This window comes from Bradyrhizobium sp. Ken64 (assembly GCF_055807555.1).
The window spans coordinates 1-112,775 of record NZ_JBVVPA010000017.1 but is presented as its reverse complement, the minus strand read 5'-3'; the positions used below and the strand labels follow the sequence as shown (position 1 = coordinate 112,775).

Genomic DNA, 112,775 nt, shown 5'->3' with positions numbered 1-112,775 from the left:
CGGTCTGGGTCCAGTTCAGGACGAGATCGATTTCCTTCGAAGGAAAGAGATGACGGAGCAGCTTCTCGTCCTTGCGGACGTGCGGTGGCGGCCCCGCGATCAGGCCTCGGCACGCGAATTTTTCGTTACGGCCGAGCGTCTGCCAGCTCCGGAGCTCCTTGGATTGCGCTCTCGCCCACATCTCCGAAGCTTTGGCCCAGCACATGACCACCGCGGTGCATTCGGATAGACGATCGCGATGAAACTGCCGCCGCTCGATATCACTCGTATTGTAATATGCCGGCATGACATAGCTGATCTCGTGCTCTTCGAGCAACGTGGCCACCTCGGCTGCATACTCGGTGTCGGACTCGTCGTGACATAGATAGATGTGACCAAACTCGGTCGGTGGAAAAATCGGCCCGTCGTCCATCTTCCCGAGATGCTCCTTCACGAAGTCGATGAAGGGACTGAGGCTTACTCCTTCGGTGCGATCACTGGTCCGTTGAGCACTAAAGCTCTTGAGAGTATCGATCGGGTCGCGCTCGGTTGCCTGACCTGACGGGTCTTCGAAGCTCTTCGGCGCCCAGATCAGGCGATGGAAAGCAGCCTTGTCGTCGGCGCCCGTTGCGGGAATTCGTTCCGCAGCTTTATTGAGCTGAAGCTTTGCGATGTGCTCGAGGTCCGTCGGTGCCGGGCCGGCACTTCGTCCCAGCAAGTGGATCGATGCTCTCGCGTCCTTCAGCTCGCGATCGATGAAGTCAATCGCGCCAGCGTCGAGGGGGATGTCGTCAGCGACCGCCGGAACGACGTGGAAGCCATCACGCACCAGTTCCCGATGCACGCGCAAGTATTGATCACGCATGTCAGGAGCGGGCTTCGCCAGGTAGACCTTCGCGCCGCGGGGCGGGGGTGGCGGCGGCGGCGGCGGCGGATCCCCTTTGTCTTCATATTTGGCGCGTTTGATAAGGATCTGCGCGAGATCCTCGGCCACCGTATAGAATTCCTCGCTGACCCGCCCAAGCCTGTGGGAAGGTCCAGACTTCGAAAAGAACTGAAAGCCGCGCTGCTCTGGCAACAGCGAGGGCCATCGCTCCTTCGGTACATGGCTCTTGTGCGCCAGGATGATGCGATGCTTGAACTCAAAGTCGCTCTCGTGCTGCCAGAGTTCGCGAAACAGTTGCAGCTCCAATTGGCAATATTCGCTCGCGAGCCAATGCTCGGAAAGCACGATGACGAGGAACGACGAAGCCTCGATGGCGGCGCGGATCGCGGGACGGAATTGGGTCCCGTCATCGATATTGTCGCGATCCCACCAGAGCGAAGGACTGGGCCTCGCATCGTTGAAATGCCACTCAATCTGTCCGGCCAGGGCCGATACGAAAGGCTGCTTGTCCGGATGCTCACCCGGCGGCAGCCGGTTGTCATTCCATGCATATGACATAAAAAATTGGACGCGATTTTCAGTCATGCCATCTAATCTCCGCTAATCTCCGCGGTAACCCGCAGGCGGCCGGCGTCGATCAGGCTAACCGCGGAGCTACCACAACGTCAAGCTGTACTCGCAGCCGAGCCGTAACCGGCCGGCGCAGGCACCTGGTAGGTCACACCGCCCGAGACTGGTGCAAAGCCTGCCGCACCCGCGCACTACCGCCGCGTGTTCGATTTCAGTTGCGCACCCAAACAACCGTCGCTTAACTGAGACGTAGGGCGCATATCTCCGGGAAAAACTTACTATGGTGGTTGCGAGACCGGTCCTCACTTTCGTTGTCGGCGTCACTGGTCATCGCTCTGCGCGCCTGAAACAGGAGCACGAGGCGCGCCTCGAAGATCAGCTCTCGGACGTCTTTCACAACATTGAGGACGAGTGCTGCAAGCAACTGGAACGGCAGCGAGATCTCTACGCTCCGACCAAGCCTCAAATGGTGCTGTTGTCGGGACTCGCCGATGGCACCGATGCGCTGGCGGTGCAGCAGTGCCCGCAAACCTGGTCGATCGCTGGTTTGCTGCCCTCCCCCCAGGACGAGTACGAGCGAGCGCTGAAGGCCACGGCCCCTGCAGGTCGCGGTGAGGAGGTGCTCGACGATTTCGCCGGGGCGCTGCGGCGCTGCAGCCGGGTTACGGTCCTGCCGCGACCGCGACTGGAGGACGACAAGGGATTGGTTCGCTCACGCGACCTCATGTTGCGCCAGATTGATGTGCTGGTAGCGGTTTGGGATGGAAGCGCGCGTGACGGACTTCCAGGCGGCACCGCCGATACTGTGGAGCACGCGGTCGAATCCGGTATCCCGGTAGTCTGGATCGCGGCCGATCGCCTGCAACGTCCGTGGGTCATCAGCCGCGTCAGCGATGTCACGCGAGACACGCCGATGGCGGACGCAACCTCCGGGCCCATCTCCGACCTGGTGCACCAGGCTTTCGCGATCAGCAGGAACTCCATTCGCGTGCCTGAACCCTGGCACATCAAGCATCACGCCTCCGACGCGGGGGGCAGGCTGAATGATTTCCTGATGGAATCGATTTCTCCTCCAGACGAGGAAGCGAAGCGGTCGTGGGATAGTTTTCTGTCGGAGGTCCCCGACGAGAATGGGTTCAGGTCGCGGCTTGCTGAAGTGTTGTTGCCGCGTTGTCTCGCGGCCGACACGCTGGCGCGCCAGTATGGCCGGCGCTACCGCGCGGCCTATGTATCTGCATATCTGCTGTCGTCACTGGCAGTCGCTGTCGCTCTGGCGAGTTTCCTGCTGCATGATGGTGGGCATGAAGGGATTCCCAGCGGAGAGATCTGGCTCGTTGGCACCGAGCTTCTGATCGTCGCCTCGATCGTTGCGGTCGTCTGGCGTGGACAGTTGCGACGCTGGCACGATCGCTGGCTCGACTATCGGGCCCTGGCCGAAATACTCCGACACCTGCGTTTTCTCAGCCTGTTCGGTCAGTATGAGAAGAGCTCCTATGTCGAGGCCGCTGCGCGACCGGGTGCCGACTGGTTGCTGTGGTACTTCCGCGCCACGATGCGCGAACTTGGCATGCCGTCGGGCACCCTGGGCCCGGAATATCAGCGCAAGATATTGAACGCGACCGTCTCCGCCGAGTTCGAGCCGCAGATCCGATATCATGCCGCAAACCTGAAGCTGCACAGGATGCGGGACCTAGGCCTGCACTGGGCGGGCAATGTCTGCTTCGGAGCAGCTCTTGTCATTCTTTGCCTATTCCTGGGCGCGCTGTTCCTCGCAGACCACTTTCCGCCGCTGAAGAACGGCCTCGCCACGGTGGCTCGCTGGATCAGTGCAACGACCGCCTTTCTTCCCGCACTCGGCGCTGCGGTTGCCGGTATCCGTTTTACTGGTGAGTTCGAGGGAGCCGCCGAGCGATCGGCCAAGACCGGCGCGCAACTCGACTTGCTTCGCGATACCTACGATATCGCCCTGGAGCGGCTCGACTTCGACCTGAGCGCTGGCGTTCTGTTCGAGAACGCCCGCATCATGGCCGCCGACATCAGCGGCTGGACGTCGCTCTACAGCCGGAAGCCCTTGACGCTGCCGGGATAAGCCGCCGAGAAAAGCTCGGCAGGGACAGTTGCATACCGAGCCACGCGCATCAAAAAAAGCCCGGCCAAACGGCCGGGCTTTTGATTGGTTGCGATGAACGCGCGAGACGCTTACGCGGCCTCGTCGGCGACGGTGGCACCGCCCTCGGTCTCGTCGCTATCGCCCTCGGCGTCCGCATCGGCCTCGCCTTCGGCGGCTTCGGACTTGGCGCCGGTGCGGCGCGGGCTCTTGGCGAGCTGGGCCTCGATCTCCTTGACCGCTTCGGTCTCGGTCGAGTGCTGCACCACCGCGATCTCACGGGAGAGACGGTCGAGCGCAGCTTCATAGAGCTGGCGTTCGCTGTAGGACTGCTCGGGCTGCGACTCGGAGCGATAGAGATCACGCACGACTTCCGCGATCGCGACGATGTCGCCCGAATTGATCTTCGCTTCGTATTCCTGGGCGCGGCGCGACCACATGGTGCGCTTGACGCGGGCACGGCCCTTGAGGGTCTCGAGCGCACGCTTCACCAGAGCGGGCTCCGACAGCTTGCGCATGCCCACATTGGCAACCTTGGCGGTCGGCACGCGCAGCGTCATCTTGTCCTTGATGAAGTTGATGACGAACAGCTCGAGCTTCGCGCCGGCGATCTCCTGCTCCTCGATGGCCAGGATCTGGCCGACGCCGTGAGCGGGATAGACGACGAATTCGTTGGCCTTGAAGCCCTGACGCTGGGTCACGACCTTCTTTTCCTCGACCTTCGGCGCAGCAGCCGCGGGCTTCACGGCCGGCTTGGCGACAGCGACAGGAGCCTTGGCGGGAGCAGCAGCAACAGGAGCCTTCGGCGCGGCGGGCTTGGCAGCGGGAGCCTTGGCAGCGGGCGTCTTTGCAACAGCGGGCTTGGCGGCAGGCTTGGCGGCAACAGGCTTGGCAACGGTCGCTTTCGCGGCCGGCTTGGCAGTCTTGTTAGGCATTGCGCTTCTTTTGTTCTTCGAGGACTTTGCAGCCGGCGCCTTCGTCGCGGTCCGACCCTTGGATGCGCTACGGCTGGCCGCGGCGACTTTCTTGGCGTCCTTATGGGAAGCCTTCGCTGAAGTACTCTTTTTACGCGTTTTCTGTGACACAGCCTGCGCGCGGAAACTGCCACGCCCCTGTTCGACATTTGGTTTCACGGGAACCCAACGGGGCCGACGGGGCTAACCAGGGTTCGGCTCAATGTGCCCAATATAGCACATTTCCCGCAAAAATCAATGATTTAGGGGTCTTAAGGGCTGGTTTTCGGCGGTATCGCCGCTAATAGGGTTAAGTTTGGCCCGAATTAGTCGCCGGAGCCGGGGTTCGGCGAGAAATACTTGTCGAACTTGCCCTCCATGCCGTCGAAATCCTTGGCATCGGCAGGTGATTCTTTCTTCTGGGTGATGTTCGGCCAGCTCTTGGCGTAGTCGGCGTTGACCGTGAGCCACTTTTCCAGGCCCGGTTCCGTGTCCGGCTTGATGGCATCGGCGGGGCATTCCGGCTCGCACACGCCGCAATCGATGCACTCGTCAGGATGGATGACGAGCATGTTCTCGCCCTCGTAGAAACAGTCGACCGGGCAGACCTCGACGCAGTCGGTGTACTTGCACTTGATGCACGCTTCAGTGACGACGTAAGTCATCCAACGCTCCGAAAAGCTCTTTTAAAAGTCGCGGCTTGCGTAGCGCGGATGGCCCGGCGCCGCAAGCTCAGGAACGGCCGATCATGACGGCTTTATGCGCTTGATCGACCAAGAAATGAATTCAAAGCGCAATTAATTGCGCTGAGAATTCGGATGGCCTTCACTGAGCTCTTCGTAGAGCACACGGGCCGAGGCGGCATCGCCGCGGCGCTCGTTGAAGGCGGTGACTTTCAAGACGCGCACGGTGCGATCGAGCGCGATGGTGAGCACGTCGCCGATCTTGATCGCATGCCCCGGCGATTTCTCGCGTGCGCCGTTGACGCGAACATGGCCGGACTCGACAAGCTCGGCCGCGGAGGTGCGCGCCTTCACCACCCGCGCGTGCCACAGCCATTTGTCGATGCGCTGCCGCTCGGTCGTGACTCTATTCCTTCTGACGCGTTTTCTTCACGCCAACCGCTCCGCACTTCGCTTGAAAACGCTGCGCTACTCCTTACGCCCGGACAGCTGCTCTTTCAGCGCAGCGAGCTTGGCGAACGGCGAGTTCGGATCGACCGGACGATCGCGCTCGCGCGGGGTGGCGCTCGATGCATAGGGACGCAGCGAGGGTCCGCCCTGGCGGTCGCGGCCCTTGTCACGGTCGCGGCCGCGGTTGTCGCGGCCCTTGTCGCGATCGCCGCCGAACTTGCCCTTGTTGCGATCCTTGTTGTCGCGGTCCTTGTTGCCGCCATTCTTGCCCTCGAAGCGACGGTTCTTGTCCTCGGGACGCGGCGCGGCTTCGGCGCCACCTTCGCGCGGCTTGCGGAAGTCTCTGCCACCATCGCGACGATGACCGCCATGACGATGACGCTCACCGCGCTTCTCGCCGTCGGCGGCAGGCTGGGCTTCGCCTTCGGCGGGCGCGGCGCCTGCTTCAGCAGCCGCCTGCGGACGCGGCTGGTGATGACGCTGGTTGCGATGGCGCTCGTGGCGCGGCTTGCGATCGTCGTGACGGCCGGCGGGACGCCAGACCTCGATGAGCTCGGGCTCGGCCGGCGTGGCCGCGGCCTCCACAGGCGCAGCCACATCGGCCGACGCCGCGGCTTCGGTTGCAGCGGTCTCCGCAGATGCGGTCTCGGCAGGCGCGGTTTCGGCGGGAGCGGCTTCGGCAGCTTCAACGGTTGGCGCAGCCTCTTCCGCGGGTGGCGCAATGCCGGGAGCGTCTTCCGGCGTGACGGAAGCCTCAAGCACCGGCTCTTCAGGCGCGGGCTCGTCGTGCTGCTCCATGCCGGGCGCGTCTTCGACGGTCACAGGCTCGGCGGCGGCTTCGATCACGGCATCCGCAGGCGCTGCGGCGTCCTCGACCGGCGTTTCTGCCGGAGCTTCAGTGCTTGCTTCCGCAGCCGGCGTTTCCGCAACAACCGGCTTTGCCGGCAGCGGCGGGCGCTTGTCCATGCGATAGCCGAGCGCACGCAGCACTGAGGCAAAGTCTTCGCCGGCCGAACCGGTGAGCGAGGTCATCGCCTGCGTCACCACGAAGCTGCGGCCGTCGAATGCACCGGCGGGCTTTTCGCCGGACGCATTCTCGCGCCAGGCCAGCGCCGGACGGATCAGATCGGCCAGGCGCTCCAGGATGTCGACGCGGACGGCGCGCTCGCCGGCCTGCTTGTAGCCGAGCACGCGATAGGCATCGCGCGGCAGCTGCTTGTCGACGGGGAACGAGGTGCGGCCGGAGCTCGCCAGATGCTGCGCGCCCGACAACGCCGAGGGATCGACATTGTCCTGCTTCAGCGCCCAGAGCAGCGCGGCCAGCGCACGCCCGGCCGGCTTGAGCAGGCCGGGGAAATAGAGGTGATAGGCGCCGAAGCGGACGCCGTATTTGCGCAAGGTCGCGCGCGAGGGCTGGTCGAGGTCCTTCAGCTCGTTGGCGATCTTCGGGCGCTCCAGCACGCCGAGCGCCTCGACGAGCTGATAGGCGATGCCGCGGGCGATGCCGGTGACGTCCTCGGCCTTGCTGAGCTCGAACAGCGGCCCGAGCAGCTTTTCGATATGCGTCTTGAGCCAGAGGTCGAGCCGGGCCTGCACCTTGTCGCGGGGGGCGCCCGTGAGGCGTTCGTCGGAGATGATGCGGATGCGCGGATGCAGCGCGTCCTCTGCGGCAGACAGCCGCGCCACGGCGTCGCCGGTCCAGCGGATGATGCCTTCCGAGGTCAGCACGAACTGCTCGTCCGGTGCGTTGCCCAGTTTTTCGGCGCGCGCGTTGATCTCGCCGGCGAGCACGGCCTGCGCTGCAGCCTGCAACGCTTTCGCATCGGAGCCGGCTTCCGCCGCATCCGGTGCAAAGGTGAAGCCATCGAGACGGCCGATGACATGGCCTTCGACGATGACTTCGCCGGTCTTGCCGATTTCCGTATTCAAGCTCGTGTTCTCCCGCAGGCGGCGCATCAATACACTGGTCCGGCGATCAACGAAACGCTCAGTCAAGCGTTCATGGAGCGCATCCGATAATTTATTTTCGACCTCGCGGGCGATCCCCTGCCAGCGTTCCGGGTCTTTCAGCCAGTCGGGGCGGTTGGCGACGAAGGTCCAGGTGCGAATCTGCGCGATCCGGGCCGACAGCGTGTCGATATCGCCGTCGACGCGGTCGGCCTGGTCGATCTGGGTCCTGAACCAGGCGTCGGGGATGCATCCCTTCCGCATCAGGAAGCCGTAGAGCGTCGTCACCAGCTCGGCATGGGCGGCCGGCGACAGCTTTCGATAATCCGGGATCTGGCAGGCCTCCCACAGCCGTTCCACGGCGTCCTTGCCATGTGCGACATCGCGCACCTCGGCGTCGCGGGCGGCGTGGTCGAGCACGCGCATGTCCTCGGCAATCGGCGCGCGCGTCAGCGCCTCATGGCCGGGGGCCAGGTTCAGCGAGACCTGGAGCGCGCCGAGGGAAGCAAAATCCAGCTTCGAATTGCGCCATTGCAAAACCTTCACGGGGTCGAAGGTGTGGTTCTGCAGCGCATTGACGAGCTCGGGCTCGAACGGCGCGCAGCGGCCGGTGGTACCGAAGGTGCCGTTGCGGGTGGCGCGGCCGGCGCGGCCGGCGATCTGGGCGAATTCGGACGGCGTCAGGCGGCGGAACTGGTAGCCGTCGAACTTGCGGTCGGAGGCAAAGGCGACGTGGTCGACGTCGAGATTGAGGCCCATGCCGACGGCATCGGTGGCGACGAGGTAGTCGACCTCGCCGTTCTGGAACATCGCGACCTGCGCGTTGCGGGTGCGCGGCGACAGCGAGCCCAGCACCACGGCGGCGCCGCCATGCTGGCGGCGGATCAGCTCGGCGATGGCGTAGACCTCGTCGGCCGAGAAGGCGACAATCGCCGTGCGGCGCGGCTGCCGCGTGATCTTGCGGTCGCCGGCGAATTCCAGCTGCGACAAACGCGGCCGCGTGATCATGGAGACGCCGGGCAGCAGCCGCTCGATGATCGGCCGCATGGTCGCTGCGCCCAGCAGCAGCGTCTCGTCGCGGCCGCGGCGGTTGAGGATGCGGTCGGTGAAGACGTGGCCGCGTTCCAGATCAGATGCGATCTGCACCTCGTCGACGGCGAGGAACGAGACGTCGAGATCGCGCGGCATCGCCTCGACGGTCGAGACCCAGTAGCGCGGCGCTTTCGGCTTGATCTTCTCCTCGCCGGTCACGAGCGCGACGGCATCGGGGCCGACCCTTGCTGCGATCTTGTTGTAGACCTCGCGCGCCAGCAGGCGCAGCGGCAGCCCGATCATGCCGGAGGGATGCGCGAGCATCCGCTCGATGGCGAGATGGGTCTTGCCGGTGTTGGTGGGACCAAGCACCGCAGTGACGCCGGCGCCGGGAAGCCGCTCGGAAGCGAAGGGGGAGGAGGAAAAAGGCATCTGGGGGATTAGGTAATGGCGATTGGGGCGAATGTCAGTGCTGTTTTGGGGCGGTGGCGCGAAGGGCTCGCCTCACACACCGCTGTCATCGCCCGGCTCGACCGGGCGATCCAGTATTCCAGAGGCGGCGCAGATCAGACCGAGAGGGCGCGGCGTACTGGATGCCCCGGTCAAGCCGGGGCATGACGGCGGAGAATGCGGCGCCCCTCCCCGAACCTCGCGCAACTGTCTCACTTTGCGACGCTTTTCCCGTTGGCTTTAAGCTTCGGAACGAGTTGAGAACGAATCACGGCCGAATCGCTGACTCCCCCTTGAGTCCTGTTCCGTTCACGCAAGATGTCGCGGGAGGCTTATCAGTTCGCACTAGATGGAGTTTTGGCCCGCCGCACAAGCGACGTTTCGATGGCGAAATCGTTAAAGCTGGGGACGGCGCGGAGTCGAATCAGAATCGGGGAGGAGTCAAATGGATTCCCGCACCCCGACCCCCCTCCAAAACAAAAAGTGCGAAAACAACCCCATGCACAGTAGGGATGTTGTTGAAATCATTGATATTTATTTTTGCCCAGAAGGCAGGACCGTAGCCCGTATGGAGCGGAGCGGAATACGGGGGCCAAAGCAAAGAACCCGGATTGCGCTTCGCTTCCGCCTTCGCTCTTCGAGCTACGGCGGACAAGCCATCCGGGCTACGGCAGCGAGGCGGCGCCCCTACTGCGTCTTCGCGACCTTGGGCGGCTGGGCGCTGGTGATGAAGCTCGTCGCTTCCAGCATGGCCGGCCCGAGCGGGGTCGGCACTTTCAGCCAGAACGGCACCAGGATGCGCGTTCCCGCGATCGGCGCGAACGCGACCTCGATGTTGCGCTGGGCGGCGAGATATTTGATCACGGGACGGTCGGGGATGTAGCCGGCGATGGGGACGAAATAGAGCGAGCAGACCACGACCTGGCCGTGATAGCCCTTCTCCGCCTTGACGTTTTCCATGCGCTTGAAATCGAGCTTGAGCTCGTAGCGCATGCGGCCGTCGAACACGGCGGCGCTGCCGTGGCAGGCGTCCGCCGACAGCACGTCGCCGCTGCCGGAGACGCGCACCAGCGAGGCCGTCATCGGATCCCAGACGCCGCGGCGATGCGCGTCGGTGACGACGATGCGGTCGGGATCGACCGGCGGCTCCGGCAGGATGGCAAAATCCTTCACATTGCCCTTGTCGAGCGTGATGCGGATCTCTTCGGTCTTCTTCGAGGTGGTGGTGGTGGCCTGGTAGCCGGTCGCGACCAGCGCGCCGTTGACCACGCGGCCCTGCGAGGCGCCGGTGCCGGACCCGCCCGCGAACGATTTCAGCAGCCCCGAGGTGCCGCCGGAGGCCGCGGCCGCGAACACATCGTCCTGGATGTCGATGTTCCAGGCGCCTCGGCCTACCGGAATGCCCGCCAGCGTCGCCTCGTATTGCGCCTCGAGCTTGCCCTGCGCCGCCGCGGGCTCCGCCGCCCACGCCAAGACCAGCCCGCCAAGGGCCGCCATGACCCAGCGGCCGGCAGGGCGCGGATCGCTCGCGCGCAGCTCCGTTGAGCACAGGCCGGGCGCAAGATGAGGCGTTGTGAGCACGAAACAATCCAATCGGGGCGCGAACGGTTGTTACTTAAGCCAAAAACCGCGCCAAGCAATGCGTCCGGGCCTATCCGCGTCCGGAACTCCACTGCACTCTTCGGGCGCGAATACGCCCTTTATGTGATGGTAAGGCGCGATAATCATTGCCGTTTTGGTGATCGGGGCGGGTCAGAAGCGCGCACCTCACCCCGCCACCTCCACCGCCGTCATGCCCCGCTGTCATGCCCCGCGAAGGCGGGGCATCCAGTACGCCGCGGCCCCTCGACTCTAGCCGCGCTTTCTCGGAGTACTGGATCGCCCGCCTTCGCGGGCGATGACACCGCTTTATGCCGCTCGAGATCCCGGTTTCGCGCTCGCGCGCGCCCCGGGACGACGGGCCAAAAACGGCCCGTCGCCTTGACGTCCCGCCGCTTCCCCCCTATACGTCCGCCCGCTCCCTGCAAGGACAGAGAATTTGCCCGTGGCGCCCCGAATGGCGGCCGCACATCGTTGGGAAAGATTGAGGATTTTGCCATGTCTCGCCGCTGCGAATTGACGGCCAAGGGCCCCCAGGTCGGCCACACGGTCAGCCACTCCAACATCAAGACCAAGCGCCGCTTCCTGCCGAACCTGGTCAACGTGACCTTCATCAGCGAAGCGCTGGGCCGCAACGTGCGCCTGCGCGTCTCCACCAACGCGATCAAGAGTGTCGACCACAATGGCGGCCTCGATCCCTTCCTGCTCAAGGCCAAGGCCGCCGTGCTATCGCCCCGCGCCCTCGAGCTGAAGCGCGCCATCCAGAAGAAGGTCGGCCCGACGCCGGCGCCGGAGAAGAAGGCGAGCTAAGGGTTTTCGGATTGGCCGGAGGCTTGCGTCGCGAGGCGTAGGCTTAGCCAAGTAGAGGTTTGCGTGACGGCCGGATCGGAAGATCCGGCCGTCTTTGTTTTGAGGGCGAGGCATGAGAACTAACGCAGGAGCACCCCTTGGTCGAGAAGGTCATCAAGAAAGGAGCCCCGCGAGATCTCAGCCTTGGTGCTAGCTCCCAGGACAAGCTGCCAAACGACGCGCCGAGCTAATGAACGAGCTAGTAACCGCTGCTGAGTTGAGATTGGTCCCATCGTTCGTCCATGGACAAAAGCACTCCTGATATTGAACAGGGTCTTGTATTCCTTTGCAGCATTTCGATCGCCTAATAAGCCAGCCACCCGGAAACTCATTTTATCAGTGGCCTTGATCCGCTTTTGGTGAGTTGGAGCGGCCGCTCCTCTGTAGTCTGAACTCAAACCCAAGGCGGCTTCAATGGCCATCATGTGCGCCAGCACCTCGTCGATGCCTTCAGACAAAAATGCTCGAACGAAAAAATGTATCACCGGCCCTTCGAAGAGTGGAGACTGGCGAGCAGTTTGAAGCATCGCCCACCGCGAGTCGTCCCAAAGCGGCAACTCAGATTGAACACGATCATCCAACTGAAATTCGAGCGGATGCTCTACTTCTTCCCAACCGCCCTTTCCATCTTCGTAAGAATGAGTGTCCCACGATAAGGTCTCCGGAACGGGTGGAGGGGACAAGTTAGCGAATAAATCTGTGTTGACGCTATAGACCCACGGTATCTTAAAGCCTCTCCAATCGACCTCGTGCATCTCCGACCAGGATTCCCAAGGCGCTAACAGCAAAAAAAAGATGGCGTTCTCTACTGCATCGGGAAAACGCCCTTCGTGAGGATCTATCCTGCCCAAGTCCTTGTCGATGGGAGCAAATAGCTGCGGAACAGCTCGCTTCTCGGGAGCCGCATCAAATTGCAGCGCCTCATCTATCGCCAGCCAGGAAAACTCGGCGAAACGCTTTGCGTCGAAAAATCCGCTTGGGAACCTTCGCTGGAGCCGCGCCGCATCAACTAATGCTTCGAGTTCTTGAGCATCAAATCGATCAACTCGCGCAGATCCAAAACGCATTCTCGGCAAGTTAGGCGCCAAGTCTAACGGCACGAAGTAAATGCGGCGTCCTAACCTTGCTCGGAAGCCATCATCTAAACGAAACGTGGCTTCTTCGACCGACAATGACAAACTCGCTCTGCCGCTCGGCATGCTGCAAGGCAATCCAAGAGACCTCAACGCGTACGACAGTGCGAAGCCAGGAGTCAGCGTGCCCGCAGCGTAGCTAGTGCTGCATGCCTCACGTAATCTAATGAACTCTGGAGCGGAGAGAAGATTGTTCGGCCCGGGAGGGCTAAGCCGCCAAACGTCGGCCATCGCTTTCACCACCGCCTCAGGAATCTCGGCTAGCCTTTCAGCGGGCATACGAAGCGCGACCTTCAAGTTCGTCTATGGTTTGGCGAGATTCTCCAAAGCCTCGGCCTCGGCGGAGGTCAGACGAACGAGAACTTGAGGCGGGTGGAAGCGGGCTCGAACTTTTCTCAATTGCTCAAGGGACACCGGACGAACTCGTCTTGCCGCAGCCAGGAGAATGGCGATGCCTTCGGTAGTGCCGGCGAAATATTCTGTGAAGGAATCGTAATCCACGCCTGTCCCGGCCCTATGCTTCTGCCATATTGTTCGAGGATGAGCACGGCTTACATCTGCTATGGTCGCGACACCGACAACTGCAGCCGTTGGACGGGTTGCGTAAATCCACAAGCGAGCGCCTTTGTCAAGCGACGGAATTCGGCGCCTTAATTCAATTGTTTTAGTCCCGTCGAGGATCGCCGTTGCATATCCCGGATGGATCGAAATGATTGCATCGACAGCATCAGTCACTTGACCATCCGAGATCCAATATCTTCGCTAGCAGAGTGCTCGGTAAAGCCGTCGTTGTTTGTAGATTAGCCGAGCCTACCGCTCCGATTTCTCGGAGAGCCTCAAGTTTTACAAGATTCGGGAATCGAAGCAAATTATCGAAGGACGTCACTAGGATGTCGCTCGACGTCGTCAGCGGATCCAGGTCCTCAACTACAGCTCGCTTCAAGAACTCGCTTGGTACCTGTTCTTTGGGCACAACTGTCGTATCCACAATTCGAGCCGCAGCCACAACTGCTGCTCGTCCTCCGGTTCGCTTAGACTCATAGAATAGGATCGGCGATCCAGGGCGCATCAGGTACGACGTTCTTGGACTATTGAAGTATGTGCGAAGCCCGAGGAACGCAGCCGATGGCCTTCCGAATAGAGCAAACTGATCCGCTGTACCTAGCAGATCGTCAGCGAACGCCTTTGCGATTGGCACAATTACTGCGCTACGGTCGGACCACGCAATTATCGTGGGACCGAGAGCAGCTTCCAGCGCAAGCATTTTCACTGCTAGAAACGTTCCATCTGGGGCCTGAATCTGTACAGAATCTGCGCCGTGCGCAGGGACGTCTGGAAGCGACAAACCTGTTCTACGTCTCATCTGCCGCGCTAGAGACGACCATGAGGTTGGCGTAAGCGGACGACCGAGCGCGACTTTGATCAGGATGTCCGGATCTGAGGCAGGCAAGAATCCTCTCAGTTTTGCGGCTTGATTAACTGCAGTCTGGCCCGCAATTCTCCGCAATTCGATAGTCACTGGCCCGGCATGACTTGCCTCTCGTATCAGTTCGTCCAACAGATGTTCAGCAAAGGTCTCACACAAGATGTGATCTGACCGCACGTGCACGAGCATTTTGGCGGCGGCATCTAGGGTATGGGGAGCCAAATACAGACCAATCCCAACGATCTCCGCATTTTCAAGAGCCGCCCGCGCTCTTATCTGTCCGACTGTCGATCTGGTTGGCAGAAGTAAATCGACGAGCCGTCCACTTACCGCTTGAGCAGCCAGATACGCTCGAACTTCGTCGACCGCAGCGGTTCTACTTTCGCATTGCGTTCCCTGCAATTGGCCTCGTTCAAAGCTCACATCTTCAGCGTGGAGCAACTCAACAAACTCGTCTAAACTGGCGATATCAATACCGACAAGCTCAAGGAGCGACTCTCGCGCATTGAGCAGATGGCTATCGCTCGTAATGTACCCCGACGCCCGGGCCAGCGCGGCCTCTGCCAAATGACGTGAGTCACTTATTGCCTGCTTGGTGTTCGCTTGCGAAATGCCCTTTTCTTCGAACACCTTTTTATGGATGCTTGCGGCTATTCGATCCACGTCAGCCTTCGGTGCTGATGGAATGCGAGGTAATTGGCGCGCAAGTTGAAGGGTGCTATCGAGCGCATCACCATGCGAGGTACGTTCCAATTCTACAATGAATTCTGGTGCTACCGCGAGCCGCACGCGATGCGCTAAAGCAGCGCCAAAGAGTCGATTGGCAATGCCCGAACGGGTACGCTGCTTAAGGAGATCGAATAGCACGTTGAGATCGATTGCATACAGCGGCGCTTCAAAAGCGCTGGGCGACCGAAGCCTAAGGTCTGGCGCTAGTTCGTCCCGGGCGGAAGGCGGAGCCATCAACGTGAACAGACTTGCTGTATCCAGTTCCTTGGAACGCAACACTATGGTACGCTGTCGCGCAGCTCCCCCGTCGCGAACGCGACGCGCTATAAATCCTCGCTTCTCATAGAACGATTGCGCCGCGCTCAAGTCCGACGCAACGGCAGCCGTCACATTCAAATACCCTCGACTTTCGAGGTGTGACACGAGCGCATTGATCAGGGCCGATCCAAGTCCGCTCCGTCGATGAGACGTAGAAACTGCGACCTGCTGAACTCGCGCGTTAGGGAATACGCCGCTGAACAAGATGAAGCCTGCGATCTCGACCGCATCAGCCCCCCTCGCAAACATACAAAATAGCCGCCGTTGCATAATCGCGTCACGGTAGGCCGCTTCAGGTAAAAATCCGAGGGCCTCTTTCTCGCGATCAGCCAAGGAGCGAATGTTTGACACGTGCTCCAGCAAGATTACTGGATCAGTTTCCAAGCGATATACAAAGGTTTCCATCAAAAAACGAGATCGCGCTGTTTCGAAAGATACAATCTTGGACGGCAATCAAATGGTGGCTTAGATCAAACCTAGCAAAGTCTATCGAATAGCGACCCGCCTCAATATTGCACATTCGTCTAAAACGTGTCTCGTGAATTATCACAACCACTTGGGCCATAAGTCAAACGAAGACTGACGTCCGAAATGGAATCCGCTACAGCATTCCGACGTTCCGGCGCTTTAGCGGCTGCCTGGGCAGCCCCCCTACCCCCGAAAATCAATGCTCCGCAGCACGATCCCCGGCGGGGTGCCCTCGAACTCCGTCGCCTGATATTTGCGTCCGGTGCAGGCTTCGATGCGTTCGCGCAGGCGCGTGAACTGCTCTTCGCGCTCGCTGGGCCTGGCGCGCGGGCCGCGCTCGAGGTCGTCCATGGCGGAGGTCGAGATCGCACAGGCGATCTCCTTACTGCCGTCCTGCATCGAGAACTGGACGATGCCGCGGTCCTGGTCGTGGGCGATGAAGCGGCTGCTGGTGAGTGTCATGGGGTACTCCTTTGGCGTCCGCGCGTCGTGCCGGGATTGCGCAATTGCGCACGGGGGCGTCGGTCGGCGTTATCGAAGCAGGCTGTGGCACTAGGGTGCACAACAACTGACTTCGGTGGTTATGGGTCCTGGCTTTCGCCAGGACGACGCCTGTGTTTGCGAGCGCTGCGCGATGGCGCCACGAGTTGGCTCGCCGTTCAGCCGTCGCCGTTGAGTCTTGCGAAATCGTCGAACAGCGCGGCGACCAGCGCGCGATGGCGGGTGTCCTCGGCGGGCAGGCTCGCGGCATAGAGGTTGAGCAGATGGCGGGCCTTCACGGCGGCCTCCGGCCAGGACGTGGCGGGCACCGACATCATGCGGTTTTCGAGCTCGGCCTCGCGCTCGCGCAGCTCCCTGACCTGGGCCTCGACATCGGCCAGCGCGCGGCGCAGATCGGTTGCCTTCTGGGCGGCCATGCCGCGGTGGCTGTCGAGATCGACCGGGATGTCAGTCATTTCAGGCACTCGCATCGATACGTTGGGCATCCGCAAGGTCGACCGAGCCGATCGAGAGCATCTCCGTCGCACCGCGCACGCCTTCGGAGGGCACCGTGATCATGGTGGCGACGCGGCGATAGGACGCGAACGACAGGCCCTCGATCATCTCCTCGTCGGTGACGACCTCATAGGCGCCGGCCGGCAACTCGCGCGCGAGGCCGCGGATGTGGAATGGATGCTTGAAGGTGATGGTTTCTCGCCGCGAGCGGATGGTCATGCGCGCCTGCCTTTCGCAAAGAAGGAGCCCCAACCGACGCCAGCTATCGCTGACCATGCGCTCGTTGCGCGGCAATAGCCAGCTTTATGTCAGCGCGGGCCGGGACTTAAGCGGCAAGCGAGACACTCACGCGCGGCGTTTTAGTCCTCGCCATCGGCAGGGCGCGGGCGTACGCTCGACCACGTCAGCGCAGCTCACGCAATTGCCGCGCGTCGATGTTGCGCTGCATCTTTCGCGCCTCGTGTGCGCGGCGGCGATCTTTCAATGGCTCGGGCAGGTGTATCTCGTCGCCTCGGCACAGCGCCCATCTCGCACGCGGACGAACTCGAAACCCAGGAGGAGACGAAATCATGGCCAAGGGACAGCAACGCAGCAACCGCGAGACCAAGAAGCCGAAGAAAGACAAGATCAAGACCAGCGCCGCAGCGCCCAGCCGCAAGGATGCGGCGTGGCAGCCGGAGATCGGGCAGAAGAAGAAGTAGCGGGGCGGCAACGCCGACCGCGAATGAGGTGCGCCCCCTCTCCCGCTTGCGGGGGAGGGTTGGGGTGGGGGTGTCTCCGCAAGCGAGAACCCCCAAGAGGAGAGAGCCCTCACCCGCCGCGCTCGGGACGATGCTTCGCATCGCCCGAGGCGCGTCGACCTCTCCCGCAGGCGGGAGAGGTGCAGCGGAGTCCGCGGCCCAATCACCCCAAAAACACTGGCACCGCGCGGGATTCACCACCATCTCCTTCTCCCGCCGTTTTCCGCTATACTCGCCCGGGTAGCATCAGCGGGAGGGGAGTACCGTGGAGCACGAGCGCAACGCCGACCACACATCCGAGCCGAAGAATCTCGTCATCTGCTGTGACGGCACCGGCAACGAGATTTCCGAAAACATCTCCAACGTCCTGAAGCTCTATCGCTGCCTGCGCAAGACCGCCAAGACGCAGCCGCGGCAGATGGTGTTCTACGATCCAGGCGTCGGCACGGTGACGGAGCCGTCGACGTGGCACCGCTGGAAAGCCAACGTCAATCTGGTGCTGGGGCTCGCCACCGGCTACGGGCTCGATGACAACGTGCTCTCGGCCTATTGCTTCCTGGTCCAGCATTACGCGCCGGGCGACAGGATCTATCTGTTCGGTTTTTCGCGCGGGGCCTACACGGTTCGCGTGCTGGCGGGGCTGATCCACAAGATCGGCCTGATCTCGCCGGAGCAGGCCAACCTCGCGGGCAGTGGCCTCGTCGCCTACAAGCAATATTCCGGCACGGGGCGCGGCAACGACATCGAGGACCTCAAGGACATCGCCGTCGACGAACAGGGGCCGCTGCCGAAGGACCAATTCGACCTCGCCGCGCAATTCGCGCGCATCACCTCGACGCGCTGGCCGACCATCCATTTCATCGGCGTCTGGGACACGGTGGCGAGCGTGATCGTGCCGCGGCGCGACGTCTTCTTCCTCGTCTTCAGCCTGGAGGAGCTCGCCTTCACGCTGCGCAATCCCAGCGTCAACATCTTCCGGCAGGCGATCGCGATCGATGAGCAGCGCCGCATGTTCCGCCTCAAGGCGTATGAGGAGCCGCAGGAGTACTGGCGCCACCGCTATGTGCCCGACGAGAAGAAGGAGCCGCAGGACATCCTGCAGGTGTGGTTCGCCGGCGTGCATTGCGACGTCGGCGGCGGCTATCCGGAAGCCGAGAGCGGCGAGTCCAAATATCCGCTACTCTGGATGATCGAGGAGGCCGCGAAAGCGGGGCTGAACTTCAACCCGCGCACGGTGAACCAGCTCGCCTGGGGCATCCAGCGCAAGAACTCGCCGTTCCAATACGTGCCGCCTGAATACACCGGCAAGACGGGCGAGCTGCATGATTCGATGACGGCGCCCTGGCGCGTGCTGGAGTATCTGCCGAAGAGCGCGACCTACAAGGAATGGCCGGAGCGGAAGGTGTTTATGGGGCTCTACATCCCCGATTGCGAACCGCGCCTGATTCCCGAAGGCGCGCATGTGCACGAGAGCGTGTTGAAGCGGATGGCGGTGGAGCCGGGCTATCGGCCGGTGAATTTGCCGAAGGATTATGTGACGGTGCCGATGCCGGTGCCGCCGGGTGTGGGCGCTGGAGGCGAGACGGGGGAGATCGTGGCGGGGTGAGGTGGTTGCGCGGCGGACCATGATGGGGAGCTGGCCGGCGCTCCACCAAAGCCGTCGTCCTGGCGAAAGCCAGGACGACGGCGGAATACAGCCAACCCACCCCGCTACCGCCAATATTCATTAAAATTATCGACCCCGCTTTAGCCGGATCGAATCACCTCTCGTTCATCATGGTCTCCCAGACCACCCGCGCCATCCGCGGAAATTGGAGGAGAGTGCCAATGCATCCGCGACGACATGCCCGCGTCAAGCCCGCGGGCCTCGTGTCCCGCCAGGCCAAGATCATCACCGACCCGCGCGCGCCGGTGATCCCCTGCACGCTGATCGACTACTCGCCCGGAGGGGCCTGCGTCGATCTCGGCGGCCAGGTGAAGATTCCCGATCGCTTCGAGCTGCTGCACGTCAACACCAAAAAGCGCTGCCGCGTGGCGTGGAAGCGCGGCACGAAGGTGGGCGTGGTGTTTTAGAGGCGAGGCACGCTGGCGCGGCCTCCTAAGTTGTCGTCCTGGCGAAAGCCAGGACCCATACCGCGTGATTCATCGATTGCAGGCGGTAGACGTACCGAACGACGAGTCTTCGCCAAACTGCTCCCTGGGGTAATGGGTCCTGGCTTTCGCCAGGACGACGGCGGAGATTGTCGCGCCGCTATCTCGTCTCACGGCTTCCGCATCCGCGCCTTCGCGCCCGCGACGATCTGCATCGCGACGCCGGCGATCCAGCCGAACAGGGCGAACCAGCTCCAGGCGATATGCGGCTCGAGGCGAAGCACGATGATGGCGACGGAGGCGAGCGCGGTGAGCGTGGCGCAGAGCGTGCCGGCGGAGCTCAACAGCTCCGCGGCGTCGATGTCGCCATGGGCCTCGTCGAAGGGCAGCTGCGGCGTGTCGATGCCGAGATAGAAGCCGACGAAGCCCAGCACCATCATCAGCAGCAGGAAGCCCTCGGTGGTGAGCGCGGGTATAGCGGATCCCACGTAAGCGCCGACGAACAGCCCGCACGCGGCGCCCGCCATCGCAAGCCCCACGCGCTCGATGACGTGGGCAGCCTTTCGAATACGAAACCGCATGGCGGATCTCCGCGAGGAGTTGGACGCGCGCGAGATTAGGCCAGATTTGGGGGAGGTGGAAGCTGAGGGGCGTTACGGATGCGTGAGGGCGGGGCAAGCGCCTCGTCCTTCGAGACGACCGCTTTGCGGTCTCCTCAGGATGAGGCTGAGCGGCATCTTTGCCCGCCGAAAGCGCTGCCGCGCACTCCGGCCTCATCCTGAGGGCCCGCCAAAGGCGGGGCGTCTCGAAGGATGGCGGCGAGGTGAAGAGCCTACCGCGCCCCGAACGTGGTCTTGCCGAACAGCGCCTTCTGGGTCGAGGGCTGCGAGCGCCAGTATTGCGGCGGGGCTTCGACTTCGCCGCCGACGTCCGCTGCGGCGTGCCAGGCCCAGCGCGGGTCGTAGAGCATGCCGCGGGCGAGCGCGACCATGTCGGCCTTGCCGGATGCGACGATCTCCTCGGCCTGCTTCGGCTCGGTGATCAGGCCGACGGCGATGGTGGGCAAACCCGTCTCGCGCTTGATGGCCTCTGCAAACTGCACCTGGTAGCCGGGGCCGAGCGCGATCTTCTGCAGGGGCGAGACGCCGCCGGAGGAGGCATCGATCCAGTCGACCCCGCGCGCCTTCAGCGCGTTGGCGAATGCGATGGTCTGCGCCAGATCCCAGCCGCCCTCGACCCAGTCGGTCGACGACACCCGCATGCCGACCGGCTTGTCGTGCGGGAACGCCGCGCGGACGGCGTCGTAGACCTCCAGCGGGAAGCGCATGCGGTTCTCGAGCGAGCCGCCATATTCGTCGGTGCGCTTGTTCGAGATCGGCGACAGGAATTGATGCAGGAGATAGCCGTGCGCGCCGTGCAGCTCGATGGCGTCGATGCCGATGCGATCGGCGCGTTTTGCCGCATCGACGAAGGCGTCGCGGATGCGCTTGAGGCCCGCGGCGTCGAGCGCCAGCGGCGCGGCTTCGCCCTCCTTGTGCGGCAGCGCCGACGGCGCCACGGTCTGCCAGCCGCCCTGGTCTATCGGAATCAGCTGGCCGCCGTCCCAAGGCCGCGCGCTCGAGGCTTTGCGGCCCGCATGCGCGAGCTGCATCGCGACCGCGGTCGAGGAATGTTTCCGCACCGAGGTGAGGATCTGCTTCAGCGCGGCCTCGGCGGCATCGCTGTAGAGCCCGAGGCAGCCCGGCGTGATGCGGCCGATCGCCTCGACATGGGTCGCCTCGATGCAGAACATCGCCGCGCCCGACAGGCTGAGATTGTTGATGTGGGTGAAGTGCCAGTCGGTGGGAACGCCGTCCTCGGCCGAATATTGGCACATCGGCGACACCACGATGCGGTTCTTCAAGGTCAGGCCGCGCAGCTTGATCGGGGAAAACAGGGCGCTCATGCGGGGGGAGTTCCGGGGGATGGAGGGCGGGAGTTGGGGAGATTGTAGTGAGCGATGCGCCGATTGCCAGCCGCGCGGGGGGAATGGCCGCCTGTTCGGCCACGCATTGCACCGCAGTCGGTGGCTTCTCGCCTGGCCTACTCCACCAGCGCGAACTGCAGCAGCAGCGTGCGCTGGAGCATCGAGAAATTGTCGTCGGATACCAGCGTCAGCACGGTCTCGCCGTCGGCGGTGAAATGGGCGTCGATGCCTTCCATGTTGTCGATCTCGTGGCCGAGATCGGCCTTGAACAGCACGGGGCCGTCGACCAATGCGCCCGGCGCGATTGCCTTCAGAGGAATGGCGCGGATGCGGATGTCGACGCCGGTGAACCAGGAGAATTTGCGTTCGAGAATCAGGAGATCGCCCGAGGGCAGCAGCACGGCGTCGCTGATGAGCTGCTGGTCGGTGCGGCGAATGCTGAACTGGCCGGGTGTGGGGCCGCCGAGCAAAAATCCGATCAGATTGCCGTCGGCATCGAAGCCGCCTTCGGACAGCGCGATCAAGGTGCCCGCGAGCGGCTGCCCCTTGGGTATGTCCTTGGGGACAAACACCAGCGCCTCGAGCCCTTTGTTGTAGGGCAGTTTGCGCACCGCCGGCGGCGTCGGCAGCACCTCGCCGCGGGCGCGCGTGCCGCCCTTCGAAAAATCGAACCGCATGATCTGGTTGACGCGCTCGAGCCCGACATAGACGAGGTCGCCGCCGCGCGCGAGAGACTCGGTGTCGTACCACAGCCGCTTCTCCGTGATCGGCCGCCCCTCCGCATTGAGCACCGGCGCGGCCTCGACGTCGTCGAGACCGGTCATGCTCCACCCGGAATAGCGGATGCGACCGGTGAACCATGTGCCCTGGTCGGACATCGCGAGGAAGCGCTCGCCTTTGCTGTCGAGGAAGCGGAAGCCGGACAGGCCGCCGAAGCCGCGATGCGGCGAGGTCAGCACCAGGCCGCCGCGATAGTCCAGCGAACCAAACCGCGTGCGCGCGCGGTCGCGCGGCTCGAAATGGGGAATCGGCCGCGCGTTGACCTCGATGCCCACAGGCGCGGCGACGGCGTGCTCGATGAGCGCCGGCTTCGGCGCGGGCTGGGCCTGCGCCAGGCGAGACAGTGCGAGAGTGGAAAATCCCGCCGCCGCGTGGGCGATAAAGCTGCGGCGGGATCGATGGTTGCTCACGAATGCAGTTTGCGGCGCGGGCGGTTGGCCGGCTGCGTGGGCGCGGTGTTGGTCTCGCTGAACAGTTCGGCGAGTTTTTCGGTGATGGCGCCGCCGAGCTCTTCGGCGTCCACGATCGTCACCGCGCGGCGATAATAGCGCGTCACGTCGTGGCCGATGCCGATCGCGATCAGCTCGACCGGCGAGCGGGTCTCGATCTCCTCGATGATGTGGCGCAGGTGCCGTTCGAGGTAGTTGCCGGGGTTGACCGACAGCGTGGAATCGTCGACCGGCGCGCCGTCCGAGATCATCATCAGGATCTTGCGCTGCTCGGGCCGGCCGAGCAGGCGCTTGTGCGCCCAGTCGAGCGCCTCGCCGTCGATGTTCTCCTTCAACAGCCCCTCGCGCATCATCAGGCCGAGATTTTTTCGCGCGCGACGCCACGGGGCGTCCGCCGACTTGTAGATGATGTGGCGGAGATCGTTGAGGCGGCCGGGACTGGCCGGCTTACCGGCGGCAAGCCACGCCTCGCGCGATTGCCCGCCCTTCCAGGCGCGCGTGGTGAAGCCGAGAATCTCGACCTTGACGCCGCAACGCTCCAGCGTGCGGGCGAGGATGTCGGCGCAGGTCGCAGCGACCGTGATCGGGCGCCCGCGCATCGAGCCGGAATTGTCGAGCAGCAGCGTTACGACGGTGTCGCGGAACGTCGCCTCCTTCTCGTGCATGAAGGACAGCGGATGATAGGGATCGGTCACCACGCGCGACAGCCGCGCGGGGTCCAGAATGCCCTCTTCGAGATCGAACTCCCAGGCGCGGTTCTGCTGCGCCATCAAGCGCCTCTGGAGGCGGTTGGCGAGCCGGGCGACGATGCCCTGCAGATGCGCGAGCTGCTTGTCGAGATAGGCGCGCAGGCGCTCCAGCTCGTCATGGTCGCAGAGGTCTTCGGCGGCGATGATCTCGTCGAACTTCGGCGCGAACGCGTGATATTCCGGCCCGCGCGGCTCGTTCTTGCCATGCGAATTCGGCCGCGTCGCCTCGCCCGGCGTCTCGTCGTCGCCGAGCTCGCCGTCGTCGAAGGTGTCGGAGGTCGACGCCTGCGCGCTTTCCATCGCGCTCTCGCTCATCTCCTCGCTCGACGCCTGGGCCTGATCGGCGCTCATCTCCTGCGCGGCGTCGGAATCGGGCGAGCCCTCGGCACCGGACTGATCGTTGTCGCCGTCCTGGTTCTCGTCGTTCTCGTCATTGTCTTCGCTGTCGGCGCTGCGCTCGTCGCCGATCTCGAGCGCCGTCAGGAGATCATGCACGGCATCGCCGAACCTGGTCTGGTCCTCGACCACGGTATCGAGCCGGTCGAGCCGCCTGCCGATCTTGTCTTCGAGGATGGGACGCCAGAGATCGACCATCTTCTTGGCGGCCGTCGGCGGCGCCATGCCGGTCAGGCGCTCGCGCACCAGCATCGCCAGCGCGTCGGCGAGCGGCGCGTCGGCTCGATCGGTGATCTCGTCGAACTTGCCGCGATGGAAATGGTCGTCGAGCATCGCAGTGAGGTTTTTGGCAACGCCGGCCATGCGCCGCGCACCGATCGCCTCGACACGGGCCTGCTCCACCGCCTCGAACACGCCACGCGCCTGCGGATTGCCCGGCATCAGCTTGCGATGCACCTTCGGATCGTGACAGGCGAGCTTGAGCGCGATCGAATCGGCATGGCCGCGCACGATCGCGGCATCGCGCCTGGTCATTTTTCGCGCGGGTTCGGGGAGCCGCGCCTTGCCCGGCGCGAGCCCGGGACGCTCGGCGGCGAAGCTGACGTCGAGCTCGGGGGCCTTGGCGATCGCCTTCAGGCAGGAGGCCACCGAGCGCTTGAACGGCTCGGTCGGGGCTTCCTTGGTGTTGCGGAACTTGGAGTTGGACGTGGTCATGGGATCGGCCGAAGCTCCAGCATCATGTTACTCTTCCGGCGACCGGAGATCTTCAAATTCGATGACGCGCGTCGTGATCTCGGACCAGTCATAGGGACAGGCTTTCGGGAAAAGCTTCTTGGCGATCCCGGTCTCAGCCGCGGCGTCATCACGTGCATCCTCGTAACCCTCTGCGGTCGCCTCGGGAATGCGCGACTTGAGGCTTGGGTTCTTGCGCAGGACACGCGCGATGCGTTTTCGCTGCTCGTGCACGGTGTTGACCCAGCTTCGCGATCGATGCGCCGGCTGATGGTCCCATTTCAGAAGGTGCATCATCAAGATGCCCAACGCGCTTTCCAGCTTGTCGTATTGATCGTGCCCCACGTCAGCCAGTTCCTCAGCGATATTCCGTGCATCGACTTCGGTTAGACGGCCGGCCTTCAGCAGCGCGATCTGAGCTTCAGCCCAGCCATAAAGATCGTCCTCGTAGCGGGCGGACACGGCGGATGGTTCTTTCGGCCCGGAGCGGACTTTGCTGGTCGTGCTCATCGCAATCGCTTTCTTTGCAGAATCCAATGCTGCCAATCGATCAAAGCGCCTTCTTGAATCGAAACCAAGTCATTCCGGCTTCGGGGAAATCATCGACTTGCCCGTAGGCGGTATAGCCGTTCATCCTGTAGAAGGCCGGCGCCTGGAACGAATAGGTGTCGACCAGAGCGCCAACCGCACCCCTTTTCTTCGATTCGGCTTCTGCCGCGCGAAGCAACGAGGTGCCAAAGCCGCGGCGCCGGTATTGGTCCTCAACCCACAGAAGAGTGAAGACCATCCATTGGCCCACACCTTCGGCAACCAGGCCGCCCCGAGCAGCTTCATTCTCCCTGACCGTCACCGCAAATGATTTCGGCAGGCTGCCCGTCTGTTGCTGCCGATTGAAAGCCTCGAGACCCGCCGCGACGAATTTTTTCGTCGCGCCGTAAGTCGTCTCGATTCGGACTTCCACCGTCTCGAACTCTCAGCTGAGCGCCACGTTCACCGCCGATTCCGGCAGCTCCGCGTTGAAGCAGCGCTGGTAGAACTCGGCGACGAGGGGACGTTCGAGCTCGTCGCACTTGTTGAGGAAGGTAACCCGGAACGCAAATCCGATGTCGCTGAAAATGTCGGCGTTTTCCGCCCAGGTGATCACCGTGCGCGGGCTCATCACCGTCGACAGATCGCCATTGGCGAAGGCGTTGCGGGTGAGGTCGGCGAGGCGAACCATCTTGTTGACGATGTCGCGGCCCTCCGTGGTGCGATAGTGCTTGGCCTTGGCCAGCACGATCTCCACTTCCTCGTCATGGCTGAGATAGTTCAGCGTGGTGACGATCGACCAGCGGTCCATCTGGCCCTGGTTGATTTGCTGGGTGCCGTGATAGAGGCCCGAGGTGTCGCCGAGGCCGACGGTGTTGGCGGTCGAGAACATGCGGAATGCCGGATGCGGCTTGATCACCTTGTTCTGGTCGAGCAGCGTCAGGCGGCCGGAGACCTCCAGCACGCGCTGGATCACGAACATCACGTCCGGGCGGCCGGCGTCGTATTCGTCGAACACCAGCGCGACGTTATGCTGGAGCGCCCAGGGCAGAATGCCGTCGCGGAATTCGGTGACCTGCTTGCCGTCGCGGACCACGATCGAGTCCTTGCCGACGAGGTCGATACGGCTGATGTGGCTGTCGAGGTTGACGCGCACGCAGGGCCAGTTCAGCCGCGCGGCGACCTGCTCGATATGGGTGGATTTGCCGGTGCCGTGATAGCCCGTGACCATGACGCGGCGGTTGTGCGCGAAGCCGGCGAGAATGGCGAGCGTGGTGGCGCGATCGAAGCGGTAATCGGAATCGACTTCGGGGACGTGAGGATCGACTTCGGAATAAGCGGGGACTTCGAGATCACTGTCGATCCCGAACACCTGGCGCACCGACACCTTCATGTCGGGCAAACCGGAAACTTCCTCAACTTTGGACATCGCGGCGGTCGTCATCAATCCTCCGAGGTCCCGGGCGATCCCGAGACCAGTTATTGCACGTTGGCTGCGGCTGGGTGCAATCGCGAACCTATCAGAGACAACGTGCGGGCAGAAGCCCGCCCCCCAATCAAAGTTCCGTTGTCTTTTCATTTAGATAGGCAAGGAACACGATTTTTGGAAGGCTGCCCTGCGAATCACGCCTGAATTTCGTGCCAAGGGCGCGGTCCTGCCCACGCGGGTGGCACTTTTACCGCCGCTCGTTACTTATGTAGGGTTCGAACCCAAGGCCCCATCCCCCAAGGCCCCATCCCCAAGGCCCAATCCCACCACAGAGACGACGTGACGTCCTTTCTCGATCCCCTCATTGCATTCGTCTCGGCCCATGCGTGGCTGGCCTATCTGACCCTGTTCCTGGCGGCCCTGCTGGAGGCGGTTCCAGTGGTGGGGTCGGTCATCCCCGGCTCGACCATCATCCTGGCGCTGAGCGCCCTGGTCCCGGGCGGCGAACTCAGGCTGCAATGGGTGTTGCTGGCGGCGGCGTTCGGCGCAGTGCTCGGCGATGGTTCGGCCTACTGGATCGGTCACCGGCAGCAACGGGAGATCCTCAACACCTGGCCGCTGACCACTTATCCGCGCGTGGTCGAGCAGAGCGAGAATTTCTTCCACCGCTTCGGCACCTGGGCGGTGTTCTTCGCCCGCTTCGTGCCGCCGATCCGTGCCTTCGTCCCGGTCACGGCGGGCGCGCTGGGCATGCCCCCGGCCCGCTTCTACGCCATCAACATCCCGGCGATCCTGGTCTGGGCGCCGGCGCATGTGCTGCCGGGTGTTCTGGCGGTGTCGGCCCTGCACGAATATGCCGGGTTGCACCACCAGGGACATGTCGGCAAGCACATCTGGATCCTGACCGTGGTCGGCATCTCGATCGTTCTGGGCCTGGCGGTCTGGATCTATCGCCGCCGGAACGGTGGCGGTGTGGCGGTGGCGAAGCCGCGGGGGTGATAGCGTCGAGCGGCGCACTGCGGTTTTGGGACCTCGCAACACGGCGGCCCCTTGCCTCCCCAGCCGTAACGCGTTACATTGTAACGCGTTACATGGGATCGCTTCCAATGACTGCACCCGCTGAACGAATGAAAATGATGCGGCAGCGGAGGCGCGTCCGGGGATTGCGCGAACTGCGCCTCGTCGTAGCTGATGCGCGCTCGCGATCAGTTCGACGACGGGTGGCGAAGCAGGTAGCCGGCCTCGATCCCGATCGCGAGCGCAGCGCGCTGCAGTGGATCGAGTCGGTCTCCGAGTTTGATGCAGATGCAACGCGGTGACGTGGTGACCGTCGCTGCAACGGGCGACTATGGCAAACCCCGCCCAGCGGTGATCGTGCAGAGCGACGCTTTCCCTGAAACTCATGCCTCCGTAGTGATCTGCCAGTTGACTTCCGAACTGGCGGACGCCCCGGATTTTCGCGTGACGATCGAGCCGACCCGCGAGAATGGATTACGACTGAGATCGCAGGCGATGGCTGACAAGCCGATCACCGTGAGACGCGAACGGATCGGACAGAAGATCGGGCGTCTCGGCAGCCAGGACATGGCTCGGCTCGGGATTGCTTTGGCGTTCGTGATGGGGCTTGCGGATTGATCAGGCACCCGAGCACGGGCTTTCGCCAAGACGACCGCAGCAGCGCTCCTAGCTAGCAGCGCCTCCCCTCCGCCCCGGCGCCGGTCCCACATACCTGGCCCGCGGCCTGATCAGCTTGCCGAACTGCAATTGCTCGCTGGCATGTGCGATCCAGCCGACGCTGCGGGCCATGGCGAACAGCGCGAGCTCGCTTCCGGCCGGCAGGCGCAACGCATGCACGAGCACGGCGAGCGCGTAGTCGATGTTGACGAGCTCGCCGGTCGCCTCCGCGATCCGCTCCGGCACCTCCTTGGTGAATTTGCGGGGTGCGCCTGCGCGGGCCAAGGCATTCAGGAGCGACTGCGCGCGCCGATCGCCCCGCTTGTAGACACCGTGACCGAAGCCGGCAAAGCGTTCGCCGAGCGCGACACGCTCGCGCACCATTGGCTCGACGTCACGATCCACCAACGCCTTGACGAGCTGCGAGGCGAGCACGCCGGCGCCGCCGTGCTTCGGTCCCTTCAGCGCGGCGAGGCCGGCGATGACGGAATCATAAAGATTGAGGCCGGTCGAGGCCGCGCAGCGCGCCGTGAAGGTGGACGCGTTCAATTCATGCTCGGCGAGCAGAACCAGCGCGCGGCGGATGAGATCGGCCGCATGCTTGTTGTCGGGCGCCCAGGCCCTCGCGATCTGCTGGTGCAGCGGCTCGGCTGACGGCTCCGTATTGAGCATGGTCGCGACCAGAAGCCGGACGATGCGCGCACCGACCATCGCACGTCCATCATGCGCGCGGGTGAAGGCGCGGGGATCGGCGCTCGATGCGAGCGCCAGCACGGCAATGGCGCGATCAATCGGCGCGGCGCGGCGCGCGGCCTGCGCGATCAGGCGCATCTCATCGGACACCGCGGGACAATTGCCGGGCGCAAAGGGATCGACGCCGGAGACGTCCCACAGAAGCGTTGCCGTGTGCTCCAGCGTGTCGTGCTCGGCGAGATCGACGCAATTGACGCCGCGATAGATCGCGCCGTCCTCGGTGATGGTGGAGATCTCCGTGTCCATGACCGGCAGATCGGCATCGAAGCTGCGCAGGCCGCGCGGCTCGGGCGACGGCACCCGGCGCTCCTTCAGCGCCCGGACGTCCTCGGCGCGATAGCGGTTCTTGCGCGAGTCCGGCGTCGGCTCGGAGCGGACCAGCCCGCGGCTGACATAGGCGTAGAGCGTGGCCGGCGAGATCGCGAGCTCGGCGGCGGCTTCCCGGGCGGAGAGGTAGAGACCTTCCGAATTTTTCATATTGATTGATGTAATCAAGATTGATCAATCTGTCGAGAGGCCCGACCTTTGGCTGGTGCAAAGGAGATTTGGGCCATGAACATCCACCTCACCAAAAGCCAGATCGGACTGGACGGCGTTCCCGCAGCCGAAACCGTGCTGAGCCATGTCGACGGCGAGCGCGGCGAGTTGATCATCGCCGGCGAGCATGTCGGCCGACTGGCAAGCCAGTCGAGCTTTGAAGGCGTCACTGCCCGGCTCTGGAACGGCGCCAGCATGACCAGCTTAAGCGAAGCCAATGTGCGCGCGAGCCTGGGCGCCGCACGCGAGCGTGCCTTTGCGCGGCTGGATGAGTTGCTGCCGGCAGCCCGCGGCATGGGCGTCGTCGACGGATTTCGCGCGGCGATCGCGGGCCTTCGCGCCGAGCACGGCCTCGCCCATGAGGCGACGATCGTCGGCGCATTCCCTGTGATTGCAGGCGCGCTCGTCCGCCGCGCCAGGGGTCTCGATCCCGTGGCGCCCGATCCGAACGTGAGCCAGGCCGCCGATACGCTTCGCATGCTGCACGGGCGCGCGCCTGAACCACGCGAGGTCACGGCGCTGGAGGCCTATCTCGTCACGGCCAGCGACCACGGCATGAACGCCTCGACCTTCACCGCGCGCGTGGTGGCCTCGACGCAGGCTGACCTGTTTGCCGCCGTCACCGCCGGCTATTGCGCGCTGACGGGTCCGCTGCATGGCGGCGCGCCGGAGCCGGTGCTGGAAATGCTCGACGCGATCGGCTCGCGCGAGCGCATCCAGCCCTGGGTGGACGCAGCACTCGCCCGCGGCGAGCGGATGATGGGTTTTGGCCACCGCGTCTATCGCGTGCGCGACCCCCGCGCCGACGTGCTCAAGACCGCGATCGAGGCGCTGGCCTCGGACGGCGCCGACCTGCCGTTTGCCGGCGAGGTCGAGGCCTATATCCGCAGCGCGCTGCGCAAGAAGAATCCGGACCGGCCGCTGGAGACCAATGTGGAGTTCTTCACCGCGATCCTGCTCGATGCGCTGGCGATTCCGAGGCAGGCTTTTACGCCGATCTTCGCGGTGGCGCGCGCAGCCGGTTGGACGGCGCATGCGCGCGAGCAGCAGCGGACGGGGCGGCTGATCCGGCCGAGTTCGTCATATGTGGGGGCGATGCCGAAGGCGTGAGCGAAGTGCGTAGCCCGGATGGAGCGAAGCGTAATCCGGGAAGGTGCGCGTGTGACAGAAAGACCCGGATTGCGCTTCGCTCCATCCGGGCTACGGCGCTCCCGCAAGGGAAGAAAGCGCGCGCGAGGCCTACGCCTCGCGCACCACGGTCTTCAGATAATTATACGCCTTGATGATCTCGATCAGGCGATCCTCGGTCGAGCGGTCACCGCCGTTGGCGTCGGGGTGGTGCTGCTTCACCAGCGCCTTGTACTTGGACTTGACGTCGGCGAGCGTGGAGTCGGGGCCGAGGCCCATCACCTGGAGCGCCTTGCGCTCGGCGTTCATGATCTTGCGCGTCTCGGCCTTGGGCGCGGCCTGCGGGCCGGCGCGCCAGCCGGTGCGGCCATTGAGCTCCTGGAACATGCTGAACGGATCGAAGGCGCTGTCGATCTCGGCCTCCGCGCCCTTCTTGACGCCGCCATTGGCGCCCATCTTCCAGGTCGGACGATGGCCGGTCAGCGCATCTTTCTGATAGCGCGCGACGGCGTCGGCATTCATGCCGGAGAAGAAATTGTAGTTCTGGTTGTATTCGCGCACGTGATTCAGGCAGAAGTGCCAGTACTCACGCTGATTGTCGCGACCCTTGGGCGCACGATGCGCGCCCTTGTTCTGACACCCGGTCCATTCGCAATTGACCACGGCGTCGCGCGGCTTCACTTCCGGCTGCTTGCCTTTCGGCTTGATCCGGATGGAGTCGAAGAACTTTGATGAATCGATCGGCATGGCTGACTTTGACTACGCAATGCAAAAACCTTCAAGTCTTGACATTGCAATTAGCTGAAAAGCATAGCCGAAGCTATGCTGAGGCGTCCTTGAACGGCCGCCAGAGGCGGCCTATGCAATACGGAGAGCGATCTCGCACCGTAATGACCCAGATGGCCATCAGAGACACTATCAGCAACAAGTTGCAGGAAGCTTTCACGCCGGAAAGCCTGCAAGTCGTCGACGAGTCACATTTGCATGAGGGCCACGCCGGCCATCGGCCGAGCGGCGAGACGCACTTCCGCGTTTATATCGTGTCTTCCGCCTTCAAAGGGAAGAGCCGGGTCGATCGCCACCGCATGATAAATTCGGCGCTGGCCGCGGAACTCTCCGGCAGCGTGCACGCGCTGGCGATCCACGCGCAAGCGCCGGGGGAAGGCGGGAGCTAGCTCGCCGATACGGCTGTCATGCCCGCGAAAGCGGGCATCCAGTACTCCGCGGCAGTACGGCAGGAATCGAGCCGCTGCGGCGTACTGGATCGTCCGCCTTCGCGGACGATGACAGCCACCGCGTCAAAACGACGTCCCCGCCCGGCGCCGCTTGGCTTCCTCCATTTCCGTCTCGCGCGGCACCGGTGAAATACGGAGTGCGGTGATGCGGTTGCGTTCGCGGCGGAGGACGCGGAAACGGAAGCCGTGAAAGGTGAAACTCTGGCCGCGGTCGGGGATCGAGCGCGCCTCGTGAATGACGAGGCCGGCGACCGTCGTTGCCTCTTCGTCGGGCAGGTGCCAGTCCATGGCGCGGTTGAGGTCACGGATCGGCACCGAGCCGTCGACGACGACCGAGCCGTCCGGCTGGGCTCGCACGCCCGCGACCACGACGTCATGCTCGTCGGAGATGTCGCCGACGATCTCTTCCAGAATGTCTTCCAGCGTCACAAGACCTTCAACTTCGCCGTACTCGTCGACGACCAGGGCGAAATGAGTCTTGCGGCGGCGGAACGCCTTGAGCTGCTCGGAGACGGGCCGCATCTCCGGCACGAACCAGGGCGGCAGCGCGATGGTGGAGACGTCGATGCGCGAGGTGTCGCCGTCGGACGCGCGGATCGCGCGCAGCAGATCCTTGGCGTGGAGCACGCCAATGATGTTTTCCGGCTTCTCGCGCCACAGCGGGATGCGGGTGTATTCGGCCGCCAGCACCTCGCGCACCAGATCCTCCGGCGGCAGGTCGGCATTGATCATCGTCATCTCGGTGCGATGGATCATGACGTCGGAGACCTGGAGCTCGCGCAGATCGAGCAGCCCGCCGAGCATGTCGCGGTCGTGCTTCTCGAACTTGCCTTCATGATGCAGCAGGTCGACCGCACCGCGGAGGCGCTCGGTCGGCGACAGGATCGCCTGGTGCTCGCCAGCAAGGCCGAACAGGCGCATCAACAGCCGCACGATGACTTCCACGATCCGCAGCAGCGGCCCCAGCACGTACATCGTCAGCCGCATCGGGCGCGCCACCGCGAGCGCCATGCGGTCGGGCGCGTTGATCGCGATGGTCTTGGGCAGCACCTCGGCGAAGATCACGACCAGCGCGGTCATCAAGCCGGTGGCATAGAGCACGCCGACGTCGCCGAACCAGGCCGTGAAGATGCTGGTGGCCAGCGCGGATGCACTGATATTGGCGATATTGTTGCCGAGCAGCAGCGCGCCGATCAAGCGCTCGCGCATGTCGAGCAGCTGCGAGACCACGTCGGCGTCGCGATTACCCTGCTTGGAGAGCCGCAGCATGCTGGCGCGCGAGGCGCCGGTCAGCGCGGTCTCGCTCGCGGCGAAGAAGCCGGAGACGAGCAGGCAGAAAATGACGATGGTGAATCCGAGCCAATCCATGAACCACTCTGGTTTCTTGTTTTGACGCGTTTTCTTGACGCGAACCGGTACCCACTTCGCTCGAAAACGCTTTAGCGCCGTTCAACCGCGTGTCACGCCTTTTGCGCGAGCTTGTCCTTGAGGAAGTCGCGCACCGGAGCCGGCTCGACGTTCTTCACGACGACGGCCCGCCCGACGGACTCCAGCAGGATGAAGGTGAGCCTGCCGCGGTCGACCTTCTTGTCCTGCGCCATCAGCGCCATCAGCGCGTCGGCGTCGGCAAGCCCCTCCTGCGCGAAGCCTGCGATGTCCTGCAAGCGCGTCGGCAGGCCGGCTTCGATCAGGTGACGCTCGACGCGCGCAGCGTCCGCGTCGCCGATCATGCCGAGCTTCGCGGAAAACTGCGCCGCCAGCGTCATGCCGATCGAAACGCCCTCGCCGTGAAACAGGCGGTCGGAGAAGCCGGTCGCGGCTTCCAGCGCATGGCCGAACGTATGGCCGAGATTGAGCAGCGCACGCTCGCCGGTCTCGCGCTCGTCGCGCGAGACCACGCCGGCCTTGGCGCGGCAGGAGGTCGCGATCGCATGCTCGCGCGCCGAACCGCCTTTGGAGATGTCGGAATGGTTCTTCTCGAGCCAGGCGAAGAAGGCCTCGTCGCCGAGCACGCCGTATTTGGCGATTTCGGCATAGCCGGCGCGGAATTGCCGCGGCGACAGCGTGTCGAGCACGGCGGTGTCGGCGATCACAAGCACCGGCTGGTGGAAGGCGCCGAGCAGGTTCTTGCCCTGCGGCGAGTTGATGCCGGTCTTGCCGCCGACGGAGGAATCGACCTGCGCCAGCAGCGAGGTCGGAACCTGCACGAAATCGACGCCGCGGCGCAGGATCGCCGCCGCAAAGCCGGCGAGATCGCCGACCACGCCGCCGCCGAGCGCGATGACGAGATCGTTGCGCTCGATTTTCGCGGCGATCAGGGCTTCGCTGACCTTTTCGAGACCGGCATAGGTCTTGGAGATCTCGCCTTCCTCGACGACGATGCGCGATGTCGGAATGCCCGAGGCTGCGAGCGAGGACTCGGCGGGCTCGAGCCAGTATTTCGCGACGGTGCGATCCGTCACGATCGCGGTGCGCACGCCGGGCCGCAGACGCGCGACCCGTTCGCCGAGCGAAGCCAGCACACCGCGGCCGATGACGATGTCGTAGGCGCGATTCTCCAGCGCGACCTCGACGTTGACGGGATCGGAATGTTTCAAAGGCGCGGTCATCGTGCGGCACTCGCGACGTCGGCTGGTGGCGGGGACGCCCGTTCGCCGCAAAGATGCGCGCGCAGCGTCTCGATGGTCTCCTCAACGATCTTGTCGTGCGGCACGTCGCGCGAGGCGATGGTGAGGTCGGCGTGGCCGTAGACCGGCTCGCGCTCGGTGAGCAGGCGCGTCACGGTTCCTTCGGGATCGGCGGTCTGGAGCAGCGGACGGTCGGCGCGCCGGCGCACGCGGCGCATGATGACATCATGATCGGCCTTGAGCCAGATCGAGATCGCGTTCGCCGCGATACGGCCCCGCGTCTCCTCGCGCATGAAAGCGCCGCCGCCGGTCGCCAGCACGATGGGACCGCCGTCGAGCAGACGCGCGATCACACGCGCCTCGCCGTCGCGGAAATGCGGCTCGCCGTGGCGCTCGAAGATTTCCGGTATGGTCATGCCGGCCGCCGCCTCGATCTCGGTGTCGGCATCGACGAAGGGCAGCTTGAGCCTGAGCGCCATGCGGCGGCCGATGGTGGATTTGCCCACTCCCATCATGCCGACGAGCACGATCGAGCGCGTCCCCAGCGCCGACAGGATGTCGGCCTCGGGCGAGGCTTGGATCGGCAACGCGGCGTCGGGCATCTGTCTCGCTCGAATGGGTCTCGCTCGATCTGCCGCCAAAGGCGGCATCCTTTGGCCACCTATACGACCCCGCAGGGGCCCTCGCCAGAGGACTCTTGCCACGAAACGGCGAACGTGTTGGATGATTTCATTGGTTAATTTGCCCGCCAAGCCCCTGACCGAGACCCTCTCCGAGATCCTGCCGATGCCCAGCCTGTTCCGCTTCCTGACGGTCGTCGCCGTGATCGCCGGCATCGTCTATGGCGTGGTCTTCGCGCTGGCGAACTTCGTCAATCCCAAGCCGCGGGAAATGACCGTGACGATCCCGCCGGATAAGTTTCTCAAGAAATAGGGGCTAGCCTCCGGGGCATGCGTGCACCCTCAGATACAAAACTCACCGGCCTGTTCCTCGACATGCTCGCGGCGGAACAGGGCGCCGGCCCCAATACGCTCGACGCCTATCGCCGCGACCTCACCGACTTCTCCGAGTTTCTCGGCCGCGTCGGCCGTGCATTTGCGGACGCGGAAACACAGACCCTGCGCGACTATCTCGCCGATCTCGACACGCGCGGCTTCAAGTCCACCAGCGTCGCGCGACGGCTGTCGGCAATGCGGCATCTCTATCGCTTCCTCCTGAACGAACGCATCAGAACCGACGATCCCGCGGCGATCCTGTCCGGCCCCAAGCGCGGCCGCGGCCTGCCGAAGGTGCTGTCGATTGCGGATGTCGACCGCATGCTCCGCCGCGCCAAGGAATTGAGCGAGGCGGAGAATGCCTCGCCCTCGAAACGGCTGCGCGCCCTGAGACTCTATTGCCTGCTCGAGGTGCTCTACGCCACGGGCCTGCGCGTCTCCGAGCTGGTGGCGCTGCCGCGCACGGCCGCGAAGCGCGACGCCCGCATGATCGTGGTTCGCGGCAAGGGTAACAAGGAACGGCTGGTGCCGCTCAACGAGGCCTCGCGTCAGGCGATGGCCGGTTACCTCGCGGCGACGGAGGCGGCCAAGGACAACAAGGCGGACAAGAAAAATAGCGTGGCGGCTTCGAAATGGTTGTTCCCCTCGTTCGGCGAGAGCGGGCATCTGACGCGGCAACATTTTGCCCGCGATTTGAAGGAGCTCGCGGTCGCTTCGGGGCTCCAGGCCCGGCTGGTCTCCCCGCACGTGCTGCGCCACGCCTTCGCCAGCCACCTGCTTCACAACGGAGCCGATTTGCGCATCGTGCAGACGCTGCTCGGCCACACCGACATCTCGACCACCCAGATCTACACCCACGTGGTTGAGGAGCGGCTGAAGAGCCTGGTCCGCGACCTGCACCCGCTGGCGGAGAAGTAGTTGGTGCCGTAGCTGCAGTAGCCCGGATGAGCGAAGCGACATCCGGGATTGGACGATCGGGGCGACCTGCCCCTGATATCGCTTCGCTCATCCGGGCTACGGTACGGGTCACGACTCGAAACCGCCTTGACTTCGGCCACATCTCCGCAGAAAGAGCCGGGGCCTCACGATGATTTGGCCTGCGCCCCCAGCGAGCACACAGGCCAACTCATTGACGAACCTACATTTCTTCCGCGACATCGAATCCGCTTCGCCGCCTCGCCCCGTTCTCCCTATATTGAGTTGATGCCAGACCAGATGCGCAGCTATCTCGATTTCGAAAAGCCCGTCGCCGAGCTCGATTCCAAGCTGGACGAATTGCGGACGCTTGCGGCCTCCGGCAGCGACATCGCCGAGGAGATCGGGCGGATCGAGGACAAGGCGGCGCAAGCGATGGCCGACCTCTATCTGAACCTGACGCCGTGGCAGAAGACGCTGGTCGCGCGGCATCCGCAGCGGCCTCATTTCAACGATTTCATCAAGGGCCTGATCACCGAGTTCACCCCGCTCGCCGGCGACCGCAAGTTCGGCGAGGACGAGGCGCTGGTGGCCGGCTTCGGCCGCTTCCGCGGCGAGGCCATCTGCGTGATGGGCCAGGAAAAGGGCGATTCCACCGAGAGCCGCATCAAGCACAATTTCGGCATGGCGCGGCCCGAGGGCTATCGCAAATGCGTGCGGCTGATGGAGATGGCCGAGCGGTTCGGCCTGCCGGTGCTGTCGCTCGCCGATTCCGCCGGCGCCTATCCCGGCATCGGCGCGGAAGAGCGCGGCCAGGCCGAGGCGATCGCGCGCTCGACCGATGCCTGCATGGCGCTAACCGTGCCGAACGTCGCCATCATCACCGGCGAGGGCATGTCGGGCGGCGCCATTGCCATCACCACCGCCAACAAGGTCCTGATGCTGGAGCACGCGATCTACAGCGTGATCTCGCCCGAGGCCGCGTCCTCGATCCTCTGGCGCGACGGCTCCAAGGCGCAGGAAGCCGCCAACAACATGAAGATCACGGCCCAGGACATGCTCCGCTTCGGCGTGATCGACAGCATCCTGAAGGAGCCGGTCGGCGGCGCCCATCGCGACCCCGCCGCCATGATCGCCACCACGGGCGACGCCATCGCCAAGGCCTTTGACGAGCTCCGGGGCCTGGACGGCGACGCCATCCGCAAGCATCGGCGGCAGAAATTCCTCGATATCGGACGGAAACTGGGCTGATTCGGGCGGTTTGGGGCCAGCCGGACGCGTAGCCCTTCGCCGTCGTCCTGGCGAAAGCCAGGACCCATACCGCGAGGTCCATCGATTGCGGTCGATGGGAGTACCGAACGACTGATCTCCGCCAAACACCTCCCTGGGGTAATGGGGCCTGGCTTTCGCCAGGACGACACTGAATTTGCCCGGCCAAACCGCCCGTAGGCCCCCGGTAACCCCGCGTTAACCCTTTTTTTGCCCAAATCAGCGATCTCAGTACAGGTTTGGCCGGAAGGCCCACGTTTCAGCCCAGTTTAAGTCTTCGTTGACCACGCCTTTGGGCCAACGGGCTCGTGATCCCCGTTCGGGTTGCGACCACATGACCCAGAGGTTAGAATTTTAATCAATGGCTTCAGGGCATAAGCGCTGGAGCGTGATTGCGAAAAAGCCCGTCGCGACGGGTCCGGGTCTCCGGTCGGATCATGCTTCAAGATTGGGGTTTGCGCGCGATGCCCTGGACGGTGTGGGGTCCATCTTGATTTCTCGTTCGCTTGCTCGCGCGTTTCTGGTTTCGGTGGCGCTTGCCGCCAGCTTCGTGCTGGCCGGCTGCGATACCGACCAGGTTTCGCTTGCGACCAATGCCAAGGCCAACCAGCCGGTGCCGCCAAAACTTCTCGCGGCGATGGTCGAGAAGGACATGGATCTGCAATCGCCGATCCTGGTGCGCCTGTTCAAGCAGGAGGCCGAGCTCGAGGTCTGGAAGCAGACCCGCAACGGCCAGTTTGCGCTGCTCAAGACCTATCCGATCTGTCGCTGGTCGGGCGATCTCGGCCCGAAGGTGCGCGAAGGCGACCGCCAGGCGCCGGAGGGATTCTACTCGATCAATCCGGGCCAGATGAATCCGCAGTCGGCGTATTATCTGTCGTTCAACACCGGCTATCCGAACGCATTCGACAAGGCCTTGGGCCGCAGCGGCTCGCAGCTGATGGTGCATGGCGATTGCTCCTCTCGCGGCTGCTACGCGATGACGGACGAGCAGATCGCCGAGATCTACTCGCTCGGGCGCGAGTCCTTCTTCGGCGGCCAGAAGGCGTTCCAGCTGCAGGCCTATCCGTTCAAGATGACGCCGGTGAACATGGCCAAGCACCGGAACAATCCGAATATGCCGTTCTGGAAGATGATCAAGGAAGGCTATGATCATTTCGAAGTAACGCGACAGGAGCCGAAGGTCGATTTCTGCGAGAAGAAGTACGTCTTCGACGCGGCGAAGGCGCCTGACGCCAAGCGTGATCCGGTGTTCGACGCGTCCGCAAAGTGCCCGGCCTATGTGATCCCCGACGAGATCGCCAGTGCCGTGCGCGAGAAGGAAGCGCGCGACCAGGCCGAGTACAACAAGCTGGTCTCGCGCGGCACGCCCGTTGCGCGCATGAACACCGGCATCGACGGCGGCATGAACAAGATCTTCGCCGCGAAAATTCCGGAAGGCTCGACTGGTCTGTCGGAGGGCGCCGAAGGCACCACGCTCCAGATGCTGGCGATGGCGAAGGCGCCGGGCACGATCCCTGGACACGTCAATCCGCCGAAGCCGAATCTCGATGCAGCCGCGCCCTCGCCGCAGGAAGAGCCGGTCGTCGCCGCGCCCGCCGCCAACACCCGCGTCGCCACCGCAGCTCCGGCGGAGAAATCCGGCTTCTTCTCCAACCTCGGCCGCAAGATGGGCATGGGCAACACCGACGCCACGGCGACCACGCCGCCGCCGCAAGCCACGGCATCCGTCGCTCCGGCTGCGACGACCACGACGCCGCCCACCGCGGCGTCCCGGCTGAAAGCTGCGGTGACCCGGTTCGTGCCGGGACACGACAAGTCCAAGGATGCAGCGAAGGATGCGCCGAAGCCAGCCGTTGCCGTCGCCAAGCCCGCCGAACCAGCGAAGCCCGACACCCGCCTCGCGGCGACCCGCCCGACGCTGAAGCCGTCGGTGTCGGATGGCGCGGGTGAAGCGACCCAGATCATGGGCGCCGCGCCGGTGGTGCAGTCGAACTCGTTCGACAGCCGGTTCGGCGCGGTGAAGTAGCTGGGGCGCGAGCCCCTTCCCTTTTCCCGATCTTGATGAAGCTGACGATCCGCAGCATTCCAAGGCTTGAATCCGCCTAGAACTCCGATGATATCCACACCGTGATCTGTACATCGTGGAGCATGCAATGCTGGTCTCCAAATGGGGTAACAGCCTCGCGGTTCGCCTGCCCAAGACGCTTGTTGAAGCCCTGAATCTCTCACCCGGCGACGAACTCAGCGTCGTAGTGGCCTCGAAGGGCCAGATCGCGGTGGCGAAGGTCGACAGGCGAGCGGAATTTCTCAAACAAGCAGAGCAGTTCCGATTTCCGCTGCCCGATGACTATAGATTCGACCGCGACGAGGCGAACGAGCGGTGATCGGCAGGCTGCTCCTACGGCGCCAGATACCGCAGCAGCTCCGGATTGCCCCTCACCTCGCCTGCCTCGCCCTGCAGCGCGACGCGACCGCGATCCAGCACGTAGGCGTAGTCGGCGACGCGGAGCGCGAGGTCGAGGTGCTGCTCGACGATGATGACGGCGATGGTTTTCGCGAGCTCGATCAGGCGTTCGGTGATTTCCTCGATCACGCCGATCCAGACGCCTTCGGTCGGCTCGTCGAGCAGAAGCAGTTTTGGATCGCCCAGCATGGCGCGGCCGATCGCGAGCATCTTGCGCTCGCCGCCGGACAGCGTGCCGGCGGGCTGGTCGAGGCGCTGGCCGAGCTTTGGGAAGATGGTCAGCACGTGGTCGACGGCGTCTGCTTTTCTGCTCGCGAGCGAGCCGACCGCGAGATTGTCGCGCACCGACAGGCGCGCGAACACCGAATGCTCCTGCGGCACGTAGCCGATGCCGGCGCGCACGCGCTCCTGGGTCGCGCGGCGGCTGATGTCGCGGCCGTCGAAGGCGACCTCGCCCTTCCACGCCGGCAGCTCGCCGACGATGGTCTTCATCAGCGTGGTCTTGCCGGCGCCGTTGCGGCCCAGCACGGCGACACCGCCGCGCCAGGGAATGCCGAGGTTGACGTCGAACAGGACCTGGCTGCGGCCATAGCCGGCGTCGAGATGCTTGATGTCCAAAAATTCAGGCACGGCGCAAATAGATCTCCTGGACGGCCTTGTTGGCCTGGATCTCCGACACGGTGCCGGACGCCAGCACCTTGCCCTGGTCCAGCACGGTGAGACGATCGCAGATGTCGCGGATGAAATCGAGGTCGTGCTCGACGATGACGAGCGAGCAATGTTTTTTGATCGGCTGCAAGAGTTCGCCGGTAACGCGGCGCTCCTCCAGGCTCATGCCGCCGGTCGGCTCGTCCAGCAGCAGAAGCTTCGGCTTGCCGGCGAGCGCCATTGCGATCTCCAGCCATTGCTGCTGGCCGTGCGATAGCGCTGCGGCCGCATCGAAAGCGCGATCGGCAAGGCGAAACTGCGTCAGCATGGTCATGACCTGATCGTGCAGGAGCCCGCGCGTGCGCGAGAACACGAGGTCGAACAGCGAGGACTGCGCCTGCAACGCGAGCAGGATGTTGTCGTAGAGCGTCAGCGTCGGCAGCACGGATGTGATCTGGAATTTCAGGCTCATGCCGGCGCGAGCACGCTCGGTCGGCGTGAACGCCGTGATGTCGGTGTTGACGAAGGAGACCTTGCCCTGCGTCGGCACCTCGGCGCCGGCAATGCACTTCATCAGCGTGCTCTTGCCGGAGCCGTTCGGGCCGATCAGGCCGTGAAACTCGTTCTCGCCGACGGTCAGTGCGGCGCCGTCGAGCGCGGTGAGCTTGCCGAAGATCTTCTTGACGCCGGTGGCTTCAAGGAGCGGCATCGCGCTTCTCCTTCCCGGTCTTCCTGGATTTGCCACCAAAGCTGCCGACCCGCTCGCGCTCGCCGAGCACGAAGCTGATCAGGCCGAGCGGCCGGAACAGGATCACGAGCAAGAGCAGCACGCCGAGGATGATCGGCCAGACCTCGCGATAATTGTCCGAGAGCCAGAAGCTGACGCCCTCGACGATGACGGCACCGATGACGGCGCCGATCAGCGTGCCGGAGCCGCCGAACAGCACATAGAGCACCACTTGCGTCGAGACGACGACGCCGACCATGTTGGGCCAGACGAAACCTTCGTGGAAGGCGTAAAGGCTGCCGGCAAGACCCGCCACCGCGCCGCCGATCGCGAAGATGATCGCCTTGAGGTGCTGCGCCTTGTAGCCGAAGAAGGCGATGCGCTGCTCGTTCTCGCGCAATCCCGCGAGCGCCAACCCGAACTGCGAGCGCACCAGGAAGCGGCAGAGGAGATAGACCACAACGAGAAGGCCAAGCACGAGATAATAGAACGGCGGCCCTTCCGAGAATTCGTAACTGCCGAGCGTCATCGACGAGATCGAGGGGATGCCGTTCTGGCCACCGAGATAGTACCAGCCGCGCGCCAGCCGGTCGGCGGCGTAGGAGCCGGTCAGCGTGCCCAGCGAGACGAAGATCACGCTGGAGGGATGCCGCCCCAGCAGCAGGAAGCCGCCGAGCAGCAGCGCAAAGGTGAGGCCGATGATGGTACCCGCCGGCAGCACCAGGAAGATGTTGGTGATGTCGAGATCGCGCGCGAGCAGCGCGACGCCATAGCCGGCCGAGCCGAAGAACAGCGCCTGGCCGAAGCTCATGATGCCGGCATAACCCCACACCAGATCGAACGACAGCGCGAACAGCGCGAGGATGATCACCCGCGTCGCGAACACCGTGAGATAATCCTGGAGCACCAGCGGCGCGAGCAGCGCGGCAACGAGCACCACGCCTTCCACGATCGGCAGGATTTTTCGCTGCGAACCAGTTACCCCTGCTGATCCGTGTTCAACCATGGCGACGTTCTGTCCCCCGCCGATCTCGGCGGGGACTGCCTGCTTCACTGCGCCCATCGCTTTCGGCATTCGACCCTAGCATTCCTTGGGATCGACGAGACCGTCGCTGCGTCCGACGATCTCGTAATTCCCGCCCTTGGCGACCGCCGTGTACATCTTCATCTTGCAGTGCCGCTTGCCCGGAACCATCTCGGCCGGTCCGCCCGGGCCTTCGGCGATCTTGGCGTGGTCGAGCGTAGCCGCGACCGACTCGCGGTCGATCTTGCCGGCTTCCTTGACGGCGGCTTCCCACAGCTTCAGGCCGCGATAGGTGCCGGTGGCTGCGCTGCCGGCGGCAAACAGGAAGTTGCCCGGGAAATCCTTCTCGTAGGCCGCCTGGATTTTTGCGTCGAACGGGTTCTCCTTGGTCAGCACCTTGAAGTAATCGAGACAGCTGGCGAGACCCTCGATCTCGGCGGCCTGATTGATGTTGAGCGTGTTCTCGTCATAGTAGACGCAGGCCAGCCGTCCGCCATTCTTGAGGAAGCCGGCTTCATAGAGCTGCTTGAAGAACGGGCCGACGCCCGGCGGGATGACGGTGTTGAAGACGACATCGACCTTGTTGGAGATGATGCGGTTGACGGTCGAGGAGAAATCGACCTGGTCGAGCGGATAATATTCCTCGAACACGACCTCGCCGCCGTTGGCCTCGATCACCTTGCGGGCGTAGACGTTGAGCGTGTGCGGCCAGACGTAGTTGGCGCTCGGCAGCGCGAACTTCTTGCCGCCGTTCTTGATCAGCCAGGGAATGAACTCGTCGCACTGCTGCGCCGGCGTCGGCCCGGTGCAGAACAGATACGGCGTGCACTCCTTGCCTTCGTAGAGCTGTGGGTAGATGTAGAGCGTCTTGCCGCGCGCGACGATCGGGTCCTTGATGGCGTTGCGCATCGACGAGGTGATGCCGCCGAGCACCATGTCCACCTTGTCGCGCTGGATCAGCTTGCGGACGTTGCCGACCGCGACGGATTCGTTCGAGGCGGTGTCCTCGATATAGAGCTCGAGCGGGCGACCGAGCAGGCCGCCGCCGGCGTTGATCTCCTTGATTACCATCTTAGCGACGTTGGCGTCGGCATTGCCGGCGTAGGCGATCGGTCCGGTGAGGTCGGTGGCGATGCCGACCTTGATCGGGGCTTCGGCCGCATTGGCCCAGGGCGCCGGGATCACCCAACTACCGACGCCGGTTGCGACCGCCCCGGAGGCAAAGGCGAAATTCGAGAGGAAGCGGCGACGGGAGAGCTGAGTGCGATCGGACATGTGACTAAACCCCTTTTCCAGCGATGAGGCCCTGCGGCCGGAATTTGATGAAAACGATGGCGAGAACGAAGACGAGGACATCGGCCACGACGGGCGCCATCACCCAAGGCAGCGCGGCACTGAGCGTGCCGATGACGCCGGCGCCTGCGACCGGCCCGATGAAGGAGCCGACGCCGCCGACCATCACCGCGACAAAGCCCTGGATCAGGAAGCGCAGGCCGAGATCGGCGAACAGGCTGAACACGGGGACGATCAGCGCGCCCGCAAGACCGGCAAGTGCCGCGCCGAACGCAAAGGTGGCGCCATAGATCAGCGGCGTGGAGATTCCGGAGGCGCGCGCCAGCGAGGGATTTTCCAGGGTGGCGCGCACGCGCAGGCCGAAGCTGGTGCGCGCCAGCAGCAGATAGCAGCCACCCATCACCAGCGCCGTGATGACGATGATGGTGAAGCGCCAGGCCGAGATGTGCATGGCGCCGATATCGATCGAGCCGCCGATCGGCTCCGGCACGGTGAGATAGAAGCCGCCGATCAGGCCACGCACGGATTCGCGGATGATCAGGCCGAGCGCATAGGTGCCGAGCATGGCGACGATGGGGGCTGCGTAGAAGCGTCGGATGATCAGCGCCTCCAGCACGAAGCCGAGCGCGCCGACGACGAAGGGCGCGGCGACCATGCCGGCCCAGATCGGCAGACCCTTGGCATAGGCGAGATAGGTAATGTAGGCCCCGAGCAGGACGAACTCGCCCTGCGCGAAGTTGAAGATGCCCATCATGCTGGCGATGATCCCGAGCCCCAGCACGATCAGGACGATGATCGCGCCAAAGCTCAGGATTTCGAACGCCGCGACGAACGCGTTAGCCATGCGGTGCCGTTCTGTTCGTCTGCATCAATGCCCCGCTCACATTTTCTTCCAGTCGCCGATCTGCTCGAAAGCATGGGCGGCGCGATAGATGGTGGATTCCTCGAACATGCGGCCGACCAGCATCAGGCCGACGGGCAGGCCGTCGACCATGCCGCAGGGCAGCGACATCGCGGGATGATGGGTGATGTCGAACGGCGCGGTGTTGGAGATCATCTCCAGCGCGCGCGCAACATAGTCCTCGCGGCTGGCCGTAGGTTCCGGCAGCTTCGTCGCCTTCATGGGCGTGGTCGGCAGCAGCAGCAAGTCGTAGTCTTTGAAGGCCTTGTCGTAGGCCGCGGTCAGGCGTCGGGAGATGTTGAGCGCCTTGCCGTAATAGCGCGGACCAAAACTGTTGTTGATGTAGGTGCCGAGCAGCAGGAACAACTTTGTGGTCTCGGACAGGGAATCCGCCTGCCGCCGCCAGCCGCGATGGAAGTCCATCAGCGTCGTCGAATAGAGATCGGAACGGCTGAGGCCATAGCCGTCGCCATACATCATGGTCTGGGTCATGCCCTCGGTGCCGATCGGCGTCCAGATCGCGGGTCCCATGAGGTGCATCGGGATCGAGACCGTCTCGACGGTGGCGCCGAGATCCTTGAAGCGCTTGGCAGCCTCCCGGACGCTTTCGTTCACCGCAGACTCGGCGTTCGCCTGCTCAAAGCCTTCCTTGAGGATGCCGATCTTCATGCCCTTGACGCCCTGGCCGAGCGCCTTGGTGTACTCCTCGACCTTGGGCGCCTTGATGCGGGGATCGTAGCCGTCGTCGCCAGCCAGCACTTCGAGCAGCAGCGCGTTGTCGGCGACGGTCGCCGTCATCGGGCCGGTGTGATCGACGAACACCTCGATCGGCATGATGCCGGTGTAGGGCACGAGGCCCCAGGTCGGCTTCATGCCGTAGGTGCCGCAGAACGAGGACGGCATGCGGATCGAACCACCCTGGTCGCCACCGATCGCCATGTCGACCTCGCCGAGCGCGACGACGACGCCGCTGCCGGACGACGAGCCGCCGGCCGAATAGCCCATCTTGTGCGGATTGTGGACGGCGCCGACCGCATTGGTGTGGCTGCCGCCGGACATGCAGAAGGATTCGCAATGGACTTTTCCGGCGATCTCGGCGCCGGCATCGAGCATGCGCGTGACGATGGTGGCGTCGAAATCGGGGACGTAGCCTTCGAGCGTCGCCGAGCCGTTCATCATGGGAACGCCGGCGAGCATGATGTTGTCTTTCAGGGCGACGGTCTTGCCCTTGAGCTTGCCGCTCGCCGCACCCTTCACGGTCGACTTGCGATACCAGGCGTTGCGCGGGTTCTCTTCCGGCGAGGGCCGATAGCCCGGCGTGCGCGGATATTTGACCTCCGGCACCTCGTCCGGCATGGCTCCGACGAGATTGTAGGCTTCGATCGAGCCCTGCATCAGGCCGCGGAACGAGGCGACATCGTCATCGGACAGGGCGAGGCCGCACTGCTCGGCGACGCTGCGCAATTGGGCTGGCGTGGGAAGGACAACTGTCACGGCGCTCTCCTCAAAGGCTTCTTGATCCCTGGAAATGGAATCCCTGGCATTGGAGCCTGATGGGCGCGCGTGCACGGCGCGGGCCGATCGGCTTCACCTCGATATTACAGACGGAAATATTTTCCTTTTCAAGTATTATTTTGGATTCGGGCGTTTGCAGATGGGCCGCGCCGGCATCAGATCGGTTTGATCAGCTTGAAATCGAGGCCATCCGCCCCGGCGAGATACATTTGCATCCGGGTGTGACCGTTCCTGACGGTGACGGGGCCGCGCGCGCCCCCATAGACGATGTTGCGGCCGGCCGCGAGCATGGGCCCCATCGCCAACGTGCCCGCCTTGTTCGCCACGGCCTCGAGGAAGCGCAGTCCCTCATAGCTGGATTGACCGAGCGAGCCGATCGGGGGCCCGTTCGGTCCGAACATCGCGCGATAGCGGCTCTGGAAGTCGTCATTGGCCCGCGATCCGATGCCGGGGAAATAGCCGGAGGCGCAGAACAGATTCTCGCTGTTGTCAGCGCCGATTCCGAGCAGCACGGTCTCGTCCATCGCTCCGGCCAGCCGCAGCGTCGTGGCGCCGAGGCCGCATTCGCCGAACGCGCGATTGAACGTGATGCTGTCGGTGCCGATCAACGAGATCAGGACGACGTCCGGCCTCGCGGCACGGATGCGCTCCAGATGCGGCTCATGGTTATCTTCGCCGAGGGGTACGAACTCTTCGCCGACGACATGGCCGCCGGCTTCCTTGATGTAGCGCTTCACCGCGCGGTGCGACTGCCAGGGCCAGACATAATCGCTGCCGATCAGGTACCAGCGCGCCGCCTTCTTGACGTCGGCAAGCCAGTGGATCGAGGGGCGGCTCTGCCAGCGCGGCGTCTCGCCGATCGCCATGACACCCGGCGTCTGCTCGCCGCCTTCGTAAACGGGTGTGTAGATGTAGGGGATGCGGTGGCGGGTGGTGACCTTGCGCAGCGCCACGCGCACCGCGCTGGTATGCAGTCCGACGATGAGATCGATCTCATCGGACGCGATCGCCTGCTCGGCGCGGCTCAGAATCTCGTCGAGCGGGCCGCCGGCATCGTAGATCGAAAGCTCGATCTCGCGCCCCAGAATGCCGCCGCGCTTGTTGATCTCGGCAACCGCGAGCTGCGCGCTGCTTGTCGCGCACGGGCCCCAAACGCCGGGCGAGCCGGTGCAGCAAATGAAGCCGCCGATGCGGAGCTTGTTGTGTGCGCCGCGGCGCTTCATGAAATGCGCGTCAACCGGCGACCGGTCGAAATCCGCTGCCGCGGGCGACAGATTCCTGAACAGCAAGGACGGCGGTAACGCCGGACCGCCGTGAGCCGGGAAGTTTACCGTCGCGCGCACGCCAACTCCTGTCTGACACCAGACTTGAAAGCTCATTCAGCAGGCGGCCGCGGCACCCGCCCTATTGTTGGGCAATATCCTATTTTGAAAATATTGAATATTCAAGAATTGAAGTGCATATAGATGCAGCATCGATTGCAAGACATTCACTCATTTGGGTCAAGACAAAGTCTTAGCCGTGGCAAAATCGAACACCCCGATCACCGAACACCTCGCCTACCTGCTCGCGCAAGCCAACCGGGAGATCAACCGGCAGCTCGAACTGCGGTTGAGCAAGGAGGGCGTGCCCGTCGAGCAGTGGCGCATCCTGAAAGTGCTGTCGGATGGCAACGGCCATTCGATGGGAGAGCTTGCGGACGCCGTGCTGCTCAACCACCCGACGCTGACCAAGATGATCGACCGCATGGTCTCCGACACGCTGGTCTACCGCGTGCAGGACCCGAACGATCGCCGCAAGGTCCTGATGTTCATCTCCGATCGCGGCAAGGTGCTGAGCAAGAAGCTCAACTCGCTCGCGGTCGACCAGGAGGAGCACATCCTGGAGAGCTACGGCGACAAATCGACGAGCGAATTGAAGCGGCTGCTGGAGAGCTTGATCGACAGTTCGAATTGAGCTGGCGAGCAATTTGCGCGTCTCGCCGCACGGCCGTAGCCCGGATGGAGCGCAAGCGTAATCCGGGTCTTTCCCGCACAACGGCAGGATTCCCGGATCGCGCTTCGCTCCATCCGGGCTACGAGTTCGCGCGCGCCGCGGCTTTCGTGGGACAGTGAGGCGCCGACGTCGGCGCCCCACATTCAGACCTTACGCATACCGCCCGTGGCAGTGCTTGTACTTCTTGCCTGAGCCGCACGGGCAATCCTCGTTGCGGCCGATCTTGCCCCAGCTTGCCGGGTTCTTGGGATCGCGCAGCGCGGCGTCGGTGGCCTGTGCTCCGAGGGTGACGCTGGCGAGCGCCATTTCGTCCTCGCCGGTGTTCGGGTCGAACTTGTGCGCTTCCATCGGCGGCAGCACCGGGGCTTCCTGCTCCGGCGGCACGATCTCGACCCGCATCAGCTGCGCCGTGACGGCCTCGCGCAGATGCGCGCTCATCTCCTGGAAGAGGTTGAAGGCCTCGGTCTTGTACTCCTGCAACGGATCGCGCTGGCCGTAGCCGCGCAGGCCGATGACCTGGCGCAGATGGTCGAGCATGATCAGATGCTCGCGCCAGAGATGGTCGAGCGTCTGCAGCAGAATGGTCTTCTCGACGTAACGCATCACGTCGGGGCCCCATTGCCCGACCTTGGCGGCCATGTGCTCGTCGGCGCGGGTCTCGATGCGCGTGAGCAGCTCCTCGTCGGCGATGCCCTCTTCCTTGGCCCAGTCCTCGACCGGCAGGTCGAGATCAAGCACGCGCTTGAGCTCTTCCTTCAGGCCCGCGACGTCCCACTGCTCGGCATAGGCATGCTCGGGCACGTGCTTGGCGACGAGGTCGTCGATGAAGGCGTGGCGCATGTCGGCGACCGTCTCGGCGACGCTGTCGTCCTTCATCAGGTCGACGCGCTGGTCGAAGATCACCTTGCGCTGGTCGTTCTGGACGTTGTCGAACTTGAGCAAATTCTTGCGGATGTCGAAGTTGCGCGCCTCGACCTTCTGCTGCGCCTTTTCGAGCGCCTTGTTGATCCAGGGATGGATGATGGCCTCGCCCTCCTGCAGGCCGAGACGCTGCAGCATGCTGTCGAGGCGATCCGAGCCGAAGATGCGCATCAGATCGTCTTCCAGCGACAGGAAGAATTTCGAGCGGCCGGGGTCGCCCTGACGGCCGGACCGGCCGCGGAGCTGGTTGTCGATGCGGCGGGATTCGTGGCGTTCGGAGCCCATGATGTAGAGACCGCCGGGCTTCTTCACGGTCTTGGCGGGCTTCGAACCCTTCGCCGGTTCGATCTCGACCTCTTCCTCGGCCTTCAGCACGATGTCGCGGAAGTGCTCGATGTCGGCCTTGATCTGCTCGATCTTCTTGGCCTTCTCGGCCTCGTCCTCGATCGAAGCGGCCTCCTGCTGGATCCGCATTTCCAGCGAGCCGCCGAGCTTGATGTCGGTGCCGCGGCCGGCCATGTTGGTCGCGATCGTGATCGCGCCGGGCACGCCGGCTTCCGCGACGATGTAGGCTTCCTGCTCGTGGAAGCGCGCATTCAGCACCGCGAACAGCTTTGCCGGTTTGCCGGCGCGGGCCGCGGCGTACAGCTTCTGCATCGAATTTTCGTTGCCGAAATCGATCTGCCGGTAGCCGTGCTTCTTGAGATATTCGGCGATCACTTCCGATTTTTCGATCGAGGCGGTGCCGACCAGCACCGGCTGCAACCGCGCATTGGCGCGCTCGATCTCGGCGAGGATCGCGGCGTATTTCTCGTTCTGGGTGCGATAGACCTCGTCGTCCTCGTCGAGACGGGCGACCGGCAGATTGGTCGGGATTTCCACGACCTCGAGCTTGTAGATGTCGAACAATTCGTCGGCTTCGGTCAGCGCCGTGCCGGTCATGCCGGCGAGCTTTTCGTACATCCGGAAATAGTTCTGGAAGGTGATCGAGGCCAGCGTCTGGTTCTCCGGCTGGACCTGCACGTGCTCCTTGGCTTCCAGCGCCTGATGCAGACCTTCGGAATAGCGGCGGCCCTGCATCATACGGCCGGTGAACTCGTCGATGATGACGACCTCGTCGTCGCGGACGATGTAGTCCTTGTCGCGCGTGAACAGCGTGTGGGCGCGCAGCGCCTGGTTGATGTGGTGCACGACGGAGACGTTCTCGACGTCGTAGAGCGACTCGCCCTTGAGCTGGCCGGCATCGCGCAGCAGCGTCTCGATCTTCTCCATGCCCGCTTCGGTCAGCGTCACCGTGCGCTGCTTCTCGTCGACGTCGTAGTCGGACTTGTCGAGCTTGGGCAGGAAGCCGTCGATGGTGTTGTAGAAGTCGGAGCGGTCGTCGAGCGGGCCGGAGATGATCAGCGGCGTGCGCGCTTCGTCGATCAGGATGGAGTCGACTTCGTCGACGATCGCGTAGAAGTGCGGCCGCTGGACCATGTCCTCGAGCCGGTACTTCATGTTGTCGCGCAGATAGTCGAAGCCGTATTCGTTGTTGGTGCCGTAGGTGATGTCGCAGGCATAGGCGGTCTTGCGCTCGGAATCGTCGAGGCCGTGCACGATCACGCCGGTGGTCAGGCCGAGGAAGCCGTAGATCTGACCCATCCATGCGGAGTCGCGGCGGGCGAGGTAGTCGTTGACGGTGACGACGTGGACGCCCTTGCCGGCGAGCGCGTTGAGGTAGACTGCGAGCGTTGCGACCAGGGTCTTGCCTTCGCCGGTCTTCATCTCGGCGATGTCGCCCTCGTGCAGCACCATGCCGCCGATCAGCTGGACATCGAAATGGCGCTGGCCGAGCGTGCGCTTGGCGGCTTCACGGACGGTGGCGAAAGCGGGGACCAGCAGGTCGTCCAGGGTCTTGCCCTCGGCGAGCTGCTGCCTGAACTCGACGGTGCGGGCCTTGAGGGCCTCGTCGGAGAGTTTCGAGACCTCGGGCTCCAGCGCGTTGATCGCGTTGACGCGGGACTGATATCCCTTCACCCGCCGGTCGTTGGCGGAGCCGAAAAACTTGCGGGCGAGCGCGCCGATCATGCTTAGTTCCTGTGTTCGCGATTCAACCGCGTTCGCGTTGCAGCCAAGAGGTTGTCACCCGCCTGCCTATCAACTCACCGTGACGCCTGCTGGGCGCCGGAGCCCGGACTGCGGGGGGTCCATCCGCCATATGGGTGGGAGTTGGGCAAGTCTGGGTTCAACGGCCAAAAACGCAGCAAAATAAACGCCATCGCATGGACGCGACCGGGCAGAGATATGGCCCGGTCAGGGCCTTGTCAACGGCGCGTGCATTGCGGCTAATTCATCATTTTGACAGACTTTTCGCGTTGCCAAGCCCCCCTGAATTGGGCGAGTGTCCGCCCCGCTCGAGCAGCCCCCTGCTTCAACAAAAGGATTTTCCATGACCACCTCGTTCCCGGTAACCAAAACCGGCCTGCGCTTCGGCCTCGCCACCGCCCTCGTGGGCTGCCTTGCGCTGGCGCTGATCGCGGGTCCCGGCCGGGCTGCCGACGATCCGGTGCTGGCGAAGGTCAATGGCGCTGAGATCAAGAAGAGCGACGTCGCCATGGCCGAAGAGGAACTCGGGCCGAGCCTCGCCCAGATGGACCCGGCGACCAAGGACGAGAACGTCCTGTCCTTCCTGATCGACATGAAGATCGTCGGCAAGGCCGCCGAGGACAAGAAGCTCGCTGACGGCGAGGAGTTCAAGAAGCGCCTCGCGTTCGCCCGCAACCGCCTGCTGATGGACAGCCTGCTCGCCGGCGAGGGCAAGGCCGCCACCACCCCGGATGCCATGAAGAAGGTCTATGAGGAGGCCTCCAAGCAGATCACCGGCGAGCAGGAAGTGCGCGCCCGCCACATCCTGGTCGAGACCGAGGACGAGGCCAAGGCGGTGAAGGCCGAACTCGACAAGGGCGCCGATTTCGCCGAGCTCGCCAAGAAGAAGTCCAAGGACCCGGGCTCGGCCGACGGCGGCGACCTCGGCTTCTTCACCAAGGAACAGATGGTGCCGGAGTTCTCGGCGGTCGCCTTTGCGCTGGAGCCGGGCAAGATCTCCGACCCCGTGAAGTCGCAGTTCGGCTGGCACGTCATCAAGGTCGAGGAAAAGCGCAACCGCAAGGCGCCGGACTTCGAGCAGGTCAAGGCGCAGATCGAGCAGTATGTCACCCGCAAGGCCCAGGCCGATTATGTCGCCAAGCTGCGCGCGGAAGCCAAGGTCGAGCGGCTGGATCAGCCGGCGGATGCGGCCAAGGACGCCAAGCCGGCTGATGCGACCAAGCCTGCGGATGCGAAGCCGTCCGACAGCAAGATGGCGCCGCCCGCGAAGAAGTAAGAATTCGCTGTCACTTCGGTGACGTGAAGAGTATCTAAGCCTCTGTGATGCCCGGCCCCCGCGCCGGGCATCTGCATATCCAGATCCCACCAAGGCGCCCCGATGTCCTCCTCCGTCTCTCCCCTCGCCCCGAAACACGTTCCCGACATGCCCGTGATCGCTGGGGTGCGTCTCGCGACGGCCGAGGCCGGCATTCGCTACAAGAACCGCACCGACGTGCTGCTGGCGGTGATGGACAAGGGCACCGCGGTCGCAGGCGTCTTCACCAAGTCGAAATGCCCCTCCGCGCCGGTGGAATGGTGCCGCGCCAAGCTGAAGGGCGGCAAGGCGCGCGCGCTGGTGGTCAATTCCGGCAACGCCAATGCCTTTACCGGCAAGACCGGCCGCAGCTCCACCGCGCTGACCGCCAGGATCGCGGCCAAGGCCGTCGGCTGCACCGAGGGCGAGATCTTCCTGGCCTCGACCGGCGTGATCGGCGAGCCGCTGGATGCGACCAAGTTCGACGGCGTGCTCGGACGTCTCGCGGAAACCGCCGAGGCCGGCGATTATCTGGCGGCCGCCAAGGCGATCATGACCACCGACACCTTCCCGAAGGTCGCGACCGCAACCGTGAAGCTCGGCAAAGCCAAGGTCACCATCAACGGCATGGCCAAGGGTGCCGGCATGATCGCGCCCGACATGGCGACGATGCTGTCCTTCATCTTCACCGACGCACCGATCGCGCCTGCCGCGCTGCAGGCGCTGCTCAAAAGCGGCGTCGAGGACACCTTCAACGCGGTCACGATCGACGGCGACACCTCGACCTCGGATACGCTGCTGGCCTTTGCCACCGGTGCTGCTGCAGAACACGGCGCGCCGAAGATCAGCCGCGCCAGCGACCCGCGCCTGAAAGCCTTCGTCAAAGCCTTCAACCAGGTGCTCGCCAATCTTTCCGAGCAGGTGGCTCGCGACGGCGAGGGCGCGCGCAAGCTGGTCGAGATCACCGTCGAGGGCGCCAAGACCAAGGCCTCGGCGCGCAAGATCGCGATGTCGATCGCGAACTCGCCGCTGGTGAAGACCGCAATCGCCGGCGAGGACGCCAATTGGGGCCGCGTGGTCATGGCGGTTGGCAAGGCCGGCGAGCCGGCTGACCGCGACAAGCTCTCGATCTCTTTTAACGGCATCCGCGTCGCCAAGAACGGCGCGCGCGATCCGTCCTATGACGAGGCGCAGGTGTCGGAAGCGATGAAGGCGCCGGAGATCGCGATCAAGGTCTCGCTCGGCCTCGGCAAGGGCCGCGACCGCGTGCTGACCTGCGACCTCACCAAGGAGTATGTCGCGATCAACGGGGATTACAGGTCGTAGTGCTTACGACTACCGATAGCCGGGCCGTCGCCCTTCGAGGGCCGCTGAAGAAGCGGCCACCTCAGGGTGACGGTGAAAGAGCTTTGATCCAATCACCCTGAGATCCGCGCATCCGCGAGTGCCTTCTTGAACAGCGCGTTCATCGCTTCCGAAATGCCCTGGGTGGGGCTAACCTCGAAATAGAATCCCGGCGAAGCGCAGCTCTGCATGTTCTGCGCGATCTTGCTGTTCGGCGACGGTCCCCACGGCCCGGGGTTAAAGGGCGCTATCCATGAGTTGTACCAGCCGTCAGTAGGCGGTTGGTATGTCGTGTACAGCACCGCGATCTTGATCCCGCGGTTCTTGATGGTCGTGCAGAGCGCCGGATTGATGGGCGACTGACAGCGGTTCGATGACGCGAGAGGATACGAAGAAGACGAGACACTACACATCGTCGTGCCCGAGTTGGCTTCGTCAGCGACCCCATCGGATACAAAAAACAGATATTTCAGCGGTGACGCGGACGTACCTGCTCCAGGCGAGGCGATTGCGCTATTGATTGCGGGAAAAATAGTGGTGAAGGGAGTATCTTTGTCGATAGTATACACGTCATTCTGGCCGGCAACCGCCATCAGGTCGATGTTTCCCGCCGCCGTCTTGGCGGAGGTCAGGCTCGAAGAGAGCGCGAACAGATTTCTCAATCCGATCGTCGCTGACGAAGCGCCGAAATCGTAGATCGCCATTCTGAACTGGTTCGAATAGGTCTGCGTGCTCTGGGCTGTGTCCATCAAGTTCGCGCTCGCCTGGCGCACCACGTCAATTCGGGTCGTGATGCCATTTGCTTTGGCGATGTCGTAGTTGCTCGTGCCGGCCGCCTTGGTGGTGTCGTGACAGGCGAATGCACATCCACCCGTCTTTCCCTGCAATTTCGTTATGTCGGTCGGTGTCGCTGCGACGCCCATCGACGGAGAATTGTCCAGCAGCAGATAGAAGTCGACATAGAGCGGCATGTTGGCCGTCGACGACGACGTGCCGCTCATGGTCAGTGTGGTCTTGCCGATCAGGCCGAGAAACATGGTGTTGATGGTGGCGGTGAACGAGACGGTCGAGTTGATGGTCGAGCCGGTCTTGACGACGGTCGGGGTGACGCTGTTGAGCGTATAGCCGGTCAGGTTGGCGCGATTGGCATCGAAGATTTTCTGGGCGTCGTCGACGCCGACCGTGATCGTGCCGTCCGTGGTCATCGAGCCCGCGGCGATAAACCCCGGCGATGCCTTGGCGAGCGCACCGACGCTGGCTGCGTCAGCCGCGCCCTGAAGCTTCGCCCGGACCTGCGTCGCGCGGGAGTAGTCGATCGCGGTGCCGATGAACGTGATCAGGGGCACGCAGCAGATTGCGAAGATCACCGCGACATTGCCGCGCCGGTCGCGAAGGAACCGACGGAAGATGGTACGACACTCAGCGCGCATGGATCTGGCCCGAAATGGTTTCAGCGTCTCCACTCTAGGAACCGTGGATTAAATATGACTTATGGAGACCTCGGAAACACGGGCCGTAACAGGGTTAACGAACCGTTGCGGATGATCCTTCAGCGAGCGGAATTCCAGGCATGGCTGATCTCAAACTGACGCTCGTCGTGGCGTGCGCGCTGGTCGACCCCGACAGGCGCGTCCTGATCGCGCAGCGCCCCGAGGGCAAGACGCTGGCCGGCCTCTGGGAATTTCCCGGCGGCAAGTGTGAGCCCGGCGAGCGGCCGGAACAGAGCCTGATCCGCGAACTCCACGAGGAGCTCGGCATCACCGTTGCCGAACCCTGTCTGGCGCCGCTGACGTTCGCGAGCTACGGCTACGAAACCTTCCACCTCCTGATGCCGCTCTACATCTGCCGTCGCTGGGAGGGACAGGTCACGCCGCGCGAGGGCCAGACCCTGGCCTGGGTTCGCGCCAACAGGCTGCGCGACTATCCCATGCCGCCCGCGGACATTCCGCTGATCCCGCATCTGATTGATTTGCTGATGTGAGCTCAGACCTCATCCTGAGGGAGACCGCGCAGCGGTCGTCTCGAAGGATGGCTGCGGATGAGAGCCGGGCCCGCATGGTTCGAGACGGCGCTGACGCGCCTCCTCACCATGAGGAGTTACGTCCCTCCCGCCTTCTTCACCGCTTCCGCCAGGCTCGCCTTCGCTGATCCGGGCTTGAGCGGCTGCTGCTGGCTCGCATGCGGGGCCCAGCCGGAGAGCCAGATGATGTCGAATGTCGCACGGATGCGGCCGTCGGCATCGGCAAAGCGTTCCGCGTAGACTTCAGCCATCCGCAGCAGCGTCGATCGCCGGCTCGGCGTGCGCCGCCGTTCGATCAGCACATTGGCGGCGCCCATGCGCCTGATATCCTGCATCAGCGCGAACGCGTTGGCGTAGCGGACCACGACGCGGTCGACATCGGTGACCGGCAACGCAAAGCCCGCCCGCTGCAACAGCGCGCCAACATCGCGCAGATCGGCGAAGGGTGCGACGCGCGGCGACACACCGCCCTCGCATTCGGCCTCGGCGGCGGCAAAAGCCTGGCGCAGCTCGGTCAGGCTGTCGCCGCCGATCATCGCCGCCAGCAGCAGCCCATCTGGCCTCAGCGCGCGACGGATTTGCGCGAGCACCCCCGGCAGATCGTTGACGAATTGCAGCGCCAGCGCCGAGACCACGAGATCGAGGCTTTCGGGCACAAAGGGCAGCTTCTCCGCACCCGATGCATCGAGCTCAATGCGTTCGATCGAGGGCAGTCGCGCGCGCAGCACCGCGAGACCCTCGCCGGGCGTCCAGAGATCGGCCGCTGTGTGAAACTCCCGCATCACCGCCGCCAGCCGATCGGACATGTCCTCGGCGACCCGATCCAGCAGGAAGCTCACGGCACCTTGCGCCTGCGCGCGGCGCTGTCGCGCGTGCAGCAAAGCACGATCGAACAAAGCGGGTGGGGTTTGCGGGTCTTGAGCCATGCCGCTGGTTACGCCGATCACGCTGGTTATTGCAATCTCCTCTCTCTTGTCCCGGACGCGGTGCGGCACGCAGTGACGCTCCGCAGAGCCGGGATCCAGAAGGCGACATGGCACGATGCGGCGTGATAGGCCCCGGCTCTGCAGCGCACCGCCGAAGTGGCGCTGCGTCCAGGGCACGAGACCGATCCAGCCGCTTGAGCGCCGCCAAACAGAACGCTAGCCTCGTCCCATGGAAGCCGCTCACGCCCCTTCTCGTTCCATCGCCGCCCCCCTGCGTGCCGCATGGACGGCTGGCCGCCACGTGCTGTCACGTGCGGCACGGCTTGCGCTCGACATCGCGCTGCCGACGCTGTGCGTGTCCTGCCGCGAGCCGGTCGACGGCGAAGGCGTGTGCGCGGCGTGCTGGGCGCGGCTGTCGTTCATCGAACGGCCCTACTGCCCGCGGCTCGGCATTCCTTTTGTGTACGATCCCGGTCCCGACATGCTGTCGATGGAGGCGATCGCGAGCCCGCCGGCCTACCAGCGGGCGCGCGCCGCCGTGCGCTATGACGACGTCGCGCGCACCCTGGTGCATGCGCTGAAATACCAGGACCGCACGGACTTGGCCCCCGCCATGGGCCGCTGGATGGCGCGCGCAGGTGGCGAACTGCTCACCGAGGCCGACATGCTGGTGCCCGTTCCCCTGCACTGGCGAAGGGCCTGGCGCCGCCGCTACAACCAGTCCGGGGCGCTGGCGCGGATCATCGAGCGGCAGAGCGGGGTAAAGGTGAAGGCTGAGGTACTGCGCCGGGTACGCGCGACCGAGCAGCAGATCGGCCTGTCGCGGGCCCAGCGCGCCACCAATGTGCAAGGCGCATTCCAGGTATCCCCCGACCGCCAGGCCGACGTCCAGGGTCGGCGCATTGTCCTCATCGACGACGTCCTGACGTCCGGGGCGACGCTGGATGCCTGTGCGCGGGCCCTGCTCCGGGCCAAAGCGGCGCAAGTGGACGTGCTGGTGTTTGCCCGGGTTGTCGAGAGCCGGTGAAGTCCCATATAATTCAATGAATTCATGACATGAGAGCGCCAGACACCATGACCGCTGCTGTCGAGATCTACACGAGGCCGGGCTGCGGCTATTGTTCCGCCGCGAAGTCGCTGCTGACCCGCAAGAAGGCGACCTTCACGGAGTTCGATATCGCCAAGAACCCGTCCTGGCGCCAGGAGATGTACGATCGCTCCGGCGAGGGCTCCACCTTCCCGCAGATCTGGATCGGCGGAACCCATGTCGGAGGCTGCGACGAGCTCTACGCGCTCGATCGCGAAGGCAAGCTCGACGCCATGCTCGAAAGCGTCAAGGCGGAGTCATGAGCGACAACAGGACCTTCACGGCGGCGATGGTGCAGATGCGCACCGGCCTGATGCCCGGGCCGAGCCTCGAGCAGGCCACCAGGCTGATCCGCCAGGCTGCGGCCAATGGCGCCGACTACGTGCAGACTCCCGAAGTCAGCAACATGATGCAGCTCAACCGCAAGGCCCTGTTCGAGCACCTCCAGAGCCAGGACGACGACAACTCGCTGAGGGCGTACCGGGCGCTCGCGGCCGAACTGAAGATCCACATCCATGTCGGCTCGCTGGCGCTGCGCTTTTCGGACGAGAAAGCGGTCAACCGCTCGTTCCTGATCGGGCCCGAGGGCAATGTGCTCGCGAGCTACGACAAGATCCACATGTTCGATATCGAGCTGCCGGACGGCGAGAGCTATCGCGAATCCGCCAATTACCAGCCGGGCGAGACGGCCGTGATCTCCGACCTGCCCTGGGGCCGCGTCGGCCTGACGATCTGTTATGACGTGCGCTTTCCTGCGCTCTACCGCGCGCTAGCCGAAAGCGGCGCGTACTTCATCACGGTACCGTCGGCCTTCACCCGCAAGACTGGCGAGGCGCATTGGCACGTGCTGTTGCGGGCGCGCGCAATCGAGACTGGGTGCTTCGTCTTCGCCGCGGCGCAGGCAGGCCTGCACGAGAACAAGCGCGAGACCTATGGCCATTCGCTGATCATCGATCCCTGGGGCGAGATCCTCGCCGAAGGCGATGTCGAGCCCGGCATCATCATGGCCAAGATCGATCCGGCCAAGGTCGAGACCGCGCGCCGCGCGATCCCCTCGCTCCAGCACGGCCGCCGCTTCGGCGTCGCCGACCCCAAGGCGGGACCGGACCACCTGCACCTGGTGCGGGGATCGGCATGATCCGCTACGCGCTCCGCTGCGACCGGAGCCACGACTTCGAGAGTTGGTTCCAGAGCTCGTCCGCGTACGATTCTCAGGTGAAGCGCAAGCTCGTGACCTGTCCGATCTGCGGCTCGGCCAAGGTCGACAAGGCGATCATGGCGCCGCGCATCGTCGGCAAGAAGGGCCGCGGACGCGCCACGCCGCCGCCTGAGCCCACTGCCACGACGACCGCGCCCGAGGCCTCGCAATCCGCACCGACTTCGCTGTTGATGGCGCAGGAGCGCGAGCTGCGTGCCAAGCTCAAGGAGCTGCGTGATCACATCGTGAAGAACGCCGACAATGTCGGGGAGCGATTCGCCACCGAAGCCCGCGCAATGCATTACGGCGACAAGGAGCACCGTCCGATCTACGGCGAGGCCTCGCCGGACGAGGCCAAGTCGCTGATCGACGAAGGCATCGAGGTGTCGCCGCTGCCGACGCTGCCGGAAGACCGGAACTAGACTCCCACCAGCACCGCGACGCCGATTACGATCAGCGCGATGCCAATAAGCTCTCGCGGCGCGATCGGCTGCTTGAACGAGTAATACGCCACGGCTTGCGCGAACAGCACCTCGATCAAAGCGAGGGTGCGGACATTGGCGGCGGCCGTCAGCGCGAACGCCAGGAACCAGAACTGCGAGGCGAAGGCGCCCATGAAGCCGGCGAGCAGCGATGGCTTCCAAAGCCCCAAGATCGCCTGAAGCACGTTCGGCGCGCGCCAGAGCAGATAGATCGTCAGGATCAGCGTCTGCACGAACAGGCCGAGCACCAGCGTGAACGATGCCGCCGTCACGAACGAGACATCGGGCACGTTGATGATGGCGCCGCGGAAGCCGACCGCAGAGAGCGCGAAGGCCGCGGCCGCGACGAGACCGGTGATCGTCGGTTTCAATTCGGCAAAGCTCTTCTCGCCGCCGGGCCGCAGCGCGGTGATGACGACGCCGATTGTCGCGATCACGATCGCCAGCACCTTCAGCCATGTCAGATGATCGCCGAGGAAGACGAAACCGAAGATGGCGGTCTGGATCGCCTCGGTTTTCAAATAGGCCGTCGTCACCACGAAGGAGCGGTCGTTCATGGCGAGCAGCATCAGACCGGTCGCGACGATCTGGCTGAGCGCGCCGAGCAGGAGCCACGGCCAGAACACACCGGGCGGCATGTCGAGATGATCGCCGTTGGCGACCAGCACCACCGCGAGAAACAGCAGCGAGAACGGAAAGCCGAACAGGAAGCGGATATTGGTTGCGCCCCAGGTCCCCAGCGGCTTCGTCAGCGACCGCTGCATCGCATTGCGCGCGACCTGGCCAAGCGCGGCAATGACGGTGAAGGGAATCCAGAGGCTGGCGATGGTGAACATGGGTGGGATGGCGGTGGGAGGAACAGGACGTTGATGTCAACGTGCCGCTCGCGCTCAAGCAGGTCAATCACGCGGATGTCATGGGTGCGATGCTTGCCTGACAAACTCAGTGTGGTCCTGGGCAAGCGAAGCGCAGATCCAGGACCATTACCCCAAGGAGTGATTTGGCGAAGACTCGTGGTTATCAGCCTTCGCCTAACTAGACCCTGGGGTATAATGGGTCCTGGCTTTCGCCAGGACGACGCCGGATGTTTGGAAGCAGCAACGCCTCACACCATGCCTTCCGCCACCACCATGTAGTTCACGTCCATGTCTGACGAGAGGGTCCATTTGTCGGCGAAGGGGCTGTAGACGACGCCCGTCTGCTCGGTGATGACTAGGCGATTGTCGAGCAGGTATTTCGTCAGCTCGTCGGGGGTGACGAACTTGTTCCACTCGTGGGTGCCGCGCGGCAGCCAGCGCAGGACGTATTCGGCGCCGACGATGGCGAGCGCAAAGCTCTTCCAGTTCCTGTTCAGCGTCGAGACCACCATCAACCCGTTTGGCTTCAGCATCGCGGCGCAGCGCTTCAGGAAAACGCCGACGTCGACGACGTGCTCGACCACCTCCATCGCCAGCACGATGTCGAAGCGCTCGCGCGGGTCGATCTCCTCGACCGTGGTGCAGCGATAGTCGATCGCGAGATGCGCCTTGTCGGCATGCAGCTTCGCGGCCGCGATGTTGCTGACCGACGGATCGACGCCGATGACCTGCGCACCCAGGCGCGACAGCGGCTCGCAGAGCAGGCCGGCGCCGCAGCCGATGTCGAGCACGCGCAGACCGCCGAGGCAGTTGAGGCTGCGCGCGTTGCGCTCGAACTTGCGGCAGGCGGCATCGCGGATGTAGCCGAGCCGCAGCGGGTTGATCCGGTGCAGCGGCGCCATCTTGCCGTTGGGGTCCCACCACTCGGCTGAAAGTTTTGAGAATTTCGCGATCTCGGCGGCGTCGACGGTCGAGCCCGGCTGCGGGCTTGCGGTAGCGGAAGTATTTTGCTGCATGCTCATGGGTTGCGCGCGGTCCTACCGCGTGGTGATCGAACTGCGGAAGGCGAGCGGCGAGGCGATGGTCCGGATGGTTTCGCGACCTTCCCCCACGCCATTGATGGTGACATCGCCATAGTTGAGAATACGTCCAAGAATGGTCTGATTCACATCGACGCTCTCGACCTTGTCCAGCGCCATCTCGAAGGTGCGGCGCTTGATGAAGCCGGTCTTGTGCACGATCCGCAAATTGGTCACGTCGGTCTCGGTGGTAAAGCGATGGAACCAGCCCTTCACGGTCCAGTACAGCGCCGCCAGAGCCACCAGGCCGGCCGCGACGAGGCAGAGCAGCACGAGCCCCTCGACGATGGTTTGCCGTGACAGGACGAACAGGGCCAGCGCCACGATCCAGGCCAGGATCGCCGGCAAATAGAAGATCCAGTGCGCATTGGTCGAATACAGCACCCGCTCGCCCGGTTGCAGGATCTCGTCGATATAACGCGCCATGACCTCGATTAACCCATTGCCCGGATTGGCCCGCCCAGGAACCCGCTTGCCCCCGGCCCCGCCCCTCTGTATACGCGCGGTCGGTATCGCAGGCACCCGTCCAGCGCGGGTCACCATACTTATCCTTATGAGGGAATGCACGCGTCGTCATGAGCCGCCTCGTGATGAAATTCGGCGGCACATCCGTCGCCAACATCGAACGTATCCGCAACGTCGCACGCCATGTGAAGCGTGAGGTCGACGCCGGCCATGAAGTGGCCGTGGTCGTCTCGGCGATGTCCGGTAAAACCAACGAGCTGGTGGCCTGGTGCACCGAGGCCTCGCCGATGCACGACGCGCGCGAATACGACGCCGTGGTCGCCTCGGGCGAACAGGTGACGTCCGGCCTGCTTGCCATCGTGCTTCAGGGCATGGGTATCCAGGCCCGCTCCTGGCAGGGCTGGCAAATCCCGATCAAGACCAGCGACGCCCATGCCTCGGCCCGGATCGAGGGCATCGACGGCAGCGAGATCATCAAGCGCTTCAGGGAGCGCAAGGAAGTCGCCGTGATCGCCGGCTTCCAGGGCATCAACCCCGAGACCAACCGCATTACCACGCTCGGCCGCGGCGGCTCCGATACCTCGGCCGTGGCGATCGCCGCCGCCGTGAAGGCGGACCGCTGCGACATCTACACCGACGTCGACGGTGTCTACACCACCGATCCGCGAATCGTGCCGAAGGCGCGCCGGCTCGACAAGATCGCGTTCGAAGACATGCTGGAACTGGCCTCCCAGGGCGCCAAGGTGCTCCAGGTCCGCTCCGTGGAACTCGGCATGGTCCACAACATGCCGATTTTCGTCCGCTCGAGCTTCGACAAGCCCGAGGATATCGATCCGCATGCCAACCAGCCGCCCGGCACGCTGATCTGCAGCGAGGAGGAGATCATGGAAAGCCACGTCGTCACCGGCATCGCGTTTTCGAAGGACGAGGCCCAGATCTCGGTACGCCAGATCGAGGACAAGCCCGGCGTGGCGGCGTCGATCTTCGGCCCGCTCGCGGATGCCAACATCAATGTCGACATGATCGTGCAGAACGTCTCCGAGGACGGCAAGACCACCGACCTCACCTTCACGGTGCCGGCCGCCGACTACACCAGGGCCAAGGAGACGATCACCGCGGCCAAGAGCCAGATCAATTATGCCCGGCTCGACACCGCGACCGACGTCGCCAAGATCTCGGTGATCGGCAGCGGCATGCGCAGCCATGCCGGCGTTGCCGCCCAGGCGTTCTCGGCCCTCGCGGGACGGAATATCAACATCCGGGCCATTACAACCTCCGAGATCAAATTCTCGGTTCTGATCGACACAGCCTATACCGAGCTTGCGGTGCGCACCCTGCACACGCTCTACGGTCTCGATCAGGCTTAGGCTAATTTTCTCTTAGCGGTCGCAGCAAACGCTGAGGTCTCCACACTTTCGCGTTTGGCAGGCGTTTTGCTTGGCAAAACAAGCCCCAATTCGCTATACGGCGAACAGGGTGGGCTGCCGGAAACTGTGCCCCAGTTGAGGCGGTGCTGATTCGGCCCAGGCAACCGCCGGGGCTGGCGCCGGACGAGCAAATTTGTTGTTTTTCTGGATTTCTGGGCGAGCCGCCGCGGGTCCTTTCGGCCCCGGCAGACGGAGGAGATTGACGGTTCATGCGGAGCGCGTCGGGAGGTCCCCGCGTCTTGTTGAGACGGCTCCGCGAAACCATGGCGGAGCAGGTCTCGGCCCAGGAGCGGCTCGACAAGATCGTGGTGCTGATCGCGGCCAACATGGTGGCCGAGGTGTGCTCCGTCTATGTGCTGCGCGTCGACAACACGCTCGAGCTCTATGCCACCGAAGGTCTCAACCGCGAGGCGGTGCACCACACCGTGCTCAGCGCCCATGAGGGCCTTGTCGGCCTGGTCGCCAGCGAGGCAACCCCTCTCAACTTGAACGACGCGCAGAGCCATCCGGCCTTCTCGTTCCGCCCGGAGACCGGCGAAGAGATCTACCACTCCTTTCTCGGCGTGCCGATCCTGCGCGCTGGCAACACGCTCGGCGTGCTGGTGGTGCAGAACCGCGCCAAGCGCAACTATGTCGAGGAGGAGCTCGAGGCGCTTCAGACCACCGCGATGGTGCTGGCGGAGCTGATCGCCTCCGGCGAGCTGTCTGCGCTGGCCCAGCCGGGCCATGAGCCCGCGGCGCGCCATTCGGCGCAGAAGGTCGGCGCCATCCTGTCGGAAGGCATCGCACTCGGCCATGTCGTGCTGCACGAGCCGCGCGTGGTCATCAAGGACTACATCGCCGAGGACCTGCCGAAGGAGATCAAGCGGCTCGACACCGCGCTGGCCAAGCTGCGCGCCGATCTCGACCGCATGCTGGAGCGCGGCGACGTCGCCGAGGGCGGCGAGCATCGCGAGGTGCTGGAAGCCTACCGCATGTTCGCCAACGACCAGGGCTGGTCGCACAAGCTGCACGAGGCGGTCGCCACCGGTCTCACGGCGGAAGCCGCCGTCGAGCGTGTGCAATCCGACACCCGCGCGCGCATGCTGCGCTCGACCGATCCCTATTTGCGCGACCGGCTGCATGATCTCGAGGATCTCGGCTATCGCCTGATGCGGCAGCTGGTCGGCCAGGATCACGCGCCGTCACGCGAACAATTGCCCGACAATGCCATCGTCATCGCGCGCGCGATGGGCCCGGCGGCGCTGCTCGACTACGATCGCAAGCGCCTGCGCGGCATCATATTGGAAGAAGGCACCGCCAATTCCCACGTCTCGATCGTGGCGCGCGCGCTCGGCATTCCCGCGGTCGGCGAAGTCCCGAACGCGCCTGGTATCGCCGATCCCGGCGACGCCGTCATCGTCGACGGCACCTCCGGCATGATCTATGTGCGCCCATCGCAGGAGGTCGAAGCCGCCTTCGCGGAGCGCGTGCGCTTCCGCGCCCGCCGCCAGGCGCAGTATCTGGCGCTGCGCGACCGGCCCTGCGTCACCAAGGACGGCCAGAAGGTCGAGCTGATGATCAATGCGGGTCTCGCGATCGACCTGCCGCACATCGAAGACACCGGCAGCGCCGGCATCGGCCTGTTCCGCACCGAGCTGCAATTCATGGTGGGCCAGAGCCTGCCGCGCACCAGCGACCAGCTCGCGCTGTATCGCACCGTGCTGGATGCCGCCGGCACCAAACCCGTCACCTTCCGCACCCTCGACATCGGCGGCGACAAGGCGCTGCCTTACATGGAGGCGGTGATCGAGGAGAATCCCGCGCTCGGATGGCGCGCGATCCGGCTCGGCCTCGACCGTCCCGGCCTGTTGCGCGGCCAGATCCGCGCGCTGCTGCGCGCCGGCGGCGGCCGCGCGCTGCGCATCATGTTCCCGATGATCTCGGAGGTGGGTGAATTTGATTCGGCGAAGGCGCTGGTCGAACGCGAGCTGACTTATCTGCGCCAGCACGGCCACACGCTGCCTGAAAGAATCGACATCGGCACCATGGTCGAGGTGCCGGCGCTGCTTTATCAGCTCGACGAACTCCTGAAGAAGGTCGACTTCATCTCGGTCGGCTCCAACGATCTGTTCCAGTTCCTGTTTGCGGTCGACCGCGGCAACGCAAAAGTCTCCGAGCGCTTCGACACCATGTCGGCGCCGATCCTGCGCGCGCTGCGCGACATCGCACACAAGACGCAAGCCGCGAACAAATCGCTGTCGCTCTGCGGCGAGATGGCGTCGAAGCCGATCGGCGCGCTGGCGCTGATCGCGATGGGGTATCGCTCGTTGTCGCTCTCGGCCACCGCGCTCGGCCCGGTCAAGGCCATGGTGCTCGATCTCGACGCCAAGAAGGCCGAAGCGATGCTCGGCCCGTTGCTGGACGCGCCCGCCGGCAGCGTCTCGATCCGGCAGAAGCTGACGGAATTTGCCGAGGCTGAAGGCCTGGCGTTGTAGCGGGCCTGTCGCCCCTTCCCGCTGCCTCGCCCTTTCCGCATTTAGAGACTGAACCGATGTCGTCACTCCCCGAAGCCAAACTGGACGTCCTGCTCGCGCATCACGCCTCGCTCGAGGCCGAATCGCTCGGTCAGCTCGCCTCCGAACGCTATGTGCAGATCACGCGTGAGCTCGCCGAGCTCACGCCATTGATCGAAGCGGTGAAAGCCTATCGATCGGCGGTCAAGGAGCTCGCCGACACCGAGGCACTGATCGCTGATCCCGCGACCGATGCCGAGATGCGCGGCATGGCGGAAGCCGAGCGCGACGAGCTGACGCCGAAGATCGAGGACCTGGTCCAGAAGATCCGCGTCGCACTGCTGCCGAAGGACGCGATGGACGATCGCAACGTGGTGCTGGAAATCCGCGCCGGCACCGGCGGCGACGAGGCTTCGCTCTTCGCCGGCGACCTGTTCCGGATGTACGAGCGCTTCGCGGCCCTGCAGGGCTGGAAAGTCGAAGTGATCTCGGCGAGCGAGGGCAGCGTCGGCGGCTATAAGGAAATCATCGCCGAGGTCCAGGGCCGCGGCGCGTTCTCGAAGCTGAAATTCGAGTCCGGCGTGCACCGGGTACAGCGCGTGCCGGACACCGAGACGCAGGGGCGCATCCACACATCCGCCGCCACCGTCGCCGTGATGCCCGAGGTCGAGGAGGTCGACGTCGAGATCCGGAACGATGATTTGCGTATTGAAACCATGCGCGCCGGAGGCGCCGGCGGCCAGCACGTCAACAAGACCGAATCGGCGATCCGCATCACCCACATCCCGACCGGCATCGTGGTGATGATGCAGGACAGCCGCTCGCAGCACAAGAATCGCGCTTCCGCCATGAACATCCTGCGTTCGCGCATCTACGACGCCGAGCAGCAACGCCTCGACGCGGCGCGCTCGGCCGAGCGCAAGGAGAAGGTCGGCTCCGGCGATCGCAGCGAGCGCATCCGCACTTACAATTTTCCGCAAGGACGCGTCACCGATCACCGCATCAATTTGACGCTCTACAAGCTGCCGCAGGTGATGGCGGGCGAAGCGCTGGGCGAACTGACCGACGCGCTCACCACCGAGCACCAGGCCGCGCAGCTCGCCGCTCAGGGCGCGGCGGCGTGACCGGCGCGTGAGCAATCCCTTCACCGCATTATCCGTTGAGAGCGCGCGGCGCGCGCTCGCCGCGCAACTGAGATCGGCGCAGCTCGAAGAAGCCGAGCTCGACGCGCGGATCCTGCTCGGCGCGGCACTCGGACTTGATCTCACAGGTCTCGTTGCGCAGGCCGCACGCCTGCTTACGGAAACCGAGACGTCGCGGCTCGCGCAATATGCCGGGCGCCGCATCGCCGGCGAGCCGGTCGCCCGCATTCTCGGCACGCGTGAATTCTGGGGCCTGCCGTTTCGTCTGTCGGAAGCAACGCTGGTGCCGCGTCCCGATACCGAGACGGTGGTCGAACTCGCGCTCGAAATCTTTCGCGAGCGGCAAGCCTCCCATCAGATACGCATCGCGGATATCGGCACCGGCTCCGGCGCCATCCTGCTCGCGCTGCTGCACGAAATTCCCGGCGCCTTCGGCGTCGGCACCGATCTCAGCCTGACCGCGCTCAAGACCGCCAGAGACAACGCCGCGGCTCTGGGCCTCGCCGACCGCGCCTGCTTCGTCGCCTGCTCCTACGCAACGGCGCTCCGCGGCCCGTTCGACCTCGTCGTGTCGAATCCGCCCTACATCCCGTCGGCCGAAATTCCGAAATTGAGCATCGAAGTGCGCGAGCATGATCCGCATCTGGCGCTCGACGGTGGCAATGACGGTTACGACGCCTATCGTGCCCTGATCCCGCAGGCGACCGAACGTCTCGCCCCCGGCGGAGCACTGATCGTTGAGGCCGGACAGGGCCAGGCCCGAAATATTGAAACCTTGATGATTGCTGCCGCGTTGGTCGTGGACAGGCCGCCCAAAGCCGATCTGGCGGGCATCCCGCGGGCGGTTTCGGCCCGGAAAATGCCCCCATAAAAGCCGGATTGGGCTGCAAAAAACCTCTTGGAATATCCCTTGGGAACGACTACCTTCCGATCAACACATCGGTGCCGGCCCCGTAGACCTACGGGCGAAAGCCGGGCTCTCGGGCGAGAGCTTACTGATAATGGTTCCAAGCCGCAGGTCCTGTTGAGCGCGATGGCCATTTGAGCTGCGCTGCTTACCGACCGCAACGTGAACGAAAGCCTGATATTGCGCTTGAAGACTTACGCAACAAAGCAGGGCTTGTTTCGGCAGGCGATATGAATGGGTTCGCTGGCGATGGATGCTGGCGGTGGGGAACGCGTCTTTTGTTGAACGCGACGGTCGACGAACATCGGCAGGGATCAATCCGCTCTTGCGTGCGGTTGCGCGCAAGCGATGTGAACCGCTGTCATCAGGTCACTCTCGGCAATCAGTAATGCGTGCAACCTTTAGGGCTGGAATTAAAGGCAGGACATGAGAAACGGTCAGAACAAGCAGCGGATGCGCAACCGCAACAATAATAATAACAATAACAACAATAATAACCGGCGCGGCCAGAACCCGATGACCCGGGTCTACGAGTCCAACGGACCCGACATCAAGATCCGCGGCACGGCTTCGCATATTGCTGAAAAGTATCTCCAGCTCGCGCGCGACGCACGCTCCTCCGGAGACCCCGTTGCGGCCGAGAACTACTACCAGCATGCCGAGCATTATTTTCGCCTGATCGCGACGGCTCAGGAACAGTTCCGGCAGAATCAGCAGCCACGCGGCGACGAGCCCATCAGCAACAGCAGCGGCGACGACGGCGAGGACGACGGCGAGAATTTCTCGAACTTCGGCCAGGAGCCGGGTTTTGTCCCACAGCCGCCACCGCAGCCCTTCACGCGCGACCGCGACGGCCCGCGCGATCATCAACCGCGTGATCATCAGCCCCGCGACAACCACTATCAGCGCGACAACCAGCAGCCGCGCGAGCATCGCGAACGCGACCATCGCCCGCAGCCGCAATATCAGCCCCAGCCGCAACCGCTGCCGCTGAACCAGCCCCAGCCCGTCGTAGCCGACGCCGTCAGCGTCGATCGCCTGCCGTCCTTCATCACCGGCCCGCAGCCGCAGGTGAGCGGTGGCGCGCCCGGCCAGGCCGGCTTCGAGGGTGGTGGTGGCGAGCGCTTTCCGCGGCGGCGCCGCCGGCCGAATGGCCCGCGCCCCGAGCGCGAAGCCGCTCCGGCCGCTTCGAGCGACGAAGTGGCTCCCGGCGAGTAAGCCTTTCGCCGGACATCCTGCGCCAGATACCTGACGTGAATTGAATCGTCCCGGCATGTCCGGGACGATTTGTTTTTAGCCGCGCGTCGCCGTCGTCGAGGACGGTACCAGCACCGGCTTTGCCAGCGAGGGAATCAGCCGCGCCCGCTCGCGCTTGGCGGGGATCGCGCGGTAGACCTGCTTGGTCGCCTCGACGATGTGCACGCCGGCGAAGGGCAGCGACAGCGCCGCGCCGGCCCGCTCCCACATCTGTGCGGATTTCAGCACCCAGCCGCCGGCATAGGGCGGCATGAACAGCGCCTCGCCCCAGGCCGTCGGGGTGAACCAGGTCTGACGCAACAGGTCGGTGATCTGCGAGCGCGAATAGGGCCGGCCGTGACCGAACGGCGTGCTGTCGGTGCGGGTCCACACCCCGCGCCGGTTCGGGATGACCGCAATCACGCGGCCGGACGGCGACAGCACGCGCCATGCCTCCCGCAGCAGCGCGGCCGGATCGTCCGACATCTCCAGTGCGTGGACCAGCAGGATGCGATCGACCGCGGCGTCGGGAAGCGGCAGCGAGAACTCATCCACCAACGAGGCGAGGGCCGGCCGTCCCGTCGGCCATTTCAGGACGCCCTGGGCCGACGGCATGAAGGCGATGCAGCGCTCCGCGTCCTCGCGGAACAACCCGAGATAGGGCGTGGGATAGCCGAAGCCGAGCACCCGCTGGCCGTCGACGCGCGGCCAGCGCTCCCGAATGCCGCGATTGATCATTTGCCGCGCCACAATCCCGAGGCGACGGGAGTAGAACTCGCGGAGGTCGACGACATCAATGGTCATGACCGCAATGTAACATGCACGAGGTGGCCCCCGCGCGCGGAATATTGCATTGCCTGCGCAACGTTAACGCCATATTTGTCTGACGGAGCTGAGCGCGATGGAGACGACATGGCCGCCGAAATTCGTACTTTCACCTGTTTAAACGACAATTTCGGTTATCTGATCCACGATGTGGAAACCAAGGCGACGGCGTCGATCGACGCGCCGGAGGCCGGCCCCATCGTGAGGGCGCTCGAGCGCGAGGGCTGGCAGCTCACCGACATCCTGATCACCCATCATCATGGCGATCATGTCGGCGGAGTCGCCGAACTCAAGCAGAAATACAATTGCCGCGTCGTCGCGCCGCATGACAAGACGACGGAGATCGCAGACGTCGACCTGCGCGTCGCCAATGCCGAAATCGTCAAGGTCGGCAGCTTGCTGGGGCGCGTACTGGAGACGCCCGGCCACACGCTCGACCACATCTCCTATGTGTTCGACACCGAGAAGGCGTTGTTCGCCGCCGACACCCTGTTCTCGATCGGCTGCGGCCGCGTGTTCGAGGGCACCTATCCGATGATGTGGGATTCGCTTTTGAAACTGCGTGCCCTGCCCGACGACTTCAAGCTCTATTGCGGCCATGAATACACAGCGTCCAACGTCAAGTTCGCACTGACCGTCGACCCCGACAATGCGGCGCTGCAAGCGCGCGCGGCGGAGGTGGCGAGGCTGCGGGCCGAGAACAAGCCGACCATTCCCTCGCTGCTTGGTGACGAGAAGCGGACAAACGTGTTCCTGCGCGCTGACGAACCGTCGATCGCAGCCAGGCTGCACATGAAGGGCGCGGATGCCACCGCGGTGTTCGGCGAGCTGCGCGAGCGCAAGAACAAGTCTTGAAGAGCAAGTCCTGAAGACCAAACCCTGGCGGGCATCGATGCCGACCGCAGCCGAGATCATCGCGCGCCTTGAACTCCGACCGCATCCCGAAGGCGGGCACTATCGCGAGACGTTTCGCGACCAGACCACGGACGCCAACGGCCGCGCGCGCTCGACTCTCATCTACTTCCTGCTGGCGCGCGGCGAGCGTTCGCACTGGCATCGTATCGATGCGGTCGAGAGCTGGCACTATTACGCCGGCAGCCCGCTGACGCTGCGCATCGCCCATGACGGCTGCTCCCAGCACGAGGTACGGCTCGGTACGGACCTGTTGAACGGCGAGCGGCCACAGGCGATCGTGCCGGCCGATGCGTGGCAGACGGCGGAAACTACGGGCGAGTGGACACTGGTCGGCTGCACCGTGGCGCCGGCCTTCGAGTTCGCGAGGTTCGAGCTCGCGCCGAAAGGCTGGGAGCCATAGGGCACCGTCGCTTCGGCTTGCGCCGGCAACGACGCTATCGCTTCCGCAGCACCATGTCCTTCGCGGCGATCAGGCCGCCGCCGGCGATCAGGATCGCTGCGATCGCGATGTTGGCGCTGGCGTTGGCGAACCCAGCGGCGATGAGGAAGCCGGTCGAAAGCAGCGGCGTCGCATAGGACGCGGCGCCGAGCACGCGGATATCGCCGCGCTTCATGCCGATGTCCCAGGCGTAGAACGCAGCACCGACGGGACCGATGCCGAGCGCGATCACGGAGAGCCATTGCAGCGTCGTGTCCGGCCATACCGTGGTTTCAAGCAGGCCATGCACCAGCGCGGCAAGCACCGCGGTGGCGAGGCAGAATCCCGCGACCGCATCGGTCGGCACCGCCTTCAATCGCCGCGACAACACCGAATAGATCGCCCACACGAAGGCTGCGATGAAAGCCGCGGCCAACCCCGGCAATTGCCCCTGGGTGAAGCCGGAGGTGTTACCGGCGAACAGCAGCACGGTGCCGACGAGGCCGAGCACGGCGCCGACGACATGATGCACGGCAAGCCGCTCGCCCGGCAGAAAAGACGAGAACAGCACGATCAGGAGCGGCCACAGATAATTCAGCAGGCCGGCTTCAGCCGGTGGCGCAAAGCGCAACGCGAGGAAATACAGCGCGTGATAGCCGAACAGTCCGCCGACACCCACGGTCCACACGACCAGCGGCTGACGCAGGCTCTTGGCCGCCTCGCCGCGGCCGATCCAGGTGAGCAGCCCGACCAGACCGCCGATCGCGAACGTCATCGCGGCCAGCTGGAACGCCGGGATCTTTCCGGTCGCCACCGTCATCACTGACAGCAGCGACCACATCAGGATCGCGGTCAATCCGATCAGCGTTGCCGTGCGGGGAGTCATCGATCAAAAGGCTCCGAGGACGTTTATGCCCGGCACGAGGCCGGGCATTTTCGTCTTCACTATCGCCTTGTCGCGCCCGAAGCTACAGATTTTGGCTCAGCGACGTTGCGCCAAGAGAATGGGCGCCATCAGGCCTGATATTGGCCGCCATTGATGGTCAGCGTCGAGCCGGTGATGAAGCCGGCTTCGTCCGCCGCCAGGAACACGACCGCGCGCGCGATCTCTTCCGGTTCGCCGAGCCGGTTCACCGGGATCTGCGGGATCACGTTCTTTTCCAGGACGTCCTTTGGCACTGCCTGCACCATTTCGGTGTTGATGTAGCCGGGGCAGATCGCGTTGACGGTGATGCCGCCCTTGGCGTTCTCGAGCGCGAGCGCCTTGGTGAAGCCGATGTCACCGGCCTTCGCCGCGGAATAGTTGACCTGGCCGAACTGTCCCTTTTGGCCGTTGATCGACGAGATCGAGATGATGCGGCCGAACTTGCGCGCACGCATGCCTTCAATGATGGGACGCGTCATGTTGAACAGCGAACCGAGATTGGTATTGATGACGGCGTTCCACTGCTCGAGCGTCATCTTGTGGAAGGCAGTGTCGCGGGTGATGCCGGCATTGTTGACGAGCACGTCGATCGGTCCGACCTCGGCTTCGACCTTCTTCACGCCCTCGGCGCAGGCATCGAAACTGCTGACGTCCCATTTGTAGACCGCGATGCCGGTCTCGGCCTTGAACTTCTCCGCCGCCGCGTCGTTGCCGGCATAGCTCGCCGCAACCTTGTAGCCGGCCGCCTTCAGCGCCTTGCTGATCGCAGCTCCGATGCCCCGCGTACCACCCGTCACCAATGCAACACGTGCCATATCGTATTCCCTTCCCTTGGACTCTTCGGACGTTTCTGAGTGATTGTTTTTAAGTGCGGATTATGGGGGACGTTTGACGGACATCAAGAACAAAACGCCCGGCGTCGAGCCGGGCGTTTCTATTTAGTCGAGGCTTGTATGGTTGCGAAGAATATTTGATTTGCAACCGCCGCCTTTTTAATCGGGTGCAACGCACTCAGCCACGCGTGCAGCGCACGCGAAATTGCGCGTCACTATCTCAGTCGCGCGCCACACACATCGCGATACCCATGCCGCCGCCGATGCACAGCGTGGCGAGGCCCTTCTTCGAGTCCCGCTTCTGCATTTCGTGCAGCAGTGTCACCAGTACGCGTGCGCCGGAGGCACCGACCGGATGGCCGATCGCGATCGCGCCGCCGTTGACGTTGACCTTGGAGGTATCCCAGCCGAGATCCTTGTTGACGGCACAAGCCTGCGCCGCGAAGGCTTCGTTGGCCTCGATCAGGTCGAGATCGCCGACGTTCCAGCCGGCCTTCTTCAGCGCGGCGCGCGAGGCCGGGATTGGGCCCGAGCCCATGATCTTCGGATCGACGCCCGCCTGAGCCCAGGACACGATGCGCGCGAGCGGCTTCTTGCCTTCCTTGGCGGCCTGCTTGGCGGTCATCAGCACCACGACCGCAGCGCCGTCATTGATGCCGGACGCAGAGCCAGCGGTGACCGTGCCGTCCTTCTCGAAGGCGGGACGGAGCTTCGCCATCGCGTCGACCGTTGCACCATGGCGCGGATATTCGTCGGCGCTGACGACGACATCGCCCTTGCGTCCCTTGATGGTGACGGGAACGATTTCGTCGTTGAATTTACCGGCCTTCTGCGCGGCTTCGGCCTTCTGCTGCGAAGCGACCGCGAACTCGTCCTGCTGGGCGCGGGTGATCTGCCACTGCCGCGCGACGTTCTCGGCGGTGTTGCCCATGTGATAGCCGTTGAAGGCGTCCCACAGCCCGTCCTTGATCATGGTGTCGATGAATTCGACTGCACCCATCTTGACGCCGCCGCGCAGATACTGGGCGTGCGGAGCCATGCTCATGGATTCCTGGCCGCCGGCGACCACGATCTCGGAATCGCCGTTGAGCAGCGCCTGATAGCCGAGGGCAACGGTGCGCAGGCCCGAACCGCAGAGCTGGTTGACGCCCCAGGCCGGGCTCTCGACCGGAATGCCGGCATTGATCGAGGCCTGGCGGGCCGGGTTCTGGCCTTGGGCGGCGGTCAGGATCTGGCCCATGATGACTTCGGAGACCCGGCCGGGATCGATGCCGCCGCGCTCCAGCGCGGCCTTGATGGCGATGGCGCCGAGGTCATGGGCGGGAAGGGTTGCGAACGCTCCGTTGAAGCTTCCGACCGGGGTGCGGGCGGCGCTGACGATGACGACATCGTCTGACATGGGCATCTCCTGGGTTGAATGGGGGCAGACGGGGCTGGGGAAACGGCTCGCCAGTCTCGGACGGCATCCTGTTAACGTCGTTGAGGCATGTCAATCGGCCGGCGGCCGAATTCATCCCGCAGCGCATTCAAAATAGCGTTCTTGGCGCTTTCGCAAGCACGTTTTTGCTGCCCGATTAACCGTGGCGCACAAAACGGTAGCGTGACCCCTTTGAAAATGCTTATTTTGTTGCGTTGCGTACTCTTCCCGCCCTGCGGCATAGCCCGTCAGGTTCCCGTTCTCCGCGTCTTGCAAGTGAGAGCCCATGGCGAAATCAGACCAACCCACCACCATCAAGAAATACGCGAACCGCCGGCTCTATAACACCGGGACGAGCACTTACGTGACGCTGGAAGACCTCGCCTCCATGGTCAAGGACGGCGAAGATTTCCTGGTCTACGACGCCAAGACCGGCGACGACATCACCCGCTCCGTGCTTGCCCAGATCATCTTCGAACAGGAGAACAAGGCCGGCCAGAACCTGCTCCCGACCACCTTCCTGCGCCAGCTGATCCGCTTCTACGGCGACAGCATGCAGATGGTCGTGCCGAAATATCTGGAGCAGGCCATCGCGTCGCTGACGCAGGAGCAGGAGAAGTTCCGCAAGCAGATCGCCACCTCGCTGTCCGGAACTCCGTTTGCGCCGCTGGAGGAACAGGTCCGCCGCAACATGGAGCTGTTCCAGCAGACCTTCTCGATGTTCAAGCCCTTCGCGCCCGGCGCAGGCCGCCCCGCAGGCTCCGCTGAGCCGGCGCCCGAGGCGACCGCCGAAGCCCCGAAGGACAGCAATATCGACGATTTGCGCCAGCAGATGAAAGACATGCAGGAACGCCTCGAGCGGATGTCGAAGAAGGACGAGTAGGTCGTCCCTCTGCGCCGGCTCCCGGCAGGCCGGAGGACGCGCCATGTCCGACCGAAGCACCCATTGGGACAATGTCTACGCCACCAAGGGCGAAGCCGAGGTCAGCTGGTTTCAGAACAGTCCGGCGACTTCGCTCGCGATGATCAGAGCGGCTAATCCAGGCCGCGAGGCTGCCATCCTCGACATCGGCGGCGGCGCATCGCGGCTGGTCGATGCTCTCCTGCTGGACGGATATCGCGACGTCGCTGTGCTGGATCTCTCTGCCAATGCGCTTGACGCTGCAAAGAAGCGAATCGGCCCAGCCGCTTCGACGGTCGACTGGATCGTTGCCGACGCCACGACATGGCACCCGGCAAAGACATACGACCTATGGCACGATCGGGCGGCGTTTCACTTCCTGACCGATTCCCGCGACAGGACCGCATACATCGAGCGGCTGCGGTCGGCGGTTGCGCCCGGCGGCCACGTCATCATTGCGACGTTTGCGCTCGACGGTCCCGAGAAGTGCAGCGGCCTGCCGGTGCAGCGTCATGACAGCGCGAGTCTTGCGGCGGAACTCGGGCCGGGGTTCGAGCTGGTCGAAACGCGCAACGAGGCGCACCACACGCCGTGGGACTCGACGCAGGCGTTTCAGTTCAGCCGGTTCAAGCGGCACAGCTAGGGCGGTGCTATTAAGCCGCCAGCTTCACCGCATGGGCGAAGTCCCAATAGAGCTTGCGCGCGCGCGTGTAGAGCGGCCCCGGCTTCAGCTCACGATCGTCGATGCGGATCACCGGCGCGACTTTTGCGAAATTTCCGGTAGAAAAGATCTCGTCGGCGGCGAGGAAGTCGGCGTAGCGCAGCGTCTTCTCGACCACGGTGACGCCGTCGGCGCGAAGCAGGCTGATGACGCGCTGGCGGGTGATGCCGTTGAGGAAGGTGCCGTTCGGCACCGGCGTGTAGACCACGCCGTCCCTGGCCATGAACACGTTGGAATTGCCGAACTCCGCGACGTTGCCGAGCATGTCGAGCATCAGCGCGTTCTGGAAGCCGCGCGAGGCGGCTTCGGCAAGCGCGCGCGAATTGTTCGGATAGAGACAGGCGGCCTTGGCCTCGACCGGAGCGCATTCGGCGGTGGGCCTGCGGAACGGCGACAGCGTGATCGCGTTGCCGACGGGTTTTGGCATCGGCGCCTCGTAGATGCACAGGCACCAATCGGTGGTCTCGGGGTCGAACAGCACGCCGCCACCCGAGCCATTCTGCGCCCAGTACATCGGACGGACGTAGAGCTCGGCATCCGGCGCGAAGCGCGCGATGCCTTCGTTTGCGAGTGTCATCCAGGTTCCGGTATCGACCACCGGCTTCAGCCCAAAGTTGGTCGCGGACTGATTGGCGCGGGCGACGTGGCGGTCGAGATCGGGCGCGACGCCTTCGAACGCCCGCGCGCCGTCGAACACGACCGAGCCGAGCCAGGCGGCATGCGTGCGCGGACCCATGATCGGCACATTGCCGTCATGCCATTTGCCCTCGAAGAAGGTCCAGCTCGGCGAATATGCGATGGGTTTTTTGATCTCGGCCATGACCGGCCTCTCCCTTGGCGTGGTGCCGCATTATAGCGCCACTATTGGGCGCAATTTCTAAATGATTCCCTGCGGGAAAATGGTGAGTTACCCTCCCGGAAGGGAAAGGAAGCACCATGCCGCTCGATCCACTCGCAAAGCGTTTGTTGACCATGATGGCTGCGGCCGCGCCGCAGGCAAGGAGCCGGCCGAGCGTGGAGGCACGGCGGCAATCATTGGCAAAACTGATGCAGTTTGCGCGCGCCGATGCGCCTGACGTGACGTCGTCCGACGGCATGCTGCCTGGTCCCGGCGGCGCGCTGCCCTATCGCCTCTATTCACCGGCAAGCGCCGCCGATCGCGCGCCCGGCTTCGTGTTCTTTCACGGCGGCGGGCTCGTTGCCGGCAGCATCGTCACGCATGACCGCATCGCAGCGGCATTGGCACATGCGACCGGCTGCCGCCTCGTCTCGGTCGATTACCGGCTGGCGCCCGAGCACAAATTCCCCGCCGCCGTGGACGATGCGATCGCTGCCACCGAATGGGTGGCGCGCGAGGCCTCATCGCTCGGCATCGACGCGGGGCGTCTGGTGCTCGGCGGCGATTCCGCGGGTGCAACGCTCGCTGCGATCGTGTGCCAGGAGGCAGCGCAGGCCGCAGGCCTTTCCATCGTCGCGCAATGCCTGATCTGCCCGGTGCTGGATTTCGAGGAGGCCTCACCTTCGCGCCAGGCGTTCGCCGAGGGCCACCTGATCGACCGCGTCACGATCGAAGCCGATCTCGCCGACTATCTGCCCGAGGACCTGGATGCCGCCGATCCCCGCATCTCGCCCCTGCGCGCGACACGGCTTGCGGGCCTGCCGACCGCCATCATCCACACCGCCGAGTACGACCCGATGCGAGACGAGGGCAATGCCTATGCCCGCAAGCTGCTCGCCGCGGGCGTCGCGGTCGAGCACGTCTGCCATGAGGGCATGGTCCACAATTTCCACGCTATGGGCGCAATCCTGCCGCAAGCGCAGCTCGTGCTGTCGCAGATCGGTGAGCAGGTCAGGCGGGCGGTGGGGACGTGAAGCCCCTCGTGTTGCCGTCTCCCGCAACGGGAGAGGAAAGAGAATGCCTCACGCTCTCGCCTCGATGACGGAACGCGCCGCCGCGACATAGCTTGGCCAATGCGAATCCGCATAACGCTCGGCCTGCCACGCGCAGGTGATTTCGGGCGCATGCGCAGCCGCGATCATGCGCGCAAAGCGCTCTTCGGCGACCGTCACGTCGTCGGACGCGGCCGAGGGCGCGGCTGCTGCGACGGTCGGCGCAACGGCGAGTCCCGCCAGTCCGGCGAGCAGGATGCGGCGTGACGTGTCCATGGCTGTCGTTCTCCAGTGTCCGGCCTGCACTCTGGCGGAGGATGTGTCAGTGCGGTGAAGGCAACGTACCTGCGTGCATTCGCACCGTCCACCGATTGCGGATACCACTTGACCATACGGGCGATCACATTCCATCTAGCAGGCAGTTTCGCCATCACGGCAGACGCGTCGGATTGTCACGTGTCCCATCGCAGCCAATCGCCCCGCTCGGCCTTGCGCGCTTTCGCGATGGGACTGCTCTGCCTGATGATGCCAGCTGGCGCATTGGCCGCCGATAGTGACCAAGACGCTGTCGCGAAGCCGGCGGTTCCGAATATCTATCTCGACCTGCGCACAACGTACGCCACGATCCCGGCGGGCACGCTCGGGCTCGGCTTTGGCAACACATCATTGTCTGCAGCATTCGAAGCGTTGGCGGCGCGCAGGGGCGATGCGCTGCCGAACGGATTGCCGGCCGCGAAGTCGATCGCCCTCGATCTCCCGATGACCGTCGACGTCAGCGATCGCGTCTCGCTCTATGGTGGCGTCTCGGGCTCGACCACGGACATCGGCGGCGGCTGGTCGGCGTTCGACATCACCAGCTGGAACATCGGTGTGCAGGCCGATCTCTACCAGCAAAACGGCGGAAAGATCCCGACAATCACGCTGCAATCCACCCTGACGCAGTCAGTGCCGAACGACCCCGGCATGACAACGTCATTCAACAACATCCTGGAGTTCGACTACGCGCTCGACGAGGACGAGACACGCGGATGGCTTGCCGGTGTGCAATATACCATCACCGACATTGCCGGCGCGGTCGTCCGCATCCGGCCGAACACGATCCTCTATGCCGGCGGCTACTACCAATGGCCGAGCAACTGGAAATTCACCGGCCGTCTCGGCGTGCAATCGTTCGGCGGCGCGCAACTCGCAGGCAGGGTGCTGGCTGAACCCTTCACGCAGCCGATCCTGCGCCTCGATCTCGATCGCATGGACGACAATGACAACCGACTATTCGGCATCACCGCACAGATCGCCTGGATGCCGAAACCGTCCTACCAGATGACGTTGCGGACGCCGCTCTACGCGGTGCGCAACTGACTGCGGACCGTGGTGGATTTTCCGTAAAGCGGAGCAACCGCATTTTCACGGATATCAGAGCAAGGGCCGCTCCCGCTCATCGTTGATGATGAAGGGCTTTTCGCATTCAACGCTGACGTGACGACGGCCGGATGCGTGAACCAGTTATTAGCCCTCTCGCACAATCGCGCACCACCTTACCTTTCGGCAAGTAAGCTTCGGGCAAACTGGGCCGATGTCGCTTGGGAGGTTTGGAATGCCCCGCTTGTTATCGGAACGAACGTTCCTCGCCGGCCAGATCTTCTTCAACTTCGGTCAGTCGACCATCGATTGCGTCGTGCGCCGGATGTCCGAAGACGGCGCGACGCTGGAGATGCAGAGCAGCATCGGCGTGCCCGATCGGTTCCAGCTCCGGCTCGCAGGCCAGGAGATCCTCTCCTGCCATGTGCTCTGGCGGTCGGACCGTCAGATCGGGGTTGCGCTCGGAGCGGAAGATCATGTCGAGCCTAGGGCCGTGGACGAGCAGGAGCGGCCGACCGATTCGCTGATGCGCGGACAGATGCTGGCGCTTCGCGCGGCTCTCGATTTCGTCCCGCTCGGCGTCGTGCTGCTCGATGCCAATCTCCGCGCGCAGTTGATCAATCGGGCGTTCCGGCAGATGTGGCTCTTGCCGGAGGAGGTTGCCAACAGCAATCCGTCATTTGTGACGCTGATGCATCATGGCCGCGATACGCTCGCCTACGAGATTCCGCCGGCCGAGCTTGAGGCCTATGTCGCCGAGCGCGTCCGTCAGATACAGGCAGGTGATGCGTCTCCGCGTGACCTGCGCCGTACCAGCGGCGACGTCGTTCGGATGCAATGCACGCCTCTGCCCAACGGCGGGCGGATGCTGACCTATACGCCGGTCACCGACATCGTGCGCTATTCCGACGAGCTGAAATTGCTGCGCGACGCCCTCGAGAACGTCGAGGACGGCGTGCTGCTGCTCGACCGCGATCTCAACGCCAGCTTCATGAACCGGCGCATGCGGCGGTTCTGGGAGGTGAGCGAGCAGGAAGCCGCCGCCCGCCCGACCTATGCATCCCTGGTGAGCCGGGTGCATCGCGCGAGCGCGCCGGATCTGCCGGCGAACGAACTGGTGAAATTTCCCGTCAAGCGCGTCGCCGAGGTCAAGGCGGGCGATCATGTGCGCGATCTCCAGACGCCGGATGCGCGCCGGATCAGGGCCCACTGCACCACGATGTCGAACGGCGGCCGCATGCTGACCTATGTCGACATCACCGATCTCACCAACAAGGCCAACATGCTGGAGCGTCTGGCCACCACCGACCCGCTCACGGGGCTCTACAACCGCCGCCATTTGCTGGGCGCGCTCGATGCAGAGTGGAGCCGCTTCCAGCGCTACTATCGCTCCGTTTCGGTCCTGATGCTCGACATCGACCATTTCAAGTCGGTCAACGACCGCTATGGTCACGCGATCGGAGACGAGGCGATCAAGGCCGTGGCGGCCGCATGCCTCGATGGCAAGCGCAAATCGGACGTCGTCGGCCGCTTCGGTGGCGAGGAGTTCGCGATTCTGCTGCCCGAGACCAGCCTGTCGCGCGCAAGGATCGTCGCTGAGAGAATCCGCAAGCGCGTGATGAGCTCGCGCATCGTTGCCCATCAGGTTCAGTTCGGTGTCACCGTGAGCATCGGCATTGCGGAAGCCAGTGTCAGCATGTCCGGCATCGACGCCTTGATGAGCGCGGCCGATCACGCGCTCTACCAGGCGAAGGCCGAAGGTCGCAACCGCTGCGTGGCCTGGTCGCCGCCGCCGCCCATGAACAAGGCGGCGGAGTGATCGCTCCGTAGATCTAGTCCGGCACCGGCACGTCGAACGTGTTCAGCGTGATCGACACCATGCAGTAAATGCTGACGAGATAGGACAGCTCGGCTGCGCCGTGCTCGCCGAACTCCTTGACCGCGGCCCGATAAGTCAGTTCCGGCAGCACGCCGCCGCTGACCAATGCGGACGCCACGTCATAGGCGACGGCTTCCTGCTTGGTGAGATCGACCGGCCGCTGTCCGGCGACGATGGTCGCGAGCTTCTCGTCGGAGAGGCCGCGCTGTTCGGCGACCAGCACATGCGCATAGAGCTCGTAGCCGGAGCGGAAATGCGAGCCGGTGACGAGGATCGCGACCTCGCGCACCGGTGCCGGCAGCAGCGGGTTCGACGCGATCGCCTTGACCAGCTCCCACACAGGCTTGCCGAAGCGCGGCTCGCGGATCCATGGATTCCAGGGCCCGAGCAGCGCGCCATCGTCGCGCATGTTCACAAAGCCCTTGAAGTGGTCCTTGATGCCGGCTCGCATGTCGTCATAGAGCGGCTTCTGTTCGGCACTCAGGTCCTTCGGATCGAGAATGGGAAGGCGCACGGCAGGTCTCCTCGTTGAGAAGCCGCGAAACTCGCCCGCACGCACGCGCAAGGCAAGTGAAGTTGCCGTGACGGCCGTGCAATCTTGCAAATGGCCGGGAAGCGCCAGCTATCAGGCGCCAGGATTTCGCAAGTTCTGCGGATTCGCTACGTCTTCGAACTCAAGCGCCAGCGGTTGCGCCGTATCGAGGAACGACGACAAGGCCGCCTCGAACGGCGTTGGATCGAGACCGCGCGCTTTCAGCCAGGCGGGCTCATAATAGGTCTGCCGGTAGCGCTCGCCGGAATCGCAGATCAGCGTCACCAGCGACCCCGTCTGATTCGTCCTTCGCATCTCCGAGGCGAGCCGGCACAGCGCCAGGAAATTGGTGCCCGTCGAGCCTCCGACCGCGCGGCGCAGCCGGCGCGACAACACGTTCATCGCCGCGATCGTCGCCGCATCCGGGATCTTCATCATGCGGTCGACCACGCCCGGCACGAAGGAGGGTTCGCAGCGCGGCCGGCCGACACCTTCGATCAGCGAGGGGCGGTCGCAAACGTGGGAGCGGTCCTGCGAGCTGAAGCAGTCGAAGAAAGCGGAATGCTCGACATCGGCGACGCATAGCCGTGTCGGATATTGGCGATAGCGCAAATAGCGTCCGATGGTGGCCGAGGTGCCGCCGGTGCCCGCGCCCATCACGATCCAGTCCGGCAGCGGGCGCGGCTCGCCCTGCAATTGCGTGAAGATGGATTCGGCGATGTTGTTGTTGCCGCGCCAGTCGGTGGCGCGCTCGGCGAAGGTAAACTGGTCCATGTAGTGGCCGCCCAGCCGTGCGGCCAGCGCGCCGGCCTCCGCATACAGCGCGCGGCCGTCGTCGATCAGATGGCAGTTACCGCCGTAATGCTCGATCGCGGCGATCTTCTCCGCCGAGGTCGTGCGCGGCATCACGGCATAGAAGGACACGCCGATCATCTGCGCGAAATAGGCTTCGGACACCGCGGTCGATCCCGACGAGGCCTCGACGACGGGCGTACCTTCGCGGATGTGGCCGTTGCAGAGCGCGTAAAGGAACAGCGAGCGCGCGAGCCGATGCTTCAGGCTGCCGGTCGGATGCGTCGACTCGTCTTTCAGATAGATGTCGATGCCTGAGAGCGCCGGCACGATCAGCCGGATCAGATGCGTGTCAGCCGTGCGGCACTGGTCAGCCTCGATCGCGGCCACGGCTTCGTCGACCCAGCCGCGCCGATAGGCCGGTCCGGCCGGATTGAGGTGGCGGAAGGGGACTGTCTGCATCACCTAAATCTCTCATGATGCAGATCGCGCATCAATAGCTTCCGCTCAAAACTCCAGCGGCGCGTTGTCGATGACTTCCTTCATCACGAAGAAGGTGCGGGTCTGGCGCACGCCGGGCAGCGCGATCAGCTGCTCGCCGTGGATACGGTTGAAGTCCTCCATGTCGCCGACGCGGATCTTGAGGAAATAGTCGAAGTCGCCGGCGACGAGGTGACAGTCGAGCACGAATTTCAGCCTGGTGATCGCCTGCTCGAAGATCGCAAAGCTCTCCGGCGTCGAACGATCAAGCACGACGCCGACCATCACCAGCGTGCCCTTTGCCACCTTCTTCGGCGCGACCATGGCGCGGACGGCGGCGATGAAGCCGTGGTCGAACAGGCGCTGGGTGCGTCGATGGCAGGTGGCAGGACTGATGGCGACGGTTTCGGCCAGCTCCGCGTTGCTGAGCCGGCCGTTATTTTGAAGCAATCTCAACATCTTAAGGTCGATACGGTCGAGACGAGCGGACATGGAAGAAACTTCCGTAGCTGGCGCTTATTTCGAAAGACATACTACGTATTGACGCCATTATCGCAAGATCACGCGCAACAGAACCGCAATATTTGAAAGCACCTTTGTGCGGCATGATGCTAACATTTTTGCAGACATTAACGCCAATCGGGATGACCTGACGATGCTCGAAAAATTCGCGCGCTATCCGCTGACCTTTGGTCCGACGCCCATCGAGAAGCTGGAGCGGCTGTCGAAGCATCTCGGCGGCAATGTCGAGGTCTATGCCAAGCGCGAGGACTGCAATTCCGGGCTCGCCTATGGCGGCAACAAGCTGCGCAAGCTCGAATACATCATCCCTGACGCGATCGCCTCGAACGCCGACACGCTGGTCTCGATCGGCGGCGTGCAGTCCAACCACACCCGCATGATCGCGGCGGTCGCGGCCAAGATCGGCATGAAGTGCCGCCTGGTGCAGGAGGCCTGGGTGCCGCACGAGGACGCCGTCTATGATCGCGTCGGCAACATCATGCTGTCGCGCATCATGGGCGCCGACGTGCGCCTGGTCGACGACGGCTTCGACATCGGCATCCGCAAGAGCTGGGAGGACGCGATCGAGGAGGTGAAGGCGGCGGGCGGCAAGCCCTATGCGATTCCCGCCGGCGCCTCCGTGCACAAATTCGGCGGCCTCGGCTATGTCGGCTTCGCCGAAGAAGTGCGCAAGCAGGAAGCCGAGCTCGGCTTCAAGTTCGACTACATCGTGGTCTGCACCGTCACCGGCTCGACCCATGCCGGCATGCTGGTCGGCTTCGCCGCCGACGGCCGTGCGCGACAGGTGATCGGCATCGACGCCTCCTTCACCCCGGCGCAGACCAAGGCGCAGGTGCTCTCGATCGCACAGAACACGGCCAAGCTCGTCGAACTCGGCCAGGACCTCGTCGCCGACGACGTCGTGCTGATCGAGGATTACGCCTATCCCGCCTATGGCGTGCCGTCGGAAGAGACCAAGGAGGCGATCCGCCTCACCGCGCGTCTCGAAGCCATGATCACCGACCCCGTCTACGAGGGCAAGTCGATGCAGGGCCTGATCGACCTTACGCAGAAGGGTTATTTCGAGAAGGGCGCGAAGATCCTCTACGCCCATCTCGGCGGCGCGCCGGCGCTGAACGGCTACGGGTATGCGTTCAGGAACGGCTGAGGTCGGTAGCCCGGATGGAGCGCAGCGCAATCCGGGAAGCCTACAATACGGCGAAACTGCCCCGGATTGCGCTGCGCTCCATCCGGGCTACGAACCAAGCCCCTACCGCGTCCTGACAATCTGCAGCAGCTCGTCGCCGTAATGCTCGAGCTTCTTGTCGCCGATGCCGGGCACGTTGCGCAGCTCGTCCATCGTGGTCGGCCATGCGCGAACGATGCCGTCGATGGTGGCGTCGTGCAGCACGACGTAGGCCGGCACGCCGCGTTCGCGGGCAATCTCCGAGCGCCAGGCTCGTAGCCGCGCGCGCAATTCAGGATCGACATCGCCCTGCGGCGCACCGGCCGCCGGCGCCAGATCGCCGCGGCGGGACTTGGCGCGGCTCGAACGGATCCGGGTGCCGGGCGCTTCCTCGCGCAGCCAGACCTCCGTTTCGCCCCGCAGCACGCCGCGCGACGATTCCGTCAGCTTCAGCGCGCCGAAAGCTTCGCTGTCACTCAGCAAATGTCCCATCGCCACGAGCTGCCGCAGCACCGTGCGCCACTGCTTCTCGTTGAGCTCGCGTCCGATGCCGAACACCGTGAGCTTGTCGTGGCCGAACTGCGTCACCTTCTCGGTGAGCCGTCCGATCAGCACGTCGATGAGGTGCATCGCGCCGAAGCGCTGCCCGGTGCGGTAGACGCAGGACAGAAGCTTTTGCGCCAGCACCTTGCCGTCGCGCATTTTCGGCGGCGTCAGGCAATTGTCGCAATTGCCGCAGCCCCCGCCCATCACGATCTCGCCGAAATAAGCGAGCAGCCGCTGGCGCCGGCAGTGCGGCGTTTCGGCAAGGCCAACGAGCGCATCGAGCTTGCCGATCGAGACCCGCTTGAATTCCTCGGAGCCGTTCGACTCGTCGATCATGCGGCGCTGCTGCACGATGTCGGAGAGACCGTAGGCCATCCAGGCCGCCGACGGCTTGCCGTCGCGGCCGGCGCGTCCCGTCTCCTGGTAATAGGCCTCGATGCTCTTGGGCAGATCGAGATGCGCGACGAAGCGCACGTCCGGCTTGTCGATTCCCATGCCGAAGGCAATGGTCGCGACGATGACGATGCCGTCCTCGTTGAGGAAGCGGTCCTGGTTACGCGAGCGCACGCTGCTGTCGAGCCCGGCGTGATAAGGCAACGCCGCAATGCCGGCGTCGTCGAGCGCGGCGGCGACCTCCTCGACCCGTTTGCGGGACAGGCAATAGACGACGCCCGCATCGCCCGCGTGACGCTCCCGGATGAATTCCTTGAGCTGCGACACCGCGTTGCGCTTGTCGACGATCTCGTAACGGATGTTGGGACGATCGAAGCTGGAGACGAAGTGCGGACTGTCTGCAAGCGCAAGCCGCTCGACGATCTCCTTGCGGGTCAATTCGTCGGCAGTCGCGGTCAGCGCGATGCGCGGCACGTCTGGAAAGCGCTCGGCGATGATCGACAGGCCGACATATTCGGGGCGGAAATCATGGCCCCACTGCGAGACGCAATGCGCCTCGTCGATCGCGAACAGCGCCACCTTGGCCCGCGCCAGCAGCGCCAGGCAGCGTGGCGTCAGCAGCCGTTCCGGCGCGACATAGAGCAGGTCGAGATCACCCGCGATCAGGCGCCGCTCGATGTCGGAGGCTTCCTGCGGGGTCAGCGACGAGTTCAGCGCGGCGGCATTGACGCCGGCTTCGAGCATGGCGGCGACCTGGTCGCGCATCAGCGCAATCAAGGGCGACACCACGACACCGCAGCCTTCACGCAGCAGCGCCGGCAATTGGTAACACAGCGACTTGCCGCCGCCGGTCGGCATCAGCACCAGGCAATTGCCGCCGTCGGTGACGTGCCGGATGATCTCGCCCTGCGCGCCGCGGAACCCGGGCAGGCCGAACACCGAACGCAGCACCGACAGCGCATCGCGGCCATGGGCCGGCGCAGGCAGCGGAGCGGTGGAAGGAGAGGACATGGGCATGTCGGAGTGAGGCCGTGAGATTCGTCACAAGGCCAGTCGCATGACCGCGCAGGCGTGGCAAGACTGTTTGAGGAGCGAGACGCGAGTCTTCCCCTCTCCCCTTGTGGGAGAGGGTGGCTCGTCGCGTAGCGGCGAGACGGGTGAGGGGTCTCTGTCCGCACATTCGATAGAGATTGCTTCGCCGAGGCATACCCCTCATCCGGCGCCATAGCCGATGCGAAGCATCGGCGTTCGTGTTAAGAACGGCGGCCGAAGGCCGCCTATGCCACCTTCTCCCACAAGGGGAGAAGGGAAGAGAGGCGCTACGCCCCTATCCTTCGCAGCGCTTCCGCGACTGTCACGATCGGCATGTTGCGCTTCCCGGCCGCCTGCAGCGCATGGCGCATCAGGTGCGGCGTGCAGCCATACGGGCTCGGTACGTTGGCGACGTCATGACCGTAGAAGATCAGCCATCCGCCGCTCTCGACCGCCTCGTCGAAATAGCGATCGACGCCCGCAATGTCGATCTCGCAATCGACCAGGGGCGAGGCGCGCAGGAACTGGAGGTCGATGACGTCGCGATTGACGCCGGGAAGGATGCCGCGCGCCGAGCGGAAGGTCTTGGCGAGCTGCGGCTTGCGCCACACCGACGCGATGCCATAGGGGTAAGCGAAATTTTCCAGCGTGATCGAGGAATCGATGCCGCGAAAATGGCTGCGGTTTCGCTCGATCTCGCGGGCCATGGCGGCCTCGTCGAGATTGACCGCACTCAGGTGCGAGAAGGTGTGGCAGGCAATCTCGTGCCCGGCCCGGTGAAGCCGCACCACGGCGTCGTTGGACAGGCCATGCCAATGGTCCGAGGGACGATCGACCAGGCTGCCGGCGAGATAGAACGTACCGCGGCCGCCATGCTGCTCCAGAAGCCCGGCGCCCTCGCCTGCAGCGCTATCGGGGGCATCGTCGAAGGTGAAGCTCACCATGGGCGCACGCGCGGGCAGACGGTGCGGCGCGGCGCGAAAATGCCGGGCCAGCCGATTGCTCACGCGTCCATGGAGTGCCGACCACACGACTCGCATTTCCTGTCTGCCCCGCCCCGCTCACTGAAGCATTCGTGCGCTGCTTGAGGCAAGCTTCACACTTCGTTAGTCCTAACGTCGATCCCGTCGTTCTGACCTAACGGGCAAGCACCGACGCGTCGGCCTCCGCGCCGAGATATTGCAGCCAGTTCCGGAACAATGCCGCCGCGGCGCTGCCGGCAGCGATATCGGCACGCAAATTCAGCGCCGGCAGTTCGTTGCTGAGCGCGGGGTGGCGCTGGTGCCTTGCCTGTTTCTCGAAGCGGACCAGCTTCTCTTCCGCCGAAGCGTCAAAATAGTTCACGGGCAAATGCGGATAATGGTCGCGCTCACGCGCGAGATAACGGCCGATGTCGCGCAGATATTCGCGCTGAAGCGACAGCGCGTCATATTCCGGATGGCCCTGGAAGAACACGAAGCGGCTGGCATATTGCCGGACGAAGATATCGACCCCGGCCTTTGCCGAACGCGTCAGCACCTGGTAGCCGGCCTGCGCGAGATCGCTCTCGGCGATCTCGTTGAGACGCGAATGCGAGACCTTGAGGGGCGCAGGCGCCGCCCGCGTCAGCGGATCGCTGGTCACGGCTTCGCAGTCGAAAATGCCGTGACATTTGGTGGCGAGCGGCCGCCGTTCGATCCGGTCGAGATGCAGCACCGCGGCATGCGCGGCGAGGCACGACCAGATCGTCGAGCGCGTGTTGACCTTGGCCCAGTCGATCAGCTCGGTGAGATCGCGCCAGTACGGTTCCTGGTCGAGCTCGGGCGCGATCGGCTCGGCGCCGGTCACGATCAGACCGTCGAACTTGTGACGCCTGAGCTCGGTGAGTTCGGAATATTCGCTCTCGACATGCCATTTCGCTTCCGGCGAACGTTTCACCGAGGGCAGCGAGAAGCAGTGAAAGCGGATGCGGCGCGGACCTGCCGCGGCTTGCAGCAGCTTCATGAACTGCCGCTCGGTCGCCTTCAGCGCCGGATCCGGCATGTTGTTGATCAACCCGATCGTGAGCTCGGCGTCGCCGTGCTCGCGCGTCAGATCGCCCTCTGCCGGCACCAGTGCCGGGCTCGATATGGCTTGATCCCTGTCGATCAGGATCGTCATCGGCGCGGCCGCCTACTCCGCGGCCTGGAGGCGCGCGGATGGGCAGGCCTTTTCCAAAGCCTGGTCGAGGTCCTCGATGATGTCCTGGCAATGCTCGATGCCGATCGACAAGCGGATCGTTTCCGGCAAAACGCCGGCGGCCCGTTGCTGCTCCGCCGACATCTGCCGGTGCGTGGTCGAGGCCGGATGGCAGGCCAGCGACTTGGCATCGCCGATATTGACGAGGCGCGTGATCAGCTTCAGCGCATCGTAGAAGGACTTGCCGGCTTCCATGCCGCCCTTGATGCCGAAGGTGAACAGCGACGAGGCGTTGCCGTCGAGATATTTTTGCACCAGCGGATAATAGGCACTGTCCGGGAAGCCGGTGTAGTTGACCCAGGCCACGCGCGGATCCTTGCGCAGGAATTCGGCGACCTTGCGGGCATTCTCGCAGTGGCGCTCCATGCGCAGCGCGACGGTCTCGATGCCCTGGAGCAGCAGGAAGGCGTTGAACGGCGACAGCACTGAACCCATGGTGCGCTGATAGATGCTGCGCGCGCGCTCGATATAGGCCGTCTTGCCGAAGCGCTCGGCATAGACGAGGCCGTGATAGGACGCGTCAGGCTTGTTGTAGCCGGGGAAGCGATCGGCGTGCTTGGCCCAGGGGAAATTTCCGGAGTCGACGATGGCGCCGCCGAGCGTGGTGCCGTGGCCGCCCAGAAACTTCGTCAGCGAATGCACGGCGATGTCGGCGCCGTAGTCGAACGGCTTGAGCAGGATCGGGGTTGCAACGGTATTGTCGACGATCAGCGGCACGCCATGGGCGTGGGCGATCTTCGCCAGTGCCTCGATGTCGCAGACATTGCCGGCGGGATTGCCGATGGTTTCGGCGAACACGGCGCGGGTGTTCTCGTCGATCAGCTTTTCGATCGCTTCGGGTTTGTCGCTCTCGGCGAAGCGGCCGGTGATGCCCTGCCGCGGCAGGATGTGCGAGAGCAGCGTATGCGTGGTGCCGTAGAGCTGCGGCACGGAAACGATGTTGCCGCCGTGATCGGCGACATTGACGAAGGCGAAATGCAGCGCGGCCTGCCCGGTCGCAACCGCAAGCGCACCGACGCCGCCCTCGAGCTCGGCGATACGTTTCTCCAGCACCGCGCTGGTCGGATTGGCGATGCGGCTGTAGCGATAGCCTTCGGTCTCGAGATTGAAGAGCGCCGCGCCGTGATCGGCGCTGTCGAAGGCGTAGGCCGCGGTCTGGTAGATCGGCACGGCAACCGCGTGCGTGGTGGCTTCGGGCTCGTAGCCGGCGTGAATAGCGATCGTCTCGTTGCGCATCGTGCCACCTCCGCGTGGAGCGGGCCGCACTTATTGGCCTGTATGAGGCATGTGCGTTGTCCGCCGTCCCTCTGTTAGAGGCGGGTGGTAAAGCGGACAATAATTCGTCTAGAGATCGAGGAAGTAACCCTAACACTTGTTGGGGAATTGGCTAAAATTCGAGTCAAATTGGATTAATGAAACGATACTTGGCGAAAGCTCGTTTGCGGCCATCCTTCGAGACGCCCGCCTGCGGCGGGCCCTCAGGATGAGGTCGCAACTTACTGCGGATTCTAGACCCTCATGGTGAGGAGCCCGCCAAGGCGGGCGTCTCGAACCATGCAGGCCGATCTCGTCCGGAGGGAAACACCCTTCTCTCGCTGTCAGTCCATCTGCTCCCACAGCCGATGGGCGAGCACGCCGGCGCGCTTCTCGATCGCGGCCGCTGCATCGAGCGCGAGGTCCTCGCGATAGCGCCCGGCGATGAGCTGCACGCCGATCGGCTTGCCGTCGTGCACTGCCACCGGCACCACGGCGCCGGGCAGGCCCAGCACGTTGATCGCCGAGATGAAGCGGATCTCGCCCCAGAAGATCTCGCGCACGCGCTCGGGGCTGACTGTGTCCTCGCGCGGGCTAGGCGTCGGCTTCACCGTGGTCGGTGCCAGCACCACCGGATATTCCTCGAAGAACAATTGCCAGGCGCGGATATGACCGTTGCGCGCGGCGGTCGCCTGCATCCAGGCCTTGAGGTCGAGCACGTTGGCCTTGGCTTTCATGCCGCCCCACGCCTTGTGGAAGTCTTCCGACGTCACCTTCAGCATGCCGGCTTCCTGCATCACCACCGTCTCGTTGGTGATGATGTCGCACCAGGTCTGCCAGACGCCGTCGATGTCGGGCACATCGACCTCGCTGACACGGTAGCCGGAACGCTCCAGATGATCGGCGGCCTGACGCAACGCCGCCGCGACGTGCGGATCGACGTCCATGTCTTCAGGAATCCTGGCGAGCGCGACCTTGATCGGCCCCTTCGGCTTCGGCCCCACCAGCGGCGCCGGCACCCACCAGGGATCGCGCGGATCGCGCTGGCTCATCACCTCCAGCGCGAGCCTGACGTCGGCGACGTGGCGGGCGAGCGGCCCCTGCGCCGACATCAGATGCGCCAGCATCGGCCGCTCGGCGGTTGCGCTCGCGTTGAACGCCGGAATACGCCCCTGCGTCGGCTTGATGGTCGCAACGCCGTTGCAATGCGCCGGCCAGCGCAGCGAGCCGCCGATGTCGTTGCCATGCGCGATGGTGCCGATGCCGGCGGCGACCGCCGAACCCGCACCACCCGAGGAGCCACCGCAGGTGATGTCCGGATCCCAGGGATTGAGCGTCAGCCCGTGCAAGGGATTGTCGGTGAAGCCGCGGAAGGAGAATTCCGGCGTGTTGGTGAGGCCGATGACGACCGCGCCAGCCTTTTTCAGGTTGCGCACCACGGGTGAATCCGACGGTGCGATGAGATCCTTGTTGGCGGGAACGCCGTTGAAATTCGGACGGCCTTCGTAATCGACATTCTCTTTGATCGTGATCGGTACGCCATGCAGAAGGCCGAGCTCGCCGCCTTTGGCGCGCCGCTTGTCGGCCGCATGCGCCGCAGCCAGCGCCTCCTCCGAGAGATCGACGACGACGGCGTTCAGCCTCGGATTGACGGCCCGCATCCGCTCCAGATGCGCCTCGACGGTCTCGACCGCGGAGATGGCGCCGGAGCGGATTGCGGCTGCGGTCTCGACCGCCGACCATTGCCAGGCCGGACCCTTTGGGCGGCGTGGTGCGGACGGTTTGCGCGCGGCGGCCTGCTTGACGGGCTTGGTTGCAGCCTTCGCAACCTTGCTTTGGCGCACGGCGCTTTTCTTGGTGGAGGTCTTCGCTGCCTTCTTCGCAGCAGTTTTCTTCCTGGTCGCCGTCTTCTTCGCCACGTCGCATCTCCTCACATTGCGTCGGGGAAGTTATGGAGGTCACGCGACCGTGTACAGGCGCGTTTCTGCATGGCGAGCGATCGCGCCGAAGCCGCATAGCATCGCCATGTCGGCAGCGATCGCCGATGGAAGGGTGTCGCGGACGGGCGAGAGGGACCGGAGGTATGGGGTGGCCGGACGGGGCTGCTGGCGGAGAGAGTGTCAGTCAATCGCCATTGACCTGTAAGTTGTTTTCCAGTCCAAAAGGTGGAAACCTACGGTGTTGCCTATTGACGCCTTGGACACGCACCGGCCGGCGATATGAATCTGCCGCGATGCAACGTGCTAATCGCAGACGAGAACGCGCCGGTAGCGCCTGTGGACGTAGTAGCAGCCAGTCTCCGAGGAATAGCCATAGCTTGCGCCACTATAGGCGTAGGCAGCCGTGGCTCCGGCGGCATAGGCGCCCGCGGCAACGGCGGCGCGATAGCCCTGTCGGGATCCGCCATAGCGGCCGTAGCCTTCGAAGCGGTTGTAGGTGACCGATGTGCCGCGTGCCGCACTCGCCACCGCCCGTCCGCCGTGACCACCACCGGCGCCGGCACGCTCAGCCGCGGCGAGAGCACCGCGCGGCGCAGATGCCTCGCCTAGGCGAGGCGCCGGACCGGCACGTGGCACACCGCCAGGCCCCATTGGAGGACGAGCGGCGAAGGCCGGAGGACCTCCGGTTGCCAGCGGAGGCGGCCCACCCGCTGCAATCGGCGGAGGTCCGGCCATCGGGGGTGGCGGAGGGAACTGCGCGAAAGCCGTATGTGGCGACAGCGTCACGGTTGCTAGCGTCGCGCTGACGACCAGCATCAGAGGTATGTTGGGAGGCATTGTGCTTTTCCTTGTTAGATCTGAGGTTCGAGAACCGGCACCGGCTTGGGCACAGAGATCATTTCCGGCGAAGACAACTCGTGCATGGACGACGTGGACTCGTGCGTTGGGGATGGGTCGCCTTGATCGGGCTGGATCTGGAACCAGGCCACATACAGCGCGGGCAGGAACAGCAGCGTCAGCAGCGTGCCGACGATGATGCCGCCCATCATCGCGTAGGCCATCGGGCCCCAGAAGATTTCGCGCGCGATCGGAATCAGCGCGAGACTTGCGGCCGCAGCGGTCAACAGAATAGGCCGCATGCGATGCTCGGTCGCTTCCACCACCGCGTCCCAGGCCGCCCGCCCCTCCTTCCGGAGATCCTCGATCTGGACGATCAGGATCACGGAATTGCGCACCAGGATGCCGATCAGGGCGAGCACGCCGAGGATGGCGACGAAGCCAAGCGGGGCACCGCTCGGCAGCAGCGCCATGACGACGCCGATGACGGCGAGCGGCGCGACCGCGAACACCAGGAACAAGCGATTGAAGCTCTGCAACTGGATCATCAGGACTGTGGCCATGACGAAGAGCATGAGCGGAACGACGGCCACGATCGGTGCCTGGCTCTTGGCGCTCTCCTCCACGGAGCCGCCGAGCTTGACCGAGTAGCCCGCCGGCAGCGCTTTGCTGAAGTCCGCCAGCTTCGGCGCGAGCTGATCCACGATCGTTTTGGGCTGCACATCGCCGACGATCCCGGCCTTCAATGTGATGGTGGGGATCCGCGCACGCCGCCAGATCGTCGGCTGCTCGAGTTCGTAACGCAGGTTGGCCACGGCGCCGAGCGGCACGGATTGACCGCCGAGCCCGGTCAATTGCAGATCGCGCAGCGTGTCGATGGACGCGCGTTCCGGCGCGGTCGCCCGCCCCGTGACATTGACGAGATAGATGCTGTCGCGCACCTGGGTGATCGGCGTGCCTTCGAACACGGAGTTCAAGGTGGTAGCGATGTCCTCCGAGGTCACGCCGAGCTGGCGCGCCTTGTCCTGGAGCACGTCGACCTTGACGACGCGGGCCGGCTCCATCCAGTCGAACACGACGTTGCCGAGATCCGGATTGCTTCGCACGATGCCAGCAAGCTTTTGCGAGAGATCTCGCACCTTGGCGATGTCAGGCCCGCTCAAGCGGTATTGCACGGGACGCCCCACGGGCGGGCCGACTTCGAGCAGCTTGACGTAGGTGTCGGTCCCGGGGAACGTCTTCTTCAGATAGTCCTCGAACCGTGCCTTGACCTGATCGCGCGCCTTGATGCCGCCCTTGGTCACGACCACCATCTGGCCGAACCAGCTGTTTGCGGTCTGGACGTCGAAGGACAGGACGAAGCGCGGCGAACCGATGCCGACGTAAGTTGACCAGTGATCGACGGAATTGTTGCCCCGAAGCTGTTCGCGCTCGAAACGCGCCATCTGCCCATCGGAATCGGCGATCGACGCGTTCTGCGGTAAATTCCAGTCGATCACAAGCTCGGCGCGATCGGACGACGGGAAGAACTGCTGCGGCACGAAATTCATGCCGAACAGAGCCAGCAGAAAAGCCGCGACCGTGACGCCGATCGTGGCCCAGCGGTGATGCATGCAGAACAGCAGCAGACGCGCGAACAACTGCGCCACGCGCCCCTTCTGCTCATGGTGGCCCTTCATTCTCGCTGGCAGGATGGTGACGCCGAGCAACGGCGTGAACAGCACCGCGACGATCCAGGAGACGATCAGCGAAACGGCGATGACCACGAACAGCGTGAAGGTGAATTCGCCCGCATTGCTGTTGTTGAGCCCGATCGGAATGAAGCCGGCGACGGTCACCAGCGTGCCCGTCAGCATCGGGAAGGCGGTCGAGGTGTAGACGTGCGTTGCTGCCTTTTCCAGGGGATCGCCGATCTCGAGCCGCGCGACCATCATTTCCACGGCAATCATGGCATCGTCGACCAGGAGGCCCAGCGCGATGATCAGCGCGCCAAGGGAAATTCGCTGCAGCGAAATGCCGGCATAGGCCATCACGACGAAAGTGATGGCGAGCACCAGCGGAATCGCGATCGCGACGACAAGTCCGGCGCGCATGCCGAGACTGAGAAAGCTGATGCCGAGAACGATGATCACGGCCTCGAACAGCGCCTCGGTGAAGCCGGACACGGCATGCTCGACGACGATGGGCTGATCGGCGACGAGGTGAACGCCGACGCCGACCGGCAAGTCGGCCGTAATTCTCGCCATCTCTTGCTTCAGCGCCTCGCCGAAATGCAGCAGATTGGCGCCGGACTTCATACCGATCGCGAGCGCGATCGCCGGCTCGCCATTGTACCGGAACAAGGTTTTCGCCGGATCGGCATAACCGCGCGTGATGGTAGCGACGTCGGTCAGGGGAAAAAAGCGATCGTTGATGCGCAGGTTGACCGCCTTCAGGCTCGCCTCGGACGTGAACTGGCCGTTGACCCGGACGCTGATCCGCTCGGGCCCCTCCTGGAACACCCCGGACGGCGCAACCGCATTCTGCCCCTGGAGGGAGCTCATGATGGCGTGGACGTCGAGACCAAGAGCCGCGATCTTGCGGGTGGAGAATTCGAGATAGATCACCTCGTCCTGCGCGCCCAGGATGTCGACCTTGCCGACATCGGCCACTGTCAAGACCTTGGCCCGGACGTCCTCGACCTGATCGCGCAGCCGTCGCTGGTTCAGGCCGTCACTGGTGAACGCATAGATGTTGCCGAACACGTCGCCGAAGCGATCGTTGAAGCCCGGCCCTATCACTCCTTGCGGAAAGTCACCCTTGATATCCGCGATCATGTTGCGGACCCGGATCCAGGTCGGCTTGACGTCGGCAGCCTTGGTGCTGTCGCGCAGATAAACGAAGACGGTGGTCTGGCCCGCAACGGTGACGCTCTTGGTGTAGTCGAGCGATTCCAGCTCCTCGAGCTTCTTCTCGATCCGGTCGGTGACCTGCCGCGTCACCTCCTCAGGCGAAGCGCCCGGCCACTGCGCCTGAATCACCATGGTCTTGATGGTGAAGTCGGGATCTTCCTGCCGCCCGAGCTGAAGATAGGCGAAAAGGCCCGCCGCCATGAAGGCGATCATGAAATACCAGACGAGCGAACGATGACTGAGCGCCCAGTCGGAAAGGTTGAACGACTTCATGGCTTGTCATCCTGTGCGATGCGGACTTGCTGTCCTTGCTTGAGGCTGTGGATGCCGGCGGTGACGACGCGCGCGCCGGGAGGCAGACCGCCGGTGACGCGTGCGCCCGACTGGTCGGCCACCACGTCGATTTTTTGCAGCGAGGCGGTGCTGTCGCGCGGATCGACCGTCCAGACGAAATTCGCGCCGTCCTTGGCGAGCACCGCGGAGGTTGGCAGGCGCAGAACCGGGCCCTGCTGCTTGTCGAGCTTTGCCGTGACGGTTGCACCGAGGCGGAAATTGTCAGGCGGGTTCCTCAGCGCAATGCGGACCCGGCGCAAGCGCGTCACCGGATCGGCTTGCGGCGCAATCTCGCGAATTCTGCCTTCCACCTGAACTGCCGGCACGAGCTGCAGGCTGACCGTGAATGGCAGGCCGACTTCCAGCGGCAGCGGAAAGTCCTCGCCGATATCGACGACAGCCTCGCGAACGTCCGGCCTTGCGATCGTCGCCACGCTTTGGCCGGGGGACACCACCTGGCCGACTTCCGCCCCGATCGCGGTGACCACGCCGGCGAAGTCGGCCTTAATCTGCGAATAACCGAGCTGCTCGATCGCCTTGGTCAGATTCGCCTGTTCGTGCGCCACCGTTGCTTCGGCGCCGGCACGCGCCTGCTCGGCGTTATCAAGCGTCTGCTTTGTGGTGGCGTCGGTGGTGATGAGCGTCCGCTGCCGTTCCTCCGTCGCCCTGACGGTGGCGAACTGCGCCTCGGCCTTCGCAAGCTGACCTTTGGCCGCGCGAACGGCGAGCTCAAGAGCCGTCGAGTCAATGATGCCGATCGTCTGACCTTCGCTAACGAGATCGCCGACATAGACCGGACGGCTCGTCAGGCGTCCCAGCACGCGGAAGCCGAGATCGGTATTGTAGCGGGGCTCGATAACGCCCGCTGCGACGGCAGCGTCTGCGTGGTCCGCCTCGAGAAGCACCGATTGGACGGGCCGTACGGATTCCGGCGCCTTGGTCTCCTGCTGGCAACCGGCAAGCGCGAGCGCACATGCAAGCGGGGTCGCCACAATGATTGCGCGGCTCGTCATGAGGGGTCTCCTTCATAAGTCACGGGCTGGCCCACACTCAAAAGCTTGCCGCCGTCGACGACCACGCGCTCGCCCGGATCGAGACCCGCCTTGATCAGGACTTCTCCGGCCTCGTAGCCACTGATAGTCACCGGCTTCAGCGCGGCGGCCCGCGTTGCCGGATCGACGGTCCAGACCGCAGGCCTGGTGCCCGTCGCCATCAATGCGCTCCAGGGCAATGCGATCTGCCGCTCGGCCTCTAGTTTCACGGTGCCCGCGACGGCGCTTCCAAGCGTCATTGCGGCAGGCGGGTTTTCGATCGTCACCTTGACCCGAATGGTCGAACTTCTGGCGTCGACGGCCGGCGAAACCTCGCGAACGTGGCCGCTTGCGGTCACGCCCGCATCGGAGACCAGTGCCAACGAAACGCTGCGGCCGTCGGCAGTACCGAGGAAGATCGACTCATAGACGTCAAAGACGACATCTCGCTCCCCGTCCTGCGCCAGGGACAATACCGGTTGTGCAGCCTGTACGACTTGACCAGTTTCGAGACTGCGCGCGGTGACGACGCCGTCGGCTTCGGCGCGCAGCGCGGTGTAGCTGAGAGCGTCCTTGGAGGTTCCGAGCTGCGCTTGTGCCGCTTCAAGCACGCCTTCCGCAGTTCGCAATCCCTCCTGAGCCTGGTCGTAGGTCGTGCGCGTGGTGAATCCGCTTGCGATCAGCGCCTTCTGGCGCTCGAAAGTCGCCTTCGCCACACGCAGTTGGGATTCTCCGGCAAGGACAGCGGCGGCGGCGGCATCGACATCGGCCTCTTGCTCGGCGGGATCGAGCAGGGCCAGCACTTCGCCGGCCTTGACGTGGGTCCCGACTTCGACATAGCGCGCGATCACCCGTCCGCTGACACGGAACGACAGATCGGCGCGGAAGCGAGGCTGGACCTCACCAGTCAAGGTGATTGAGGATTGCCGATCCCTCGGCTGCACGATTTCCGTGCGCACGAAGGCGGCGCGCGCGGGGGCAATGGCGGCGTGATCATCGCAGCCGCCGAGCGCGGTTACCACAAGCGCCAGCGCGAAGCCGCCGAGGGGCTTCAGCAAGCGTTCGGCTGGACCGGTCTGGGAGTGCTTCAAATAGCGCGGGTTCATAGCGCGTCCATGCGGTGAGAGGGTGACAGTAGATTGCCCAAAACGTCCGGGCCCCTGCTGGAGGAGTCCGGCTCATTCGGACGTGCTGACGACGAATTGGGATCCGTTCGCATTGCGGCCGACGGCTCGATCTGATCCGAGAGGCCGGAGTTCAAGCCGGCCGTCGCGGACGATCTGAGTTTCAGCGAGCGAGGCGACCGCATGCGGCGCGTCGCCATCGACCAGCTCGCCTGGCGCTCCCGCTCGCTCAGGTGAAACGAAAGAACGACGGAGGTGAACTCGGCGGCGTAGCCGTGCTCGATCCGTCCGCCGAGCTCCTTGGCAAGGGCATTGCTGATCTGGAGCTCGCGACCCAGAACCACCCGCGCCGGCCGCGAGCCGTTGTCCAGCACGACGCAGTTCGCCACCGAGCCGATGCGCGACAGCTTGACCTTGATCTCGCCGGAACGCGCGTCGAAATAGGCGTGCTTCGCTGCGTTGACGATGAGGTCGTGGACGATCAGGCCAAGCCGCCAGCATCGCTCGGACTGGAGCGGGAGGGACTCGGTGGTGAACGCCAGCCGGATTCCCATTCGCTCCAGCAAGGACCGGCGCAGAGCGCAGCCAAGTCTGCCAATGTATGTGGCGGCATCGTTGAGGGCTTCGCCCCGCGGCATGGCCAGCGCCCGATGCAGCTCCGCGTGCCCATGCAGCAGCTCGACCACGTCGCTCAAGGCGGCCTTTGCTTCGGCCCCCTCGGCCCGGACAACCGCAGCCGAGACCAGATCGATTGCCGTGGCGATTCCCTGATCGACCCTGTGACGCAACTCGCGCAGCAGGATGCCGCGTTGTGGACGGTCCGGGTCAGGGCTCGACATATTCACCGTGATCTCCTGAGGTGGACCGGACGGTCGCCGGGCCAACGCAAACGCGCTTGCGGCCTCGACCATCCGGAGGGCCGTCGCAGGTCCCGGCAGGCCCAGCGACGATTAAATAAACTAAACCGTATATTTTCTTTTTGTTGCCTTTTTCGGCGGAGCATGTCAAGTGCGATCTGCGCGCGCACAGACTCGTGATTGGGAGACCGACGGATGACCAAGAAGAGCACCCCGAAACGGGGCAGACCGACCAAAGACCTTGCCGGCGACGTGCAGGTCCGGATTCTCGATGCAGCCCAGCAGCTCTTTCTCGAGAAGGGTTATCGTAGCGCCAGCATCGACGACATCTCCGCGCTGGCGCCGGCGAGCAAGCCGACCATCTATGCGCATTTCCCCGGCAAGGAGGCATTGTTCGCGGCGGTGGTGGCCCGCACCATCAGCCGGTTGACCGATTTCGAAGGCGTCGAGCCCGAGGGCCGCACCCTTCATGACAAGCTCTCGAACCTCGGCACCGCGATCGTGGAGAAGGTGATCGAAGAGTCGTTGGGGATGGTTCGCGCCACGATCGCCGAGGCGCAGCGTTTCCCCGAGCTGAGCCGGAACGTCCACGATGCCGCGCGAGATCGCTCCGTCAGCGCCGTTTCCCAGCTCTTGAATGAAACGACGCAGAAGCTTGCGCGCTCGCCCAAGGGTCCCTTCACCGGCAAGCGGAGCCTCGCCACCGCGCAGATTTTTCTGGATCTGATCCTGTTGCCGATGCTGTTTCGCTCGCTGGTGGGTGAAACACCGAAAGACCTGCGACGGGAGTTGCCCTCGTTCGTACGCGAACGGGTCGGGTTCTTCCTTGCGGCCTGTGAAGCGGACTGGACGCCGTGAGCTGGCTCAACAGGCGGATTTGTAGCGCAAATCGGTCTGAACGTGGATGAGTTGAGGGGGCACGCTGTTAGCGAACGCGGTGTTACCAAGCGCTCCCGCGCAAAAGCGCATCATCTCGCCGAAGGCTGGCCGAAGGGCGGTCGCCTTGATACAGGACGGATTGAGGTAGGCGTCCATTGCGTCCAGCAGGCAGCAGGCAAGCGCCATCGGACTCCCGCCTCGAAACTCCCCGCACAGCTGCCCGGCCGCGATGATCGAACGGACGACGCCGCGAAGCCGATCCGCGTGAGACAGGCAGGCTACCCAGTTCGCTTGTCCTGCCGCGACCACTAGCTCGTGCAATCGGACGTCGTTTGCCAGCCGGTCTTCATGCATCCGGGAAACCGCACTCATTACCGCACTCATTCGCTCCAGGCCCGAGCGGCCGCTGCGCGCTGCACTTGCAGCTGCCATGGACACCTGTTCAAGCAACTCTGTCACGACCGCCTCTTCGAGCGCATGGCGTGACGGATAGAACCGATAGAGATTTGCCGGCGACATGGATGCACCGCGAGCGACGTCGGCGACCGTGGTCTTACGGTACCCGATTTGCCGGTACGAAGTGATTGCAGCCTGCATGATCCTTTCACGTGTGCACGACGATCCAGTGCGGGGCGTAGTATGTGCCTTCAGCATGTTCAATCTCACCGCGACGGAATCGCCTGCATTTCACGCCGGCAGGCCTCGCCGAATTCGCGCAGCGGGTCCATCTCCTCCATGAAGCCCGGCAGGTCGACGAAAGACGTGTTCGGTGCAAGGTAAGTCTCGATGATCAGCCGCCCCGCTCGCTCCGCGGCATGGACAACCTCGTCGTCGGACAGTATCCGCATACGCCCGATCAGCGCATACAGATTCACCAATGCCGGAATCTCGGACTTATCGCTGGTCAGCGCGTCGGCATAGAGCCGGGATGCCTCCTCGATGAAGGATCGATAGAGTTTTTCACGCTTGGTCACGGCATGGGCGTGATGCCGCTCACGCAGCCTGCGCCGCCGACCGACCCAGCCCGTGATGATCGAGGAAATCGCTCCGAAGGCTGATCCGCCGAAAGCGGCGAACGCGGGAATGTACATCGTGTTCATACGATCATTCCTCGTCATTCGCGCCACGATATCGGTGCGACCCCACGGTCCTGACGGAGGCCGCAGCGGCTGCGTGCTCGAAGACGGCTCGGCAGGCTTCGCTCAGGTCGGGCTTTCTTTGCCGGAGGCAGGCTTCCACATTGGTAGCGTTGGGGATGTAGCTCGCGCACAGGCGGAAGGCGTCGGACGTGCATGCCGCTCTCTGCTCGGGTGTCCCGCGCTCCTCCTGCGCGAACGCAGCGGTGACCAACGCAGCAAGCACCAAACCTGACAGTACCATCCGCTTCTTCAACATATCCGACCCCTTCTCGGTTGACGCTTCAGCACGGCCACACCGCCTTGCAGCCGACCAGGGCAAACACGGGCTTGTGAGTCTCTGCTCTTGACACAGCCCGCGATCCGCGCTGTATATGAAATATACGGTGTAGTTTATTTAGGAGATCGAAAATGTCAAGCCTGTTCCTGGCGCTCGTCCGGGAAAATCCCTGGCCCGGGATTGCCCTCGCGTCGCTCAATCTGATCGTGGCCGTGTCGCTCGTGGGTATCAGTCTGCTACTGGGTCTCACCATTTCGGTGCTCGCCTGGGCGCATGCGCTACTCGATAGCGACCCCGCGCCGATGGGGCGTGCGGCGAACGGAAGGGGCTTCGCATGACCGAGGGTCTATTGCTCGCTCGCGATTGCATCATCTGTTGGGTCACGGTGTGGCTCGCGCCGGTCGAGCCGATCTTCGACATGATCGAATCCGAGCTCGTCCGCAGAAGCGTCGCACTTGAAGGGGTCGAGCCCCCTTCCCCGCCCACTGCCTGAGCATTGCGGAATTCCAACATGCTCAACTTCATCGAAGTTTTCGACGTCATGCAGGTCGAGCCGTCCACTGGCGCGTCCGTGTGGACCGGAGTCACGGGCACGCGAACGGCCCTCAGGCGCGACGGACACATGATTGATCCGAAGGCGATGGCCTATTGCCCGATCGAGTGGCTCGACGAGCGCGGCTATCTCGATGCCGAACGCGCGCGCCGACATCCGCGGCCCTCGAGCATTTGAAACGAGACGGAATCATTCCATGCCTGGGAGCCGAGCGCCGTGAGCAGGAAATCCGCGTTGTCGCGATACGCGAACAGTCTTGACGAGCCCGAGCTTCCCCTGCGGACCTATTTTCTGTCGGCTGGAGGCGCGTTACTCCTTCTGCTTCAGGCGGCCGATTGGGTGCTCCCCGCACCTTTGCCGAGCCGGCTCACCGACTCGGATTCCGCACGACCGCCGATCCGCATCCAGTCGGAGCTGAAAGGCCCCGAAGCCGTCGTCTTCGACACCAGCGGGTTTGAATATCGCTCGACGTCCACCGGGCACGAGAGCGCCGAGGCTCCATCCCTGCAGCCCGAAACTGAAGTCGCCGACGCTGTTGCGGGCGTAGGTGACGATCGCCCGACGGCCACGATCGAATTGCGCCTTCGCGAAAGCCTGGCCCGGTTGCAGCCCGGCGTTCAGGAACACGCTCGGCACGGCGGAAGTCCACATCAGATCGCGGCGCGGCGGAGCGCGCACGCTCAGGCTCGGCTCCAAAGGCTGCGGCGATCCGCTCGGTATCCGGGCTTCCAGACCAGCCGCCACGAAGAACACCACAGGATTACACGTGATGCCAAAGAAACAACTGCTTGCCCTCATCGTTTGTTCCACCACGCTCGCCGGCACCGGAGCTCTGGCCGGCGTCGCGCAGGTCCCTGCCGACGCCGAACAGCAAAGAGCGACTCCGCAGGGCAACGTAGAGGAGGCAGCCATTCGCCGTGTGCTGGAGCAGTTCCACACCACGAAGGTCCCGCTCGGGCAGGCCATGGCGATCGCGGAGGGTCTGCACGATGGATCGAGGACCGCGGACATCAGCTTCGAGATATCCGGCCCGCCGGTCTACCGCGTGCGCACGATCAAGAACGAGCGCGTCTTCGAGAATGTCATAGATGCGAACAGCGGAAGGATATCACAGGTGGAAATCGCATCATCGCTCAAGGAGCTCGATCGCGCGGATCTCGCCAACATCATCGCCCTGAAGTGGATCAAGCAGGAGCTGTCCGACGCAGTGCGGGTCGCGGAAAAGGCCGCGGAGGGACAGGCGCTCGCTGGCGGGTTGATGAAGCAGGATGGGAAGCTCAACTTCGTAGTCGTCGTCGCTACCAGCGATCGCCTGAAGGAAGTGATGCTCGAGCCACCAAAGGTCGGACAGCGGTCAACTCAGCACTAGCCGCGAACCTGATGATCCATCGCAGATGCACGATCTCGTGAATTGCTCGACCGCTGTGCCCAGTATATAAACTATACCGTATATTTTCTTTAATGACGAGTCGCCTCGGCTTCCGATGACGCCGGCTCGATCATCCCACACCCGAGAGCAAGCCAAGTCATGAATTTTCAGCCCCGATCACAACCGCCGGCAACCCAACGGCGCCTGCCATTCGATTGCGTCGCCCTGCTCTTGCAGGGCGGCGGCGCTCTCGGAGCCTACCAGGCCGGAGTGTACGAGGCGCTTGCGGAAGCCGGCATCCACCCCGATTGGGTTGCCGGCATTTCCATCGGCGCGATCAATGCCGCGATCATCGCCGGCAACCCGCCCGAGTCGCGCGTTGATCGGCTGCGCGATTTCTGGACGCAGGTAACTTCGACCGCCCCTTGGGACTGGGCCGGAAACCCATTTCTCGATGCCCGCAACGACAATGCGCGCAATGTCCTCAACCAGATGAGCGCGGGCCTTGCCGCGGCATGCGGCGCAAACGGGTTCTTTTCCGCGCGCCCCCTTCTGCCATGGCTCCACGCCGGCGGCACGAGCGGAGCGACCAGCTTCTACGACACCGGCGCGTTGAAGAGCACGCTGGAGCGCCTGATTGACTTCGATCGCATCAACGCGGGAATGACCCGGTTCAGTGCAGGGGCGGTCAATGTGCGAACGGGAAATTTCGTTTATTTCGACAACAGTACCCACACGATTCGCCCCGAGCACATCATGGCAAGCGGCGCGCTGCCGCCGGGCTTTCCCGCAGTGGAGATCGACGGCGAGCATTACTGGGACGGCGGCATGGTCTCCAACACGCCACTGCAATGGGTGATCGATGCGGGTGTGCCGCAGGACATGCTAGCGTTTCAGGTCGATCTCTGGAGCGCAAAAGGCCAGCTTCCGGGCAATCTGCCCGAGGTCGTCACGCGTCAAAAGGAAATTCAATATTCCAGTCGCACGCGCGCAAGCACCGACCAGTTCAAGCACATCCAGCGCCTGCGACGTGCGCTCACGGCGCTTTTGGACCGGCTCCCCCAAGAGTTCAGGGAGCACGAGGAGGTGAAGCTGCTGAACACCGCAGTTTCCACCAACGTCTACAACATTGTTCACCTGATCTATCGGGCGAGGAACCACGAAGGCCACTCTAAAGACTACGAGTTCTCCCGCCTTTCGATGCAAGACCATTGGCGCGCCGGCTATCACGATGCGCTGCGCACCCTGCGCCACCCCGAGGCGCTCGCACGCCCGGTCACTCCGGACGGGGTTTTCACATTCGATCTGGAGCACGATGGCCGTGAGTAGGAACGCCGGTTTGCCGCACGGAGAACCCCATGCGTGAGAATGACGTGCGCAAGCGCGCCTTTGCGATGCCGCTCACCAGCCCGGCCTATCCGCCAGGCCCTTACCGGTTTGTGGATCGCGAGTACCTGATCATCACGTATCGCACCGACCCGGCAAGGCTGCGCGCCGTGGTGCCCGAACCGCTGGAACTCGATGAGCGCGAAGCGCTCGTCAAGTATGAATTCATTCGCATGCCGGACTCGAACGGCTTTGGCGATTACACGGAAAGCGGCCAGGTTATCCCCGTCTCATTCCGAGGGCGCAAGGGCGGCTACTCCCACTGCATGTTCCTCAACGACGAAGGGCCCATTGCAGGCGGACGCGAGCTCTGGGGCTTCCCGAAGAAGCTCGGCCAGCCGACGTTACGAACCGAGATCGATACGCTGATCGGTACGCTCGACTATGGTTCGTTGCGGGTTGCGACGGGAACGATGGGCTACAAACACCGCGAAGCCGATCTTGATCGGGTCAAGGCCGCGCTCGAGGAGCCTAACTTCCTGCTCAAGATCATCCCGCATGTTGATGGTAGCCCGCGCATCTGCGAGCTCGTCGAATATCGACTCGAGCAGATCGCGTTGAAGGGCGCCTGGACCGGGCCCGCGGCTCTCTCCTTGACACCGCATGCCTTGGCGCCGGTCGCTGATCTTCCCGTTCTTGAGGTCGTGTCGGCGATTCACATACGCGCAGATCTCACGCTGGGGCTTGGCAGAGTGGTCCACGATTATCTGCAAGAACCAAACCGACGTACCTTCCGGGCGGAGCGGAGCCTGGTCACCTGATCGCAACTCCACCACTCCGGCAACACACAGGGCAAAGTGACTGAAATGACCATTCTGAAGGGAAAGACAGCCGTCGTGACCGGCTCGACCAGCGGCATCGGGCTCGCATGTGCGCGAGCCTTCGCAGCCGCGGGCGCAAATATCGTACTCAACGGGATGGGGACGCCTGCCGAGGTCGAGAAAGAGTGCTCTGCGATTAGAAGCGAGTTCGCCGTCAAAGCGATCTATTCGCACGCAGACATGGCGAAGCCGGTCGAAATCGCCGGGCTGATCGCGCTCAGTGAGGCTACCTTCGGCAGTGTGGACATCCTTATCAACAACGCCGGCGTCCAGCACGTCTCTCCCATCGAAGAGTTTCCACTCGATAAATGGGACGCAGTCATCGCGATCAACCTATCCGCCGCATTCCACGCCATTCGTGCGGCGGTGCCCGGCATGAAGAAGCGCGGCTGGGGCCGGATCATCAGCACGGCTTCGGCCCATTCGCGCGTCGCCTCGCCGTTCAAGTCAGCCTATGTTGCAGCCAAGCATGGTATCGACGGGCTCACCAAGACGGTAGCGCTGGAACTCGCCAGATCAAAGATCACCTGCAACTGCATCAGTCCCGGCTACGTCTGGACGCCGCTGGTGGAAAAGCAGATCCCGAACACAATGAACGCACGCAAGATGCGGAGAGATGAGGTCATCAGCGACGTGCTGCTCGCGGCCCAACCCACCAAGGAATTCGTCACCGTCGAGCAGGTGGCCTCGCTGGCGCTGTTTCTGTGCAGCGACGAGGCCGCGCAGATCACCGGCGCCAATCTTGCGATCGACGGTGGCTGGACCGCGGCGTAGCACTCGCCGCCCGCCGATGATCGAGGGCCGCGCGCAGCCAGGACGTCAGCGTCGCCAGGAACGTCAATACTCCTTCCTCAAGTAGTTTCAGACACAACGCAACGAGCAGCTTGACACAGGTCAAGTCGAAAAACGCCAAGCTGTGAGATCGCTATCAGCGTATCGGCTAATCAATGGAGATCCGCCATGTCAGAACAGAGCAGCATGCATCTTTACCTCAATTCAGCCAAGGAGCGGATCGATGAAATGGATGCCGCGTTGGCTTCGTTTGAGACCAAGGCGACCGAGGCCAAGGCGGAGTCCATGGTCAAGGCCGATCAGATCATCGCCGATCTGAAGAAGAGGCGGGATGAATTTCAGGCACAGCTCAAGACGCAAGCGGAAGCCGGCGAAGCCGCCTGGGCGCGCGCCAAGCCGGAGCTGGAAAAGCACTGGGCAGGCTTCGAGGCGCAGATGAAGACCTATTTCGACAGCGCCGGCAAGCAGATCGAGCAGCAGCAAGCCACGTTCAAAGACATCGCAGCGGCGCAGGGCAAGGCGTGGCACGAGGCCGCGGATCGATTCCGTGAGGCGGCCGCCAAAATGGCCGGAGCGCGGACCACCGATCTCGATGCCGCGCTCAAGCAGCTGAAGTCCGACGCGTCCCAAGCTGAAGCACGTCTCCAGAAGCTGAAGCAGGCGGGCAGCGAGTCATGGTCGGTGCTGAGCGCCGCGTTAGCAGAATCCCGCAAGTCGTTCGATCAAGCCAGTCTGGCGGCGTGGGACACTCTGAGGGGCTCTGGCGCGAAGAGCTGAATCCGCCGAACCCATGAACGACGACGTCGATTGGCTCCAGTGCCGGCCCATAGTGCATTGGGCACGACTGGCGAACCCAAGCGCGCGAAATCGCAATCTGGCGTACAAAATCGTACGACTGGCGGAGAGAGTGGGATTCGAACCCACGGTACGGTTTCCCGCACACACGCTTTCCAAGCGTGCGCCTTAAGCCACTCGGCCATCTCTCCGGAGCGCACTCTCTTGAAGGGGCGCCGATGATTTTGCAAGGGATCGCGGGGAAATCGGGTGATTTTTCCCTAAGATGTTGTATTTCATAGACAATATCAGGCGTCAGGCTACCGCTCGGAACCGCCCGCCGGCTGAACCGGTAGTGGGTTTGGCGCGACGATTCACTCAAGACCGTCAAACACGTCCGGGGCACCATGACCATCCGCAACACCATCGCCGCGCTGAGCCTGATTTCTGCCCTCGCCGCCGCCTTCGCCGGACCGGCCGGCGCACAGGTCTGCACCCGGCAAGGGGTCGACATCAGCTGTGACGATGGACGGCACGGAATGCTTTCCGGCGATGCCATCCTCTGGCCGGACGGCACCCGCTCGAGCGCGACGCCGCATCAAAGCGTCATCATCGGCAACAAGAGCTCGGTGCATGTCGGGCCGGGCGTGTTCGTCGGCCAGGGCAAAGGCATGGTGCCGCTCGACGATCCGAACGCGCCGAACAAGCGGCAGTGCGCGATTCTGGAGGGCGTGTCGTATTGCTATTGAGGCTCTCGTCTTCGCCCCTGCCCCCCCGCAAGCAACTGGGGAGAAGGAGACTAGATCAACCGCACGCCTGAGATCGCCGACTTGAGCCAGCGCAGCGCCTGCGGCGGCTGGTTGGCGAGCGGAGCGACCGCAGCCTTCTCCGTCCGGCACTTCTCCAGCTCAGCGACGAAATCCGCCGACCATTGCTGGATGGTGTGGCCGCGCAGCTTCTTCATCATCGCATCCCAGCGCATCTTGCGCTCGGTGAGCGGCATCGCGGCCGCGACCGCGATCGCGCGCGCCATACCGTCGATGTCGTGCGGATTCACCAGCAGCGCGGCGTCGAGCTCGTTGGCCGCGCCGGCGAATTTCGACAGCACCAGCACGCCGGGATCGGCCGGGTTTTGCGCGGCGACATATTCCTTGGCGACAAGGTTCATGCCGTCGTGCAGCGGCGTCACGACACCGATCTGCGCCGTGCGATAGAGGCCCGCGAGCACGGCCTGGCTAAAGCCTTTGTTGAGATAGCGGATCGGTGTCCAGTCGGCCTCGCCATGGCGGCCGTTGACGTCGGACACGAGCCGCGCGACCTCGTTCTGCAAATTGCCATAGGCTTCGATGGCACCGCGCGAGGGATTTGCGATCTGTAGCAGCGAAATGCTGCGCGCAAACTGCGGATGCTCGGTCCAGAGCCGATCGAACGCGCTGATGCGGTTGACGAGGCCCTTGGAATAATCGAGCCGGTCGACGCCGATCGCGAGCCGCTCACCGTTGAGGCTGCGGCGCAGCCGCGACACATCCGGATGCGACGCCGATTTCGCCGCGTATTGCGCGAACTTCTCGGCGTCGATGCCGATCGGAAACACCTCGCAGCGCGTTCGGCCATGCTGCGAGGTCGCGACGCCGTCTTCGACGGCGAGGCCGAGTTCGCTCGCGACATAGCCGAGAAAATTCTGGCAATCGTCATGGGTCTGGAAGCCGATCAGATCGTAGGCCAGCATCGCCGTGATCAGCTCGCGATGGTTGGGCACGCCCTGCATCACCGCGGCGACCGGCCATGGCGTGTGAAGGAAGAAGCCAATCGGATCGTCGACGCCGAGATCCCGCAGCTCCGCGCCGAGCGCGAGGAAATGGTAGTCCTGCACCCAGAACGCGGTTTGTGCTTTCCGGAAGCGCATCAAGGCGCGCGCCATGAAAGCGTTGACCTCGCGATAGCTGACATAGTCGTCGCGGGAGACGCGGATCAGATCGCTGCGTGAGTGCAGCGCCGGCCACAGGGCAGAGTTGGCAAAACCTTCGTAATAGCCGCCGTAATGCGCCGCCGGCAGATCCAGCGTCGCGATCGCGCCCGAACCCAGTGCTTCGATCTCGGCGAACGGCTCCTTTTGATGTCCGTCACGCACACGGCCCGAGGAACCCACCCAGATCGCGCCCGAATGTTCCACAACGGGTAACAACGCCGCCGCGAGACCGCCCGTCATGGGCTCATTGGCCTTGCCGCGCGCGACGCGATTCGAAACGACGACTAAATTCACAGGTCGTCCCCTCCTGTTTCATTCCACCCCATTTAACTGCCGTTCATCAATATGGTTCCTGATCATCCTTTGCACCAATTGAAACCAAAATCGGGCGTGCGCGTTGGAACCGGTTTACCTTCACGGAACCCAACGATTTCGCTACACAAACTTGGTTTTGGAACATTGGCGCGCGCAGCATGAAGCGGTCGCGCTGGAGAGTTACGCGCGCGATATGTGGCTGCGAGATGTCGGCGCCTTATTCCAACCTTGAGTCGTCGAGGAGCCGCGCAAGGAACGCGCGCACGTCGTTCGGCGCGTCGAAGTGCCCGTTGACGCCCATGGCGCGGCGGCCGACCGAGAAGGCGAGCCCGTTCATGTCGGGCATGATCGCGAACACGGTCTCGTCGGTAACATCGTCGCCGATGAAGATCGGACGGCGTCCCTTGAAAGGCTCGTGCTTCATCAATTCGCGCACGCCGGTCGCCTTGGTGAAACCGGAATGCTTGATCTCGCAAACGAACTTGCCGGGCAGCACCTCGATCGGCGCATTGGGCAGGTCGGCGCGGATCAGCGAAACGGCTTCATAGATCGCTTTCTCCGCATGCGGCGCGAGGCGGTAATGCAGCGCCAGCGAATAGCCCTTGTCTTCGAGCAGAATGCCGGGACTGAGCTTGGCAACCGCCGCGAGCCGCCGCTTCAACTCCTTGTCCAGCGGCGGCGCGCTGACGGCATCGGCTTCGTTGTCGACCGAAAGCCGCATCTCCGCGCCGTGGCCGGCGACGGCGCGGAAGACATCGGGCGCGAAGATCAGGTCGATGTCGTTGAGCGAACGACCGCTGACCATCGCCAGCGCGCCCGAGGTGCGCTCCGTCAACCGGTTCAGTGTTTCCGACAGGCCGGGCGGCACCCACACCTCGCGCGGCGTCGGCATCAGGTCGAGCAGCGTCCCGTCGATGTCGAGCAGGATCGCTGTTTCATTGAGATGCGGCACGAGTGCGTGGGGCACCGGCACCGCATCGGGCGCTTCATCATCGACCATGGTGCGCTCTTGGTCCAGTTCAGCCAATTCCGATTTCATAGTCTACTCCATGGAAGCAAGCGGACGCGCGATTTCTTCGAGCGATCTGCGTTCCGCCGAGACGGCATAGCGCCACGCCACGATCGCGGCCGCGATCATCAGGAATGCCCCCAGCAAATAGCCTGCGAACACGCTCGTGCGTGATCCCGTGTCGATCAGCGCCCCGAACAACGCGGGGCCGATCACGCCGCCGATGCCGGTGCCGACCGCATAGAACACTGCGATCGCGAGCGCGCGGACTTCCAAGGGAAACGTCTCGCTGACGGTGAGATAGGCGGCGCTCGCGGCGGGCGAGGCAAAGAAGAAGATCACCATCCAGGCGACGGTCTGCCCCTGGGCACTCAAGGCGCCGATCGAGAACAGATAACCCGACAGCGCCAGCAACAGACCCGACGTCCCGTAGGTGAACATGATCATGGTACGGCGGCCGAGCGTATCGAACAGGCGGCCGAGCAGCAGCGGACCGAGGAAATTGCCGGCGGCGAAGGGGAGCAGATACCAGCCGACATGATCGGCGCTGATGCCGTAAAAATCGGTCAACACCAGCGCAAAGGTGAAGAAGATGGCGTTGTAGAAGAAAGCCTGTGCGATCATCAGCACGAGGCCGACCATCGCGCGCTGGCGATAAACCGAGAACAGCGTGTGCACGACCTCTCGGATCGGCGTGTGACTTCGCATTTTCAGGCGGATCTTGGCGAAGCGCCCGTCGCTCTTATCCTGATCGTGTCCAATCACGGAGCGTTCGATCTCGTCGACGATGGCGTGGGCCTGGTCGGGACGGCCGTGGATCATCAGCCAGCGCGGACTCTCCGGAATCCACATCCGCATCAAGAGCACGACGAGGCCGATGGCCGCGCCGATGAGATAAGCGAGGCGCCAGCCGAGATCGGGGCCGATCACCGCGGGATCGAGCAGCACGATGGCCGCCACCGCGCCCATCGCGGCGCCGATCCAGAAGCTACCGTTGATGACGAGATCGGTCCAGCCGCGATAGCGCGCCGGCACCAATTCCTGGATGGTCGAATTGATCGCGGTATATTCGCCGCCGATGCCGGCACCGGTGAGGAAGCGAAACAGTGCGTAGCTCGCGACATTCCATGACAGAGCGGTCGCGGCCGTCGCCGAGAGATAGAGCGCGAGCGTGATGAAGAACAGCTTCTTGCGGCCGATGCGATCGGTCAGCCAGCCGAAACCGAGCGCGCCGAGCACCGCGCCCGCGAGATAGGCGGAATTGGCAATGCCGAGATCGAGATTGGAGAAGTGCAGGGAGGGGCTTTGCTTCAGCGCGCCGGAGAGGGCGCCGGCCAAGGTCACCTCGAGGCCATCGAGAATCCAGGTGATGCCGAGCGCGAGCACGACCCGGGTGTGAAAGCCGCTCCACGGCAGCGCATCAAGTCGTGCGGGAATGCTGGTTTCGATGATGCGATCGGCCGCGTACGCCGTGGAGACCACAGGTCCATCGTTCGGCGCTGGGCTTCGCTGCAATTCCATCGCGTTGTTGCATCTGACCAATGGACATGGCCCCGGTTCACATGGCGTGGACGGGGGCGATCCGATCAAGGGGGTGCGGCATTCCGCCTGCCACCTGCGACAACGTCTGCGGCGAGGGCAGGTTCCCGCAGGAACGGCCGCTCGCGGCGCTGGTTTTCGGTGGAGCCGCAAGGAGTTGACGCATGGCTCCTGCCAGAAAGACGACACATTCTCGCAAAACAGCGGCGCGCAAGAGCACCAGGCGCGCCGCACCGAAGCGCTGGTCACAGCGCGTAACCAAGGAGAGCGACGCGCTCGACCTCAAGCAAGGCGTGTTCAAACTGACCAGCGCGAAGAAGATCGCGGCTTCGCTGAAGCGTTCGGCGGAGCACAGCGAGCGCCGCAAGTCCGGCGCCTATCGCTCGGCGCTGTCGATGCTGACGTTCTATATCAACCGCGCCGGCAAGACGCTGCCGCAGACGCAGCGCACGCGGCTGGAGCGGGCAAAGGTGGAGCTGAAGCGGGCGTTCGGGAGGGAGTGAGTTTCCGCTTCTTACTCCGCCGTCGTCCCGGCGAAGGCCGGGACCCATAACCACAAAGAGCGGTTTGGCGAAGATTAGTGGTTCGATACGTCTACCTTCCGCAATCGACAGACCACGCGGCATGGTCCTGGCTTTCGCCAGGACGGCGGCGGAGTGCGTGGCGCGCCTCGAGCGCTACGCTGCCCGGATGTTCCCCATGAAGCGGTCGAGCTCGGCGCGCAGGCGGGTGCTTTCGGATGACAGCGTCTTGGCCGAGTGCAGCACCTCTTCCGAGGCCGAGCCGGTTTCAGCGGCGCCGCGGTTGACCTGGCCGAT

General features: G+C 64.0%; 108 protein-coding genes and 1 tRNA gene (1 of these 109 running past the window's edge). 45 read left to right on the top strand and 64 right to left on the bottom strand.

Annotated features, from left to right (window positions below; translation table 11 throughout):
• Positions 1-1,450, bottom strand: partial view of a toll/interleukin-1 receptor domain-containing protein gene (locus AC0L2F_RS25735; RefSeq protein ID WP_473250301.1) — the 5' portion only. 68 nt of this gene lie to the left of the window's left edge; the window shows 1,450 of its 1,518 coding nt (coding positions 1-1,450); its start codon is at positions 1,448-1,450; its stop codon lies beyond the left edge, outside the window.
• Between the two features lie 265 nt (positions 1,451-1,715).
• Between AC0L2F_RS25735 and AC0L2F_RS25730 the strand changes: the two genes are divergently transcribed.
• Complete coding sequence (locus AC0L2F_RS25730) at positions 1,716-3,524, top strand: DUF4231 domain-containing protein (protein ID WP_473250300.1); 1,809 nt, start codon at positions 1,716-1,718, stop codon at positions 3,522-3,524.
• 110 nt (positions 3,525-3,634) lie between these two features.
• On the opposite strand, the gene AC0L2F_RS25725 is transcribed toward AC0L2F_RS25730, so the two are convergent.
• From AC0L2F_RS25725 to AC0L2F_RS25705, 5 genes are all read right to left on the bottom strand, one after another.
• Positions 3,635-4,477, bottom strand: coding sequence for a CarD family transcriptional regulator (locus tag AC0L2F_RS25725; RefSeq protein ID WP_084777287.1), 843 nt, complete (start codon positions 4,475-4,477; stop codon positions 3,635-3,637).
• Positions 4,478-4,821: 344 nt separating this feature from the next.
• Positions 4,822-5,160 carry a ferredoxin FdxA gene (gene fdxA, locus AC0L2F_RS25720; RefSeq protein ID WP_275172752.1) on the bottom strand — a complete coding sequence of 113 codons (339 nt, stop codon included), beginning with the start codon at positions 5,158-5,160 and terminating at the stop codon, positions 4,822-4,824.
• A gap of 132 nt (positions 5,161-5,292) precedes the next feature.
• Positions 5,293-5,562: an RNA-binding S4 domain-containing protein gene (locus tag AC0L2F_RS25715; protein ID WP_473250336.1), complete on the bottom strand. Its 270-nt coding sequence runs from the start codon at positions 5,560-5,562 to the stop codon at positions 5,293-5,295.
• Between the two features lie 84 nt (positions 5,563-5,646).
• Positions 5,647-9,039: a helicase-related protein gene (locus tag AC0L2F_RS25710; protein WP_473250299.1), complete on the bottom strand. Its 3,393-nt coding sequence runs from the start codon at positions 9,037-9,039 to the stop codon at positions 5,647-5,649.
• A 705-nt stretch (positions 9,040-9,744) separates the two neighbouring features.
• Positions 9,745-10,554, bottom strand: a complete 810-nt coding sequence (locus AC0L2F_RS25705) for a DUF3108 domain-containing protein (RefSeq protein ID WP_473250335.1) — start codon at positions 10,552-10,554, stop codon at positions 9,745-9,747.
• Positions 10,555-11,154: 600 nt separating this feature from the next.
• Here AC0L2F_RS25705 and rpmB point away from each other — a divergent pair.
• Positions 11,155-11,466 (top strand): 50S ribosomal protein L28, encoded by a 312-nt coding sequence (gene rpmB / locus AC0L2F_RS25700; protein WP_026232426.1) that lies wholly within the window; start codon positions 11,155-11,157, stop codon positions 11,464-11,466.
• A 119-nt stretch (positions 11,467-11,585) separates the two neighbouring features.
• Here the strand turns inward: rpmB and AC0L2F_RS25695 are convergent, their stop codons facing one another.
• The 6 genes from AC0L2F_RS25695 to AC0L2F_RS25670 form a co-directional block, all read right to left on the bottom strand.
• Entirely contained in the window at positions 11,586-12,677 is a 1,092-nt protein-coding gene (locus AC0L2F_RS25695) for a hypothetical protein (protein ID WP_473250298.1), read from the bottom strand.
• A 264-nt stretch (positions 12,678-12,941) separates the two neighbouring features.
• Entirely contained in the window at positions 12,942-13,373 is a 432-nt protein-coding gene (locus AC0L2F_RS25690; protein ID WP_473250297.1) for an ASCH domain-containing protein, read from the bottom strand.
• Positions 13,366-15,516, bottom strand: coding sequence for a GNAT family N-acetyltransferase (locus tag AC0L2F_RS25685; RefSeq protein ID WP_473250296.1), 2,151 nt, complete (start codon positions 15,514-15,516; stop codon positions 13,366-13,368). The genes AC0L2F_RS25690 and AC0L2F_RS25685 overlap by 8 nt, the downstream gene beginning before the upstream one ends.
• A gap of 246 nt (positions 15,517-15,762) precedes the next feature.
• A complete protein-coding gene (locus AC0L2F_RS25680; RefSeq protein WP_007604598.1) occupies positions 15,763-16,041 on the bottom strand; it encodes a DUF1488 family protein in 279 nt (92 codons plus the stop codon).
• 197 nt (positions 16,042-16,238) lie between these two features.
• On the bottom strand, positions 16,239-16,535 hold the full coding sequence (locus AC0L2F_RS25675; RefSeq protein ID WP_007599252.1) for a hypothetical protein: 297 nt from the start codon (positions 16,533-16,535) through the stop codon (positions 16,239-16,241).
• A gap of 1 nt (position 16,536) precedes the next feature.
• Positions 16,537-16,794 carry a hypothetical protein gene (locus AC0L2F_RS25670; RefSeq protein WP_007604597.1) on the bottom strand — a complete coding sequence of 86 codons (258 nt, stop codon included), beginning with the start codon at positions 16,792-16,794 and terminating at the stop codon, positions 16,537-16,539.
• A gap of 350 nt (positions 16,795-17,144) precedes the next feature.
• On the opposite strand from AC0L2F_RS25670, the gene AC0L2F_RS25665 reads away from it, so the two are divergent.
• The 3 genes from AC0L2F_RS25665 (at position 17,145) to AC0L2F_RS25655 (ending at position 19,388) form a co-directional block, all read left to right on the top strand.
• Positions 17,145-17,276 carry a hypothetical protein gene (locus AC0L2F_RS25665; RefSeq protein ID WP_007599247.1) on the top strand — a complete coding sequence of 44 codons (132 nt, stop codon included), beginning with the start codon at positions 17,145-17,147 and terminating at the stop codon, positions 17,274-17,276.
• A 304-nt stretch (positions 17,277-17,580) separates the two neighbouring features.
• Positions 17,581-18,921, top strand: a complete 1,341-nt coding sequence (locus AC0L2F_RS25660) for a DUF2235 domain-containing protein (protein WP_473250295.1) — start codon at positions 17,581-17,583, stop codon at positions 18,919-18,921.
• A gap of 221 nt (positions 18,922-19,142) precedes the next feature.
• On the top strand, positions 19,143-19,388 hold the full coding sequence (locus tag AC0L2F_RS25655; protein ID WP_007599245.1) for a PilZ domain-containing protein: 246 nt from the start codon (positions 19,143-19,145) through the stop codon (positions 19,386-19,388).
• A 188-nt stretch (positions 19,389-19,576) separates the two neighbouring features.
• Here AC0L2F_RS25655 and AC0L2F_RS25650 read toward each other — a convergent pair whose 3' ends face one another.
• The 7 genes from AC0L2F_RS25650 to cobS all read right to left on the bottom strand — a co-directional run bounded on the left by AC0L2F_RS25650 (position 19,577) and on the right by cobS (position 26,450).
• Positions 19,577-19,987 (bottom strand): hypothetical protein, encoded by a 411-nt coding sequence (locus AC0L2F_RS25650; RefSeq protein ID WP_473250294.1) that lies wholly within the window; start codon positions 19,985-19,987, stop codon positions 19,577-19,579.
• A gap of 251 nt (positions 19,988-20,238) precedes the next feature.
• Positions 20,239-21,351, bottom strand: coding sequence for an NADH:flavin oxidoreductase/NADH oxidase (locus tag AC0L2F_RS25645; RefSeq protein ID WP_473250293.1), 1,113 nt, complete (start codon positions 21,349-21,351; stop codon positions 20,239-20,241).
• Positions 21,352-21,488: 137 nt separating this feature from the next.
• Entirely contained in the window at positions 21,489-22,562 is a 1,074-nt protein-coding gene (locus AC0L2F_RS25640) for an esterase-like activity of phytase family protein (protein WP_473250292.1), read from the bottom strand.
• Complete coding sequence (cobT, locus tag AC0L2F_RS25635) at positions 22,559-24,460, bottom strand: cobaltochelatase subunit CobT (protein ID WP_007604590.1); 1,902 nt, start codon at positions 24,458-24,460, stop codon at positions 22,559-22,561. Before cobT ends, AC0L2F_RS25640 begins: the two co-directional genes overlap by 4 nt.
• Before the next feature lie 27 nt (positions 24,461-24,487).
• Positions 24,488-24,988, bottom strand: a complete 501-nt coding sequence (locus tag AC0L2F_RS25630; protein WP_473250291.1) for a DUF29 domain-containing protein — start codon at positions 24,986-24,988, stop codon at positions 24,488-24,490.
• 40 nt (positions 24,989-25,028) lie between these two features.
• Positions 25,029-25,439 carry a GNAT family N-acetyltransferase gene (locus AC0L2F_RS25625; RefSeq protein ID WP_473250290.1) on the bottom strand — a complete coding sequence of 137 codons (411 nt, stop codon included), beginning with the start codon at positions 25,437-25,439 and terminating at the stop codon, positions 25,029-25,031.
• A gap of 12 nt (positions 25,440-25,451) precedes the next feature.
• Positions 25,452-26,450: a cobaltochelatase subunit CobS gene (cobS, locus tag AC0L2F_RS25620; protein WP_007599232.1), complete on the bottom strand. Its 999-nt coding sequence runs from the start codon at positions 26,448-26,450 to the stop codon at positions 25,452-25,454.
• A gap of 324 nt (positions 26,451-26,774) precedes the next feature.
• Here cobS and AC0L2F_RS25615 point away from each other — a divergent pair, with 324 nt between their 5' ends.
• Positions 26,775-27,434, top strand: coding sequence for a DedA family protein (locus AC0L2F_RS25615; RefSeq protein ID WP_063992475.1), 660 nt, complete (start codon positions 26,775-26,777; stop codon positions 27,432-27,434).
• A gap of 306 nt (positions 27,435-27,740) precedes the next feature.
• On the top strand, positions 27,741-28,070 hold the full coding sequence (locus AC0L2F_RS25610; protein WP_063996544.1) for a type II toxin-antitoxin system PemK/MazF family toxin: 330 nt from the start codon (positions 27,741-27,743) through the stop codon (positions 28,068-28,070).
• A 48-nt stretch (positions 28,071-28,118) separates the two neighbouring features.
• Here AC0L2F_RS25610 and AC0L2F_RS25605 read toward each other — a convergent pair whose 3' ends face one another.
• The gene (locus tag AC0L2F_RS25605; protein ID WP_007604584.1) at positions 28,119-29,339 is read right to left on the bottom strand and encodes a citrate/2-methylcitrate synthase; all 1,221 of its coding nucleotides are present in this window, start codon (positions 29,337-29,339) and stop codon (positions 28,119-28,121) included.
• Positions 29,340-29,414: 75 nt separating this feature from the next.
• Between AC0L2F_RS25605 and AC0L2F_RS25600 the strand changes: the two genes are divergently transcribed.
• Entirely contained in the window at positions 29,415-30,509 is a 1,095-nt protein-coding gene (locus AC0L2F_RS25600) for a citrate synthase/methylcitrate synthase (protein ID WP_473250289.1), read from the top strand.
• Positions 30,510-30,638: 129 nt separating this feature from the next.
• Here AC0L2F_RS25600 and AC0L2F_RS25595 read toward each other — a convergent pair whose 3' ends face one another.
• Positions 30,639-31,274, bottom strand: coding sequence for a J domain-containing protein (locus AC0L2F_RS25595; protein ID WP_007604582.1), 636 nt, complete (start codon positions 31,272-31,274; stop codon positions 30,639-30,641).
• A 152-nt stretch (positions 31,275-31,426) separates the two neighbouring features.
• On the opposite strand from AC0L2F_RS25595, the gene AC0L2F_RS25590 reads away from it, so the two are divergent.
• Complete coding sequence (locus AC0L2F_RS25590) at positions 31,427-31,702, top strand: BolA family protein (protein WP_026232423.1); 276 nt, start codon at positions 31,427-31,429, stop codon at positions 31,700-31,702.
• A 123-nt stretch (positions 31,703-31,825) separates the two neighbouring features.
• Here AC0L2F_RS25590 and AC0L2F_RS25585 read toward each other — a convergent pair whose 3' ends face one another.
• From AC0L2F_RS25585 to AC0L2F_RS25575, 3 genes are all read right to left on the bottom strand, one after another.
• On the bottom strand, positions 31,826-33,130 hold the full coding sequence (locus tag AC0L2F_RS25585) for an HlyC/CorC family transporter (protein ID WP_063992472.1): 1,305 nt from the start codon (positions 33,128-33,130) through the stop codon (positions 31,826-31,828).
• A gap of 92 nt (positions 33,131-33,222) precedes the next feature.
• Positions 33,223-34,371: a 3-dehydroquinate synthase gene (aroB, locus tag AC0L2F_RS25580; RefSeq protein ID WP_473250288.1), complete on the bottom strand. Its 1,149-nt coding sequence runs from the start codon at positions 34,369-34,371 to the stop codon at positions 33,223-33,225.
• On the bottom strand, positions 34,368-34,991 hold the full coding sequence (locus AC0L2F_RS25575) for a shikimate kinase (RefSeq protein WP_473250287.1): 624 nt from the start codon (positions 34,989-34,991) through the stop codon (positions 34,368-34,370). The genes aroB and AC0L2F_RS25575 overlap by 4 nt, the downstream gene beginning before the upstream one ends.
• A gap of 184 nt (positions 34,992-35,175) precedes the next feature.
• Here AC0L2F_RS25575 and AC0L2F_RS25570 point away from each other — a divergent pair, with 184 nt between their 5' ends.
• The 5 genes from AC0L2F_RS25570 to AC0L2F_RS25550 all read left to right on the top strand — a co-directional run bounded on the left by AC0L2F_RS25570 (position 35,176) and on the right by AC0L2F_RS25550 (position 39,955).
• Positions 35,176-35,322 carry a hypothetical protein gene (locus AC0L2F_RS25570; protein ID WP_035669499.1) on the top strand — a complete coding sequence of 49 codons (147 nt, stop codon included), beginning with the start codon at positions 35,176-35,178 and terminating at the stop codon, positions 35,320-35,322.
• A 17-nt stretch (positions 35,323-35,339) separates the two neighbouring features.
• Positions 35,340-36,302, top strand: a complete 963-nt coding sequence (gene xerD, locus AC0L2F_RS25565; protein WP_473250286.1) for a site-specific tyrosine recombinase XerD — start codon at positions 35,340-35,342, stop codon at positions 36,300-36,302.
• Between the two features lie 285 nt (positions 36,303-36,587).
• Positions 36,588-37,550 carry an acetyl-CoA carboxylase carboxyltransferase subunit alpha gene (locus AC0L2F_RS25560; RefSeq protein WP_007599220.1) on the top strand — a complete coding sequence of 321 codons (963 nt, stop codon included), beginning with the start codon at positions 36,588-36,590 and terminating at the stop codon, positions 37,548-37,550.
• Between the two features lie 508 nt (positions 37,551-38,058).
• On the top strand, positions 38,059-39,597 hold the full coding sequence (locus tag AC0L2F_RS25555) for a L,D-transpeptidase family protein (protein ID WP_473250285.1): 1,539 nt from the start codon (positions 38,059-38,061) through the stop codon (positions 39,595-39,597).
• Positions 39,598-39,724: 127 nt separating this feature from the next.
• Complete coding sequence (locus AC0L2F_RS25550) at positions 39,725-39,955, top strand: AbrB/MazE/SpoVT family DNA-binding domain-containing protein (RefSeq protein WP_007604568.1); 231 nt, start codon at positions 39,725-39,727, stop codon at positions 39,953-39,955.
• A gap of 14 nt (positions 39,956-39,969) precedes the next feature.
• Here AC0L2F_RS25550 and AC0L2F_RS25545 read toward each other — a convergent pair whose 3' ends face one another.
• The 7 genes from AC0L2F_RS25545 to AC0L2F_RS25515 form a co-directional block, all read right to left on the bottom strand.
• Entirely contained in the window at positions 39,970-40,665 is a 696-nt protein-coding gene (locus AC0L2F_RS25545) for a branched-chain amino acid ABC transporter ATP-binding protein (RefSeq protein ID WP_007599215.1), read from the bottom strand.
• Positions 40,658-41,392 carry an ABC transporter ATP-binding protein gene (locus AC0L2F_RS25540; protein WP_473250284.1) on the bottom strand — a complete coding sequence of 245 codons (735 nt, stop codon included), beginning with the start codon at positions 41,390-41,392 and terminating at the stop codon, positions 40,658-40,660. Before AC0L2F_RS25540 ends, AC0L2F_RS25545 begins: the two co-directional genes overlap by 8 nt.
• Positions 41,379-42,485 carry a branched-chain amino acid ABC transporter permease gene (locus tag AC0L2F_RS25535; RefSeq protein ID WP_473250283.1) on the bottom strand — a complete coding sequence of 369 codons (1,107 nt, stop codon included), beginning with the start codon at positions 42,483-42,485 and terminating at the stop codon, positions 41,379-41,381. The genes AC0L2F_RS25540 and AC0L2F_RS25535 overlap by 14 nt, the downstream gene beginning before the upstream one ends.
• A 6-nt stretch (positions 42,486-42,491) precedes the next feature.
• Positions 42,492-43,709 carry a substrate-binding protein gene (locus AC0L2F_RS25530; RefSeq protein ID WP_007599205.1) on the bottom strand — a complete coding sequence of 406 codons (1,218 nt, stop codon included), beginning with the start codon at positions 43,707-43,709 and terminating at the stop codon, positions 42,492-42,494.
• Between the two features lie 4 nt (positions 43,710-43,713).
• The gene (locus AC0L2F_RS25525) at positions 43,714-44,571 is read right to left on the bottom strand and encodes a branched-chain amino acid ABC transporter permease (RefSeq protein WP_063992465.1); all 858 of its coding nucleotides are present in this window, start codon (positions 44,569-44,571) and stop codon (positions 43,714-43,716) included.
• Positions 44,572-44,607: 36 nt separating this feature from the next.
• On the bottom strand, positions 44,608-46,122 hold the full coding sequence (locus tag AC0L2F_RS25520; protein ID WP_007604565.1) for an amidase: 1,515 nt from the start codon (positions 46,120-46,122) through the stop codon (positions 44,608-44,610).
• Positions 46,123-46,298: 176 nt separating this feature from the next.
• Positions 46,299-47,486, bottom strand: a complete 1,188-nt coding sequence (locus AC0L2F_RS25515; protein ID WP_473250282.1) for a substrate-binding domain-containing protein — start codon at positions 47,484-47,486, stop codon at positions 46,299-46,301.
• Positions 47,487-47,664: 178 nt separating this feature from the next.
• Between AC0L2F_RS25515 and AC0L2F_RS25510 the strand changes: the two genes are divergently transcribed.
• Entirely contained in the window at positions 47,665-48,099 is a 435-nt protein-coding gene (locus AC0L2F_RS25510; protein WP_007604563.1) for a MarR family winged helix-turn-helix transcriptional regulator, read from the top strand.
• Between the two features lie 189 nt (positions 48,100-48,288).
• Here the strand turns inward: AC0L2F_RS25510 and secA are convergent, their stop codons facing one another.
• Positions 48,289-51,129, bottom strand: coding sequence for a preprotein translocase subunit SecA (gene secA / locus AC0L2F_RS25505; RefSeq protein WP_473250281.1), 2,841 nt, complete (start codon positions 51,127-51,129; stop codon positions 48,289-48,291).
• Between the two features lie 361 nt (positions 51,130-51,490).
• Between secA and AC0L2F_RS25500 the strand changes: the two genes are divergently transcribed.
• Together AC0L2F_RS25500 and argJ are read left to right on the top strand one after the other, a co-directional pair.
• Positions 51,491-52,423: a peptidylprolyl isomerase gene (locus AC0L2F_RS25500; RefSeq protein WP_473250280.1), complete on the top strand. Its 933-nt coding sequence runs from the start codon at positions 51,491-51,493 to the stop codon at positions 52,421-52,423.
• A gap of 102 nt (positions 52,424-52,525) precedes the next feature.
• On the top strand, positions 52,526-53,767 hold the full coding sequence (gene argJ / locus AC0L2F_RS25495) for a bifunctional glutamate N-acetyltransferase/amino-acid acetyltransferase ArgJ (RefSeq protein ID WP_063992461.1): 1,242 nt from the start codon (positions 52,526-52,528) through the stop codon (positions 53,765-53,767).
• 92 nt (positions 53,768-53,859) lie between these two features.
• Here the strand turns inward: argJ and AC0L2F_RS25490 are convergent, their stop codons facing one another.
• A complete protein-coding gene (locus tag AC0L2F_RS25490; RefSeq protein WP_473250279.1) occupies positions 53,860-55,215 on the bottom strand; it encodes a TadE/TadG family type IV pilus assembly protein in 1,356 nt (451 codons plus the stop codon).
• Between the two features lie 140 nt (positions 55,216-55,355).
• On the opposite strand from AC0L2F_RS25490, the gene AC0L2F_RS25485 reads away from it, so the two are divergent.
• Complete coding sequence (locus tag AC0L2F_RS25485; protein WP_473250278.1) at positions 55,356-55,766, top strand: (deoxy)nucleoside triphosphate pyrophosphohydrolase; 411 nt, start codon at positions 55,356-55,358, stop codon at positions 55,764-55,766.
• Between the two features lie 116 nt (positions 55,767-55,882).
• Here the strand turns inward: AC0L2F_RS25485 and AC0L2F_RS25480 are convergent, their stop codons facing one another.
• Positions 55,883-56,731, bottom strand: coding sequence for a methyltransferase domain-containing protein (locus AC0L2F_RS25480; RefSeq protein ID WP_473250334.1), 849 nt, complete (start codon positions 56,729-56,731; stop codon positions 55,883-55,885).
• A gap of 229 nt (positions 56,732-56,960) precedes the next feature.
• Here AC0L2F_RS25480 and AC0L2F_RS25475 point away from each other — a divergent pair, with 229 nt between their 5' ends.
• From AC0L2F_RS25475 to AC0L2F_RS25460, 4 genes are read left to right on the top strand one after another with little or no spacing between them, the layout of a single operon-like run.
• Entirely contained in the window at positions 56,961-57,758 is a 798-nt protein-coding gene (locus AC0L2F_RS25475; RefSeq protein ID WP_473250277.1) for a ComF family protein, read from the top strand.
• Between the two features lie 47 nt (positions 57,759-57,805).
• Entirely contained in the window at positions 57,806-58,081 is a 276-nt protein-coding gene (grxC, locus tag AC0L2F_RS25470) for a glutaredoxin 3 (RefSeq protein ID WP_063992458.1), read from the top strand.
• Positions 58,078-58,956, top strand: coding sequence for a carbon-nitrogen hydrolase family protein (locus AC0L2F_RS25465; RefSeq protein WP_473250275.1), 879 nt, complete (start codon positions 58,078-58,080; stop codon positions 58,954-58,956). The genes grxC and AC0L2F_RS25465 overlap by 4 nt, the downstream gene beginning before the upstream one ends.
• Positions 58,953-59,438, top strand: coding sequence for a DUF1178 family protein (locus AC0L2F_RS25460; RefSeq protein ID WP_473250274.1), 486 nt, complete (start codon positions 58,953-58,955; stop codon positions 59,436-59,438). The genes AC0L2F_RS25465 and AC0L2F_RS25460 overlap by 4 nt, the downstream gene beginning before the upstream one ends.
• On the opposite strand, the gene AC0L2F_RS25455 is transcribed toward AC0L2F_RS25460, so the two are convergent.
• The 3 genes from AC0L2F_RS25455 to AC0L2F_RS25445 form a co-directional block, all read right to left on the bottom strand.
• Positions 59,435-60,334 (bottom strand): EamA family transporter, encoded by a 900-nt coding sequence (locus tag AC0L2F_RS25455; RefSeq protein ID WP_063992455.1) that lies wholly within the window; start codon positions 60,332-60,334, stop codon positions 59,435-59,437. The genes AC0L2F_RS25460 and AC0L2F_RS25455 overlap by 4 nt on opposite strands.
• 269 nt (positions 60,335-60,603) lie before the next feature.
• Positions 60,604-61,377 (bottom strand): bifunctional 2-polyprenyl-6-hydroxyphenol methylase/3-demethylubiquinol 3-O-methyltransferase UbiG, encoded by a 774-nt coding sequence (gene ubiG / locus AC0L2F_RS25450; protein ID WP_007604545.1) that lies wholly within the window; start codon positions 61,375-61,377, stop codon positions 60,604-60,606.
• A 15-nt stretch (positions 61,378-61,392) separates the two neighbouring features.
• Positions 61,393-61,860 carry a PH domain-containing protein gene (locus tag AC0L2F_RS25445; RefSeq protein WP_035973495.1) on the bottom strand — a complete coding sequence of 156 codons (468 nt, stop codon included), beginning with the start codon at positions 61,858-61,860 and terminating at the stop codon, positions 61,393-61,395.
• A gap of 149 nt (positions 61,861-62,009) precedes the next feature.
• Between AC0L2F_RS25445 and AC0L2F_RS25440 the strand changes: the two genes are divergently transcribed.
• The 5 genes from AC0L2F_RS25440 to AC0L2F_RS25420 all read left to right on the top strand — a co-directional run bounded on the left by AC0L2F_RS25440 (position 62,010) and on the right by AC0L2F_RS25420 (position 69,088).
• Positions 62,010-63,266: an aspartate kinase gene (locus AC0L2F_RS25440; RefSeq protein WP_035973494.1), complete on the top strand. Its 1,257-nt coding sequence runs from the start codon at positions 62,010-62,012 to the stop codon at positions 63,264-63,266.
• Between the two features lie 269 nt (positions 63,267-63,535).
• Entirely contained in the window at positions 63,536-65,803 is a 2,268-nt protein-coding gene (gene ptsP / locus AC0L2F_RS25435; protein ID WP_007604540.1) for a phosphoenolpyruvate--protein phosphotransferase, read from the top strand.
• Between the two features lie 56 nt (positions 65,804-65,859).
• Positions 65,860-66,945 (top strand): peptide chain release factor 1, encoded by a 1,086-nt coding sequence (gene prfA / locus AC0L2F_RS25430; protein WP_473250273.1) that lies wholly within the window; start codon positions 65,860-65,862, stop codon positions 66,943-66,945.
• Positions 66,946-66,952: 7 nt separating this feature from the next.
• Positions 66,953-67,834: a peptide chain release factor N(5)-glutamine methyltransferase gene (gene prmC, locus AC0L2F_RS25425; RefSeq protein WP_473250272.1), complete on the top strand. Its 882-nt coding sequence runs from the start codon at positions 66,953-66,955 to the stop codon at positions 67,832-67,834.
• Positions 67,835-68,296: 462 nt separating this feature from the next.
• Positions 68,297-69,088, top strand: a complete 792-nt coding sequence (locus tag AC0L2F_RS25420) for a DUF4167 domain-containing protein (protein ID WP_063992452.1) — start codon at positions 68,297-68,299, stop codon at positions 69,086-69,088.
• A 75-nt stretch (positions 69,089-69,163) separates the two neighbouring features.
• Here the strand turns inward: AC0L2F_RS25420 and AC0L2F_RS25415 are convergent, their stop codons facing one another.
• The gene (locus AC0L2F_RS25415; RefSeq protein ID WP_007599158.1) at positions 69,164-69,910 is read right to left on the bottom strand and encodes a class I SAM-dependent methyltransferase; all 747 of its coding nucleotides are present in this window, start codon (positions 69,908-69,910) and stop codon (positions 69,164-69,166) included.
• 108 nt (positions 69,911-70,018) lie between these two features.
• Between AC0L2F_RS25415 and gloB the strand changes: the two genes are divergently transcribed.
• Together gloB and AC0L2F_RS25405 are read left to right on the top strand one after the other, a co-directional pair.
• A complete protein-coding gene (gene gloB, locus AC0L2F_RS25410) occupies positions 70,019-70,786 on the top strand; it encodes a hydroxyacylglutathione hydrolase (protein ID WP_063992451.1) in 768 nt (255 codons plus the stop codon).
• 37 nt (positions 70,787-70,823) lie between these two features.
• A complete protein-coding gene (locus tag AC0L2F_RS25405; RefSeq protein ID WP_063992450.1) occupies positions 70,824-71,246 on the top strand; it encodes a cupin domain-containing protein in 423 nt (140 codons plus the stop codon).
• Positions 71,247-71,280: 34 nt separating this feature from the next.
• Here AC0L2F_RS25405 and yddG read toward each other — a convergent pair whose 3' ends face one another.
• The 3 genes from yddG to AC0L2F_RS25390 all read right to left on the bottom strand — a co-directional run bounded on the left by yddG (position 71,281) and on the right by AC0L2F_RS25390 (position 74,421).
• Positions 71,281-72,150: an aromatic amino acid exporter YddG gene (gene yddG / locus AC0L2F_RS25400; protein WP_063992449.1), complete on the bottom strand. Its 870-nt coding sequence runs from the start codon at positions 72,148-72,150 to the stop codon at positions 71,281-71,283.
• A gap of 128 nt (positions 72,151-72,278) precedes the next feature.
• Positions 72,279-73,004, bottom strand: a complete 726-nt coding sequence (gene phbB, locus AC0L2F_RS25395; RefSeq protein WP_007604523.1) for an acetoacetyl-CoA reductase — start codon at positions 73,002-73,004, stop codon at positions 72,279-72,281.
• Between the two features lie 238 nt (positions 73,005-73,242).
• A complete protein-coding gene (locus AC0L2F_RS25390; RefSeq protein WP_473250271.1) occupies positions 73,243-74,421 on the bottom strand; it encodes an acetyl-CoA C-acetyltransferase in 1,179 nt (392 codons plus the stop codon).
• Between the two features lie 304 nt (positions 74,422-74,725).
• Between AC0L2F_RS25390 and phaR the strand changes: the two genes are divergently transcribed.
• Positions 74,726-75,322 (top strand): polyhydroxyalkanoate synthesis repressor PhaR, encoded by a 597-nt coding sequence (phaR, locus tag AC0L2F_RS25385; protein ID WP_007604520.1) that lies wholly within the window; start codon positions 74,726-74,728, stop codon positions 75,320-75,322.
• Positions 75,323-75,365: 43 nt separating this feature from the next.
• Positions 75,366-75,983, top strand: coding sequence for a class I SAM-dependent methyltransferase (locus tag AC0L2F_RS25380; RefSeq protein WP_473250270.1), 618 nt, complete (start codon positions 75,366-75,368; stop codon positions 75,981-75,983).
• A 10-nt stretch (positions 75,984-75,993) separates the two neighbouring features.
• On the opposite strand, the gene AC0L2F_RS25375 is transcribed toward AC0L2F_RS25380, so the two are convergent.
• The gene (locus AC0L2F_RS25375; protein ID WP_473250269.1) at positions 75,994-76,881 is read right to left on the bottom strand and encodes a branched-chain amino acid aminotransferase; all 888 of its coding nucleotides are present in this window, start codon (positions 76,879-76,881) and stop codon (positions 75,994-75,996) included.
• 116 nt (positions 76,882-76,997) lie between these two features.
• Between AC0L2F_RS25375 and AC0L2F_RS25370 the strand changes: the two genes are divergently transcribed.
• Positions 76,998-77,933 (top strand): alpha/beta hydrolase, encoded by a 936-nt coding sequence (locus tag AC0L2F_RS25370; RefSeq protein ID WP_063992446.1) that lies wholly within the window; start codon positions 76,998-77,000, stop codon positions 77,931-77,933.
• Positions 77,934-77,981: 48 nt separating this feature from the next.
• On the opposite strand, the gene AC0L2F_RS25365 is transcribed toward AC0L2F_RS25370, so the two are convergent.
• The gene (locus AC0L2F_RS25365; RefSeq protein WP_473250268.1) at positions 77,982-78,227 is read right to left on the bottom strand and encodes a hypothetical protein; all 246 of its coding nucleotides are present in this window, start codon (positions 78,225-78,227) and stop codon (positions 77,982-77,984) included.
• A gap of 213 nt (positions 78,228-78,440) precedes the next feature.
• Between AC0L2F_RS25365 and AC0L2F_RS25360 the strand changes: the two genes are divergently transcribed.
• Positions 78,441-79,310 carry a hypothetical protein gene (locus tag AC0L2F_RS25360; protein WP_473250333.1) on the top strand — a complete coding sequence of 290 codons (870 nt, stop codon included), beginning with the start codon at positions 78,441-78,443 and terminating at the stop codon, positions 79,308-79,310.
• Positions 79,311-79,545: 235 nt separating this feature from the next.
• Complete coding sequence (locus tag AC0L2F_RS25355) at positions 79,546-81,129, top strand: sensor domain-containing diguanylate cyclase (RefSeq protein WP_473250267.1); 1,584 nt, start codon at positions 79,546-79,548, stop codon at positions 81,127-81,129.
• A 13-nt stretch (positions 81,130-81,142) separates the two neighbouring features.
• Here the strand turns inward: AC0L2F_RS25355 and AC0L2F_RS25350 are convergent, their stop codons facing one another.
• From AC0L2F_RS25350 to AC0L2F_RS25340, 3 genes are all read right to left on the bottom strand, one after another.
• On the bottom strand, positions 81,143-81,703 hold the full coding sequence (locus tag AC0L2F_RS25350) for a carboxymuconolactone decarboxylase family protein (protein WP_473250266.1): 561 nt from the start codon (positions 81,701-81,703) through the stop codon (positions 81,143-81,145).
• A gap of 111 nt (positions 81,704-81,814) precedes the next feature.
• Positions 81,815-82,975, bottom strand: a complete 1,161-nt coding sequence (locus AC0L2F_RS25345) for a PLP-dependent cysteine synthase family protein (protein WP_473250332.1) — start codon at positions 82,973-82,975, stop codon at positions 81,815-81,817.
• A gap of 45 nt (positions 82,976-83,020) precedes the next feature.
• Positions 83,021-83,485 (bottom strand): Lrp/AsnC family transcriptional regulator, encoded by a 465-nt coding sequence (locus AC0L2F_RS25340; protein ID WP_473250265.1) that lies wholly within the window; start codon positions 83,483-83,485, stop codon positions 83,021-83,023.
• Between the two features lie 163 nt (positions 83,486-83,648).
• Here AC0L2F_RS25340 and AC0L2F_RS25335 point away from each other — a divergent pair, with 163 nt between their 5' ends.
• A complete protein-coding gene (locus AC0L2F_RS25335) occupies positions 83,649-84,662 on the top strand; it encodes a 1-aminocyclopropane-1-carboxylate deaminase (protein ID WP_473250264.1) in 1,014 nt (337 codons plus the stop codon).
• 102 nt (positions 84,663-84,764) lie between these two features.
• On the opposite strand, the gene recQ is transcribed toward AC0L2F_RS25335, so the two are convergent.
• The 10 genes from recQ to AC0L2F_RS25285 all read right to left on the bottom strand — a co-directional run bounded on the left by recQ (position 84,765) and on the right by AC0L2F_RS25285 (position 99,117).
• Positions 84,765-86,630 (bottom strand): DNA helicase RecQ, encoded by a 1,866-nt coding sequence (gene recQ, locus AC0L2F_RS25330; RefSeq protein WP_473250263.1) that lies wholly within the window; start codon positions 86,628-86,630, stop codon positions 84,765-84,767.
• 308 nt (positions 86,631-86,938) lie between these two features.
• Positions 86,939-87,682, bottom strand: a complete 744-nt coding sequence (locus AC0L2F_RS25325; RefSeq protein ID WP_473250262.1) for a polysaccharide deacetylase family protein — start codon at positions 87,680-87,682, stop codon at positions 86,939-86,941.
• A 106-nt stretch (positions 87,683-87,788) separates the two neighbouring features.
• Positions 87,789-88,790: a homoserine O-succinyltransferase MetA gene (metA, locus tag AC0L2F_RS25320; RefSeq protein ID WP_473250261.1), complete on the bottom strand. Its 1,002-nt coding sequence runs from the start codon at positions 88,788-88,790 to the stop codon at positions 87,789-87,791.
• Between the two features lie 12 nt (positions 88,791-88,802).
• On the bottom strand, positions 88,803-90,104 hold the full coding sequence (locus AC0L2F_RS25315) for an O-acetylhomoserine aminocarboxypropyltransferase/cysteine synthase family protein (RefSeq protein WP_473250260.1): 1,302 nt from the start codon (positions 90,102-90,104) through the stop codon (positions 88,803-88,805).
• A 362-nt stretch (positions 90,105-90,466) separates the two neighbouring features.
• Positions 90,467-92,041: an amidase family protein gene (locus tag AC0L2F_RS25310; RefSeq protein WP_473250259.1), complete on the bottom strand. Its 1,575-nt coding sequence runs from the start codon at positions 92,039-92,041 to the stop codon at positions 90,467-90,469.
• A gap of 324 nt (positions 92,042-92,365) precedes the next feature.
• Positions 92,366-92,590 (bottom strand): hypothetical protein, encoded by a 225-nt coding sequence (locus tag AC0L2F_RS25305; protein ID WP_231171019.1) that lies wholly within the window; start codon positions 92,588-92,590, stop codon positions 92,366-92,368.
• Positions 92,591-92,913: 323 nt separating this feature from the next.
• Positions 92,914-96,063: an efflux RND transporter permease subunit gene (locus AC0L2F_RS25300; protein WP_473250258.1), complete on the bottom strand. Its 3,150-nt coding sequence runs from the start codon at positions 96,061-96,063 to the stop codon at positions 92,914-92,916.
• Complete coding sequence (locus tag AC0L2F_RS25295) at positions 96,060-97,136, bottom strand: efflux RND transporter periplasmic adaptor subunit (RefSeq protein ID WP_473250257.1); 1,077 nt, start codon at positions 97,134-97,136, stop codon at positions 96,060-96,062. Before AC0L2F_RS25295 ends, AC0L2F_RS25300 begins: the two co-directional genes overlap by 4 nt.
• Complete coding sequence (locus AC0L2F_RS25290) at positions 97,133-98,260, bottom strand: efflux RND transporter periplasmic adaptor subunit (RefSeq protein WP_473250256.1); 1,128 nt, start codon at positions 98,258-98,260, stop codon at positions 97,133-97,135. Before AC0L2F_RS25290 ends, AC0L2F_RS25295 begins: the two co-directional genes overlap by 4 nt.
• The gene (locus AC0L2F_RS25285; protein WP_063992434.1) at positions 98,257-99,117 is read right to left on the bottom strand and encodes a sensor histidine kinase; all 861 of its coding nucleotides are present in this window, start codon (positions 99,115-99,117) and stop codon (positions 98,257-98,259) included. The genes AC0L2F_RS25290 and AC0L2F_RS25285 overlap by 4 nt, the downstream gene beginning before the upstream one ends.
• A gap of 213 nt (positions 99,118-99,330) precedes the next feature.
• Here AC0L2F_RS25285 and AC0L2F_RS25280 point away from each other — a divergent pair, with 213 nt between their 5' ends.
• A complete protein-coding gene (locus tag AC0L2F_RS25280) occupies positions 99,331-99,993 on the top strand; it encodes a TetR/AcrR family transcriptional regulator (protein WP_473250255.1) in 663 nt (220 codons plus the stop codon).
• Positions 99,994-99,999: 6 nt separating this feature from the next.
• On the opposite strand, the gene AC0L2F_RS25275 is transcribed toward AC0L2F_RS25280, so the two are convergent.
• The 3 genes from AC0L2F_RS25275 to AC0L2F_RS25265 all read right to left on the bottom strand — a co-directional run bounded on the left by AC0L2F_RS25275 (position 100,000) and on the right by AC0L2F_RS25265 (position 101,409).
• On the bottom strand, positions 100,000-100,611 hold the full coding sequence (locus AC0L2F_RS25275; RefSeq protein ID WP_473250254.1) for a TetR/AcrR family transcriptional regulator: 612 nt from the start codon (positions 100,609-100,611) through the stop codon (positions 100,000-100,002).
• Between the two features lie 65 nt (positions 100,612-100,676).
• On the bottom strand, positions 100,677-101,114 hold the full coding sequence (locus AC0L2F_RS25270; protein WP_473250253.1) for a hypothetical protein: 438 nt from the start codon (positions 101,112-101,114) through the stop codon (positions 100,677-100,679).
• Positions 101,115-101,118: 4 nt separating this feature from the next.
• Positions 101,119-101,409 (bottom strand): hypothetical protein, encoded by a 291-nt coding sequence (locus AC0L2F_RS25265; RefSeq protein ID WP_007604487.1) that lies wholly within the window; start codon positions 101,407-101,409, stop codon positions 101,119-101,121.
• A gap of 152 nt (positions 101,410-101,561) precedes the next feature.
• Between AC0L2F_RS25265 and AC0L2F_RS25260 the strand changes: the two genes are divergently transcribed.
• Positions 101,562-101,768 carry a hypothetical protein gene (locus tag AC0L2F_RS25260; RefSeq protein ID WP_007604486.1) on the top strand — a complete coding sequence of 69 codons (207 nt, stop codon included), beginning with the start codon at positions 101,562-101,564 and terminating at the stop codon, positions 101,766-101,768.
• 173 nt (positions 101,769-101,941) lie between these two features.
• Positions 101,942-102,160, top strand: a complete 219-nt coding sequence (locus AC0L2F_RS25255) for a hypothetical protein (protein ID WP_473250252.1) — start codon at positions 101,942-101,944, stop codon at positions 102,158-102,160.
• A gap of 132 nt (positions 102,161-102,292) precedes the next feature.
• Here the strand turns inward: AC0L2F_RS25255 and AC0L2F_RS25250 are convergent, their stop codons facing one another.
• Positions 102,293-102,739, bottom strand: coding sequence for a hypothetical protein (locus AC0L2F_RS25250; RefSeq protein WP_473250251.1), 447 nt, complete (start codon positions 102,737-102,739; stop codon positions 102,293-102,295).
• A gap of 13 nt (positions 102,740-102,752) precedes the next feature.
• Here AC0L2F_RS25250 and AC0L2F_RS25245 point away from each other — a divergent pair, with 13 nt between their 5' ends.
• The 5 genes from AC0L2F_RS25245 (at position 102,753) to AC0L2F_RS25225 (ending at position 107,128) form a co-directional block, all read left to right on the top strand.
• Positions 102,753-103,352, top strand: a complete 600-nt coding sequence (locus tag AC0L2F_RS25245; protein ID WP_473250250.1) for a PepSY domain-containing protein — start codon at positions 102,753-102,755, stop codon at positions 103,350-103,352.
• Between the two features lie 159 nt (positions 103,353-103,511).
• On the top strand, positions 103,512-104,681 hold the full coding sequence (locus AC0L2F_RS25240) for a DUF3734 domain-containing protein (protein WP_473250249.1): 1,170 nt from the start codon (positions 103,512-103,514) through the stop codon (positions 104,679-104,681).
• Positions 104,682-104,710: 29 nt separating this feature from the next.
• Positions 104,711-105,499, top strand: coding sequence for an acetoacetate decarboxylase (locus tag AC0L2F_RS25235; RefSeq protein WP_473250248.1), 789 nt, complete (start codon positions 104,711-104,713; stop codon positions 105,497-105,499).
• Between the two features lie 45 nt (positions 105,500-105,544).
• Positions 105,545-106,333: a 3-hydroxybutyrate dehydrogenase gene (locus AC0L2F_RS25230; RefSeq protein ID WP_473250247.1), complete on the top strand. Its 789-nt coding sequence runs from the start codon at positions 105,545-105,547 to the stop codon at positions 106,331-106,333.
• Positions 106,334-106,519: 186 nt separating this feature from the next.
• Positions 106,520-107,128, top strand: a complete 609-nt coding sequence (locus tag AC0L2F_RS25225; protein ID WP_473250246.1) for a sll1863 family stress response protein — start codon at positions 106,520-106,522, stop codon at positions 107,126-107,128.
• Positions 107,129-107,247: 119 nt separating this feature from the next.
• On the opposite strand, the gene AC0L2F_RS25220 is transcribed toward AC0L2F_RS25225, so the two are convergent.
• Positions 107,248-107,337: transfer RNA gene (locus AC0L2F_RS25220), tRNA-Ser, on the bottom strand.
• 195 nt (positions 107,338-107,532) lie between these two features.
• Between AC0L2F_RS25220 and AC0L2F_RS25215 the strand changes: the two genes are divergently transcribed.
• Entirely contained in the window at positions 107,533-107,874 is a 342-nt protein-coding gene (locus AC0L2F_RS25215) for a hypothetical protein (protein ID WP_007604476.1), read from the top strand.
• A 50-nt stretch (positions 107,875-107,924) separates the two neighbouring features.
• On the opposite strand, the gene AC0L2F_RS25210 is transcribed toward AC0L2F_RS25215, so the two are convergent.
• The 3 genes from AC0L2F_RS25210 to AC0L2F_RS25200 form a co-directional block, all read right to left on the bottom strand.
• Complete coding sequence (locus AC0L2F_RS25210; protein ID WP_007604475.1) at positions 107,925-109,388, bottom strand: trehalose-6-phosphate synthase; 1,464 nt, start codon at positions 109,386-109,388, stop codon at positions 107,925-107,927.
• A 238-nt stretch (positions 109,389-109,626) separates the two neighbouring features.
• The gene (gene otsB, locus AC0L2F_RS25205; RefSeq protein ID WP_473250245.1) at positions 109,627-110,448 is read right to left on the bottom strand and encodes a trehalose-phosphatase; all 822 of its coding nucleotides are present in this window, start codon (positions 110,446-110,448) and stop codon (positions 109,627-109,629) included.
• Positions 110,449-110,451: 3 nt separating this feature from the next.
• Complete coding sequence (locus tag AC0L2F_RS25200) at positions 110,452-111,939, bottom strand: MFS transporter (protein WP_473250244.1); 1,488 nt, start codon at positions 111,937-111,939, stop codon at positions 110,452-110,454.
• Positions 111,940-112,121: 182 nt separating this feature from the next.
• Here AC0L2F_RS25200 and AC0L2F_RS25195 point away from each other — a divergent pair, with 182 nt between their 5' ends.
• A complete protein-coding gene (locus AC0L2F_RS25195; RefSeq protein WP_473250243.1) occupies positions 112,122-112,460 on the top strand; it encodes a DUF3175 domain-containing protein in 339 nt (112 codons plus the stop codon).
• Positions 112,461-112,775 lie beyond the last annotated feature (315 nt).

Bases quoted from the DNA above. Each gene is read 5' to 3' on its own strand.
- cobT (WP_007604590.1), bottom strand. From the start codon at position 24,460: ATGACCACGTCCAACTCCAAGTTCCGCAACACCAAGGAAGCCCCGACC.
- aroB (WP_473250288.1), bottom strand. From the start codon at position 34,371: ATGACCGCGCCTTTGAAACATTCCGATCCCGTCAACGTCGAGGTCGCG.
- AC0L2F_RS25730 (WP_473250300.1), top strand. From the start codon at position 1,716: ATGGTGGTTGCGAGACCGGTCCTCACTTTCGTTGTCGGCGTCACTGGT.
- AC0L2F_RS25630 (WP_473250291.1), bottom strand. From the start codon at position 24,988: ATGAGCACGACCAGCAAAGTCCGCTCCGGGCCGAAAGAACCATCCGCC.
- AC0L2F_RS25390 (WP_473250271.1), bottom strand. From the start codon at position 74,421: ATGTCAGACGATGTCGTCATCGTCAGCGCCGCCCGCACCCCGGTCGGA.
- AC0L2F_RS25365 (WP_473250268.1), bottom strand. From the start codon at position 78,227: ATGGACACGTCACGCCGCATCCTGCTCGCCGGACTGGCGGGACTCGCC.
- AC0L2F_RS25585 (WP_063992472.1), bottom strand. From the start codon at position 33,130: ATGGATTGGCTCGGATTCACCATCGTCATTTTCTGCCTGCTCGTCTCC.
- AC0L2F_RS25280 (WP_473250255.1), top strand. From the start codon at position 99,331: ATGACCAAGAAGAGCACCCCGAAACGGGGCAGACCGACCAAAGACCTT.
- AC0L2F_RS25285 (WP_063992434.1), bottom strand. From the start codon at position 99,117: ATGTCGAGCCCTGACCCGGACCGTCCACAACGCGGCATCCTGCTGCGC.
- AC0L2F_RS25590 (WP_026232423.1), top strand. From the start codon at position 31,427: ATGGCCATCAGAGACACTATCAGCAACAAGTTGCAGGAAGCTTTCACG.
- AC0L2F_RS25595 (WP_007604582.1), bottom strand. From the start codon at position 31,274: ATGCCGATCGATTCATCAAAGTTCTTCGACTCCATCCGGATCAAGCCG.
- fdxA (WP_275172752.1), bottom strand. From the start codon at position 5,160: ATGACTTACGTCGTCACTGAAGCGTGCATCAAGTGCAAGTACACCGAC.
- secA (WP_473250281.1), bottom strand. From the start codon at position 51,129: ATGATCGGCGCGCTCGCCCGCAAGTTTTTCGGCTCCGCCAACGACCGG.
- AC0L2F_RS25685 (WP_473250296.1), bottom strand. From the start codon at position 15,516: ATGGAAACCTTTGTATATCGCTTGGAAACTGATCCAGTAATCTTGCTG.
- AC0L2F_RS25650 (WP_473250294.1), bottom strand. From the start codon at position 19,987: ATGCGGTTTCGTATTCGAAAGGCTGCCCACGTCATCGAGCGCGTGGGG.
- AC0L2F_RS25345 (WP_473250332.1), bottom strand. From the start codon at position 82,975: ATGCAGACAGTCCCCTTCCGCCACCTCAATCCGGCCGGACCGGCCTAT.
- AC0L2F_RS25290 (WP_473250256.1), bottom strand. From the start codon at position 98,260: ATGAACCCGCGCTATTTGAAGCACTCCCAGACCGGTCCAGCCGAACGC.
- AC0L2F_RS25485 (WP_473250278.1), top strand. From the start codon at position 55,356: ATGGCTGATCTCAAACTGACGCTCGTCGTGGCGTGCGCGCTGGTCGAC.
- AC0L2F_RS25265 (WP_007604487.1), bottom strand. From the start codon at position 101,409: ATGTTGAAGAAGCGGATGGTACTGTCAGGTTTGGTGCTTGCTGCGTTG.
- AC0L2F_RS25260 (WP_007604486.1), top strand. From the start codon at position 101,562: ATGTCAAGCCTGTTCCTGGCGCTCGTCCGGGAAAATCCCTGGCCCGGG.
- AC0L2F_RS25460 (WP_473250274.1), top strand. From the start codon at position 58,953: ATGATCCGCTACGCGCTCCGCTGCGACCGGAGCCACGACTTCGAGAGT.
- AC0L2F_RS25665 (WP_007599247.1), top strand. From the start codon at position 17,145: ATGGCCAAGGGACAGCAACGCAGCAACCGCGAGACCAAGAAGCCGAAG.
- recQ (WP_473250263.1), bottom strand. From the start codon at position 86,630: ATGTCCTCTCCTTCCACCGCTCCGCTGCCTGCGCCGGCCCATGGCCGC.
- metA (WP_473250261.1), bottom strand. From the start codon at position 88,790: ATGACGATCCTGATCGACAGGGATCAAGCCATATCGAGCCCGGCACTG.
- AC0L2F_RS25235 (WP_473250248.1), top strand. From the start codon at position 104,711: ATGCGTGAGAATGACGTGCGCAAGCGCGCCTTTGCGATGCCGCTCACC.
- AC0L2F_RS25340 (WP_473250265.1), bottom strand. From the start codon at position 83,485: ATGTCCGCTCGTCTCGACCGTATCGACCTTAAGATGTTGAGATTGCTT.
- AC0L2F_RS25420 (WP_063992452.1), top strand. From the start codon at position 68,297: ATGAGAAACGGTCAGAACAAGCAGCGGATGCGCAACCGCAACAATAAT.
- AC0L2F_RS25375 (WP_473250269.1), bottom strand. From the start codon at position 76,881: ATGGCCGAGATCAAAAAACCCATCGCATATTCGCCGAGCTGGACCTTC.
- AC0L2F_RS25215 (WP_007604476.1), top strand. From the start codon at position 107,533: ATGACCATCCGCAACACCATCGCCGCGCTGAGCCTGATTTCTGCCCTC.
- AC0L2F_RS25200 (WP_473250244.1), bottom strand. From the start codon at position 111,939: ATGGAATTGCAGCGAAGCCCAGCGCCGAACGATGGACCTGTGGTCTCC.
- prfA (WP_473250273.1), top strand. From the start codon at position 65,860: ATGTCGTCACTCCCCGAAGCCAAACTGGACGTCCTGCTCGCGCATCAC.
- AC0L2F_RS25645 (WP_473250293.1), bottom strand. From the start codon at position 21,351: ATGAGCGCCCTGTTTTCCCCGATCAAGCTGCGCGGCCTGACCTTGAAG.
- AC0L2F_RS25370 (WP_063992446.1), top strand. From the start codon at position 76,998: ATGCCGCTCGATCCACTCGCAAAGCGTTTGTTGACCATGATGGCTGCG.
- AC0L2F_RS25560 (WP_007599220.1), top strand. From the start codon at position 36,588: ATGCCAGACCAGATGCGCAGCTATCTCGATTTCGAAAAGCCCGTCGCC.
- AC0L2F_RS25525 (WP_063992465.1), bottom strand. From the start codon at position 44,571: ATGGCTAACGCGTTCGTCGCGGCGTTCGAAATCCTGAGCTTTGGCGCG.
- argJ (WP_063992461.1), top strand. From the start codon at position 52,526: ATGTCCTCCTCCGTCTCTCCCCTCGCCCCGAAACACGTTCCCGACATG.
- AC0L2F_RS25295 (WP_473250257.1), bottom strand. From the start codon at position 97,136: ATGACGAGCCGCGCAATCATTGTGGCGACCCCGCTTGCATGTGCGCTC.
- AC0L2F_RS25240 (WP_473250249.1), top strand. From the start codon at position 103,512: ATGAATTTTCAGCCCCGATCACAACCGCCGGCAACCCAACGGCGCCTG.
- AC0L2F_RS25445 (WP_035973495.1), bottom strand. From the start codon at position 61,860: ATGGCGCGTTATATCGACGAGATCCTGCAACCGGGCGAGCGGGTGCTG.
- AC0L2F_RS25480 (WP_473250334.1), bottom strand. From the start codon at position 56,731: ATGGCTCAAGACCCGCAAACCCCACCCGCTTTGTTCGATCGTGCTTTG.
- AC0L2F_RS25710 (WP_473250299.1), bottom strand. From the start codon at position 9,039: ATGCCTTTTTCCTCCTCCCCCTTCGCTTCCGAGCGGCTTCCCGGCGCC.
- AC0L2F_RS25195 (WP_473250243.1), top strand. From the start codon at position 112,122: ATGGCTCCTGCCAGAAAGACGACACATTCTCGCAAAACAGCGGCGCGC.
- AC0L2F_RS25315 (WP_473250260.1), bottom strand. From the start codon at position 90,104: ATGCGCAACGAGACGATCGCTATTCACGCCGGCTACGAGCCCGAAGCC.
- ubiG (WP_007604545.1), bottom strand. From the start codon at position 61,377: ATGAGCATGCAGCAAAATACTTCCGCTACCGCAAGCCCGCAGCCGGGC.
- AC0L2F_RS25575 (WP_473250287.1), bottom strand. From the start codon at position 34,991: ATGCCCGACGCCGCGTTGCCGATCCAAGCCTCGCCCGAGGCCGACATC.
- AC0L2F_RS25440 (WP_035973494.1), top strand. From the start codon at position 62,010: ATGAGCCGCCTCGTGATGAAATTCGGCGGCACATCCGTCGCCAACATC.
- AC0L2F_RS25490 (WP_473250279.1), bottom strand. From the start codon at position 55,215: ATGCGCGCTGAGTGTCGTACCATCTTCCGTCGGTTCCTTCGCGACCGG.
- ptsP (WP_007604540.1), top strand. From the start codon at position 63,536: ATGCGGAGCGCGTCGGGAGGTCCCCGCGTCTTGTTGAGACGGCTCCGC.
- AC0L2F_RS25270 (WP_473250253.1), bottom strand. From the start codon at position 101,114: ATGAACACGATGTACATTCCCGCGTTCGCCGCTTTCGGCGGATCAGCC.
- otsB (WP_473250245.1), bottom strand. From the start codon at position 110,448: ATGAAATCGGAATTGGCTGAACTGGACCAAGAGCGCACCATGGTCGAT.
- phbB (WP_007604523.1), bottom strand. From the start codon at position 73,004: ATGGCACGTGTTGCATTGGTGACGGGTGGTACGCGGGGCATCGGAGCT.
- rpmB (WP_026232426.1), top strand. From the start codon at position 11,155: ATGTCTCGCCGCTGCGAATTGACGGCCAAGGGCCCCCAGGTCGGCCAC.
- AC0L2F_RS25680 (WP_007604598.1), bottom strand. From the start codon at position 16,041: ATGACACTCACCAGCAGCCGCTTCATCGCCCACGACCAGGACCGCGGC.
- AC0L2F_RS25465 (WP_473250275.1), top strand. From the start codon at position 58,078: ATGAGCGACAACAGGACCTTCACGGCGGCGATGGTGCAGATGCGCACC.
- cobS (WP_007599232.1), bottom strand. From the start codon at position 26,450: ATGACGACCGCCGCGATGTCCAAAGTTGAGGAAGTTTCCGGTTTGCCC.
- AC0L2F_RS25475 (WP_473250277.1), top strand. From the start codon at position 56,961: ATGGAAGCCGCTCACGCCCCTTCTCGTTCCATCGCCGCCCCCCTGCGT.
- AC0L2F_RS25355 (WP_473250267.1), top strand. From the start codon at position 79,546: ATGCCCCGCTTGTTATCGGAACGAACGTTCCTCGCCGGCCAGATCTTC.
- AC0L2F_RS25335 (WP_473250264.1), top strand. From the start codon at position 83,649: ATGCTCGAAAAATTCGCGCGCTATCCGCTGACCTTTGGTCCGACGCCC.
- AC0L2F_RS25405 (WP_063992450.1), top strand. From the start codon at position 70,824: ATGCCGACCGCAGCCGAGATCATCGCGCGCCTTGAACTCCGACCGCAT.
- AC0L2F_RS25230 (WP_473250247.1), top strand. From the start codon at position 105,545: ATGACCATTCTGAAGGGAAAGACAGCCGTCGTGACCGGCTCGACCAGC.
- AC0L2F_RS25225 (WP_473250246.1), top strand. From the start codon at position 106,520: ATGTCAGAACAGAGCAGCATGCATCTTTACCTCAATTCAGCCAAGGAG.
- AC0L2F_RS25570 (WP_035669499.1), top strand. From the start codon at position 35,176: ATGCCCAGCCTGTTCCGCTTCCTGACGGTCGTCGCCGTGATCGCCGGC.
- AC0L2F_RS25535 (WP_473250283.1), bottom strand. From the start codon at position 42,485: ATGCCGAAAGCGATGGGCGCAGTGAAGCAGGCAGTCCCCGCCGAGATC.
- AC0L2F_RS25455 (WP_063992455.1), bottom strand. From the start codon at position 60,334: ATGTTCACCATCGCCAGCCTCTGGATTCCCTTCACCGTCATTGCCGCG.
- AC0L2F_RS25500 (WP_473250280.1), top strand. From the start codon at position 51,491: ATGACCACCTCGTTCCCGGTAACCAAAACCGGCCTGCGCTTCGGCCTC.
- AC0L2F_RS25610 (WP_063996544.1), top strand. From the start codon at position 27,741: ATGCAACGCGGTGACGTGGTGACCGTCGCTGCAACGGGCGACTATGGC.
- AC0L2F_RS25380 (WP_473250270.1), top strand. From the start codon at position 75,366: ATGTCCGACCGAAGCACCCATTGGGACAATGTCTACGCCACCAAGGGC.
- AC0L2F_RS25725 (WP_084777287.1), bottom strand. From the start codon at position 4,477: ATGCCTAACAAGACTGCCAAGCCGGCCGCGAAAGCGACCGTTGCCAAG.
- AC0L2F_RS25670 (WP_007604597.1), bottom strand. From the start codon at position 16,794: ATGACCATCCGCTCGCGGCGAGAAACCATCACCTTCAAGCATCCATTC.
- AC0L2F_RS25550 (WP_007604568.1), top strand. From the start codon at position 39,725: ATGCTGGTCTCCAAATGGGGTAACAGCCTCGCGGTTCGCCTGCCCAAG.
- AC0L2F_RS25245 (WP_473250250.1), top strand. From the start codon at position 102,753: ATGCCAAAGAAACAACTGCTTGCCCTCATCGTTTGTTCCACCACGCTC.
- AC0L2F_RS25530 (WP_007599205.1), bottom strand. From the start codon at position 43,709: ATGTCCGATCGCACTCAGCTCTCCCGTCGCCGCTTCCTCTCGAATTTC.
- yddG (WP_063992449.1), bottom strand. From the start codon at position 72,150: ATGACTCCCCGCACGGCAACGCTGATCGGATTGACCGCGATCCTGATG.
- xerD (WP_473250286.1), top strand. From the start codon at position 35,340: ATGCGTGCACCCTCAGATACAAAACTCACCGGCCTGTTCCTCGACATG.
- AC0L2F_RS25600 (WP_473250289.1), top strand. From the start codon at position 29,415: ATGAACATCCACCTCACCAAAAGCCAGATCGGACTGGACGGCGTTCCC.
- AC0L2F_RS25255 (WP_473250252.1), top strand. From the start codon at position 101,942: ATGCTCAACTTCATCGAAGTTTTCGACGTCATGCAGGTCGAGCCGTCC.
- AC0L2F_RS25275 (WP_473250254.1), bottom strand. From the start codon at position 100,611: ATGCAGGCTGCAATCACTTCGTACCGGCAAATCGGGTACCGTAAGACC.
- AC0L2F_RS25415 (WP_007599158.1), bottom strand. From the start codon at position 69,910: ATGACCATTGATGTCGTCGACCTCCGCGAGTTCTACTCCCGTCGCCTC.
- AC0L2F_RS25675 (WP_007599252.1), bottom strand. From the start codon at position 16,535: ATGACTGACATCCCGGTCGATCTCGACAGCCACCGCGGCATGGCCGCC.
- AC0L2F_RS25655 (WP_007599245.1), top strand. From the start codon at position 19,143: ATGCATCCGCGACGACATGCCCGCGTCAAGCCCGCGGGCCTCGTGTCC.
- gloB (WP_063992451.1), top strand. From the start codon at position 70,019: ATGGCCGCCGAAATTCGTACTTTCACCTGTTTAAACGACAATTTCGGT.
- AC0L2F_RS25705 (WP_473250335.1), bottom strand. From the start codon at position 10,554: ATGGCGGCCCTTGGCGGGCTGGTCTTGGCGTGGGCGGCGGAGCCCGCG.
- AC0L2F_RS25605 (WP_007604584.1), bottom strand. From the start codon at position 29,339: ATGAAAAATTCGGAAGGTCTCTACCTCTCCGCCCGGGAAGCCGCCGCC.
- AC0L2F_RS25300 (WP_473250258.1), bottom strand. From the start codon at position 96,063: ATGAAGTCGTTCAACCTTTCCGACTGGGCGCTCAGTCATCGTTCGCTC.
- AC0L2F_RS25540 (WP_473250284.1), bottom strand. From the start codon at position 41,392: ATGCCGCTCCTTGAAGCCACCGGCGTCAAGAAGATCTTCGGCAAGCTC.
- phaR (WP_007604520.1), top strand. From the start codon at position 74,726: ATGGCGAAATCAGACCAACCCACCACCATCAAGAAATACGCGAACCGC.
- grxC (WP_063992458.1), top strand. From the start codon at position 57,806: ATGACCGCTGCTGTCGAGATCTACACGAGGCCGGGCTGCGGCTATTGT.